At 43.2% G+C, this 115,343-nt stretch carries 83 protein-coding genes, 1 tRNA gene and 3 pseudogenes (2 of these 87 cut by a window edge); 45 read left to right on the top strand and 42 right to left on the bottom strand.

Going from position 1 to position 115,343, the window contains the following annotated elements; genetic code table 11:
• The 9 genes from metK to ACNOGP_RS03940 all read left to right on the top strand — a co-directional run.
• Window positions 1-1,102: the 3' portion of a methionine adenosyltransferase gene (metK, locus tag ACNOGP_RS03980; protein WP_007762720.1), read on the top strand. It extends 191 nt beyond the left edge of the window; 1,102 of the gene's 1,293 nt are visible here — the last part of the coding sequence; its start codon lies off the left edge, out of view; it ends in the stop codon at window positions 1,100-1,102.
• Window positions 1,103-1,227: 125 nt separating this feature from the next.
• Entirely contained in the window at window positions 1,228-1,815 is a 588-nt protein-coding gene (locus ACNOGP_RS03975) for a TIGR00730 family Rossman fold protein (RefSeq protein WP_418214125.1), read from the top strand.
• A complete protein-coding gene (locus tag ACNOGP_RS03970) occupies window positions 1,812-2,534 on the top strand; it encodes a DUF4271 domain-containing protein (protein WP_418214124.1) in 723 nt (240 codons plus the stop codon). Before ACNOGP_RS03975 ends, ACNOGP_RS03970 begins: the two co-directional genes overlap by 4 nt.
• Before the next feature lie 4 nt (window positions 2,535-2,538).
• On the top strand, window positions 2,539-3,285 hold the full coding sequence (locus ACNOGP_RS03965; RefSeq protein WP_143867236.1) for a uroporphyrinogen-III synthase: 747 nt from the start codon (window positions 2,539-2,541) through the stop codon (window positions 3,283-3,285).
• A gap of 5 nt (window positions 3,286-3,290) precedes the next feature.
• The gene (rnpA, locus tag ACNOGP_RS03960) at window positions 3,291-3,680 is read left to right on the top strand and encodes a ribonuclease P protein component (RefSeq protein ID WP_418214123.1); all 390 of its coding nucleotides are present in this window, start codon (window positions 3,291-3,293) and stop codon (window positions 3,678-3,680) included.
• Window positions 3,681-3,727: 47 nt separating this feature from the next.
• A complete protein-coding gene (yidD, locus tag ACNOGP_RS03955) occupies window positions 3,728-3,952 on the top strand; it encodes a membrane protein insertion efficiency factor YidD (RefSeq protein WP_373148611.1) in 225 nt (74 codons plus the stop codon).
• Between the two features lie 21 nt (window positions 3,953-3,973).
• Window positions 3,974-4,642, top strand: coding sequence for a TatD family hydrolase (locus ACNOGP_RS03950; RefSeq protein ID WP_195629337.1), 669 nt, complete (start codon window positions 3,974-3,976; stop codon window positions 4,640-4,642).
• 86 nt (window positions 4,643-4,728) lie between these two features.
• The gene (gene tyrS / locus ACNOGP_RS03945; protein ID WP_418214122.1) at window positions 4,729-6,021 is read left to right on the top strand and encodes a tyrosine--tRNA ligase; all 1,293 of its coding nucleotides are present in this window, start codon (window positions 4,729-4,731) and stop codon (window positions 6,019-6,021) included.
• Between the two features lie 108 nt (window positions 6,022-6,129).
• Window positions 6,130-6,200, top strand: a tRNA-Gln gene (locus tag ACNOGP_RS03940).
• A gap of 251 nt (window positions 6,201-6,451) precedes the next feature.
• On the opposite strand, the gene bglX is transcribed toward ACNOGP_RS03940, so the two are convergent.
• The 9 genes from bglX to ACNOGP_RS03895 all read right to left on the bottom strand — a co-directional run bounded on the left by bglX (window position 6,452) and on the right by ACNOGP_RS03895 (window position 25,223).
• Complete coding sequence (bglX, locus tag ACNOGP_RS03935; RefSeq protein ID WP_418214121.1) at window positions 6,452-8,692, bottom strand: beta-glucosidase BglX; 2,241 nt, start codon at window positions 8,690-8,692, stop codon at window positions 6,452-6,454.
• Between the two features lie 5 nt (window positions 8,693-8,697).
• Window positions 8,698-10,473 carry a RagB/SusD family nutrient uptake outer membrane protein gene (locus ACNOGP_RS03930; protein WP_418214120.1) on the bottom strand — a complete coding sequence of 592 codons (1,776 nt, stop codon included), beginning with the start codon at window positions 10,471-10,473 and terminating at the stop codon, window positions 8,698-8,700.
• Between the two features lie 19 nt (window positions 10,474-10,492).
• Window positions 10,493-13,516 (bottom strand): SusC/RagA family TonB-linked outer membrane protein, encoded by a 3,024-nt coding sequence (locus ACNOGP_RS03925; RefSeq protein ID WP_418214119.1) that lies wholly within the window; start codon window positions 13,514-13,516, stop codon window positions 10,493-10,495.
• A 36-nt stretch (window positions 13,517-13,552) separates the two neighbouring features.
• Window positions 13,553-15,115 (bottom strand): sulfatase, encoded by a 1,563-nt coding sequence (locus ACNOGP_RS03920; RefSeq protein ID WP_195534251.1) that lies wholly within the window; start codon window positions 15,113-15,115, stop codon window positions 13,553-13,555.
• A gap of 212 nt (window positions 15,116-15,327) precedes the next feature.
• Window positions 15,328-18,162 (bottom strand): hypothetical protein, encoded by a 2,835-nt coding sequence (locus ACNOGP_RS03915; RefSeq protein ID WP_186966247.1) that lies wholly within the window; start codon window positions 18,160-18,162, stop codon window positions 15,328-15,330.
• Between the two features lie 415 nt (window positions 18,163-18,577).
• Window positions 18,578-20,416 carry a hypothetical protein gene (locus tag ACNOGP_RS03910; protein WP_418214118.1) on the bottom strand — a complete coding sequence of 613 codons (1,839 nt, stop codon included), beginning with the start codon at window positions 20,414-20,416 and terminating at the stop codon, window positions 18,578-18,580.
• Window positions 20,417-20,440: 24 nt separating this feature from the next.
• On the bottom strand, window positions 20,441-21,895 hold the full coding sequence (locus ACNOGP_RS03905) for a sulfatase (protein WP_418214117.1): 1,455 nt from the start codon (window positions 21,893-21,895) through the stop codon (window positions 20,441-20,443).
• Window positions 21,892-23,571, bottom strand: a complete 1,680-nt coding sequence (locus ACNOGP_RS03900; protein WP_418214116.1) for a glucoamylase family protein — start codon at window positions 23,569-23,571, stop codon at window positions 21,892-21,894. The genes ACNOGP_RS03905 and ACNOGP_RS03900 overlap by 4 nt, the downstream gene beginning before the upstream one ends.
• 14 nt (window positions 23,572-23,585) lie before the next feature.
• Window positions 23,586-25,223, bottom strand: a complete 1,638-nt coding sequence (locus tag ACNOGP_RS03895) for a glucoamylase family protein (RefSeq protein WP_186966251.1) — start codon at window positions 25,221-25,223, stop codon at window positions 23,586-23,588.
• 503 nt (window positions 25,224-25,726) lie between these two features.
• Between ACNOGP_RS03895 and kduI the strand changes: the two genes are divergently transcribed.
• From kduI to ACNOGP_RS03875, 4 genes are all read left to right on the top strand, one after another.
• Entirely contained in the window at window positions 25,727-26,569 is an 843-nt protein-coding gene (kduI, locus tag ACNOGP_RS03890) for a 5-dehydro-4-deoxy-D-glucuronate isomerase (protein WP_287664431.1), read from the top strand.
• A gap of 39 nt (window positions 26,570-26,608) precedes the next feature.
• On the top strand, window positions 26,609-27,412 hold the full coding sequence (locus ACNOGP_RS03885; RefSeq protein ID WP_007757062.1) for a gluconate 5-dehydrogenase: 804 nt from the start codon (window positions 26,609-26,611) through the stop codon (window positions 27,410-27,412).
• 104 nt (window positions 27,413-27,516) lie between these two features.
• Window positions 27,517-28,758, top strand: a complete 1,242-nt coding sequence (locus ACNOGP_RS03880; protein WP_186966252.1) for a DUF4861 domain-containing protein — start codon at window positions 27,517-27,519, stop codon at window positions 28,756-28,758.
• 158 nt (window positions 28,759-28,916) lie between these two features.
• Window positions 28,917-29,063: a hypothetical protein gene (locus tag ACNOGP_RS03875; RefSeq protein ID WP_418214115.1), complete on the top strand. Its 147-nt coding sequence runs from the start codon at window positions 28,917-28,919 to the stop codon at window positions 29,061-29,063.
• Between the two features lie 101 nt (window positions 29,064-29,164).
• Here the strand turns inward: ACNOGP_RS03875 and ACNOGP_RS03870 are convergent, their stop codons facing one another.
• The 7 genes and pseudogenes from ACNOGP_RS03870 to ACNOGP_RS03840 all read right to left on the bottom strand — a co-directional run.
• On the bottom strand, window positions 29,165-29,629 hold the full coding sequence (locus tag ACNOGP_RS03870) for a lipocalin family protein (protein WP_418214114.1): 465 nt from the start codon (window positions 29,627-29,629) through the stop codon (window positions 29,165-29,167).
• Window positions 29,630-29,762: 133 nt separating this feature from the next.
• Window positions 29,763-30,398 (bottom strand): outer membrane beta-barrel protein, encoded by a 636-nt coding sequence (locus tag ACNOGP_RS03865; protein WP_186966254.1) that lies wholly within the window; start codon window positions 30,396-30,398, stop codon window positions 29,763-29,765.
• 20 nt (window positions 30,399-30,418) lie between these two features.
• The gene (locus ACNOGP_RS03860) at window positions 30,419-30,916 is read right to left on the bottom strand and encodes a hypothetical protein (protein WP_418214113.1); all 498 of its coding nucleotides are present in this window, start codon (window positions 30,914-30,916) and stop codon (window positions 30,419-30,421) included.
• A gap of 92 nt (window positions 30,917-31,008) precedes the next feature.
• Window positions 31,009-31,242: a hypothetical protein gene (locus ACNOGP_RS03855; RefSeq protein ID WP_032839901.1), complete on the bottom strand. Its 234-nt coding sequence runs from the start codon at window positions 31,240-31,242 to the stop codon at window positions 31,009-31,011.
• Between the two features lie 502 nt (window positions 31,243-31,744).
• Window positions 31,745-32,359 carry a polysaccharide deacetylase family protein gene (locus tag ACNOGP_RS03850; RefSeq protein WP_418214112.1) on the bottom strand — a complete coding sequence of 205 codons (615 nt, stop codon included), beginning with the start codon at window positions 32,357-32,359 and terminating at the stop codon, window positions 31,745-31,747.
• A 12-nt stretch (window positions 32,360-32,371) separates the two neighbouring features.
• Window positions 32,372-33,778, bottom strand: a pseudogene (locus tag ACNOGP_RS03845) (hypothetical protein); the annotation flags it as partial.
• A 201-nt stretch (window positions 33,779-33,979) separates the two neighbouring features.
• Window positions 33,980-35,935: pseudogene (locus ACNOGP_RS03840) on the bottom strand (DUF2723 domain-containing protein); the annotation flags it as partial.
• 229 nt (window positions 35,936-36,164) lie between these two features.
• On the opposite strand from ACNOGP_RS03840, the gene ACNOGP_RS03835 reads away from it, so the two are divergent.
• From ACNOGP_RS03835 to ACNOGP_RS03795, 9 genes are all read left to right on the top strand, one after another.
• Window positions 36,165-36,707: an RNA polymerase sigma-70 factor gene (locus ACNOGP_RS03835; RefSeq protein ID WP_418214111.1), complete on the top strand. Its 543-nt coding sequence runs from the start codon at window positions 36,165-36,167 to the stop codon at window positions 36,705-36,707.
• Window positions 36,708-36,764: 57 nt separating this feature from the next.
• A complete protein-coding gene (locus tag ACNOGP_RS03830; protein WP_418214110.1) occupies window positions 36,765-37,784 on the top strand; it encodes a FecR family protein in 1,020 nt (339 codons plus the stop codon).
• Window positions 37,785-37,959: 175 nt separating this feature from the next.
• Window positions 37,960-41,304 (top strand): TonB-dependent receptor, encoded by a 3,345-nt coding sequence (locus tag ACNOGP_RS03825; protein WP_418214109.1) that lies wholly within the window; start codon window positions 37,960-37,962, stop codon window positions 41,302-41,304.
• A gap of 18 nt (window positions 41,305-41,322) precedes the next feature.
• Complete coding sequence (locus ACNOGP_RS03820) at window positions 41,323-42,924, top strand: RagB/SusD family nutrient uptake outer membrane protein (protein WP_418214108.1); 1,602 nt, start codon at window positions 41,323-41,325, stop codon at window positions 42,922-42,924.
• A 64-nt stretch (window positions 42,925-42,988) separates the two neighbouring features.
• On the top strand, window positions 42,989-43,942 hold the full coding sequence (locus ACNOGP_RS03815; RefSeq protein WP_418214107.1) for a glycoside hydrolase family 18: 954 nt from the start codon (window positions 42,989-42,991) through the stop codon (window positions 43,940-43,942).
• Window positions 43,943-44,049: 107 nt separating this feature from the next.
• On the top strand, window positions 44,050-45,630 hold the full coding sequence (locus tag ACNOGP_RS03810; protein ID WP_418214106.1) for a BT_3987 domain-containing protein: 1,581 nt from the start codon (window positions 44,050-44,052) through the stop codon (window positions 45,628-45,630).
• Between the two features lie 94 nt (window positions 45,631-45,724).
• Window positions 45,725-46,993 carry a DUF1735 and LamG domain-containing protein gene (locus ACNOGP_RS03805; RefSeq protein WP_418214105.1) on the top strand — a complete coding sequence of 423 codons (1,269 nt, stop codon included), beginning with the start codon at window positions 45,725-45,727 and terminating at the stop codon, window positions 46,991-46,993.
• Window positions 46,994-47,132: 139 nt separating this feature from the next.
• Window positions 47,133-47,474 (top strand): type II toxin-antitoxin system RelE/ParE family toxin, encoded by a 342-nt coding sequence (locus tag ACNOGP_RS03800; protein ID WP_418214104.1) that lies wholly within the window; start codon window positions 47,133-47,135, stop codon window positions 47,472-47,474.
• 4 nt (window positions 47,475-47,478) lie between these two features.
• Entirely contained in the window at window positions 47,479-47,796 is a 318-nt protein-coding gene (locus ACNOGP_RS03795) for a helix-turn-helix domain-containing protein (protein ID WP_418214103.1), read from the top strand.
• Between the two features lie 178 nt (window positions 47,797-47,974).
• Here the strand turns inward: ACNOGP_RS03795 and ACNOGP_RS03790 are convergent, their stop codons facing one another.
• The 12 genes from ACNOGP_RS03790 to polA all read right to left on the bottom strand — a co-directional run bounded on the left by ACNOGP_RS03790 (window position 47,975) and on the right by polA (window position 62,253).
• Entirely contained in the window at window positions 47,975-48,745 is a 771-nt protein-coding gene (locus ACNOGP_RS03790; protein ID WP_186966256.1) for a metal ABC transporter ATP-binding protein, read from the bottom strand.
• A 33-nt stretch (window positions 48,746-48,778) separates the two neighbouring features.
• Entirely contained in the window at window positions 48,779-49,705 is a 927-nt protein-coding gene (locus ACNOGP_RS03785; protein WP_418214102.1) for a metal ABC transporter solute-binding protein, Zn/Mn family, read from the bottom strand.
• A gap of 28 nt (window positions 49,706-49,733) precedes the next feature.
• Window positions 49,734-50,498: a tRNA (5-methylaminomethyl-2-thiouridine)(34)-methyltransferase MnmD gene (gene mnmD / locus ACNOGP_RS03780; RefSeq protein ID WP_418214101.1), complete on the bottom strand. Its 765-nt coding sequence runs from the start codon at window positions 50,496-50,498 to the stop codon at window positions 49,734-49,736.
• Window positions 50,499-50,538: 40 nt separating this feature from the next.
• The gene (locus ACNOGP_RS03775; RefSeq protein ID WP_007757080.1) at window positions 50,539-51,018 is read right to left on the bottom strand and encodes a YqaA family protein; all 480 of its coding nucleotides are present in this window, start codon (window positions 51,016-51,018) and stop codon (window positions 50,539-50,541) included.
• Entirely contained in the window at window positions 51,003-52,013 is a 1,011-nt protein-coding gene (locus ACNOGP_RS03770; protein ID WP_186966259.1) for a hypothetical protein, read from the bottom strand. The genes ACNOGP_RS03775 and ACNOGP_RS03770 overlap by 16 nt, the downstream gene beginning before the upstream one ends.
• 7 nt (window positions 52,014-52,020) lie before the next feature.
• On the bottom strand, window positions 52,021-53,295 hold the full coding sequence (gene purD / locus ACNOGP_RS03765) for a phosphoribosylamine--glycine ligase (protein WP_143867180.1): 1,275 nt from the start codon (window positions 53,293-53,295) through the stop codon (window positions 52,021-52,023).
• A 12-nt stretch (window positions 53,296-53,307) separates the two neighbouring features.
• Window positions 53,308-55,503 carry a DPP IV N-terminal domain-containing protein gene (locus tag ACNOGP_RS03760; RefSeq protein ID WP_418214100.1) on the bottom strand — a complete coding sequence of 732 codons (2,196 nt, stop codon included), beginning with the start codon at window positions 55,501-55,503 and terminating at the stop codon, window positions 53,308-53,310.
• Entirely contained in the window at window positions 55,496-56,077 is a 582-nt protein-coding gene (locus ACNOGP_RS03755; protein WP_195475859.1) for an ORF6N domain-containing protein, read from the bottom strand. The genes ACNOGP_RS03760 and ACNOGP_RS03755 overlap by 8 nt, the downstream gene beginning before the upstream one ends.
• Window positions 56,078-56,213: 136 nt before the next feature.
• Window positions 56,214-57,629 (bottom strand): THUMP domain-containing class I SAM-dependent RNA methyltransferase, encoded by a 1,416-nt coding sequence (locus ACNOGP_RS03750; protein WP_272720983.1) that lies wholly within the window; start codon window positions 57,627-57,629, stop codon window positions 56,214-56,216.
• A 16-nt stretch (window positions 57,630-57,645) separates the two neighbouring features.
• The gene (locus ACNOGP_RS03745; RefSeq protein WP_007757087.1) at window positions 57,646-58,551 is read right to left on the bottom strand and encodes a serine O-acetyltransferase; all 906 of its coding nucleotides are present in this window, start codon (window positions 58,549-58,551) and stop codon (window positions 57,646-57,648) included.
• A 181-nt stretch (window positions 58,552-58,732) separates the two neighbouring features.
• A complete protein-coding gene (locus tag ACNOGP_RS03740) occupies window positions 58,733-59,128 on the bottom strand; it encodes a DUF3836 domain-containing protein (RefSeq protein ID WP_186966264.1) in 396 nt (131 codons plus the stop codon).
• A 332-nt stretch (window positions 59,129-59,460) separates the two neighbouring features.
• Complete coding sequence (polA, locus tag ACNOGP_RS03735) at window positions 59,461-62,253, bottom strand: DNA polymerase I (protein WP_418214099.1); 2,793 nt, start codon at window positions 62,251-62,253, stop codon at window positions 59,461-59,463.
• An 88-nt stretch (window positions 62,254-62,341) separates the two neighbouring features.
• On the opposite strand from polA, the gene ACNOGP_RS03730 reads away from it, so the two are divergent.
• Window positions 62,342-63,316 carry a polyprenyl synthetase family protein gene (locus ACNOGP_RS03730; RefSeq protein WP_418214098.1) on the top strand — a complete coding sequence of 325 codons (975 nt, stop codon included), beginning with the start codon at window positions 62,342-62,344 and terminating at the stop codon, window positions 63,314-63,316.
• On the opposite strand, the gene ACNOGP_RS03725 is transcribed toward ACNOGP_RS03730, so the two are convergent.
• The 12 genes from ACNOGP_RS03725 to ACNOGP_RS03670 all read right to left on the bottom strand — a co-directional run bounded on the left by ACNOGP_RS03725 (window position 63,317) and on the right by ACNOGP_RS03670 (window position 76,646).
• Window positions 63,317-63,997: a DUF1266 domain-containing protein gene (locus ACNOGP_RS03725; protein ID WP_186966266.1), complete on the bottom strand. Its 681-nt coding sequence runs from the start codon at window positions 63,995-63,997 to the stop codon at window positions 63,317-63,319.
• A 297-nt stretch (window positions 63,998-64,294) separates the two neighbouring features.
• The gene (tnpC, locus tag ACNOGP_RS03720; RefSeq protein ID WP_121765588.1) at window positions 64,295-65,860 is read right to left on the bottom strand and encodes an IS66 family transposase; all 1,566 of its coding nucleotides are present in this window, start codon (window positions 65,858-65,860) and stop codon (window positions 64,295-64,297) included.
• Between the two features lie 86 nt (window positions 65,861-65,946).
• Window positions 65,947-66,297: an IS66 family insertion sequence element accessory protein TnpB gene (gene tnpB, locus ACNOGP_RS03715; RefSeq protein ID WP_004296723.1), complete on the bottom strand. Its 351-nt coding sequence runs from the start codon at window positions 66,295-66,297 to the stop codon at window positions 65,947-65,949.
• Window positions 66,285-66,689 (bottom strand): hypothetical protein, encoded by a 405-nt coding sequence (locus tag ACNOGP_RS03710; RefSeq protein ID WP_121765587.1) that lies wholly within the window; start codon window positions 66,687-66,689, stop codon window positions 66,285-66,287. The genes tnpB and ACNOGP_RS03710 overlap by 13 nt, the downstream gene beginning before the upstream one ends.
• Window positions 66,690-66,933: 244 nt before the next feature.
• Window positions 66,934-67,836: a deoxyribose-phosphate aldolase gene (gene deoC, locus ACNOGP_RS03705; protein ID WP_418214097.1), complete on the bottom strand. Its 903-nt coding sequence runs from the start codon at window positions 67,834-67,836 to the stop codon at window positions 66,934-66,936.
• Window positions 67,823-68,161 (bottom strand): nucleotide pyrophosphohydrolase, encoded by a 339-nt coding sequence (locus tag ACNOGP_RS03700; protein WP_418214096.1) that lies wholly within the window; start codon window positions 68,159-68,161, stop codon window positions 67,823-67,825. Before ACNOGP_RS03700 ends, deoC begins: the two co-directional genes overlap by 14 nt.
• 65 nt (window positions 68,162-68,226) lie before the next feature.
• A complete protein-coding gene (dtd, locus tag ACNOGP_RS03695; RefSeq protein WP_418214095.1) occupies window positions 68,227-68,679 on the bottom strand; it encodes a D-aminoacyl-tRNA deacylase in 453 nt (150 codons plus the stop codon).
• 79 nt (window positions 68,680-68,758) lie between these two features.
• A complete protein-coding gene (gene uvrC / locus ACNOGP_RS03690; protein ID WP_418214733.1) occupies window positions 68,759-70,567 on the bottom strand; it encodes an excinuclease ABC subunit UvrC in 1,809 nt (602 codons plus the stop codon).
• A gap of 52 nt (window positions 70,568-70,619) precedes the next feature.
• The gene (locus tag ACNOGP_RS03685; RefSeq protein ID WP_007757107.1) at window positions 70,620-71,150 is read right to left on the bottom strand and encodes an adenine phosphoribosyltransferase; all 531 of its coding nucleotides are present in this window, start codon (window positions 71,148-71,150) and stop codon (window positions 70,620-70,622) included.
• 53 nt (window positions 71,151-71,203) lie between these two features.
• On the bottom strand, window positions 71,204-73,090 hold the full coding sequence (mnmG, locus tag ACNOGP_RS03680) for a tRNA uridine-5-carboxymethylaminomethyl(34) synthesis enzyme MnmG (protein ID WP_418214094.1): 1,887 nt from the start codon (window positions 73,088-73,090) through the stop codon (window positions 71,204-71,206).
• Window positions 73,091-74,361: 1,271 nt separating this feature from the next.
• Window positions 74,362-75,576: an IS256 family transposase gene (locus tag ACNOGP_RS03675; RefSeq protein ID WP_121765586.1), complete on the bottom strand. Its 1,215-nt coding sequence runs from the start codon at window positions 75,574-75,576 to the stop codon at window positions 74,362-74,364.
• 83 nt (window positions 75,577-75,659) lie between these two features.
• Window positions 75,660-76,646 (bottom strand): IS30 family transposase, encoded by a 987-nt coding sequence (locus tag ACNOGP_RS03670; protein WP_195477624.1) that lies wholly within the window; start codon window positions 76,644-76,646, stop codon window positions 75,660-75,662.
• Window positions 76,647-76,946: 300 nt separating this feature from the next.
• Here ACNOGP_RS03670 and ACNOGP_RS03665 point away from each other — a divergent pair, with 300 nt between their 5' ends.
• From ACNOGP_RS03665 to ACNOGP_RS03585, 17 genes are all read left to right on the top strand, one after another.
• Window positions 76,947-77,516, top strand: coding sequence for an RNA polymerase sigma-70 factor (locus ACNOGP_RS03665; protein WP_022274753.1), 570 nt, complete (start codon window positions 76,947-76,949; stop codon window positions 77,514-77,516).
• A gap of 248 nt (window positions 77,517-77,764) precedes the next feature.
• Window positions 77,765-78,964, top strand: a complete 1,200-nt coding sequence (locus ACNOGP_RS03660) for a FecR domain-containing protein (RefSeq protein ID WP_418214093.1) — start codon at window positions 77,765-77,767, stop codon at window positions 78,962-78,964.
• Window positions 78,965-79,003: 39 nt separating this feature from the next.
• Window positions 79,004-82,378, top strand: a complete 3,375-nt coding sequence (locus ACNOGP_RS03655; RefSeq protein ID WP_195628999.1) for a SusC/RagA family TonB-linked outer membrane protein — start codon at window positions 79,004-79,006, stop codon at window positions 82,376-82,378.
• A gap of 12 nt (window positions 82,379-82,390) precedes the next feature.
• The gene (locus ACNOGP_RS03650) at window positions 82,391-83,905 is read left to right on the top strand and encodes a RagB/SusD family nutrient uptake outer membrane protein (RefSeq protein ID WP_418214092.1); all 1,515 of its coding nucleotides are present in this window, start codon (window positions 82,391-82,393) and stop codon (window positions 83,903-83,905) included.
• An 11-nt stretch (window positions 83,906-83,916) separates the two neighbouring features.
• The gene (locus tag ACNOGP_RS03645; protein ID WP_272720989.1) at window positions 83,917-84,663 is read left to right on the top strand and encodes a DUF4843 domain-containing protein; all 747 of its coding nucleotides are present in this window, start codon (window positions 83,917-83,919) and stop codon (window positions 84,661-84,663) included.
• A gap of 22 nt (window positions 84,664-84,685) precedes the next feature.
• Complete coding sequence (locus ACNOGP_RS03640) at window positions 84,686-86,380, top strand: PKD-like family lipoprotein (RefSeq protein ID WP_418214091.1); 1,695 nt, start codon at window positions 84,686-84,688, stop codon at window positions 86,378-86,380.
• 83 nt (window positions 86,381-86,463) lie between these two features.
• Complete coding sequence (locus ACNOGP_RS03635; protein ID WP_270539489.1) at window positions 86,464-88,809, top strand: S9 family peptidase; 2,346 nt, start codon at window positions 86,464-86,466, stop codon at window positions 88,807-88,809.
• A gap of 18 nt (window positions 88,810-88,827) precedes the next feature.
• A complete protein-coding gene (locus tag ACNOGP_RS03630; RefSeq protein WP_418214090.1) occupies window positions 88,828-91,566 on the top strand; it encodes a prolyl oligopeptidase family serine peptidase in 2,739 nt (912 codons plus the stop codon).
• 5 nt (window positions 91,567-91,571) lie between these two features.
• Window positions 91,572-91,991: a lipocalin family protein gene (locus tag ACNOGP_RS03625; protein ID WP_143867133.1), complete on the top strand. Its 420-nt coding sequence runs from the start codon at window positions 91,572-91,574 to the stop codon at window positions 91,989-91,991.
• Window positions 91,992-92,215: 224 nt separating this feature from the next.
• Entirely contained in the window at window positions 92,216-92,785 is a 570-nt protein-coding gene (locus ACNOGP_RS03620; RefSeq protein ID WP_143867131.1) for an RNA polymerase sigma-70 factor, read from the top strand.
• 89 nt (window positions 92,786-92,874) lie between these two features.
• A complete protein-coding gene (locus ACNOGP_RS03615) occupies window positions 92,875-94,056 on the top strand; it encodes a FecR family protein (RefSeq protein ID WP_418214089.1) in 1,182 nt (393 codons plus the stop codon).
• Between the two features lie 40 nt (window positions 94,057-94,096).
• Window positions 94,097-97,477: a SusC/RagA family TonB-linked outer membrane protein gene (locus ACNOGP_RS03610; protein WP_418214088.1), complete on the top strand. Its 3,381-nt coding sequence runs from the start codon at window positions 94,097-94,099 to the stop codon at window positions 97,475-97,477.
• An 18-nt stretch (window positions 97,478-97,495) separates the two neighbouring features.
• Window positions 97,496-98,953, top strand: coding sequence for a RagB/SusD family nutrient uptake outer membrane protein (locus ACNOGP_RS03605; RefSeq protein ID WP_238482930.1), 1,458 nt, complete (start codon window positions 97,496-97,498; stop codon window positions 98,951-98,953).
• A gap of 21 nt (window positions 98,954-98,974) precedes the next feature.
• Window positions 98,975-99,658 carry a DUF4843 domain-containing protein gene (locus tag ACNOGP_RS03600; RefSeq protein WP_186966278.1) on the top strand — a complete coding sequence of 228 codons (684 nt, stop codon included), beginning with the start codon at window positions 98,975-98,977 and terminating at the stop codon, window positions 99,656-99,658.
• 21 nt (window positions 99,659-99,679) lie between these two features.
• Window positions 99,680-101,317 (top strand): PKD-like family lipoprotein, encoded by a 1,638-nt coding sequence (locus ACNOGP_RS03595; protein ID WP_186966279.1) that lies wholly within the window; start codon window positions 99,680-99,682, stop codon window positions 101,315-101,317.
• Window positions 101,318-101,345: 28 nt separating this feature from the next.
• On the top strand, window positions 101,346-103,982 hold the full coding sequence (locus ACNOGP_RS03590) for a zinc-dependent metalloprotease (RefSeq protein WP_418214087.1): 2,637 nt from the start codon (window positions 101,346-101,348) through the stop codon (window positions 103,980-103,982).
• Window positions 103,983-103,990: 8 nt separating this feature from the next.
• A complete protein-coding gene (locus ACNOGP_RS03585; protein WP_418214086.1) occupies window positions 103,991-106,597 on the top strand; it encodes a zinc-dependent metalloprotease in 2,607 nt (868 codons plus the stop codon).
• A 167-nt stretch (window positions 106,598-106,764) separates the two neighbouring features.
• On the opposite strand, the gene ybeY is transcribed toward ACNOGP_RS03585, so the two are convergent.
• Both ybeY and ACNOGP_RS03575 read right to left on the bottom strand, forming a co-directional pair.
• The gene (gene ybeY, locus ACNOGP_RS03580) at window positions 106,765-107,184 is read right to left on the bottom strand and encodes an rRNA maturation RNase YbeY (protein WP_007762844.1); all 420 of its coding nucleotides are present in this window, start codon (window positions 107,182-107,184) and stop codon (window positions 106,765-106,767) included.
• Window positions 107,185-107,200: 16 nt separating this feature from the next.
• Entirely contained in the window at window positions 107,201-108,433 is a 1,233-nt protein-coding gene (locus ACNOGP_RS03575; RefSeq protein WP_195474543.1) for a nucleoside recognition domain-containing protein, read from the bottom strand.
• A 266-nt stretch (window positions 108,434-108,699) separates the two neighbouring features.
• Between ACNOGP_RS03575 and ACNOGP_RS03570 the strand changes: the two genes are divergently transcribed.
• The 5 genes and pseudogenes from ACNOGP_RS03570 to ACNOGP_RS03550 all read left to right on the top strand — a co-directional run.
• Window positions 108,700-109,968 (top strand): ATP-binding protein, encoded by a 1,269-nt coding sequence (locus ACNOGP_RS03570; protein ID WP_418214085.1) that lies wholly within the window; start codon window positions 108,700-108,702, stop codon window positions 109,966-109,968.
• Between the two features lie 74 nt (window positions 109,969-110,042).
• The gene (ruvB, locus tag ACNOGP_RS03565) at window positions 110,043-111,077 is read left to right on the top strand and encodes a Holliday junction branch migration DNA helicase RuvB (RefSeq protein WP_143867118.1); all 1,035 of its coding nucleotides are present in this window, start codon (window positions 110,043-110,045) and stop codon (window positions 111,075-111,077) included.
• A gap of 45 nt (window positions 111,078-111,122) precedes the next feature.
• Complete coding sequence (locus tag ACNOGP_RS03560; protein ID WP_143867116.1) at window positions 111,123-112,571, top strand: lipopolysaccharide biosynthesis protein; 1,449 nt, start codon at window positions 111,123-111,125, stop codon at window positions 112,569-112,571.
• Window positions 112,572-112,573: 2 nt separating this feature from the next.
• A pseudogene (locus ACNOGP_RS03555) lies at window positions 112,574-113,922 on the top strand (TIGR00341 family protein).
• Between the two features lie 19 nt (window positions 113,923-113,941).
• Window positions 113,942-115,343, top strand: the 5' portion of a protein-coding gene (locus tag ACNOGP_RS03550) for a S46 family peptidase (RefSeq protein WP_418214084.1). 740 nt of this gene lie beyond the right edge of the window; the window shows 1,402 of its 2,142 coding nt (coding positions 1-1,402); it begins with the start codon at window positions 113,942-113,944; its stop codon lies beyond the right edge, outside the window.

The following is a 115,343-nucleotide window of genomic DNA, read 5'->3' as shown; positions in this document are numbered from 1 at the left end:
CCAGCTCATCGCACGTGAGGTAATTAAGAAAATCGGCTATACCAAAGGAGAGTACATGTTCGAAAGTAACTCTTGCGGTGTGCTTTCCGCCATTCATGAGCAGAGCCCCGATATCAACCGTGGTGTGGAACGTCAGGATCCGATGGAACAGGGTGCGGGCGACCAGGGTATGATGTTCGGTTATGCTACCAATGAAACGGAAAACTACATGCCGCTTTCTCTTGATCTGGCACACCGCATTCTGCAAGTGCTGGCTGATATCCGTCGTGAAGGAAAGGTGATGACTTACCTTCGTCCCGATGCAAAAAGCCAGGTGACTATCGAATATGACGACAACGGAACTCCTGTTCGTATTGATACAATTGTTGTTTCTACGCAGCACGATGACTTTATCCAGCCGGAAGATGATTCGCAGGCTGCCCAGCTGAAGGCTGACGAAGAGATGTTGTCTATCATCCGTCGTGATGTGATCGAGATTCTGATGCCTCGTGTGATTGCTTCCATTCATCATGATAAGGTGTTGGCGCTGTTCAATGATAAAATTATCTATCATGTCAATCCTACCGGAAAGTTTGTAATCGGTGGTCCTCACGGAGATACCGGTTTGACAGGACGTAAGATTATCGTTGATACGTATGGCGGTAAAGGTGCTCACGGTGGTGGCGCTTTCTCAGGAAAAGACCCCAGCAAGGTAGACCGCAGCGCAGCTTATGCGGCGCGTCATATCGCTAAGAATATGGTTGCGGCAGGGGTAGCGGATGAAATGCTCGTACAGGTGAGTTATGCTATCGGCGTGGCTCGTCCGATCAATATTTTTGTAGATACTTACGGCCGTTCTCACGTGAACATGACCGACGGTGAGATTGCCCGTGTGATCGACCAACTGTTCGACCTTCGCCCGAAGGCTATCGAGGAGCGCCTGAAACTTCGTAATCCGATTTATCAGGAAACGGCTGCATACGGTCACATGGGGCGCGAACCGCAGGTGGTAACGAAGAAGTTCTTTTCCCGCTATGAAGGAGACAAGACGGTAGACGTTGAACTCTTTACATGGGAGAAACTCGACTATGTAGATAAAATTAAAGCCGCTTTCGGTCTGTAAATAGTCTGAAACCGAGCTTGACTTGTTTGATAAGAGCCGCGATTTCATTTTCCTTTTCCGGAAATTGAGGTTGCGGCCTTTGTTTTTTTTCGTAATTTTGCAGGGTGATACAATAAATCGTAGCAATGAACCAGATACATTCCGTATGCGTATATAGCGCTTCCAGCACCAAGATAAATCCTGTGTATTTTAAAGCAGCCGAAGAATTGGGCGGTTTGCTTGCCGAACATCATATCCGATTGATTAACGGGGCAGGCAGTATCGGCTTGATGCGTGCCGTTGCGGATGCGGTATTGAAGAATGGTGGGGAAGTGACGGGAGTGATTCCTCGTTTTATGGTAGAGCAGAACTGGCAGCACACGGGATTGACGGAACTGATTGAAGTGGAGTCCATGCATGAACGGAAACAGAAGATGGCGAATTTGAGTGACGGCATTATTGCGCTGCCCGGTGGTTGCGGTACGCTGGAAGAACTGCTGGAGATTATTACCTGGAAGCAATTGGGACTGTATCTCAATCCTATTATTATTCTCAATGCAAACGGTTTCTTTGATCCGTTGCTGGAAATGCTAGGGAAGGCGATTGACGAGAATTTTATGCGTCAACAGCATGGAGATATATGGAAAGTGGCACAGACACCCGAAGAAGCGTTGAGATTGCTCTATGAGACTCCTGTATGGGATATTTCCATTCGTAAATTTGCGGCTATATGATTGTGGAACTATTTATTTCGGGCATTGAAGGTATTCCTATCTCCTATTCTCCCCGTACAGATGATGCTATTGCTCTGACCCTGTTGGCTTGCTTTTTCCTTTCGTCCATTGCTCTGGCTAAAGGAAAGAAATTTCTTTCTCAGCAAGTGAAAGATTTTGTGTTGCATCGCGAACGGACAAGTATTTTCGATAGCTCTACGGCGGCTGATGTACGTTACCTGCTTGTGCTTGTGTTACAAACCTGTGTGTTGGCGGGCATCACTTTCTTCAATTATTTTCATGATATGTGTCCTGCCTTGATGGACCATGTATCCTCTCTCCTATTGTTAGGAATCTATGTCGGCTTTTGCCTTGTTTATTTCTTACTGAAATGGCTACTTTATATGTTTCTGGGGTGGACTTTCTTTGATAAAAACAGGACAAATATGTGGCTGGAATCTTATTCTTCACTCATATATTATGTAGGATTTGCTCTTTTTCCATTCGTACTTTTTCTCGTTTATTTTGACTTGAGTTTTATTAATTTGATTATAATCGGTTCAATTATTCTAATTTTCACTAAAATATTGATGTTTTATAAGTGGATAAAGCTTTTTTTTCATCAATTTGGCGACCTTTTCCTATTAATTTTGTACTTTTGCGCTCTTGAAATAGTACCTTGTCTGCTACTCTATCAAGGTATGGTTCAAATTAATGATGTATTGCTAATAAAATTTTAGGACGTTGAAAATTAAAAAAGTACTAGTTTCGCAGCCTAAGCCTGCGTCAGAGAAATCTCCCTATTACGACATAGCAGAGAAGTATGGCGTAAAAATAGATTTCCGGCCGTTTATCAAGGTTGAAAGTCTTTCGGCGAAAGAATTTCGGCAACAGAAAATTTCGATTCTCGACCACACTGCCGTTATATTCACTTCTCGCCATGCTATTGACCATTTCTTTAATTTATGTACCGAGTTACGTGTGACGATTCCCGAAACGATGAAGTATTTCTGTGTGACGGAAGCCGTTGCGTTGTACATCCAGAAATATGTGCAATATCGCAAACGTAAAATATTCTTCGGAGCTACGGGAAAGATTGAAGACTTGATTCCTTCGATTGTGAAGCATAAAACGGAGAAATATTTCGTCCCTATGTCGGACGTGCATAATGACGATGTGAAGAATTTGCTCGACAAGAATGGTATACAGCATACGGAAGCTGTGATGTATCGTACGGTCAGCAATGATTTTACACCGGATGAAGAGTTTGATTATGATATGTTAGTGTTCTTCAGTCCTGCGGGAGTGACTTCGTTGAAGAAGAATTTCCCTGATTTTAATCAGAAAGAGATTAAGATCGGAACTTTCGGTTCCACTACCGCACAGGCTGTACGTGACGCCGGTCTTCGTTTGGATCTTGAAGCTCCTACGGTGCAGGCTCCGTCAATGACTGCCGCACTTGATATGTTTATCAAAGAAAACAATAAATAAACAGAGTGGGTATATATACTTTGTGCAAGGCCGAAAGGCTGAATAGTAAGATTTTGATCGGAAAGATGTTTGAAGGCGGCGTTTCAAAGTCGTTTTCCATCTTTCCGATACGCGTTGTATATATGCCTGTCGAACAAGGCGAGGCTTCGGCTTCCATACTGATCAGCGTGTCGAAACGACGTTTCAAGCGGGCGGTAAAGCGCAATCGGGTGAAACGTCAGATACGCGAGGCTTACCGGAAGAATAAATCCATCCTGTTGGAATGTCTGCAAGGCCGGGAACAGCATTTGGCAATCGCCTTTCTCTATCTGTCGGACGAGCTTACAGCGACTGCCGAATTGGAAGAGAAGATGAAAATAGCGCTTTCGCGCATCTCTGAAAAACTATCCTCATGAAATTTCATGGCTCCCGAATATCTGTCAGCTGGATATTCGTAAAAGACATGCTGCGGAGAGTGTTTTCATTCTTGCTGCTTATTCCTATCTATTTCTATCGGGTTTGTATTTCACCGTTAACTCCTCCTTCTTGCCGGTTTACACCGACTTGTTCGGCCTATGCGGTCGAGGCGATTAAGAAACATGGACCTGTAAAAGGGCTGTATCTGACTGTGCGGCGTATTCTGAGATGTCACCCGTGGGGTGGCTCCGGTTATGATCCCGTGCCTTAACATATAAATAAAAAAACAACAATGAGAAAGAACAATATAAACGTTGCCAATGCCATTTTGGATATTCATACCCATAAGGGAGAGATCCAGTCCGGTGGTAAAGCTATTATCAATTATCGGCAGTCAGCGGGAACGCCTCTTCAGGACGGGTATTACTATTCTGTCGGCATTCATCCCTGGGAACTGAAGCCGGGTAACTTGAAACGGCACTCGGATTTTGTTATTGATCACTTGCCTGATGAGCATATTGTTGCCATAGGGGAATGTGGCCTGGACAAATTGAAAGGGGCTTCCATAAATGAGCAAATGGTAGCATTGCAATTTGAGATATTTATGTCGCTGGAATATGATTTGCCGCTGATTCTTCACAATGTGAGAATGGCGGATAAGATACTGGCTGTGAAAAAAGAATTTCAACCCAAGCAGGCTTGGATATGGCATGGTTTCAGGGGAAAGCCCGAACAGGCGAAACAAATGCTGGACAAAGGATTATATCTGTCTTTCGGAGAATTTTATTCGGATGAAGCGATGAGAGTGGTACCCGATGACCGTCTGTTTCTGGAGACGGACGATAGTGAGCTTGATATTGAGGATATTCTGTATCGGGCGGCCCAAGTGCGTGGAGTGGAAGTGGAAACACTGCGCGAAACAATCCGACGGAACATTCAAAATGTCTTTTTTAGGGCATAAGAGTTGTATCTTCCGAGAAAGAGTCGTACTTTTGTCGCACATGGAATTGAAATACAATAAAAACCAAATAATTAAAGAGTAATACGATGAATTTTGTAGAAGAATTGAGATGGCGTGGCATGTTGCAGGACATCATGCCGGGAACAGAAGAGTTGTTAAGCAAAGAGCAGGTGACTGCCTACTTGGGTATCGACCCGACTGCCGATTCGCTACACATTGGTCACCTTTGTGGAGTGATGATCCTTCGTCATTTCCAACGCTGCGGTCATAAGCCGTTGGCACTGATCGGTGGCGCTACAGGTATGATTGGTGACCCTTCCGGTAAATCGGCAGAACGTAACCTGCTGGACGAAGAGACATTGCGTCACAATCAGGCATGTATCAAGAATCAGCTTGCCAAATTCCTCGACTTCGAGTCGGAGGTGCCTAACCGCGCCGAGCTGGTGAACAACTATGACTGGATGAAAGACTTCACTTTCCTCGATTTTGTTCGCGAAGTAGGTAAGCACATCACTGTAAACTATATGATGGCGAAAGACTCTGTGAAACGTCGTCTGAATGGTGAAGCACGTGACGGACTGTCATTTACCGAGTTTACTTATCAGCTACTTCAAGGATATGATTTCCTCCACTTATATGAGACAAAGGGATGTAAACTGCAAATGGGCGGTTCCGACCAATGGGGTAATATCACTACCGGTGCCGAATTGATTCGTCGTACGAATGGGGGAGAGGTTTTTGCGCTGACTTGTCCGTTGATTACAAAAGCTGACGGTGGTAAGTTCGGTAAGACGGAATCCGGGAATATCTGGTTGGATCCCCGTTATACGTCTCCTTACAAGTTCTACCAATTCTGGCTGAATGTAAGCGACTCTGACGCAGAACGTTATATCAAGATTTTCACTTCCATCGAGAAGGAAGAAATAGAAGCTCTGATTGCAGAACATCAGGCAGCTCCGCACTTGCGTATCCTTCAGAAACGTCTGGCTAAGGAAGTTACCGTAATGGTTCATTCCGAAGAAGATTATAATGCAGCAGTGGATGCATCAAACATTTTGTTTGGTAATGCAACTTCGGAAGCGTTGCGTAAATTGGATGAGGATACGCTGCTTGCTGTATTCGAAGGCGTACCTCAGTTTGAGATTTCCCGTGATGCATTGGCGGAAGGTGTGAAAGCTGTTGACTTATTCGTTGATAATGCGGCTGTATTTGCTTCGAAAGGTGAAATGCGTAAGTTGGTTCAAGGCGGAGGCGTTTCGTTGAATAAAGAAAAGCTGGCGGCTTTTGACCAGGTAATTACGACAGCTGACCTGCTTGATGAGAAATATCTGCTTGTTCAGCGCGGTAAAAAGAACTATTATTTGCTGATTGCAAAGTAATAGCTCATTATTTATTAGGTAGCAAAGTAAAAAAATGAATGAAATATTTGGAGGTTTGCTTGCAAACCTCTATCTTTGCACCGCTTTTTAACAGAAAGCGCATAAGTTTGGACTATGGTGTAATGGTAGCACAACAGGTTTTGGTTCTGTTTGTCCAAGTTCGAATCTTGGTAGTCCAACAAAGTAACAGTTTAGAAGATACAAAGCCCCGCAAAAGTAAATGTTTTGCGGGGTTTTTTGTAGCCTTTAGCGAGTTTTTCACCACAGATTACACAGATTCACACAGATTAAATTTAATGTATTGATAATTAAAAGCTATAATGGCACAGTTTGAAAACTTTGGAGATCTGCCTTAATAATATCTATAATCTGTGTGAATCTGTGTAATCTGTGGTGAAAAGGTGTTTTGATACACCTTTCATGAAGAGCGTTACTTAATAGTGAAGGATGCTTCCAGGTTTGCGTTGGAGTCTCCGCCTATCCATAGTTTGTACTCACCTTTTTCTTGTCCCCAAGTCATATCTTTACGTGTGAAAGAGAGGTCTTCGGGAGAAAGGTTGAAAGTGACTTTCCGGCTTTCTCCGGCTTTAATCATGATTTTCTTAAAACCTTTCAGTTCCTTTACCGGCCGTGTCACGCTACCCTTCATGTCACGTATGTAAAGCTGTACCACTTCTTCGCCGTCTACATTTCCGGTATTGGTGACATTGACACTGAACTGAAGGGTATCGCCTTCTTCCGCAATGACGGACGAGGGCTGGATATCCGAATACTCAAATGTAGTGTAACTCAGACCATAGCCGAAAGGATAAAGCGGCTCATTCGGACAGTCGATATACCGTGACTTATATTTCTCGCTCGATACAGATTTTAAGCCCATAGGACGGCCTGTATTCTTCATATTGTAATAAAGAGGCACTTGTCCTGTGGCCAGCGGGAAGCTCAGTGTCAGTTTGCCGGAAGGGTTGTAGTCACCGCTGACAACTTCTCCCAATGCCGCTCCCGCCATTGTACCGGGATTCCATGTGAGTAGGAGAGAGGATACCTTTTCCGTCACCTCTTTCAACTCGATGGGACGTGCCACAACAAGCAGAACAACGATGGGCTTTCCTGTTGATTTCAGTTTCTCAAGCAGTTGCATCTGTACTTCCGGCAATTTGAGCGAAGTCATGCTGGCTGCTTCACCGCTTTCCTTTTGCGACAATCCCATTGTGTAGAAGATTACATCCGCCTTTTGTGCTTGTGCCACCGCATTTTTGAAGCCATCGGGAATCTCTTCATGTATCCGGCAACCGGGAGCAAAGTAGATATTCTGTTTTCCATATCTCTCTTCCAGACCTTCCAGGAACGTAACTGTACGTTTCGGTTCCGGAGCCAGTACCCATGAACCCAGCATTTCCCGTTTGTGGTTGGCAAAAGGACCGATGAGCGCAATCTTCTTTCCTTCCTTTACGGGAAGTACGTTATTGTTGTTCTGCAATAATACCATTGACTTTTTTGCCAGTTCTTTGGCGGCCAATAGATTGCTGTCATTGAATATAGTGCTCTTTTCTTTCTCTTCACTGCCGTAACGGTAAGGATCGTCGAATAGTCCCAGTCTATACTTCATCGTCAGAATCTCCGCACATAATTCGTTGACCGTCTCTTCACGTACAACCCCTTCCTTTACCAGTTTCTCGCCATGGAAAAGATAAAGATTATCCACCATGCACATATTCACTCCGGCGTTCATGCCCAAAGAAGCAGCCTCTTCGTCATTGCCGGCAACACCGTGCGCAATCAATTCTTTCACAGCCGTATAATCCGAAACGACAAAACCTTTGAATCCCATCTCTTTTCTTAAAAGATCGCGCATCAGAAAGCTGTTGGCGGTGCAAGGCACTCCGTCGTATTCATTGAACGCGCTCATCACGGTAGCGGCTCCGGCGTCAATGGCGGCTTTGAAGGGTGGGAGATAAGTATCCCGCAATTCCCGTTCCGAGATGTCCACCGTGTGATAATCACGTCCTGCCTGCGCGGCACCGTAGGCAATGAAATGCTTTGCGCAAGAGAGAATGGTGTTGTCTTTTGACAAATCGTCTCCTTGATATCCGCGTACCATCGCCGCTGCGATAAGACCTCCGAGATAAGGATCCTCACCCGAACCTTCGGACACCCGTCCCCAACGGGGATCACGGCTGATGTCGCACATCGGGGAGAACGTCCAGTGCAATCCTACGGACGAAGCTTCCTCTGCAGATACTCGTGCAAAACGCTCTATCTCTTCCAAATCCCAAGAAGCGGAGATACCCAGATTGACGGGGAAGATGGTCTTATATCCGTGGATAACGTCGCATCCCAGCAACAAAGGAATTTTCATACGGGTATTCTCCATAGCCAGTTTTTGCAGTCTGTGGGCTTCCGAAGCGTTGAGAGCACCGAACAGATTCCCGCATTTTCCTTCCTTTATCAGTGCCTCGATGTTGTCTATCGAGCCTGTAGGACCTGTAACATTACCTTTGGTGGGATAGATGATCATCTGCCCCAGCTTCTCTTCCAATGTCATTTTCTTTAAAAGAGAATCTACTTTGTGGGCGATTATCTGATCGGAGTTATCAGTCGTGCGCTGATTGCCGCACGACGACAACGTTAATAAGCTAAAAGCAGCTACATACAAAAAAATTCGTTTCATAAGTCTTATCTGTAATATTGGGTTTGTTTCACATTCAGCATATCTGATAACACAGTGGTAGGAATAGGCATGGTATAATTGCGCGGGAGTTCCAGTTTGTTGCAAAGAGGAATCATCGTTCTGAAATTCTCTTTGGTAATCGGGAAATTCGGTTTGTTGATGGCTCCCCACCCGTTTATATTATCCAGATGTTGTTCTATTCCGTTGAACTCATCGTTTACTTTAGCATCCATAGCCGCCATCATATAGCCCGGATACAACTTATCTATGCGTACCAGTTCATAGTAACGGTTGCTCCATTCAAGTGCTATCTCAAGGCGTTTGTCTTTCCATATCTGTTCCAATAGAGCTGTACCCGATGTTGACGGAGAATCTTTCAGGTTTGCCCGGTGTCGTACCAGGTTCAGCCATTTTACGGCAAGCCCCTCCTCACCGGCATAATAAGCGGCTTCCGCTCCTATCAGTAGCACTTCTCCCATGCGGAGCAACTTCAGGTTACATCCTCCTAAGTTCGTTTGCGGAGTATCACCTGTTCCTACCGGTTTCTCCTGTGCGGCTTTCCGTGAATAACGGTTTGGCCATCCGGCAGCCAATAAGTTCTTGTTGTTGAAGGCTACCCCGTTTATCTGGTCACCGTTTATTTTTCGGAACGGACTGCTATTCTCGGGATGTTTCATACCGCTGAGCGGGTTAGTGACCCCGAACAGGACGGTTCCGAAGTAACGGGTATCGATAATTTCTCCCGTGCTACCGTCCGTTTCATACTGATTGATGAGATTCAGCGTAGGGGCTACACGTCCGTATCCGTTGTATGATCGGGGTTGGGAAGGCCGCCATCCGGCGAAGCGGGTATCTCCGGTAGAGGTGGACTCCGTACCTATCTCGAACAAGGACTCTGAGCAGTAATTGCCTGCCCTGCGGAATATCTCTTCAAAGTTATTATGTAGCGGATAGTCCTCTTCCATTGCTTTCACTATTTCCACAATCTCCTCATAGCACTTGTCCGCTTTCTCCTGATCATGATTGAAATAAATCTCGTTGGCCGCCTGATATAATAAGGCCTTTGCCAGCAAGCCTTGTGCTGTTCCCAGATGAGCACGTCCTTGCCAGTCGGTAGTGTAAAGCTCCGTCCATTCCTGTTTGGTGGGAATATACTTCACGGCTTGGCGCAAGTCCTCCACAATATAGTCATAAAGCTGTGTCACAGACTTGTCATTGGTCAGCCGGGCATATTCGGCAGGAGTGATGTCTCCCTCTTCGGGCAGGATAACCACCTCTCCGAACGTATTGACAAGCATCATATAGAAGAAAGCGCGCACTACTCTGTTCTCGGCAATCAGCCCGTTCTTATATTTGTTCATGAACTCGTCAAAGTAGCTTTCCAGTGCGCGTATATTGATATTTGTGCGGTCTATTCCCTTGTAACTTGCCGTCCATATATCATTGATATAATTGGTGGAAGAAGGAGTGATTCCGTAGAAGTTCTGGAACTGATTGTACAAGCGGTTGTGTGTGATTCCTCCGGCGTCGCTGAGTATGGAACCCCTCAATGCATTATCCGAAGCGATTTCTCCCATAGTACTGAAAGCATCGCCTTGCCCTTCCCCTAATGTGAGTATGGCACTGTAAACAGACGAACTGAGTTTGATAGGATCGTTCAGCGATACGGAGGGAGTCATATTATGTGCCGGTTTATCCAGAAAGTTATCCATACAGGAGGATAAGAATCCGGCAAGCAGACCGGTCATCACGGTGGTTATAATGATTCTTTTGTTCTTCATGATTCTTGTTTTTTATCGTTTAGAAAGAAAAGGAAGTACCTACTGTAAATGTACGGTTGTCAGGGTATAATCCGAAATTATCGATACCGCCCCTGTTGGCATTGCCCGTAGCGCCGATATGTGTCTTATATCCCGTTGCTTTGGTGAACGTATGTAAATTGGCTCCCGACAGGAAAATGCGGGCGTTCCTCATACGAATCTTTCTCAGCAGCTTGTGGGGGAAAGCATAGGAGAGCTGCACATTGGCAATGCTCAGGTAGTCTCCGTCCTCGATGAAATAGCTGCTGTCCATAGATGAGGCGTCTCCACGTACAAACACACGCGGGATATGATAAGATGTACCTTCACCGTGCCATGCACCGAGCATATCGGTTGTGAAGTTCTGTTCATTCTGGCGGTACTGGGTGCGTCGGTTATAAATCTTATGCCCCAGTCCGCTGGTGAGGTCTACTATAAGCGTGAACCCCTTGTAGGAGAATCTTGCATTGAACCCAAGCTGTACTTTCGGGATATAAGAACCCAGATAAACATAATCGTTGGTATCGATCACTTTGTCGCCGTTCACATCCTCAAATATCAGTTCGCCCACACGTGTGCCGCTTATATGAGGCAGACTTGCCAATTGTTCGTCATTCTGGAAGACCCCGACAGCTTTGTATCCCCAGAAGCTGCCGATAGGATAGCCCTCCATTGTACGGTTGGGGGCATTGCTGATACCACCGATATTATCGTTGATTTTCTTCACATTGTTCTTGACGGTAGAACCGGTGAAAGTGAACATACTGTTTACCTTTCCCAATTTAGGAGAATAGGCTACATTCCACTCGAATCCTTTGTTGGTTACCGTTCCGATATTACTTGTCACGTTAAACTTCGACGGCTGAATCAGTAACGGCATCATAACCTTCGATGTCTCTTTATGGAACCAGTCTACCGATACGGAGAGAAGATTGCGGAAAGCGGCGAAGTCGATTCCCAGGTTGAAAGATTTCATCTCTTCCCACGACAGGGTAGTGTCGTACATCAATCGCAGTGCGTCCGTAGAATAAATGCTATTATTAGGTCCCGTTACGATATTCACGCTGTTGGCGTAGAGTGTCTGCGCATTGCTCACCCCTTTATCGTTGCCGACTACTCCGTAGCTCGCTCTGAGTTTCAGCTTGTCCAACCATCGCGTACCTTTCAGGAAATTCTCTTCGGACATCGTCCAGCCCAGTCCCAATGACGGGAAGAACCCGTAGCGATTGTCCTTGGGATAAGCGGACGAACCGTCCACACGTCCGGTAGCTATAACATTATAACGCCCTTTCAAGGTATAGGTGATACGTCCGAGATAAGACACATAACTCTTTTCCGAGCCACCGTCCTCACCGGTAACGGTTGTTCCCTGTCCTGCGTACCATAAGTTCTGGTTCTTCCAAGCTTCCCACGGAAGTCCGGTAGCAAACAGATTGGCATACTGTGTGCGGTAATATTGCATGGTAAATCCGCCCATGACTGTCAGCCGATGGTCTTTCTTGTGCAGATTGTATGTCAGCGTGTTTTCCAACTGCCATGAATTGTTGTTGAAACTGTTGTGAGTCAGTCGTGATATCTTGTAAGGCGAATTGGAGTCTTCCACGTTCTCCATGAAAGCCGGAAGGAAAATCTTCTCTTCCCCGTTGGCATAAGTTGTAGAGAAAGCAGTCCGGAATTTCAACGGCTTGATGATATCCCATTCCAGAAAATAGTTACTGTTGAACCGGTTCGTTTTCCGGTAGCGGTCGTGCGTATAGTAGAGCAGGGCATACGGATTGTTGTCTCCTCCGTTGAAGTCGTTCTCACTATCACTGTCCCCTGTCAGATTGTACACGGGGGCATTCGGCAATCGTTTTCCTGTGAGTGAGAAAACGTTGTTGTCCACCCCTCCCTTATCGTCTGTGGTAAAGATCATATTCACCCCTATTTTCAGATTCTTGTAGAGCTGATAAGAAGCGTTGACTTTGGCATTCAGGCGTTTGTAATCAGTATATTCTATTACACCCTCCTGATGCAGATAACCCAATCCGGCATAGAAGTTGGCTTTCTTTGTGCTGCCCGATACGCTAAACTGATAATTGCCCGTCAATGCCGTGCGGTTGGCGAGATCCTGCCAATCGGTACCTGCGCCTGCCGTCTCCCAATCCGGATAAGGAATGGAGTTGATAGCGTCCGCGTTCTGATAATTATCCGCCAGATACTCCAAGTTGCGTATCTGCTGGTATTGGCTTGTGTTGGCGAGTGGCAGCAAGCGTTCCATCTCTGCCAGAGAGAAGCTGGCTGATGCGTTCACACGGGTGACACCTTGCTCACCGGAACCCTGCCGGGTAGTGGCGAGAATCACTCCATTGGCTCCTCTCGAACCGTAGATAGCGGTAGCCGAAGCGTCTTTCAATACCGTGATAGATAAGATATCGTTCGTATTGATGGCATTCAGTTCGTCCAATGTCATGAACTGCCCGTCTACAACACAGATAGGTTCGGAATCATTGTACGAACCTACACCGCGTATACGGACAGAAGCCGTTGCACCCGGCTCGGAAGTGCCTAATACTTCCATTCCGGGAATCTTGCTTCCGATAGCGTCAAGCAGATTGACAGTCGGTATTTCGCTCAGCTCTTTGCCGGAAAGGGTGGAGATTGCTCCTGTCAGGTCCTCTTTCCGTTGCGAGCCGTAGCCTACCACTACTTCCACCTGCTCCAGTTGGTTGACTGCCGGTTCCAGTTGTACACGGAGTTTGCTCCGGCCTTTCAGCTCTATTTCCCGTCTTTCATAACCGATGAAAGAGAAAACTAATGTAGCTCTTGGACCTGCTTTGATGGCGAAGTCCCCATTTACTCCGGAGGAAGTGCCCCGTTGGGTTCCTTTCACTTGGATGGATACGCCGGGAAGCGGTTCTCCCGCTTCGTCGAGCACCACTCCACTGATTTGAATATTCTGCGCTTGCAACAGACTTGCCATTACAAGCAGGCAAATCGTAAACAGCGTTCTATACATTGGACTGAAATACATATTGTTCTTCATATTTTTCTGAGTTTAAGACTACTAAGGTGATTATAATTACTCCATGCAACGCTGAGGAACCTTGTACTGCTGTTGCAGTCTGGTGAGTTCCTTTTTCAGCTCCGCCGTTATTTTCTCCGTTCCTTTCCGACCGTAGATATTGTGCATTTCCATCGGGTCATTTTTCAGATCGTAGAGTTCCCATTCCTTATCCTGATAGAAATACATCAGTTTATAGCGCTCTCCCTTTACTCCGTAATGCTTGTGAACACTGTGGAAACCGGGGAATTCATAGAAGTGGTAGTACAGGTACTTTCTCCAGTCCGGAGTTTTCTTGCCCTCCAGCAACGGGAGGAATGATACGCCCTGCATCTCTTTCGGGACATCAATACCGCACATTTCCAGGAAAGTGGGAGCGAAGTCTATATTCTGTGTCAGTTTGGTGATATGCGTGCCCGCTTTGATTTTCGGAGGGAAGCGCATCATCATCGGCATTTTCATGGATTCCTCGTACATAAACCGCTTGTCAAACCAGCCATGTTCGCCGACGTAGAAGCCTTGATCGCTGCAATATACAATGATTGTATTGTCGAGCAATCCCTCTTTCTTCAGATAATCGAGCGTCTTGCCTATGCTTTCGTCAAGGGAAGCGATGGTTGCCATATATTCGCGCGCATACCGTTGATACTTCCAGAGAGCGAGGTCTTTGCCTTGTAAATCGCGTTCCCATAGAGAGTTGTTCTTCTCACGATAGTTATCGTTGAAACGTTTCCATTGTTCGGGTGTCATACGACGGTTCAAGTGCTTCCACGGATCGAAACGCAGCGAATCGCTACCTTTGGCTACGTTCATTTTCAGGTCGTGCCCTTCGTACATATCACGGTAGATATTCATTTTCTGTTTCTGTGCCGCTTTACGTCCTTCGTAGTCGTCGAAGTAGTTGGCGGGCACGGGGAAGTCCACATTGTCATAAAGATGATAATGACGTTCGGCAGGCCACCAGTTGCGGTGCACGGCTTTGTGGTTCATCATCATAAAGAAAGGCTTGTTCCGGTCGCGGTGCTCCAGCCAGTCTATGGTCTTTTCGGTGATAATGTCCGTCACGTATCCGTCTATGCGTACCGTATCGTTCTCGGTGATGAAGTCGGGGTTGTAGTATTCTCCCTGATCGTTCAGGATAGTCCAATAATCAAATCCGGTAGGCTTCGTCACCAAATGCCATTTACCGATCAGAGCGGTTTGATAACCGTTCGCCTGGAATATCTTCTGTACCAATAGTTGCGAGCCGTCGAACTTGTTTCCGTTTCTCATAAATCCGTTGGCATGGCTATGCTTTCCGGACATTACCGCAGCGCGGCTGGGACCCGACAGGGAATTGCAACAATAATTGGCTTCGAAAAGTGCGCCTTCGTTGGCTATCCGGTCAATGTTCGGAGTAGGTGCCAGGCGTGAGAATTCGGAGCCGTATGCGCTGATGGCCTTCTCTGCATGGTCGTCCGACATAATAAAGAGAATGTTGGGAGCGGACTCCTTCGCTTTGTCTTGCGCATGAGTGCCGGCAAGTGGGAGTAGGGGAATCACTGCTCCTAATAATAGTTTGTTCTTGGCTACTGTTTTCATAAGTTCCATTAATTTTTCGTTGTGATGCAAAGGAAAGAATTGTTCGGCAAGGTATAAAAACAAGCAGTGCCATTTGGTTACGTCAGACCGATTTTTCTTAGGAAAACAGCTACTACATCACTACTTCACTTCTCTTTTTCTACTTGCTAAACAGTTGATAATTAATGATATGTGATTACCCTATTTATAAAACATGAAAGTAGTCCGTATGCTTAGATATCAATGAGAAACTGTACCAGATCGACGCTTGAATCCAGTTCCATCTTTTTTCTGAGGCGGTATCTGGCTGTTTCCACCGCGCGCACTCCTATGTTCAGCATATCCGCCATGTCTTTGGTACTCATATTCAGGCGTAGCAAGGCACATAATTTCAGGTCGTTCGGTGTCAGTTCGGGGAAACGTTGCCGTAGATTCCTGAAGAAGTGCTCATGAATCAGATCGAAATTAGAGAGAAACAGGTCCCATTCCTTGCCTTTTGTGGTGGCGTTGTCTATCATATCTATCAATTTCTGATAGTATTTATTGGGATATTGGCTGCCCAACATCCGTTTATGGCTCTCTATCTCCTCCTTGATGGCGAGCAGTATCTTGTTGTTCTCTATAATCGTCATGGTCGATTGCGTCAGTTCCTTGCCTTTGAACTGTATTTCGTCATTGAGCCGTTTGTTTTCAAGTTCAATGATTTGCTGTTCGCGCTCTTTGATGATATGTTGCTGTTGGCGCAGCGTTCTCCGGCGTACGCCTGCATAGATAGCAACGAAGATGATTGCCAGCAGACAGAAATAGCCGATATAGGCCCATGAACTCAGATACCACGGCGGAAGGATACGGAAAGCGAAAGAAGCGGTGGCTACAGCTATCCCTTTCTCGTCGATAGCCCTGCACTTCAGGCAATAGTCGCCTGCCGGAAGCCGTTGCATATTGATGGAAGGCGTGTTCTGCTTTTCCTGCCAATGCTTTTGGATACCGTTCTCTTCCAGTTTGAACTGAAAATAGATGTCTTCATTATAGGCAGGATAAGCCACCTGCACGTCCAGACTGTTAAAGTCGGAAGTCAGCAGGCACGGAGTGTCTCCGTTGCGCACGGGCAGGCTACGTGTCTCGTCTTTCAGTATATTGTAAGAGGTGATATGGCTGAAAGTCATTTCCTGATTGAGAGACGGACGGCTGTCCTCCGGCTTGTTGGGGATAAGCACGAGCACATTCTCCGCACATAAGATGGAGTGCTCCGGTGTGATGGGGACGATACTCTCGAAATCCTTGTGCATCCGCAGATTGTAACTGTCAAACAGCAATACTCTCTCTATGACCGGTGCTTCGGAAGCCGACATATTGACCAGTGCCACGCCCATATCGGTGATGAACCAGTAGTAAGTGTTGTCCACCTTCACAATCTGCTTGGTGTGGGCTATGAACTCCAGATGGGTATTCAGCCGGTCGTACGGAACGATGGAGTCCGACAGGTCATTATACGTGTAGAACTGTTTTTCGTTGGTAAATACGATTCTTCCGCCGACATTGAAAACACCGATGTGCGTCCGGCTTGAGTCTCCGATACAGGAGATGAATTCGTTTCCGGTGAAGCCCGTATGGTTCCGGTTCATTTTCAGCTTGTATATTCCCTTGCGTGTATGCGCTACCCAAAGGTTTCCGTTATTATCGAACTCCATGTATCGCGGATAACCGTTGAAGTCGTTAAGGCGCTGGCGGAACAGGTAGCCGCCATCCGGTTCTACATCATAAAGGTTGATGGAATTATAACTGCCCAACAGGAAGCCTTTTCGCTGTTGCGGGTAATGAATCTCCGTTCCCGCCAATGCTCCTCCTGTGGGATACATCTCGGTCAGGCGGTTTTGCCTATCCAGCAGGTAGGTCGCTTTGCTATGCCCGATGATAAGTCCTTCTTCGGTTTTGAGCAGTTTCTGTACGTAGCCGCTTGGCAAGTTCATCTTTTCCGGCGAGAAATTCTGTTCCTGAGTCATGAATTCCCCTGCTTTTATTCGCCATAAACCTTGATTGGAGGCGATGTAGAGGTAGTCATTCCATAGAGCGGCATCAAAGATGGAGCCGATACTTTGTTCTTTCAGGTAGTGGAAAGAGAAAGAATCATTGACAAAGGCGAGTGAAAGTCCCTTCTCCAGTCCGATCCAGATATTGTTGGCCTTGTCTTTAAAGAGTGACAAGACGGTATTGTGCTGCAACTTGTTCCGATGATCCAGTTTGTAAAGCAGGTTACCTTGCGGGGTGAAACAGAGCAGGCCGTTACTGCGCGTTCCTGCCAGCAGATTGCCGTTCTCCGCATAAAGAGCTTCGTTATTGCCGATGATATCCGGTGTCTTGTTGATGGTCGACTGCGGGATGTATTTCCCTTGATCGTAAATCCAGAATCCTTGATTTTCTGTTTGGATGAGCAAACGGTTGCCTTCATACGGCAATATACTGCGGACAGGGCTTTGGAAAGGGGCGGAGGAGGTGGGCAACTTGGTAAGGTTGTTCTTCTCCAGCAGATAAAGTTCGTCCTGAATCACCGCGTAGATTTGGTTATTGACTTTATAAAGGCGTTGCATCATGTTTTTCACCGGATAGAAAGCTATCTTCTTCGATTGGGTATCGAAAGAGAAATAACCGGCAAAAGACTGGAAGTAAATCAGGTTTTCGTCCTGTTCGATACTCCATATATCCTTGTTCTTCAATTCCTTGTGTTGGAACAAGCCGGAGATGGAAGTGTAGACTAGTTTGCCATATTCGTTTCTTTCAAAGTAACCGAACTCTTCGTAGCTGCCGATATAGATACGGTCGTCCGGAGAGATATAAAGGGAACGGATGGTTCGGTTCTCGTTGGTGGTGTATGTCTGCCATGTTTTCCCGTCGTAACAGACCAGGCCGTTACGGTTGGCTACATAAATAATACCTTTGCTGTCTTGTCCGATGTCCCAATTCTGGCACATCACTTCCTTATTCGTGAAGTTTCTGACGAATGGAATAGAGACTGCCAGAGCGTTGGCAGAGGTTAATAATACGATAATGAGCGCATAAATGTATTTCATAGTTCCAATATCATATAGGGGATTCCTCGACAAAAATACAAAACTTTGGGTAGGATGCAATGTAGAGCGCGAAAACATTTGTAATATATGTCGGCTTATTTTAGGCGGAATCTGCATATCTGTGGGAGTAAACATCCGTATATAAACTTCCGCTCTACTGCTGCCAAACTTCCTTTCAATAGGAACTAAACTTCTTTTCTACCGCACATAATCTATAAACGAAGGCTTCGTTTTTAAAAATGAAAGTTCTGTTTTTATAAACAAAGCCTTTGTTTTTATAAACGTAACTTGCGTTTATAGATTACTAGTGCGGGATTCTAAGTTTATGTTCTATTGAAAGGAAGTTTGGCAGTAGTAAAACGGAAGTTAGTTACTAGTAGACGGGGAACAATCTCCCCGTTTACTGAAACTAAACCTACTCTGTCTTACTGACTTCTTCCCCGTTCTTGTATGCCTTACCCTTTTCAGAGGTGACGGTAGAACCTTCCAAGTTATAATTGGCGTTGTTTTTGAATGACTCGTTAAAGCCTTTGGTGGTAGCTGCATCTTTACTCCAGCCGATTGCGTAACAGATGATTGCATCTCCGTTGGCATTGGCTGATAATGTTCCTAACATTTTAGAGTCTTTGACGGGAAGCTTATCGGTCAATAATGCAGGGGCAGAGTTTCCTAAGAACCCTCCGAGCCATACTGCACCTGTTGTATTAGTGGATTTAGCGGTGATGTTAGATTCTGCTTCGACTGTACATTTAGCATTGGTCATTTTAGCCTCTGCCATCATTCCACCGATAATTCCTCCTACATGGGCATTCTTTGTACCTTGATTTTCTACTTTCAGTTCTCCTTTGTAAGATAAATCACAGTTGGCAACAGAAGAACTTTTTGTGAGTTCACCAATTACTCCTCCGTTTTTAACATCATTGTTTACTGTATTTGTTACGGTAATGTTAACTTCTGAACGGATATTTCCGGATAATACCGTATTATTGCTTTGTCCTATTAACCCTCCTGTTTGAGCAGCCCCTGTAGTTGTAATATTGATATTTCCTACGATAGTCAGATTCTTTATTTCGGCGTTATGGGTATAAGCGAAGAATCCGGTACCTCCTGATGCGGTTATTGTAGAAATCTTCATACCACTGATTGTTTTTCCGTTTCCATCAAATACACCGGAGAAAGTTTTGATAGGCTCCCAGTCTTCTTCATCGAGGGAAATATCATTATCCAATTTGAAATGTTTACCTGCAAAGACCGTACCTGCTTCACCTTCTTTTGAATCACGACTGATAGCCCGTAACTGTGCAGCATTCGTAATAATCCAGGGACTTGTTTCTGTCCCTTCCCCTGTCTTGGTATAATCTTCATCCGGTTCCGGCTCCGGTTCTTCCTCTTTGGCTACGGTCACTTCGAGCGTATACTGCTGTCCTTTTTCTAAAGCAATACCTTCGAGCGTACCATTATAGACTTCGCCACTTTCATCTGTAACCGCTATTGCTAACTGCTTGCCGCTTAAATCGACAGGAAAGAGGAGTACGTTTGCTTCCAATTGCTGCAAAGCCTCGAAGTCTTTCAGATTCAGTGTCACCTTATTAGTGCTCTCATTCGTAACAAACTTAAAATCTGCGGCAGAAGCCGGATAATTGTTACAATTAACCGATTTGATAAGATTCTTGCCATTGGTGCTGATATCCACAGTTGTCGGGATGACCTCTGCGGGCAATGTGATCTTTAATGTCAGGATAGCCATTTGCGGTTGGAATTCAATCGTATTGATAGCACCGTTCTCGAAGGCGCTGACACCGTACATATAGTAGAATGCTGATAAATGCTCTTTCGTCGCATTCCCTTTCTGGGTAAGAACATTCTGGGTATCGGTCGGATCTGTACCGGGAGCGAGTAGGGGAGTACTTGCTGCGTTTGCTTTCTCTTTGGCTTTTCCTGCAGGATAGAAAGCACGGATATAATCACCCTCTTCCGGTGTGGGGAACGCTTTTTTGACCGCTTCAAACGTTGCCTCGCTCACTTGCGAATCTTCGGTATAGAAGAGATTCTTCTCGGAATCGGCTTTCTTTGCATATAAAGCGATGGTATTGTCGGCATTCCATAGTAGAGGTTCAGGTATAATAGCCTCAACGGTGGTTATTCCTTGATTGCTGCTGCCGCCCTGTGCGGAATCATCATCGTCGGAACAGCTGCTGATAAACAGTGTGGTGGCCAATGCTATGGAACATTGGATAAAATTGATAGTTTTCATGATGGTAAATTGATAGGTTATTGATTATAGCTTGTCTCCGATTTCGTTTTGAGTCTTTCGGAGTGTTTCTTTTAATTCGTTTATCACTTTCTGATACTTCTTGTTGTTGTATTGGTCCGTCATCTCGTGGGGATCGTTCTGTAAGTCGTAGAACTCCCATACAGGCTGGAAATTGGGCTTGTTGATAGAACCTTTCGTTCCGCATGACTTTCCGTAGAAATAAATCAGTTTGTAGCGGTCGGTGCGCAGTCCGTAGTGGGCGGGGATGTTGTAACCTTTGAAATTCATCCAATAACGGTAATACGCTGTCTTCCTTGCGTCGGGAGCTTCCTTGCCGTTTAGAGAAGCGGAGAAACTTCTGCCGTCCATATAGTCGGGAGTCGATATGCCTGCATACTCGAGAAGCGTCGGAGCAAAGTCGATGTTCTGTACGAAGGTCTTACAGGTAGTGTGCTTCGGTATTCTTTTCGGGTAGCGGATTACTAATGGCATACGCAATGCCTCTTCGTACATCAACCGTTTGTCTACGAGCCCGTGCTCACCCATGTAGAAGCCTTGATCGGAAGTATAGACGATGATGGTGTTGTCCAGTTGTCCGTTCTTTTCCAGATAATCGAGCAGGCGGCCTATATTCTCGTCTATTCCGGCAATGCAGGAAAGATAGGTGCGGATGTACTCTTGATAAGCGTCTTTCACTCTGTCTTCTTTGGGAAGTTCCTTGTTGGCAAACCGCCCTCCGGAAATCTTATTGTGTACGGACTTCAGTATAGGACGACTGTCGAGGTTCTCATACAGGTTGTCCGGTTCGGGAAATACAACGCCTTTGTACAGGTCTTTGTGTCTCTCTGCCGGAGTGAATGGGGTATGAGGTGCTTTGAAGTGGCACATCAGGAAGAAAGGCTTGTTCTTGTCCGCTTGCTCCATCCAATCGATACATTTGTCCGTGATGACATCCGTACAGTAACCTTTGGTGCGTACGGCGTGTTTCACGTCGAAAGGAAGTCCGCTTTCCATAAAACCGGGATTTTCGTATTTGCCTTGTCCGGGCATGACACTGTAGAAGTCGAAACCTTCGGGCTGTGTGCCGATGTGCCATTTGCCTACGATGGCAGTCTGATAACCGTTCTTTTGGAATTCCTTTGCCATAGAAGGATGTCCGGCGGGAAGTTCGTCGGCGAGGGTATATACTTGGTTGTGATGACTGTATTGCCCCGTCAGGATAGCCGCCCGGCTGGGAGTGCTGATGGAATTGGTGACAAAGCAGTTCTCCATCTTGACTCCTTCGTTGGCTATACGGTCGATATTGGGAGTTTTCACATAGTCTTTCAGTACTGAGGCGTATACACCGATGGTCTGGAAAGAATGGTCGTCGGACATGATATAGAGTATGTTCGGCCTGCCGTCGGCGGCAAAGGCGGCTACGGCGCTCAAAGACAGGGCTGCCGTGCTTATACCCGTTTGAAGGAATGAAGTTTTCATCGTAAATTAATGTTTAAAGTATCTATTCGTTTATTGTCTTTGTACATATCCAGGCTATATGCGCGCTTACTCCATCGGTCGTAAGGGAGTTGCAACACATTGATTCCCTGCTTTATCTCGTCCGGAGTGACTTTGCGGACTTTCTCTTCACAGTTGATTGTAAAATAGATGTCCGCTGAGGCTGCGTCAGACCAGTATCGTATGTTGTAATCCTCTGTATCCGGATGAGCGGTCAGATCGACGGCTCCGGTCTGGAGATTGACAGGGTTCTGGCAGAATCCTTCAGGATAAGTCACCGCCTTGAATCCGGCCGCTTCAAGCCCCTGTCGGATAGGTTCGCTTTGCAGGGCTAGTTTCCATATCAATCCGCTGCGGTAATTCTCGATGACGGATACGACGGGCATTACGGAAATGGATAAATATCGGGAGTCTGCCCAAGCCAAACTTCTGTTGTAGGCATCCGCAATGCCGTAAGTTCCTTGTAGATGGGGCGTTTCATAGAGCGAGCGAATGACTTGCAGGGCATAGAACGGAGTGACGGGAATTGTTCCCATAGCTCCTGTGGTGCAAATCGTACCGTCGTCGCGGCTCTCTCCGGGGGCACGGCCTTTGTATCCTAAAGGCTCCGGTCCGTAGCAAGCGCTCAATCCCCAGTTGTATTCGTCGTACAGATACTCTTTCGGAGCGTCGTTCAGACTATAATGGCGGTTTATCAGCGCATGGTTGGTGCAGAACTCCCAATAATCTGCATAGTTATCCTGATATAAAAAAGGGTTTATCCATAGGAACGGATGCTGCGTGGTGAAGAGCGGGCCGCCTTTTTCTTCTCCGCCCAGCTCGAACGTATATCCGTAGGTGGTACGGCCTGCATTGAAGAACTTCTTTCCCCGCCATCCGTTGGTATACACATCTTCCGTAACAGCATATTCTTCGGGAGCGGAAAGCGCGAGCAAGTAAGCGGGCAAGGCTTCGCAAGGACCGGTTATCTTGAGTGGAGCAAAGCCTAAGTCCTTATCCCATGCCCAATACAGCGTCTTCTCTCCGTTGGTGTAGAAGTTCCAGTCTATTTCGTTGTGGAACTTGCTGACAAAAGCCCTTGCTTCGGTTTCCGTTGCATCTTCCGAGTTGAAGTATTCGGAGCAGATGAATAGTCCCATCATCATAAAAGAAGTCTCCACCAAATCGCCTGCCGACTGTTGTTTCTGATTGAAAGGCAGGCCTGTCCCTGTCTTTCCGTCTATCCAATGCGACCATGCTCCGTGATAGCGTTCGGCCTTATTGAGGAAAGTACACATATCCAGAAAACGCTGTGCTCCTTCCTTGCGGGTGATCCAGCCACGTTCTACGGCAACGGGAATGGCGGTTGCCGCATATGCCGACCCTGCCAATGCCACTGTGTTTATGGAGCGTTCCGTCCCTATCAGCGCCATTTTACTGTCTGCCTGACAGTTCTCGTAGAAGAAGCGGAAGTATCCCCGCTGTATATCGGTCAACGTCTGCCTTTGCTTCTCAGGAGTATATTCCAGCGAATCGGCAAAGTAGTTCCCTTCCGGAACGGTGGGGACAGACGGTGTCTCCGGTTGTTCCGGTGAATGGAAATCCTGCTCGTCCAAACAGCTGGACAAGACGGTGACGGCTGTCAGGAGAAGGCAAAGTATCGGTTGGTGGCTCATCATTCAATCAGAGGGAATTAATTCAGTTGGACTTTTACTTCTGCTTTCGGTTGCCCATTTTCTTGCAGACGGATGATACAGCGTTGCGTATCTTTCAATCCGCTACGGTCGAACGAGAGTTGGTTGAGGCCTTTCGGGTACTTCTTTGCGGGAATCTCCGAAAGCACTTTTGTGCCTGCCTCATTGCAGATCTGGAATGACACTTGTCCGGCTTCCTCCAGATAGAAATCCAGTTCGTACATTTTGCGGTCGGGGTGACGGAGCATATCGTAATAGCCCGTGCGTGTGTCCGCAATGGCATACGGGAAACCTGTGGGATGGACGGGCAGATGAATGCCTGCTTTTTCCATACCTTTCCTGATGTCGGGATGATTGGCGAGCAGCTTCCATAGGAAACCACTGCGGTAGTTCTCTATCATGATAACGATAGGGGCCTGGTCGATGGCGATTCTGCCTTTGAAATACCAGTCGTCTACAAGGCTGTAACCGTCTCCGAATCCTCCCGGAGTGTGCAGCTTCGGGCAGTTATAATGCAGGTTGAGCAACATCTGTATGGAATAGAAAGGCGTGTAAGGCATGGACGAGAGGGCGGCGGTAGGAGCTATCACGCCATCATCCCTCTTCGGAGTGCGCGGCTTATACCCTTTCTTGACGGGCTGGTTCGGTCCGGAACCGGCACTTAGTCCCCAGTTGAACGCGTCATACCGGTATTCTTTGGGAGCCACTTCCATGCAATAATGCCTGTGTATCATGGCGTGGTACGTTCCGTATTGCTGATAGTCTACGTATTCATCCTGCATCGTTTTGGGGTTTATCCCTAGAAATGAATAATGGGACAGGAACAGAGGGCCGCTCAATTGGGCTCCCATGACAAAAGGATAACCGTAATGCACACGGTTGGGTTTGCATATCTTTCCGTTCTGTTGCCATCCGTTCTTGTATATATCGGCACCGATGGCGTACTTATCCGGTGCACCCAAAGCAAGAATGTAGGTCACCAGCGCTTCATTGTATCCATGTAGCGGTAAGGTATACGCTCCGTTCGTGCGTTCCCACAGCCAATATAACTCTCCGTTGTGCACGAAATCGCTCCATTGTATGGTCTTGCGGAAGCTGTCTACCGTTTTCCGTATCTCTTTTTCGACGGAATTGTTTTCTGTCAGGTAAGCTTGGGCGGCATACAACCCCATCATCATAAAGGAAGTTTCTACGAGATCTCCGGCTTCTATCTGTTTGCCGAACTTCACGGGCTCACCTTCTGCGTTCATCCAATGCGACCATGCGCCTTTGATGCGGTCTGCCTTGTTGAGATAGCGTACTAAGGACAGGATACGTTTGGCGCCCGCTTCGCGGCTAATCCATCCCCGCTCTATTCCCGTCAGTATCACCATGACGCCAAAACCGCTTCCTCCGGTAGTCAGATTCTTGTTGTTGACGTTGGCGCTGGCATGAATCATACCTGTCTGCTTGTTGGCAAACTGCCAGAAATGATTGAATGCGGCACGCTGTTCCTGCTCCAGCACTTTGCGTACGGAGTCGGGTTCGTATGAGAAAGTCGAAGTAGCCCGTGCGGGTGTTGCTGCATACCCTGATATATATAGGCTACACATCAGAAGAAGACTGAATACTGTTTTTGTTAATAGGAAGTGATTCATAGCTTTTTATTTTTTGAGCAAAGTAAAGCTTTTCTTGCTTTCTACTCAAATTCCGGACGTCGTATCGAATACGTCAGTATGAAAAAAGAGAATCTTTTTACTACTATTTCTATACTACATTGGTAGATAAGTGATTGTGTATGAGTTGTGTGTATCTGCTATTTGTCTTTTGTTTCCTGCTGTCCATTTCATTCGTTTTTATGCGCTGTTTAGTTATTTGATGATGATACGGCATGTATTCAGACCTGATTTTGTATCTTGTTTGTTTTTTGCCGGTAGTCTTAAAAAATACAATACTCTTTTCGCTTTAAGTAAAAATTTCCTCCGAAACGTATTATAGTTCGTTAAAAAAGTGTACATTGCAACGTTTCTGGACATTTTTGATGGATAATTGGAACAAAATTGTAATGTTAACCCGTTTTCTTTTGCTATTTTTGCATCGTGTACGTAAACGACGTGCATTTAGCAGAGAGGCTTATTCAATAACTATAAATAAATAAAGTATGAAAACGAACTATGAAATTCGCTATGCCGCGCATCCCGAAGATGCAAAAAGTTATGATACCGCAAGAATCCGTAGAGATTTTTTAATCGAAAAGATATTTGTCCCCAATGAAGTAAATATGGTGTATTCCATGTACGACCGTATGGTGGTAGGTGGCGCGCTTCCTGTTGGTGAGATGCTGAAGCTTGAAGCGATTGATCCGTTGAAAGCTCCGTTCTTCCTGACCCGCCGTGAAATGGGTATCTTCAATGTGGGAGGTCCCGGTATTGTAAAAGCAGGCGATGCGGTATTTGAACTTGATTATAAAGAAGCCCTTTATCTGGGTTCGGGTGATCGTGAGGTGACCTTTGAAAGTAAGGACGCTGCCCATCCGGCTAAGTTCTACTTCAACTCGCTGACTGCACACCGCAACTATCCTGACCGCAAAGTGACGAAAGCCGATGCAGTCGTTGCCGAGATGGGTTCTCTGGAAGGGTCCAATCATCGTAACATCAATAAAATGCTGGTGAATCAGGTGCTTCCTACCTGCCAATTGCAGATGGGTATGACGGAACTTGCTCCGGGAAGTGTATGGAATACCATGCCTGCTCACGTACACAGTCGTCGTATGGAGGCTTATTTCTACTTTGAAATTCCCGAAGACCATGCTATCTGTCACTTTATGGGCGAAGTGGACGAAACGCGCCACGTATGGATGAAAGGCGATCAGGCGGTGCTTTCACCCGAATGGTCTATCCACTCGGCTGCCGCTACCCACAATTATACCTTTATCTGGGGCATGGGCGGCGAGAACCTCGACTACGGAGATCAAGATTTCTCATTGATAACAGACTTGAAATAAACAACTACAATAATTTTCCTAATTTAATAACAAAAAATTATGAATCAGTTTTTGAATTTTTCTTTGGAAGGTAAAGTAGCTCTCGTTACAGGTGCTTCTTACGGTATCGGATTTGCAATCGCTTCTGCATTCGCAGAACAAGGTGCTACTATTTGTTTCAACGACATCAATCAGGAGTTGGTGGACAAAGGTATGGCTGCATACGCTGCAAAAGGTATCAAAGCTCACGGTTATGTATGTGATGTAACAGACGAACCGGCTGTACAGGCTATGGTTGCCACTATCGCGAAAGAAGTAGGTACAGTTGATATTCTTGTTAATAATGCAGGTATCATCCGTCGTGTGCCTATGCACGAAATGGAAGCCGCTGATTTCCGTAAGGTGATTGACATCGACCTGAACGCCCCGTTCATCGTTTCTAAGGCTGTTTTGCCCGCAATGATGGAGAAACGTGCAGGTAAGATCATCAACATCTGCTCTATGATGTCTGAATTGGGACGTGAGACTGTATCTGCATACGCTGCCGCTAAGGGTGGTCTGAAAATGCTGACTCGCAATATCTGCTCTGAATATGGTGAATACAACATCCAATGTAACGGTATCGGCCCGGGTTACATCGCTACTCCGCAAACTGCTCCTCTTCGTGAGCCGCAAGCAGACGGAAGCCGTCACCCGTTCGATTCATTCATCTGCGCTAAGACTCCGGCCGGTCGTTGGCTGAATCCGGAAGAACTGACAGGTCCTGCCGTATTCCTTGCTTCTGAAGCTTCTAACGCTGTCAACGGTCATATCCTTTACGTAGACGGTGGTATCCTTGCTTATATCGGAAAACAACCGAAATAATAGTGAGATAACGAGATATTCCGATAAGGTGATAGAATGGTAAAGAGCTTCCTCTTTTCGTCTGTCACCTTATCTTTTTATTATTCATTCAATGTAGATTAATCATGAAGAAGATATTAATTCTGGTTGCTGCAGTCTTGATGGGAGTTGCTTCCTGTGCTGACAGCAAACAGGCAATGACGGTTACAGTGACCAATCCTTTGGCTTTAGAGCGTACAGGGGAGATGGTGGAAGTACCGATGAGCGATGTGGTTGCGAAGTTGAAACTGGCGGACACGGCACAGATTGTAGTGCTTGATGCGGACGGACAGCAGGTTCCCTATCAGGTGACATACGATGAAAAGGTTATTTTCCCGGCTACGGTGAAAGCTAATGGTACGGCTACTTATACCATTCAGCCGGGTGCTCCGGAAGCCTTTAATGTGATTGCTTGCGGTAAATATTACCCCGAGCGTCTTGATGACCTTGCTTGGGAGAATGACTTGGTAGGTTTCCGTGCGTATGGTCCTGCTTTGCAGGCAAGAAACGAGCGTGGATTCGGTTATGACCTTTTCACGAAGTATAATACTACCGAACCGATCTTGGAAGCTCTTTATGCCGAAGAGCTCAACCCGGAGAAGCGTGCGAAGATTGCCGAACTGAAGAAAACGGATCCCAAGGCGGCTGCCGAACTTCAACGTGCCATCTCTTATCACGTTGATCATGGTTACGGAATGGATTGCTATGCGGTAGGTCCTACGTTGGGCTGCGGTACGTCGGCTTTGATGGAGGGTGATACGATTGTCTATCCTTACTGCTATCGTACACAGGAAATCCTTGATAATGGTCCGTTGCGTTTCACTGCGAAGCTGGAATTTAATCCGCTGGTGGTTCGTGGAGATTCCGGTGTAGTGGAAACGCGTGTAATTTCGCTGGATGCAGGCTCGTATTTGAACAAAGCGGTGATTTCGTACACCAATTTGAAAGAAACAATGCCTGTGGCTACAGGATTGGTTCTGCGCGAACCGGATGGAGTAACGATGGCGGATGCTGCGAATGGCTATATCACTTATGTCGATCCTACAACCGACCGTAGTGGTGGAAACGGCAAAATCTTTGTTGGTGCTGCGTTCCCTGCACAGGTGAAGGATGCTAAAGTAGTTCTTTTCCAGGAGAAGGAAAAGAAAGAACGTGGTGGGGCCGATGGTCACGTGCTGGCTGTCAGCGAATATGAACCGGGTTCGGAATATACTTATTACTGGGGATCTGCGTGGGATAAAGCTGCTATCAAGACGGCAGAAGCCTGGAATGAATATATGTCCCAATATGCACAGAAAGTACGCACACCGTTGACTGTGGCTTATTAAACTGTTTTTGGTATAAAATACCTTGTTTGTAGGCTGTTAATACTTGTCGTCTCAGGTATTAACAGCCTATATATTAAGTGTTAATACCTGAGACGACAGGTGTTAATACTCTATGCGGCATATTCTAATAGCCTGTATGATAGCTAATAGCTGCTTGTATGTCAAGAGAACTTCCTGATATATTGTTTGATAATATTCCATTTGCTGATTTACTTTTTGCCCTCGTTTCTTTGCAGGAAAGAAACTTTTGCTTATTTCTTTCTAAGAAAGAAAGACTAAAAACAGATTACGGAATTCACTTGTGAAAGAAAATATAAGATACTACCGTTCCAGTATAGACAGAAGCCGAATGGAAAGAACAAGATACGTCTATTCATGTGGTATCCGCCTGGAATGGATACGTTGCTTATTGAGCGATTTTCTTCAGAGTCTCTTTTTCGTATAATTCCCATCCGGTTTCTTTCCAATGATATTCCCATACAAGTTTGTCAGCGGATATCTCTACAATTTTCATAATATCCGGATCCTCATAATCGTATCCACCGTCATTCGGATAATAGAAGATAAGATGGACAGAGCCGTTTTTTAACTCCCATTTACCGGTTTCACTAGGGTTACTGCTTCCTCTGGAGTAACTATTGAAGGTCATATCAGATTTCAGTTCATATCGTCTGCCGACATAGTATGATGGATTGTCCTCTTCACGTTCGCCGTCTTCTATTTCATATCCGCTATGTTCGACGACTTCCCACATTCCTACTAATTCATCTACTGATCCGATGGAGTCTTCGTCATCGTCGCCACAGGAATACATACTGAATGATAATAATACTACGGCTACGCAAGTAGCCAGTTTCCATAATGTTTTCATATTAATTCGTTTTGAGTGATTTGAAAAAACAGCATTCACGTCTCTTCTTACGGAGAGAGGAGAACATGAATGCTGAATAAAAATGATATTGAAAGGTTTGATTTTACTCTTCTTATAATCTTGTTGGCAGAGTTTAGAATGCTACACCCAAACGAATCATAAAGTTGCTGGTCTTGTTACTGCCGAGATCACTGAATGTGTCTATGAATCCACGTTGATAAGTAAGATCCAAGTTGAAACGGCTATACCATACTCCTACGCCAATATTCATGCCTACATCATAATGATTGTAGTCAACATCTAAATAATCGGCAAAATCTCCCCAACTGATACTTTCTCCATCTCCTTTCATTTTGCTGGTATAGTCATAGCTGGCGTAAACTCCTGCATGAGGATCAATCTTAATGTTATCTGCTACTTCGAATTTCCATCCGAAAGTAAACGGAGAGTATTGGATATTATGGGCAATGCATTTTGTGTCATCTTCCTTGAATCCACGAGAACCCAAGCCAAATTCCATTCCCCAATAACCTCCGGAACTGCCTAATGGCTTTTGATAGCCAACTGTAGCGTTATAGCCAATATTGGAATCGAGTCCTTCGGCTCCGTCTCCGGAAACATTCATAACGTTTAATCCGGCACGTAGAAACCATAATGTACTAGATGGCTCTTTTTCTGTTCTTACAATGGAACTTCTGGATGATACGATCTGTGCCTGTGTGCCTACACATAAGAGAAGTGCAGCTACGATTGATAATACTTTTTTCATTGTTTCTTATGTTTTAATAGTTAATTATTGGTTTTTACGACCGGTGCTATTACCCCTTTCTCATCGGTAGGAGCGAGTTTCTTTATCCTTATCCATTCATAATCGTCCTTAGTGGCGGTGTACCATTTACTAAAAACGGCAGGGAAGCCTACTACTGTTACTGTGTAGCCTCCTTCATCGTTAGTTTCCACCTTATAGGTGGCTGCCATGATAACGTCGCTACCGGCATCTTCGTTAGCCTTATAAGTAGCCCATGAACGGACATTGCCCAACTCTCCTTTCAATCCGATTTCTACTTCTTCACGTGTGAAGTTATAGGTGAATACTTGTCGTTTGGGAGTCTCTCCTCCCAGCAGCCTGACTTCCGCTACTACAGGTTTTACACATACTTCGCTTACTGCATCACCTGCACGCGATTGTGCGTCACGAAACTGAAATGTTGACTTTTGAGCATAGCTCTCCAATGTACAACCGAGAATCAATGCAATTAATAGAATTAGCTTTTTCATCTTCATCATTCTGTGAGTTTTGTTAATATGTCGCAAAGGTATGTGAAAGGAACATAACAAAGGGGAAACGGGTAGTTCCTAAAGGGCGACAAATATGTCGCCTATTTGGAGACAGTGTTTGTAGGAGGGATGAGGTTGATCGTATCAGACAAGTCTCTGAAGAAGTCGTGATTGAGGATGCAGGATATACGCCAAAGCAGTTGGATATCAATATTCTCTTTGTGGAATATTTTATAGACATTGGGGCGGGTACAACACAATTGAGCAGCGAACCAAGTGACGCTACGTCCTTGGTCGTGAAGAATACGTTCGATAAGCTGTCCTGCATGAATCATATCCATACAACGCTGTGTGTTTCGCCCAGATTCCCGTAGGTGAACTAATTTTAGTAAATGTAACTTTGGAAGAATATATATGGAAAAGGCGCGGGAATCTTACCTTCGTCCGTTCCGTGTTCAAGGCCTTCGCAATGCCAGCTACCGGGAACGAACAACGCAGAAAGCCCACGCCGATATGTACAACACCCGCAGCCTCTCTTTGTTTCTCAAAGCGAGGCACGGATGTATATAAGCACACATCAGGAGGACGTCTTCGTTGCAGCTCGTCATTCCGGTAGAACGAAATTTGCGAAGTTTTGAACACCAATGACAAACGCTTGTAAACGTCTTCTCAATATAAAAACGGCTCCCCCTCACCACCCGAAGGCTTTCTGCGGAAGAGACCGTTGCAAATGTAAATAAAAAAATGAGATTATGATAGGATAGGAGGGAATATATGCTTTGAATTATACGATTTATGTAATTCAAAGCATATAATCAGAGTCATTTATGCGATATCCTAGAATACTTTAAACTCGTATCCTTCTGCCTTTAGGAATTCGATGGCACGGGGTAGGGCATATTGTAAATTCCCGTTGTTCCAAGATTTCAGTGAGTCGTGGAAGGTAATGATAGAACCGTTACGTACATAGCGTTTCACGTTGTCCAATACCTGCTCGGGACGCATACATTTACTGTAATCGCGGGTTACGAGGTCCCACATGATGATGCGATAGTGGTGGCGGAGCGTATAGTACTGCCGGAAACCCATGTGCCCGTGTGGCGGACGGAATAGGTCTGAATGGATAATCTCGTCTACTTTCTTGGCATTTGCCAGATAGTCCGGATTGGAATACTCAAATCCGCGAATATGGTTGAATGTGTGGTTGCCGATGCGGTGTCCGCGCTCTACTACCATTCGATATTCATCCGGGTGCTTGCGTATATTGTCGCCTACCATGAAAAAGGTAGCTTTGATGTGGTGTTTTTCCAATAAATCCAATACCCAAAGAGTAACCTCCGGGATGGGTCCGTCGTCGAAAGTCAGATAGACTGCCCGTACGTTCGGATCCATCCGGAAGATTGCTTGTGGATACAACGCCCGGAAAAACCAAGGTGGTTGTTCTATAAACATTGTACTAAATTACTATTTCCCTTTCATTCTCGTCACGTACTCGTTGTATAATTGGTCGAGTTGCTCGGAGTAATGTTTTGCGAGTTCTTCTGATTTGTATTTCTCCATTAAGCGAATTTCCGCGTCAAGCAAGCTTGCGTTATATACGAAATTCTCTCCGGCAATGGCAAGCTGGCTATCGTTCAGACTGAGATACCAGATCATATATTCGAGTGACTTGTTGGCAAGGTCGTCAATGATCTTGTTGGCCTTCTCGTTCTGACCTAATTGATAGTAAGATTCTGCCATTTGGAAAGCACCGTTTGCCCAGTCATACGGCACGTTATAAGCCGGAATCATCTTCTCTGCATAGTCGAGCGCAGCGAGTGCCTTATCTTTCTTGCCCTCTTTGATGAGCTGCCCTACGAGTTGCGTGAAGATGCGACGGTGTGTGTAGCACATACGCATCACGTTCTCGTCGATGTATATGCCCGGCTGGTCGATGCCGCCGAACTTGAACTTTTTCATCAGGTTGTCGTACATCTTTTCGCTGTCAATCTTGCTGTCCAGCTTTTCCGTATCGAATGGAGTGAAGCGGTAGGCGAGACCTTCCTGCGTGAAGTGATTACCCATACCCAAATGGTTCTCTCCGCCTACGGTGATTGCCATATAGATAGGACGTTCCCAGTTGGCGTTAGCGAGCATTTCGAGCATCATCAGCTCACTCTTGTAGAGCGCACGTTTCGGGCTCCCATTGGCGTCTCTGAGGGTGATCGTCATATATTCGGGGATAGAGTCGCCCAAAGCTTCCGGTATCTTCATGCCGGAGCGGCGTACAGCTTCTTCGTCTATCTTCATCACGATACTGTCGGTTGGAATCAGCGGGAGCTGTATATCCTTTCCGGTCTTTTTGAGAAGCTCCTTCAGCTGGTCGTTTTTGCCGAGCATCCAGCGGTTGATGATTTCCTTCAGTTCATAAGGGTTCTCACCGAAGATGGAGTGTACGAGCGATAATATGGTCGTATCTCCTTTGGCTGCCAATTCGTTAGCTTGCTTGAAGTAACTGTCGATGAAGGCTTTCATTTCCGGACGTACCGGGATATATTCATTTTGTCCTTCCACATACTCCACACGGTCCCAAGTGATAGGGAGCGATGGAGAATCGTATGCCGGACGTTTCATCTGATCGATATACCAATCCGTTTGCAGGTAGCTTAGGTTGCAGGTACGGGCATCTGTGCGGAAGCCTTCTGTTTCCTGATTGTACCACAAGGGGAAGGTATCGTTATCACCGTTCGTGTAGATGATCGGGTTACCTTTTTCCTGCAGGGTCATCAGGTAGTTCTGCCCGAAGTCACGTGCCACGAAACGGCCGCTACGGTCGTGATCATCCCACGTCTGGCTTGCCATTTGTATGGGGACAAGCAAACAGATGATGGAAAGGATACACGCCATTGCTGCAGACGGTTTGTACGGGACGTAAGTTTCGTATAGCGAGTCGAGCTTATATTGCAGCTCGGCCTCTTCTTCTTCCGTGATAAACTTCGCTCTTTTCTCTTCCAGCGTTTTTCTAATCTTCTCGGCTTCTTCTTCCGTAGCTCCTGCGATGAGGCGTTGTTCGGGTTTCATTCTTGAGCACCACTGAATCAGTCCTGCCACTCCCATACCGACCCAGATAGCGAAAGCATAGAACGAACCGGCATACGCATAGTCACGTTCACGAGGCTGTGCGGGTGTCTGGTTGAGATAGAGCACGATGGCGATGCCTGTCATGAAGAACAGGAAGAATACTACCCAGAATTGCTGGATACCACGCTGGTTGCGGTAAGCCTGCCAGAAGAGTCCGATCAATCCGAGAATCAACGGCAGACAGTAGAATACATTGTGCCCTTTGTTGTCCTTGAGATCTTGCGGAAGCAATTCCTGGTTGCCTACAAGTATGTTATCTATGAACGGGATACCGGTGATCCAGTTGCCGTGTTCTATCTCCCCGCTACCCTGTATGTCATTCTGCCGTCCGGCAAAGTTCCACATGAAATAACGCCAGTACATGAAGTTCAACTGATAGGTGAAGAAGAATTTGATATTTTCCCACTGGGTAGGTATATTTACCATTACCATTTCCCCGCATTGGTCGTATGGCACATCATGGCCTTTCACGTCCACCCATTGCTTGTAAAGTTGGGCGTGTGAGGAACTGTACATGCGTGGGAAGAGCATATTCTGCGCATATTCGTACTCGATACGTCCCGGAAGTTCGATGTAAGAGTCTTTCTCGTCGGGAGAAGTCTTCTCTTTGCGGACATACTTGCTGCCCGTTTCCGACTGGCGGGGGATGCAATAGCCATCTTTTACGTCAAGCGCTACTTTTGAAGAGAAAGCAGGACCGTAGAAAAGCGGACGTGTCCCGTATTGCTCACGGCCGAGATATTCGCCTAGCGTGAAGATGTCTTCCGGCGAGTTCTGATCCATCGGAGTGTTGGCGGTGGAACGGATGACAATCAGCGCGTATGAAGAATATCCGATTACGATCATCATGGTGCACAGCATGGCTGTGTTCATGGTGCGTGCGGAAATACGCCATTTTTCTTTGATTTTAGCCTGTACGTTCGGAGCAAGATAAATGCCCAAAGCGGCAATGACCAGAATACCGATAACGATACTGTTTGGACCATGACCGTAGAACGGGATACCCAGCAAGGCAATCGTCAAGATGAATGAAATAGCCATGCGTGTCTTGTTCTTTTCGGTGTAGCTTTCGTATACTCCCCAGATCAAGGCGGCTGCAAGCAGGACGATATAAACTACAACGCCGGAATTGAACGACATTCCGAATCCGTTGACAAACAGCAGTTCGAACCATCCGCCTACTTTCACAATACCCGGCACAATGCCGTAGAGTACGGCGGCTACCAATACGCCTGAACCGAGTAGGGCTATCAAAGAGCCTTTTGCAGTAGCGTTCGGAGTTTTCTTGTAGTAGTATACCAGTACGATGGCAGGCAGACAGAGAAGGTTCAGCAAGTGTACGCCGATACTTAAGCCGGTCAGATAGGCGATCAGGATAATCCAGCGGTCGCTGTGCGGTTGGTCGGCCACGTCTTCCCATTTCAAAATCAGCCAGAAAACGACTGCGGTGAACAGGGAGGAGAAAGCGTATACTTCACCTTCTACGGCGGAGAACCAGAATGTGTCGCTGAATGTATATACCAGTGCACCGACCAGCCCGCTGCCCATAATGGTGATAAGCTGCCCTTTGGTAATGTTGTTCTCGTCGGTGATGATAAGCTTGCGAACCAGGTGGGTAATACTCCAGAAAAGGAACAGGATACAGGCACCGCTCATCAGGGCGCTCATGTAGTTCACCATTTTCGCAACTGTCGTTACGTCAGAAGCGAACTGTGTAAAAAGATTCGCCATCAGCATGAAGAAAGGTGCGCCGGGCGGGTGTCCGACTTCCAATTTATAGCCGGTAGTTATAAACTCAGGGCAATCCCAGAAACTTGCGGTCGGTTCTATCGTCATGCAGTAGACTGTTGCCGCAATGATGAATGTAAGCCAACCCATGAGGTTGTTTACGGTTCTGTACTGTTTCATTAGCACTATGGTAGTTTATTCGTTAAAAACAGGTTATGCGGTCGCAAAGATAGTGATTTAACTGCATAATGCAGAAGAAAGTAAGATTTATTAAGTATAAGGGCTCTCGGTGGGGAACATTTTTTCTGTAGTCAAATATTCTGTTTTTTGTTTTTCTTCTACCTAATCCACTTCAGTTCTTGATTTATTTTTCTACTTTTGTTCGCTAGCAACAAACACTTGTGATGTCATGGACAACAATATAAAGCTGGAACAAGAATTCGATCTGGTCTTCAAGGCACATTATTCGCTGGTGAAGAATTTTGCCTTCATGCTCCTTAAATCGGGACAAGATGCGGATGACATAGCTCAGGATGTCTTCACGCGGCTGTGGACCAAACCTCAGATTTGGCAGGACAACCTCGGGATAGACAAATATATCTATGCTATGACCAAACATGCCATTTTTGATTTTCTCAAACATAAGCGGATAGAGCGGTCTTACCAACAGGAACAGATGGAAGAAAGTCTTTTCAAGGATTTGTCTCCGTCGGATGGTACGCTGGACGCGATTTATTATAAAGAAGTGCAATTAGCCTTGCAAATGACCATCGAACAGTTTCCCGAGCGTCGCCGGTTGATTTTCGAGATGAGCCGTATCCAGGGAATGAGTAATCTGGAAATTGCGGAAAAGCTCGATATTTCGGTACGTACCGTAGAGCGTCAAATCTATCTTTCCCTGCTCGAACTAAAAAAAATCGTATATATTTTATTTTTTCTTCATTTCATTTGAGTAGTCTTCATAGTTGTGTCGTGCTATATATGTATTCACTACTAATAGCACAACTATATGAAGAATTATTTTCGGCAGATACTGACCTCGTTCACTAAGAATACTTATTCGGAAACTATCCGGCAGAATTTTTATGGATGGCTGACGGACAGGGAGCATGCCGTAGAGAAAGATAAAGCTTTAAAAGAAATCTGGACGGCAGCGCACGCTATGGGTGAAGTGCCTCACGTGGAGAAAGAGCTTCAACGTTGGAAACGGAATAATGGGCTTTACACAGCTTCTTCAGTTCCTGTCGCTCCTAATCATAAAATCCGTGTATTACGTGTTTGGCAATCCATTGCAGCTGTTCTGCTATTGCTGGTTGCATCCTTGGGTTATCTGGTGATGCAGGCGGAGAGAACAGAGAATGATCTTATACAGGAATTTGTTCCGGTGGCCGGGATGCGGCATCTTTCTCTTCCGGATGGTAGTCAGGTTCAGTTGAACTCGAAAAGTACCTTATTATATCCAAAACAATTCACGGGAAAAAAACGCTGTGTTTACTTGGTTGGTGAAGCTAATTTTAAAGTGAAGCCTGACAAGAAGCACCCTTTTATTGTGAAGTCGGATGATTTTCAGGTGACTGCTTTAGGAACGGAATTCAATGTCAGTGCTTATCCCGAGAATGTGGAAATCAGTACGGCACTGTTGTCGGGCAGTGTATTGGTGGAATGGGAAAATCTGACCCGGCAGACTATATTGCAGCCTAACGAACAGTTGGCGTATGACAAAGAGAGCCGCCGGTTCCGGGTATTGCGCCCTGACATGGCAGATGTCACCGCCTGGCAGCGGGACGAACTGGTATTCAACGAAATGACGGTGGAGGATATTATACGCGTATTGGAACGGAAATATGATTATACGTTTGTCTACAGCTTGAGCAATCTGAAAAAAGACCGTTTGAGTTTCCGTTTTAAGGATAAGGCACCTTTAGCCGAAGTCATGGATATCATTGTCGACGTGGCGGGCAATCTGAAATTCAAGATAGAAGGAGATAAGTGTTATATTACACAGAAAGGGAATAAGAAGTCAAAATAACTAAATCAATAACTTAAAAAACACAATAACCGCCCATGAGAAAAAAGTATCCGGAACGGAGCGCCACTCCATCCCGGATATGAAATAATCAACTTTTCCGCATCAGAGTGTTACACTCTGTTGATCTGATCTATGTGAATAACAACCTAGTTAACAAACTAATACTTAAAAGTTAATGCTACAAAATTACACATTTATAGCGGATAAGCGAGGTGTAAGAAGAAGTTTTCTACTCTTTTTCAGCTTATTTTTGCTACAAGTAACAGCTTTTGCTCAAAATGATGTGCGGATCACCATCCGTGAGAACAATATCACAATCATTGAAGCATTGAAGAAAGTGGAAAAGCAGTCGGGATTGTCCATTGGATACAACAACTCACTGCTGCGTGACAAACCTGCCCTCAATCTCAATCTGGACAAAGCCGGACTGGATTATTCTCTCTCTACCATCCTGAAAGGTACAGGCTTCACCTACGAATTGAAAGGTAAATACATTAAAATTATTCCCCAACCGGTACAGGAAAAGACGTCTTCCGGCAAACAAATCAAAGGAAAAGTGACGGATGAAGCGGGCGAACCGCTTATCGGTGTCAATATCCAGGTACAAGGTTCTGCCGGTGGAGTCATTACGGATATAGATGGAGGCTATTCCATCGAAGCTCCGGTGGGTAGCATACTCAATTTCACCTATATAGGTTATACTTCTCAAAACGTGAAAGTGACAGATAAAAGCGTGTATAATGTGACGCTTGCCACTGCTGTGGAACAACTCAACGAAGTAGTCGTGACCGCCCTCGGCATCAAACGCGAGCAGAAAGCATTGAGTTATAATGTGCAACAGGTGAAAGCAGACGAAATTTCCGGCATTAAAGATGCTAATTTCATCAACAGCCTGAATGGTAAAGTGGCAGGTGTCACTATCAACAGTAGTTCTTCAGGTGTGGGTGGAGCCAGCAAGGTGGTGATGCGTGGTGCAAAGTCTATCGAACAGAGCAGTAATGCGCTTTATGTCATTGACGGTATACCGATGTACAACTTTGGCGGTGGAGGTGGAATGGAATTTGATTCACGAGGTGTTACGGAAAGTATCGCCGACATCAATCCGGACGATATTGAGAGCATCTCCGTACTGACGGGCGCTGCCGCTGCCGCCCTATACGGTAGTAATGCCGCCAATGGTGCAATCGTTATCACTACCAAGCGCGGACAAGTGGGTAAGTTGCAGGTGACGGTGAACAGTAATACCGAGTTTGCCCGTCCTTTCGTGCTCCCTGAATTTCAGAACCGTTACGGAACGGGAAGCCGGGGAAAAGACGGAGGCTCTACGATCCTAAGTTGGGGAGCGAAGTTGAATGACGCTTCACGCACTAATTATGAACCGAAGGATTTCTTTGATACGGGACTTATCTTCACCAATTCCGTCACCCTTTCTACCGGTACGGAGAAGAATCAGACTTTCTTTTCGGTGGCATCGGTAAATTCCCAGGGCATTGTACCCAACAATCGTTATAACCGTTTTAATTTTACTTTCCGTAATACGACGAACTTCCTTAACGACCGGATGAAGCTTGACGTAGGAGCCAGTTATATCATTCAGAACGACCGTAACATGACCAATCAGGGTATTTATTCCAATCCCATTGTGCCTGTTTATCTTTTCCCGCGGGGCGATGACTTCGAGCTTGTCAAGGTGTTCGAGCGGTGGGATCCGGCACGTAAGATCAACACTATGTTCTGGCCGCAGGGGGAAGGTGACTATCGTATGCAGAATCCTTACTGGATTGCCTACCGTAATCTGCGCCTGAATCAGAAGAAGCGCTATATGCTGTCTGCTCAATTAAGCTATGACATTACCGACTGGCTGAATATATCGGGGCGTGTACGTGTGGATAACACCCACACCAAGTATGAACAGAAGCTTTACGCCAGCTCCAACCTGACTATCACCGAAGAGAGCGAGCAGGGACACTACACCATTTCCAAACCGGATGAAACACAGACGTATGCCGATGTGCTTGCTAATATCAACAAGCGTTTTGCAGACTTTTCTCTGGTGGCAAACGTAGGTGCCAGCATTGTGAACAACAGATACGAGGATTTCAGCTATCGTGGACCAATTCGTGAAAAGGGAATACCGAATGTGTTTAATGTGTTCGACCTCGATAACACAAAGAAAAAAGCCCGTCAGGATGAATGGCAGGAACAGACGCAATCTGTCTTTGCCAGTGTGGAAGTGGGCTGGAAGAGCATGCTCTACCTTACACTGACCGGACGTAACGACTGGGCTTCGCAACTCGCCAATTCCTCTACGCCCTGTTTCTTCTATCCTTCCGTAGGTCTTTCCGGTGTTATCTCCGAGATGTTGACCTTGCCGGAATTTATCGACTACATGAAAGTACGCGGTTCTTTCAGTTCCGTTGGTATGCCTTATCCTCGTAACCTGACGTCTCCTACTTACGAATACGATGAGGCCAACCAGCAATGGAAACCCAAAACTCACTATCCTATCAAAGACCTGAAGCCCGAACGTACCAACTCGTGGGAATTGGGACTGGATATGCGTCTCTTCAAGGATTTCAGCCTCGGTTTTTCCTGGTATCTGGCGAATACTTTCAACCAGACTTTCGATCCGAAAGTTTCCGTATCTTCCGGTTACAGCAAGATTTATCTCCAGACAGGATATGTGCGCAACTCCGGTGTGGAACTTTCATTGGGCTACGGACATACCTGGAACAACAGTTTGCATTGGGAAAGTAATTTCACTCTCTCTCACAACAAGAATACGATCAAAGATTTGGTGACTAGTTATATTCATCCTGAAACGGGGCTGCCCATCACACAGAATCGTCTGGATGTAGGCGGAATGGGTAAGGCACGCTTCATCTTGAAGAAAGGGGGTACGCTGGGTGATCTTTATACACAGAGCGACCTGAAGCGGGACAATAACGGCATGGTGGAGATTGATCCTTCCGGTACGCTGACCACTGAAGACAACCTGCCGGATATTAAGCTGGGCAGTGTATTCCCGAAAGCCAATCTGGCGTGGAATAACCGCCTCACATGGCGTGGAATCAGTCTAAGCGCACTCTTTACGGCGCGTATCGGAGGTATTGCTTATTCCGCTACCCAGGCGGCAATGGACCAGTACGGAGTGTCCGAACGTTCGGCGCAAGCCCGTGATAACGGGGGTGTGTTGCTCAACGGTCGTACGCTGGTAGATGCGCAAACGTATTACAGCCTCATCGGAAATAGTAGCGGGTTGCCGCAGTATTACACTTATAGCGCCACCAATGTACGTCTGCAAGAAGCTAGTGTAGGTTATACCATTCCCCGCAAATGGCTGGGAGGTGTGTGCGACATCGACGTCTCTCTGGTAGGTCGTAATCTGTGGATGATTTATTGCCGTGCACCTTTCGATCCTGAAGCTGTGGCCAATACCGGTAATTACTATCAGGGCATCGATAACTTCATGTTGCCGAGTACCCGCAATATTGGTGTGAATGTGAAAATAAACTTTTAACCCATTAAATCGAATCGTATGAAACAAGTGAAATCTTTCTTAAAGATATTCTCTCTGACTCTTCTCCTGGCGGGTGGAGCTGCCTGTACGGGCAACTTCGATGAGATCAACCGCAAGGATTACGAAGTGACCAAGGAAGAACAGGGACGTGGGAACTATAATATAGGCTCTACCCTGCGGGGGTTGCAGGGACTGGTAGTGCCTACCAAAGAACACCTTTATCAGTTTATCGAAGCCTTGGCGGCAGGTCCGTTTGCCGGATATTATGGAACTACCCTCGTGCGCACCGATAAATTTGAGACTTATAACCCGTCTGTCGACTGGCAGGACAAGACGTATGGGGATACTTTCATCGAGGCTTATCCGCTTTACCGTGACTTGTTAAAATTGAGTGATGATCCTGTAGCACTAGCGCTTGCCAAACTGCTGCGGGTAACCATCATGCATCGCATGACGGATATGTATGGTCCTATCCCTTACAGCAAGGTCGTGGATCAGCAGGGCGGCATTTCGCTCAATGTTCCCTATGACTCACAGGAAGCCGTCTATAAGCAGATGTTGAAGGAACTGGACGAGGTGACTGCGGTGCTGAAAGAGAATATCACGATGAATCCTGAAGCATTCCGTAAGTTTGATGATGTTTATTATGGTGACATCAGTAAGTGGTACAAGTTTACCAATTCTCTGAAGCTACGTATGGCTATCCGTATGTCTTATGTCGATCCTACTACGGCACAACGAGTAGCACAGGAGGCAGTAGCGGCAGGTGTTCTCACTGAAAATACAGACAATGCCGAGATGAAAGTAGAAGAGAACCGTGCTTCTATGGTTTTCAACGGCTGGTCCGACCACCGGATGGGTGCCGATCTTATCAGTTATATGAACGGATATAAAGATCCTCGCCGGGACAAGATGTTCACCAAAGTGGAAGTGCCGGAAACTGTTGATGGTAAGCCTGTGAATGTATCCGGTTTTGCAGGTATTCGCATCGGTATCAACGTGGTGAATAAGGAAAGCGTGATTGATCGTTACAGCAAGCCGATCATCTCAACCACAAGTCCTTATCCGTGGATGAATGCGGCAGAAGTTACTTTCCTGCGTGCCGAAGGCGCATTGCGCGGTTGGGCGATGGGTGGTGATGCCAAGAGCTTGTATGAGGAAGCGATCACTCTTTCCTTCGAGCAGTATGGGCTTCCTGCCACGGATGCTATTGCTTATGCTGCCAATGCTTCCAATACGCCGCAAGCCTATACTGACCCTGTGGATGGAACCTATTCTGCCGGAGCTGTCAGCGACATTACAATTGCTTGGCAGGAGGGTGACGAATATACTGAAAGGAATCTGGAGCGTATCATTACCCAGAAATGGATTGCCATGTTCCCTTGCACAGTAGAAGCATGGAGCGAATATCGTCGCACAGATTATCCTCATTTACTGCCTGTTGTGGTGAATAACAGTGGTGGTACTATTGACGATACTAAAGCTAAGATACGTCGCTTGTGGTATCCGCCTAGCGAATATTCCGGTAACCGTCAGTATATTCTAGAGGCCGTCGGCTTGCTGGGTGGTTCCGATAATGGTGCTACCCGCCTTTGGTGGGACAAAAAACCGAGACAATAGAAACATCACACAAGAAATGTGAAAACTAAAAAACAAGAAGATATAGAAACTAAAACAAGAAGATATGAATATGAAAATTTCCATTCCTAACATCTTCACTTATCTGTTCCTGCTACTGGCATTGTTTGCTACCGCTTCATGCAGCGACTGGACGGATCAGAAAACCGTTGACATTGACCCGCAGCATGCCAAGGAACAGAACCCTGAACTTTGGGCCCGTTACATGGAAGCACTGCGTACTTATAGGAAAAGCGAGCATTTTATTACCTACGGCAGTTTCGACAATGGTGCCGAAAAACCGAAAAATGAAGGTGCCTACCTCCGTTCATTGCCCGATTCACTGGATATCGTAACTCCGGTACATCCCGAAAGCCTCACTTCTTATGACTGCGAGGATATTCTCCTATTACAGGAAAAGAGCATTAAAGTACTCTATTTGGTGGATTATACAGCCCAAATGTCTACTCTGACCGATGCCGCCAAACTGGGTGCGTGGTTAGACAAGACTATTGCTACTGCTTCCCAATTGGGCATGAATGGGTTTGCCATTAAAGGTACACCTCTTTATGGCGGAACAGAGGCTGAACAGGCCGCCCGTCGTGAAGCGGCTAAGTTAATCGTGTCTAAATTATCTGCGGGATTAAGGGATGATGATTTGCTGATATTTGAAGGTGATCCTGCATTTGTTGATACTGACGATTTGGATAAACTGGATTATGTGGTGTTGAATACCGCTACTATTGCAAATGCTGTAGATTTAAAACTTTATGTAACGAATGTGATAGATAATTTAGCATTGGCTAAAGATAAATTGTTACTTTCTGCTAAAGTAGGGAGTAAGTTAGTCAGTGAAGAAGGTGATAAACTAGACGCTGTGGCTAACATGACTGACCGTGTGATTTCGGTCGGTCCTTTGGGCGGACTTGCTATTTATAATCTGGGTGATGACTATTTTCATACCGGGATGAATTATGAAGTCACCCGAAAGGCTATTCAAATGATGAACTCATCAAGATAAGAGAGAATGGGTAAGAAAGATGAATAATCTATATGATAAAACCTATAAAACAGAATAATGATATGAAAAATAATCTATTTAAATATCTTGTATTTCCACTGTTGTTTATGGCAGTAGCGAGTTGTACTGGGGATGATATCTCTATGCCTGCTGGACAGTTGCCTGATGAGGCTCCAATGAGTATTGTCGGGGGACAGTTGTGCAGTGAGAGAACTTTATCAAGGATGCTAACTGTCAATTTGTATGAAGGCGATGAAGAGCATATTGAAAAAATAAGCTATTCATTGACTAAACCTGCTTTAGGTACTACTACGTTAAAAGTAGTTGCTAATGAGTTATTGGTGAATACTTACAATGATAATCATCAAACACAAATGGAACCATTGCCGACTACCAATGTGCGTATTGATGACGATGGTGTGCTTACCATAGCTAAAGGAAAAAAAATATCAGCTCCCATTAAGCTTGCCATTTCTTCTGAAGGACTAAAGTCTGGTACGCTTTATCTGTTGGCAATTACTTTGGAACAGGTTCCTATGGGGATAGAGCTACAAACTGAAAAACAAGTACTTTATTATAGGATAGGTTTCCGGGAAAAGGTTACAACTACTAAGGATGAAGGTGGCTATTTAATTGATATACCACCATTATTGCCTAACATAACTTCGGTATTTTATGTAAATACGGAAACTTACCAACCTCTGATTGTAGCAGCATGGGGCATTAAGGCGGATGATTTCGGCTCTACCCCTCCTGTATATAGTTTGGGAAATATTGTAAATTTGAAAAAGGCGACAATAGATTATAATGTTGTCAATCAACGTACTTCGCTTAAATTGGGAAGTGATTTGTGTTATGTATTAGAACATAGGGATAAATATATTCGTCATCTCTTGGAATATGGTCGTAAAGTGTGTATTTGCATTGAGAATGGTGGTAAGGGGGTAGGTTTCTGTAATATGACAGATGCCCAAATTGTAGATTTTGTCGGTCAAGTAAAAGAGGTGGTAAATCGTTATCAGCTAGATGGTGTAAATCTTTGGGATGAAGATAGTAAGTATGGCAAAGAAGGTATGCCTGCTTTGAATACTGTTTCTTATCCAAAACTGATAAAGGCATTGCGCAATGCATTGCCTGATAAGTTATTGACATTGGTAGATAAAGGAAATGCTACTAAATACTTCTATGATTCAGGAAAATGTGCTGGTATTAAAGTGGGGGAATACATTGATTATGCATGGCATGGCTATGCGTCATCGAAGGATGACTTACAGATTATCAATCCTGATTTAGAAGAAAATACCCAAGCTTATAGTAAATATACACGCAAGCCTATTGCAGGATTGGATGAAAAATGTTATGGAAGCGTGAATATACCTCTTTATCTTAATAATGATTCACAGCATAGAGAACTTATGTATGAGATGATAGCCCAATGGAAAACGGAAAGGAAGAAAAATAGTGATATTTTGGTTTTTGGATTTGACTTAATAGGACAAGAATATGCTGAAATGGAGGGGGCTGTTATGTCAATTTTTGATAGTAGTTTTGCTCCTTTTATGGATGATGGTGATAGTTGGGATTTTGATATAGACGATTTTGAATATGGACTATATATGTATGTCAATTATTTGCTGGATGCTCAAGTAGGTAATCCTATAGACAATGGATACCATAAAGATTGGTAAAACAATAAACTTATTGTTTTTCTGTGCTCAAACAGTTACCTAAAAGTCGAACATATATTGTTTGTCTTTGATTAAACTTAAAATAATAATAAGTATGAATATAAAAAGAATATTTCGAGGTGTACTTACTACTGTAAGTTTACTGATTATTGTAACCATGACAATGTTACTATGTGTCGTAGGTTGCGACAATAAGGACTATAGCAATGCCTCACCTTTTGATAACGTAGTATATCTGGATGCCGCCCAACTGAAAGATGTATCCAATTTCACATTCAACCGTACCATAAAGACGGGGAAAAAGGAGATTTCCGCTTTGTTGGCACGTCCCGCAAGTGAGGATATCAATGTCGGTATCAAAGTAGATGCTTCGCTGGTTGATATTTATAATGCCCGTCTTGGCGCTAACTATACAATGCTTGATGCCAAACATTATAAATTGTCGGCAGGTCAGACTGTAATTCCACGGGGTGAAATCAGTTCCAAACCTGTCACTATTGACTTCTCCGGTCTTATTGATCTTGAAATTGATGCAGGTTATTTGCTTCCCATCACTATTGACCAAGTCTCGGGTGGTATGGGTATATTGGGTGGTTCAAAGACTATTTGTTATGTGGTACGTCGTTCCAGTGCCATCACTACGGCTGTCAGCTTGAAAAACAATTTCTTTGAAGTACCGGGCTTTGATAAAGGAAGTCCTACGGCTGCTGTAGTGAACAATATGAAACAACTCACTTACGAGGCTATCATTCGTGTGAATGACTTCAAAAATGGGGTAGACGCGAGGGAAATATCTACCATTATGGGTATCGAGCAGTATTGTTTGTTCCGTTTGGGTGATGCGGGTTTCCCGGCACAGCAGTTGCAATTCTCTTGTAATGAGATTAAATTCCCCAACGCTGACAATAGTAAGTTGTTGCAGGAAGGTGAATGGTATCATGTGGCAGTCACTTTCGATACAGAAAAGAAAGTGGCAGTCATGTACGTAGATGGTCGTGAACAGAGTCGCATTGAGGATTATGGGAAAGGAGAACCTATTAATCTGGGTATGCAGAATCGTGGCAAGGACTTCATGTTCAAGATAGGTCATTCCTATGGAGAACCTACCGATTTTTCCCGTCAACTTGATGGTGAAATCTGTGAGGTACGTGTTTGGAACGTGGTACGAACACAACAGGAGATCTTTGATAATATGTATAATGTAGATCCTACTACTTCCGGACTTTGTGCCTACTGGAAGTTTAACGAAGGACATGACGACATTGCTGAGGATTACACAGGGCATGGAAATGATGCTCATGCACATACATCGCCTGCTATTTGGCCGGAGGGTATCGAAGTGACGCAGAAGAACAAGGAATAGCTTTTGGGATAAGAAAGTAGAATGATAAAATGCCCCGCCAAGCAGAAATGATTTGGCGGGGCATTTGAACTAAAATACATTAGTCTTTGTTTCCAAAATAGGAACGTTTTTTGTATCTTTGCTTCGTAAATGCAAAGTCATGGAGGAAAAGGCAAGATTCAATGTGATATATATGGAGGAGGCGATTAAGTTCTTGGAATCCTTGGATGAAAAAGTAAGAGGTAAAATTGCTTATAATATAGGAAAAGCCATGCTAGTGATAGACAAGGAGTTATTCAAGAAAATGGGCGATTCTGATATTTGGGAGTTTAGAACTTTGTATAGTGGAATGTCCTACCGTTTGCTTGCATTTTGGGATACTGATAATGAGACATTGGTTATTGCTACTAACGGCTTTGTGAAGAAAACCCAAAAGACACCATCAAAGGAAATTGCGAAAGCAGAAGAACTAAGAAAAATATATTTCAACTCTAAAAAGTAATGATATGGAAGAAATGAAAGTTTATACTCATGAAGAAATGCTGGATAGAGTAGTAGGTACAAAAGATACTCCAGCACGCAAAAAATACGATACTGATATTAATAACTTCCTTATAGGTGAAGCTATTAAGCGGGCAAGAGAGGCTAAAAATCTTACCCAAGAACAATTGGGTGAGCTTATGGGGGTTAAAAGAGCACAAATATCGAAAATAGAAAGTGGGAAAAGTATATCCTTTTCTACGATTGTAAGGGCATTCAAGGCAATGGGAGTGAAAACTGCAAGCTTGGAACTTGGCCCTCTCGGTAAGGTTGGCCTTTGGTAATTTGGCTGATTTATTTTTAGATGCAAACAAGAAGAGTTATTTTGGCCTTACCTAATAAACAAAAGCTTATGTCTGTTGATGTGATAAAGCAGGAAAATTAAGCAGGTCTGGTTGGATTATCTTGTTCCGCAAGAGGAATATTTTTACACTCTAAATCGCTTTTTGCATGGCAGTATTTTTAATGATGGTGATGATGCTCTCCTAAAACCCGGTGAGGCAATGTGCCGTGTCCCAATAGCTCGATGGGGCAGTTGAAGTTCCTTTCCAGCCATTCCGTAGTAACGCCTGTGTCCGGATGGTAATCCAGCGTTTCGTTGACACAAGCGATGGATTTTACCTGTTGCAACACGGTGCCGATGTCGTGGCTGACAAGGATGATGGCGCACTCTTTATTGATTTCAGCCAATAATTCATAAAGACGCGCTTCGAAACGCTTGTCGATATACGTGCTGGGTTCATCGAGAATCAATACCGCAGGGTCGGAGATGATGGCGCGCCCCAACAGGGCACGTTGCAGTTGTCCGCCGCTTAATTGTCCGATAGAACGGTGTTCGAGCCCTTCCAGCCCCATACGGGAGATAATCTGTTTGCCTTTCTCTTTCTGTTCGGAAGTGAATCGGGAGGTGAGAGACTTTTGTATGCTCAATCCTGACAGGATCACTTCTTCCACCGAAATAGGAAATTTCTTGTCTATGGTGCTGTACTGGGGAAGATAGCCGAGTGAGGGCTGAATATCAGGTCCTTTTGTCACAGGAATATGTAGAATAATCTCTCCTCCTGTCGGTTTCAGCAGACCGAGGATACACTTGATAAGCGTTGTCTTACCACCTCCGTTGGGACCGATAATACCTAAGAAATCACGTTCGTAGACGTTCAGATTGACGTCATGGAGAACAGTGCGGCCGTCATATCCGGCGGATAGGTTTTTTATTTCGATGATTGGTTTCATTGCTTGAAATGGCTAGGCGGGTTCTTGATTCTTCTATTTCGCTTCAGCTTGCGTAGCAAGTGCTCGGGCTACGTTCAGCATTTCTTCTTCCCAATCATAGCTTAACGGATTGATGGGGACAACTTTCGTTCCGGTTTGCTGCGCGATGGTTTCCGCATTGCGTTTGTCAAACTCCGGTTGTACAAAGATGACCTGTACGTTTTCTGCCCGACATAGATCTATTAATTCCTTCAAATGGGCAGGAGAGGGTTCTTTTCCTCCTTCTTCGATAGAAATCTGGTGCAGTCCGTAGTCGCGGGCGAAGTAGGAGAGAGCCGGATGATAGATCATAAAGGCTTTGGCTGCCTCCGGTGAAGAAAGTTGTTGGCGAATCAGGCTGTCGGTATGTTGTATACGTTGGCAGAGAGAGTCGTAGCGAGCCATATAATAGGCGTCATTGGCCTTATCCAATTGGCTGAGGGCTTTATAGGTATTTCCCGCAATAATTAATGCATTGGCGGTAGAATTCCATATATGCGGTTCTACAGCATGGATATGGCCGTCGTGGGGGCTATGTCCGTTTCCATGTCCGTGGTCGTTATTGTTCAAGATAAGGTCGATTCCTTTGGAAGTATCGAATACCTGAATATGGGGCGTATTGTTCATCAAGCGGTCCATCCAGGTTTGTTCGAAGCCGATATATCCGATGCGGAAGTAGGCTTTGCTATCCCCTAAAGAAACAAGTTGCTGGGGGACCGGATCGTATGTTTCCGGGCTGGAACCTTTGGGAACCATGCTGATTACTTTGAACTTATCTCCCGCAATGGCTTCGGTGAAGTAACGTTGAGGCTCCAACGTAACCGTAATTACAGGTTTCTCTTCATTACTGTTGGTTTGGGAGGGGCGTCCGGCACAGGCTGCCAATAATAGGCAGACACTTCCCAAGAATAGGTTTCTTATATCTTTTAGTTGTTTTTTCATTGGTCTTTCTATTTCGTGATTTTCTATCTTATTTCTCATTTCTTGTTTTTCGGGCGCGCAATATCTCCCGTTTTCCTCCCGGAGGTCCCGGAAGGCGTTCTACTGTGAATCCGGCTGTTTGCAACATTCTCCGGACAACCCCTTTGGCACAATAGGTAGTCAGGATTCCGCCTTCGTCTAATAAAACGAAAAGACAGTTGAATAGTTCTTGCGACCACATTTCCGGTTGCTTTTCGGGGGCGAAAGCGTCGAAGTAAACTAGGTTAAATGGAGAATGGAGAGTTGAGAATGGAGAGTTGACTACGCTGTCATTGGCATTGTCCACTCTCAACTCTCCATTCTCAACTCTCAACTTATTCACGTCCGTTTCTACTTTCTGTAGTGTGAAGTGTGGAGTGAGTTGCACGTCTTTCCCCCAAGGTGATGTATGAAGCAGCTTAAACAATTCGATAGCCGGTTGCTGCCGGTCGCTCGTTGTTAATTGTTCATCATTGGAGATATATTCTAGTTGCTCTATCGTCTGCCATTCCAAAGGATATAGTTCCAATCCGGTGTAATGTATATGCCGGCCGCTCTGTTCGGCCTCTTTGAGGGTGAGCCATGCGTTTAATCCGGTGCCGAAACCTACCTCAAGAATACGTGGGGCGGTGGAAGCGGAAGCCTTCAGTCCCATCTCAATAAAGATATGTTGAGATTCCGTGCGTGCTCCTTTCGTCGAATGATAATGTTCATTCAATTCCGGAACAAACAGGGTAGCGCTCCCATCATCGGTTTTCTCAATAATTCTTTTCATCACTCACTCTAATGCTTTGTTATCTAATATTCTTACATTCTTATGTTGCCACTGCATCCCATGCGCTTTCGAGCACATATAGGAGAAGGATATAACGTATTAGTTTGCCGAGAAACATAGAACCTACCGTAATCCATGTGTTGCTCCGCATAAATCCCAGTGCGATGGCAATCACTTCCCCTATGGCGGGGAGAAAGGCAAAGAATGCCATCATGGCTCCTTTCCCTTGCAGGAAGTTTACCATCTTGTCTACTTTTTCTTTCTTTACCTTGAAATATTTCTCAATCCAGGCGATTTTGCCTAAACGTCCCATGTAATAACATGTCATTCCTCCGGCGGTATTCCCCAAAGTGGCGGACAACAGACAGGCGATAGGAGGCAGACCAAGCTTGATTAAGGCTACCAATACCAGTTCGGAACTGAAAGGCACGATGCTCCCCGCCAATAAAGCCGAGATAAATAATCCCGGAAGTCCCCATTCTATGAGGAGTTGTATCGCTGAGTCTATAAAAGCGTCCATATATTGAATGCGAATAAAAGGGTGAGACTGACTAAGGAAATGATGAAAAATACATTCGAACTTTTGCTATTGGTCAGTACAAAAAAGTGTCCTATCAGAATACTGTTGCTAATCATAAGCAATGGCAACAGGTCATTGCAATAATTCGGTTGGATGGCTATCAGCAGGAAGAGGAAGATGGTCAGATCTATCAGGAATTGCAGATAGGCGCGTGTGCGTATCTTATCTTCAAATCCCGCAGCGATGCAATGAACCGCACTGACAATAAACAGCACAAGCAGATATCCTAATATCGCCAGTTCCCAAGACTGAAGGGTCTGTAGGTGGAAAGCTTCTCCGAAAGTTGACAGCTCGATAAAAGGACGGTAGAACAGGTCCATCTCATTGTAGAAGAATGCGTGTCCGAACAGAAACCAGTAAGGCAATATCCAGCCGAGCAGTGCCCCGCAGAAACTGCGTAGGGTGAGAGATTGGAAACGATAAGCCTCAAGTATCCAAAGTACCGAAAAAACAGTAAGTTGGGGAAAAATGATACTTCCCATTCCGATAAAGAGGAAGGAATAAAAAAGGTAACCCGCCGCGTGTGATTGTTGGTAGCTTCTGAACAGGAAATAGATGGATATCAGAGAAGCCAAAGCGGCAATATCTCCCGCATATAGCAGATGCATCTCCGGACAGACGGTGACAAACAGGAAGTAAATGGCTGTCTGCATGGAAGCCCTCATGCGGATAATGCCGAACTGATTGTTCAGTTCTATTAAGAAATAGCCGATAATGGCGTAGATTAGAAAGCTGACGATCCGTTCCGCCCAGCCCGGAAGCAGGAAGCTCTGTATGGATTGCCAGAAGAAAGGCTGGTTGCCCTGTGTGGGGATGGATGCGAGTTGGGGAAATAAAAAGGAGGTCGACACCCAGCAAAGAGTGCAGATAAGGGTAACGGCAGGCAGGGTGAACCGTCCTGCCGTTACTTGATTCTGTAACCTTTTATTTCTCATTCGTCTGTTATAAATCGAATCCGATATCGCGGCGGAAGTACTTCTTGTCGAAGTTGATCATATCCGCCACCTTATAGCTCTGCGCCAATGCTTCTTCTTTGGTTGCACCGTAAGAGCAAACGGCGATGACACGTCCTCCGTTTGTCACTACCTGTCCGTCTTTCATTGCTGTTCCGGCATGGAAGATGATACTGTCCGTAGCGGCAGCTTGTTCCAGTCCGCTGATGGGGAATCCTTTTTCGTAGGCTTCCGGGTATCCGCCACTGACGAGAATGACACAACCGGCTGAACGTGGATCCATAACCAATGTCTTTTCGTTCAGATTGCCTGCGGCAGTGCCTTCAAGCAGTTCGACGAGATCACTTTGGATACGGAGCATGACGCTTTCTGTTTCCGGATCGCCCATACGGACGTTGTATTCGATAACCATCGGCTCGCCTTTTACGTTGATAAGTCCGAGGAAGATGAAACCTTTGTAGGTGATGTTTTCTTCTTTCAGTCCGTTGATTGTCGGTTCGATAATACGTGTGCGTACTTTCTCCATGAACACTTCATCGGCGAACGGAACGGGGGTTACACTACCCATACCGCCTGTATTCAGTCCTTTATCGCCTTCGCCGATACGTTTGTAGTCTTTGGCAACGGGGAGGACTTTATAGTTTTCTCCATCTGTCAGTACGAACACGGAGCACTCGATACCACTTAGGAATTCTTCGATGACAACAGTTGCAGATGCAGAGCCGAACATACCACCGAGCATTTCTTTCAGTTCTTTCTTCGCTTCATCCAGAGTAGGAAGGATAAGAACACCTTTTCCGGCACAAAGTCCGTCAGCTTTCAGTACGTAAGGAGCTTCCAGTGTTTCGAGGAAGGCCAGACCTTCTTCGATGTTGGCGGAAGTAATGCTCTTATAACGGGCTGTCGGGATATGATGACGCATCATGAAGCCTTTTGCAAATTCCTTGCTTCCTTCCAGCTGTGCTCCCTGTGCGGAAGGGCCGATAACAGCAATATGTTTTAACTCCGGACGATTCTGGAAATAGTCATAGATTCCTTCTACCAACGGATCTTCGGGACCTACTACTACCATTTCGATGTTTTCTTTCAAGGCGAAAGTACTGATAGCGTCAAAATCAGTTGCTTTGATATTGACATTCTCGCCTACGGCAGTTGTTCCGGCATTACCCGGTGCAATGTATAGTTTTTCAACTTTCGGACTTTGGGCTATTTTCCATGCAAGTGCATGTTCGCGGCCGCCCGAGCCTAGTAATAATATCTTCATAATGAGTTGGTATTATAGATGTTCTTCAAAATATCGGGTAATTTTCTCGTGCAGATGTACGCGGTCACGGCCCATTACGTTGTGTTTATGGCACGGGTAAATGAACAGGTCGGGATAAGTGCGTGCGTCTACGCAGGCTTTCATGAACGATAGGGTGTGCTGCGGCACACAGGTGTCATCATGATCATCGTGAATGATCAACAGATGGCCTTTCAACTGTCCGGCTAAGTTCTTCAAATTACATTCCTTGTAGCCTTCCGGATTCGTTTCGGGCGTATCCATATAGCGTTCGCCGTACATTATTTCATAGTACCCCCAGTCTATCACAGGACCTCCGGCAACACCTACTTTGAATATTTCCGGATAGCGGAGAAGCAGGGCAGTAGTCATGTGCCCTCCGAAACTCCATCCATGTACGCCGATACGCTCACTGTCCACGTAAGGCAGGGATTTCAGATATTCTATACCTTTTACTTGGTCTTTGCCTTCTTCCACACCGAGACGACGGAAAGTGGCGTTCTCAAATGCCAGTCCACGGTTACTGCTGCCACGATTGTCGATGGTGAACATGATATAACCTTTATTTGCCATATAAGTATCCCATCCGCGTGCACCGTTCTGCCATCCTCCGGTGACACATTGTGCATGAGGACCTCCGTAGACATAGACGATAACCGGGTATTTCTTGCTTGAATCGAAGTCTGCCGGTTTCATGATTCGGAAATGCAGGTCGGTAGTGCCATCGGCTGCTTTGATTGTTCCGGTTTCGATACTTGGCATTTGGTAGCCTTCGTAAGGACTTTTGGCGGTTAGCAGATTGACGGTTTCTTTGAACCTCTTTGTGTCTACTAGATTGATAATGCGGGGTTGGTCTTTGGTCGAATAACGGTCGATAAGATATGTGCCGGATGCATTGAGCAGTCCGTTATGTTCGCTTTCTTGAGAGGTGCTGAACGGCTGACTCATCTTTCCGTTGCCGGTGTTAACGGCGAAATGTCCGCTCTTCAACCCCTCTATGGCAGTGAAGATGATATCTTTGCGTTTGGCATTGAATCCCAGAATCTCACTTACCAACCAATCTCCTTTAGTTAGTTGTTTTACCTTACAGTATTGACGGTATGTGCCACCGTTGGCAGAAGTATGTGTTTCGGGATATATCTTGGTGCGTGTATCGAAGAGATAAAGGTGGTTGTAGCCATCCCGCTGACTTTGGTAGATGAACTTGGTGTCATCCCATGGCAAGAATACGATTGGATTTTGCGGTTCGACGTATTTGGGATGTGTCTCTTCATATAAAGTCTGCATCAGCTCACCTGTCTCTGCATTATATTGGCAGAGTTTGGCATGGTTCTGATCGCGGTTTACCTCTATGAGATAAAGACTTTTTTCGTCCGGTGCCCAACTGATATTGGTGAAATAACGATTGGTGGGATCGCCTGTATTCAAGTAAATGCTTTTATCGGTAGAAGGGTTATAAATACCGACTTGTACCTTGTGGCTGGTCATTCCGGCCATCGGATAACGTATGTTATTTACTTCTCCTACACGTGCTGTGATGTCTACAAGAGGATATTGAGTCACCATACTTTCGTCCATGCGGTAGAAAGCGAGCAAATTGCCTTTCGGACTCCAAAAGGTTCCTTTGTTGATACCGAATTCATTGCGGTGCACAGATTGCCCGCAAACGATACCTTCGGGTTCGTTGGTGATTCGTCGTCCGTTGACATACAGGTTATTTTTTACGGTATAGGCGAGATTCTTATTGATAGCATAGTCATAGTTGGCAGATGGTTCTTTGGGCAGGTCATCTCTGCCGATAACTTCTCCCTTCTTCCAATTGTAAACAGCATAGCGGACGTTTCTAGGCAGCAATACTTCCGTTTTGTCATCCCAGAGGAACCGGAGGTCGTAAAGATGAGATAACTTTGGGTATCCGGCAGATGCCAGTGCTTTGTTTACTTGTTCACGGGTGAACAGGACTTCTTCTTTTCCTGTTTGGGGTTGAATCGAATAAAGAGTGTCGATGCCCGGTTTGATGCATTCGTCACCCCACCATTGCAGTCCGTACAGGTTTTCTGCATAGAGGTAACTCTCACCGCCCGGAATCAGTTCTTCCAGCGTCGGCTTTTTGGTTTCTTGTGCCATAACATTGAATCCGATTGGTAGTGCCAACAATAACAGAATAGCTCTTTTTCCAATTTTACTCATTGCTCTTTTCTTTATTATTTGTTTTAAATCCTTCTATTTTTACTCTGTCCAAAGGAGTCTGCTTTGATTGGATAATTGCACTTATTTTTGCAAAGGCATTAAATAGGTCGTCAAATTGTTTTTCGTAACTTTCTCTATCAGAAGTAATATCTTCTTCGAGATATTCGATGCGTTGTTTTAATTCTTCCAATTCTTTTTGAGGAACATTAGATAGAAGATATTGGCGCATACGTACAAAAGCGCGAATAATATTGATATTCACTTCCACAGCGGTCTTGGATTTGAGGACGCTAGATAACATGACTATACCATATTCAGTAAATGCAAATGGAAGATATTTGATGTTATGTCCTTGTCCAGTTTTCAAGGTCGCAATTTGCGACCTTGAAAACTGGACTTCTTCTTTTGTTAGCTCGAACATAAACTCAGCAGGAAAGCGCTCGATATTACGACGCACTTGTTCTTTGAGACGTTTAGTCTCAACTCCATACATTTCTGCTAAATCAAAGTCAAGCATAACCTTTTGCCCTCTGATTTCGTATATTTTGTTTTCTATAATGGCTATATCATCCATTTTTGACTGGTTCCGATTTTCGGTTGAACATTAGAACTATGATGTAAACTTGAAGTTCCAAATTGGAATTTCAAGTTTTTAATTAATTATTAACTAGTGAATTATGGAGCGAATAAGTGCCCAAGGTTGAAACAACTTATTCCTCTTCCTTCTTCGGAATTCTCGGCTCCCGGTTCCCCCTAAATTCTCTTGGTCCTCTCGAATCTCTTCCTTCACGGAATTCTCCGCGTGGTTTTCTATCTCTGTCACCACCTTTGAAATCACCACCTTCTTTACGTGGCTTGTATTCTCCCTCTCTGCGAGGTCTGGACTCACCTTCTCTGCGTGGCTTAAATTCTTTTCTTTCTCTGAATCTTGGAGTCTGTTCAGTTTCACCTTCTTTCTTCTCTTCACCCTCTTCCTGGCTCTTGAACTCTTTGTATTTTCCGTCAAAAATCTCATATTTGCGGAACTCACACTCTAATGGTCCATTGAACAAAGGAACCTTCTGGCTTGCCTTCAAACCAATCTGGTCGAAACACTCTTCCCGATAAGAAAGCACCCATGCTTCGTTTCCTACAAACGCATGTTTCAGACGTTCGCCGATCATTTGATAGAGACCGAGCAAATCGTTTGTAGAAATACGTTCTCCATAAGGAGGATTGGTAATGATGATTGATTTCTCTTTTGGCTGTTCAAACTGTTGGAACGGTTGGAGTTTCAGCACGACGTCTTTCGACACACCGGCAGCTTTTATATTGTGAGTTGCAATCTCATTCGCTTTCGGATTGTTATCATACCCATAAATCTTATGAGCAAATTCACGCTCCTGGCTGTCGTCATTGTAAATCTCATCGAACATATCCGCATCGAAATCCACCCATTTCTCGAAAGCAAATCCTTTACGGAATACTCCCGGTGCAATATTCTTTGCAATCAGTGCCGCTTCGATAGGAATAGTGCCCGAACCGCACATCGGGTCAATCAGGTCGCATTCTCCACGCCATCCAGTCATCAGAATCATGCCGGCAGCCAACACCTCATTCAACGGAGCCTCTACCGCTTCCTGGCGATAACCGCGACGGTGCAGTGATTCTCCTGAAGAGTCCAAAGACAAAGTGCAAGTAGTCTGTGCAATGTGAATATTCAGCAGTACGTCCGGATTGTTGATGCGGACAGACGGGCGTTTCCCGGTTTTTTCGCGGAAGTAATCCACAATCGCATCCTTTACCTTATATGAAACGAACTTTGAATGGCGGAATTCTTCGCTGAACACTACCGCATCAATGGCAAATGTCTTGTTTACATCAAGATATTCTTCCCATGGAATGGTTTGTATCTGATTATAAACCTCGTCTGCATCTTTAGCAGTGAAGTTTTTAATTGGTTTCAGAATGCGGATAGCAGTACGAAGGCAGAAATTGGCTTTATACATCATACGTTTATCTCCACTGAATGAAACCATTCGACGGCCTATTTGAATGTCGTTGGCTCCTAGTGTTGTCAGTTCCTCTGCAAGTATCTCTTCCAGTCCTTGGAAGGTCTTGGCTATCATCTCGAATTGTTCGCTCATATATAGTTATTTGATATTATTTTTTTGCTTTGGTTTGTACGATTCTTGCTCCGGCAGGCACGTTCTCCGTTACCCAGATGTTACCTCCTACAGTTGCATCGTGCCCGATAGTGATTCTTCCCAAGATAGTGGCGTTGGAATAAACAATAACATTGTCCTCCAGAATAGGGTGGCGGGGAATCCCTTTGATAGGCTTTCCGTCAGCATCTAACGGGAAACTTTTGGCCCCCAAAGTAACACCTTGGTATAGTTTGACATTATTACCGATAATACTGGTTGCACCGATTACGACACCCGTACCGTGGTCGATAGTGAAGTAACTGCCTATTTTAGCTGCCGGATGGATATCAATCCCTGTTTCGCTATGCGCCATTTCTGTGATGATACGGGGAATTAAAGGCACTCCGAGTTCCAGCAATTCGTGTGCTATCCGATAATTGCTGATAGCTTTAATAGCCGGATAGCAGAAGATTACCTCTCCATAGCTTTCGGCGGCAGGGTCACCGTTATAGGCAGCTTCCACATCTGTTGCCAGTATTTTCCTCATGGTGGGCAGTTTGCTGATAAACTTAGCGGCAAGGCGGGCTGCTTCTTCCCGTTTGGAATCGGAGCAGACGTTGCATTTTCCCTCTATGGAAGTACTAAAACACAATCCGGCCAGAATTTGCTCTGCAAGCAGATCAAATAGTTTCTCAACGTTTACACCAATGTGATAATTGATAGTCCGGCTGTTAATGGTCGAATTTCCGTAATAACCGGGAAATAGAATAGAGCGTGAGAGCTCGATAATTTCATACAAGACTTTAGCAGAAGGCAGTGGTTCGCCATCTTTGTGTTGATGAAACAGTCCTTTGTAAGATTCGCTTTCCGATAGCTCATCGACTGCCTGTGTCAGAATGTGGGTGAAGTTCAGTGGACTCATTAGGTCAGTTACTCATATTTATATGGGTACAAAGGTATTAAAAAAATAATAAGATTGATTGGGATTCAGGATAAATAATGTATTTTCACGTGGAACATCCGATTATATAATGTGAAATGCCACTTCTTCACCAGAAGCGGCATTCCTTGCTATTAGAATATTAGAATGAGAGAGAGTTTTGTTACATATTTGTATTATCCATCGTAACGGTCATTTCGGGAACCAATACGTAGGCTTGCTTTTTAGTGTTCCATTTATAGTAATTGGTAGTGACGGTTTTACCTTCGTAAATATAGTTGATTCGTAAATCTTTTTGCCATTCATCCTTGTCACTGTCCCATCTCAAAGCTTCACTTTCAACCATCCGTTTGCTATCATCGTACTTATAATTGTACTTCATGTAGTTAGCAAGGGTACTTCCGTCCATTTTGTAAACAGTTTGTCCTATTGTCATACCATTTTCTTCTACCGGATTGTAGATCAGTTGACCATCATTGCTGCGCGCAGAAGTGGCAAGTGATGCAACCAGAAGAACTGCTGATACAACGAACATCTTTAAAAATACTTTGGCTTTCATGGCTATTTAAGTTTTTGGGTTATTCTTTCATTTTTCTATAACTGCATCTGTTTTACGCTGCGAAATTACATATTAATTTGCTATTTATGCAATATTGAAGATGAAATATTATCAAAATGTCAGATTTGTGCGCTAGTATTGACTTGCTTTTTGGCAATATTGGTGACAAAAAAATATCCGGCAGTCAATCTGCCGGATATAGAATGAATCACTTCGTTGAAAAAGTGTTCCTTTTTCTTGCTTTCTGGTTGTCAGGTTAAATAATGTTATTACTAAATCCTGTTGCAATTTTGCCGGTATGCGCTGTGGCGGTGCAAGATGCATTATCGGTTTTAATGTGCTTCGAGCCAGTTCTTTCCCCATCCGCAATCCGCTTTTAAGGGAACGTGCATACGGTATGCTTTTTCCATTTCTTCGATAACGATTTCTTCTACCCGTTCTTTCTCATCAATGGGGACACTGAAATTTAATTCGTCGTGTACTTGCAGAATCATTTTGGCTTTTATTCCTTCTGCCCGGAACCGTTGGTAAATACGTGCCATAGCCACCTTGATAATATCGGCCGCGCTTCCCTGAATAGGAGCATTGATAGCGTTTCGTTCCGCATATCCGCGTACGACTGCATTCCGGGAGTTGATATCCGGTAAGAAACGTTTCCGGTGGAAAATCGTTTCCACATATCCTTTCTCTTGAGCCACCCGGATACTCTGATCCATGTAGGCCTTTACTCCGGGATAGGTTTCAAAGTAACCGTCGATTAATTCTTTGGCTTCTTTTCGTTCTACATTCATCCGTTCGGCAAGTCCGAAAACAGATATACCATATATAATACCGAAATTGGCGGTTTTTGCTTTGCGGCGCATATCAGAATCCACATCCTTCAGATCAATCTTATAAATCTTAGCGGCTGTTGCAGCGTGGATGTCATGATTACTGAGGAAGGCGTCGATCATATTCTTATCCTCACTGAGATGTGCCATAATCCGTAGCTCGATCTGTGAATAGTCGGCGGAAAAGAAAAGACAACCTTCATCCGGAATAAATGCTTTACGGATCTCTTTTCCGTTCTCGTCGCGTATGGGGATATTCTGTAAGTTCGGATTGCTTGAGCTGAGACGTCCTGTAGCGGTGACAGTCTGATTGAAAGAAGTATGTACCCTTCCCGTACGTGGATTGATAAGTTGGGGGAGTGCGTCGATATACGTTCCCAGTAACTTCTTCAGTCCGCGGTGTTCCAGAATTTTCTCCACCACCGGATGTTTGTGGCGAAGACTTTCGAGAACCTCTTCCGAAGTGACATATTGCCCTGTCTTTGTCTTTTTGGCTTTTTCTACAATCTTCAGCTTATCGAACAGAACTTCACCGACCTGTTTCGGCGAAGCGATATTGAAAGTCTCGCCTGCCAGATCATAAATCTCTTTTTCGATGCGTTCCATCTGTTCTGTAAAATGAGCGGACGACTGTTTCAATGCTTCCGTATCCAATAACACTCCGTTTCTTTCTATATTGACCAATACCGGGACGAGAGGCATTTCGATATCATAGAACAAACGTTCGGCGCCATTCTCTTTCAATTCCTTCTCCAGTACGTTTTTCAATTTCAGCGTTACGTCTGCATCTTCGCAAGCGTAGCGGTAAACATCCTTCGGAGCAAGGTCGCGCATATTCTTCTGGTTTTTACCTTTTGGCCCTATCAACTCATCGATATGAATCGTCTGATAATGCAAATAGATTTCTGCCAGATAATCCATCCCGTGACGAAGTTCCGGTTGAAGAACATAGTGAGCAATCATTGTGTCGAAGAGCGGACCTTTTACTTCCACTCCATAATTTTGGAGAACAATCATATCGTACTTGATATTTTGCCCCACTTTCAGCGAACTTTCGTTTTCGAATACCGGTCGAAACTCATTGACGATTTTTAACGCTTCTTCTTGGTTTGCGGGAACCGGGACATAAAATGCTTCATTTTCGTTAATGGAGAAACTCATTCCGACCAATTCTGCATCCATCGGTTCCGTTCCGGTGGTTTCCGTATCTAACGAGAGAATTTTAGATGTAAGTAACTTTTGAATAATTTCCTTTCTTTTCTCTTCTGTATCAATGAGTTGATAGTCACAACAGAGCGATTCTAACGTCTCTAGATTCGATTTTTTGGCTTCACTCGGCTCGTTGCCCGTGAAATTTGCAAATAAATCGCCTTGTATCCCTTCACTTTTTTCGGGAAAGAGTGGGAGAGGAGCGGAAGTCTCTTTTTTAAGTACCCGGTCGATAAGTGTTCTGAATTCCAGTTCCTCGAAGATGGAACGAAGCGCCTCTTCGTCCGGTTGCTCGCGAACGAGCGCATCCATCTCAAGTTGGATAGGTACATCGGTTTTGATAGTTGCCAGGAATTTAGAAAATGTTATCATCTCCCGATTCGTTTCCACTTTTGTCTTTAATGCTCCTTTCAGTTGGTCGGTATGCTCCAATAGGTTCTCGATACTTCCGAATTCGGCAATCAGTTTCTGAGCGGTCTTTTCGCCTACGCCGGGACAGCCGGGGATATTATCCGAAGAGTCGCCCATCAGACCGAGCATATCAATCACTTGTGCCGGAGACTTAATATCGAACTTGGCTTTCACTTCTTCCACTCCCATTACCTCAAAGCCTCCCGTATGTTTGGGACGGTACATGAATACCTTGTCACTTACCAATTGTCCGTAATCCTTATCAGGTGTCATCATATAAGTAGTGATGCCTTGACGACCGGCTTCGGTAGCAAGTGTTCCTATCACGTCATCGGCTTCGTAACCGGCAACCTCCAGAATAGGAATGCGATAAGCACGGATAATATCCTTTATAATAGGTACGGATAATCGGATTGCTTCCGGAGTTTCTTCGCGTTGTGCTTTATATTGTTCGAAAGCTTCGTGGCGGAAGGTAGGCCCCGAAGGGTCGAAAGCCACTCCTATATGCGTCGGGTTCTCTTTTTTCAGCACCTCTTCGAGGGTATTCACAAAGCCTAGTATGGCTGAAGTATTGAATCCTTTGGAGTTGATTCTGGGGTTTTTGATAAAGGCGTAGTATGCACGGTATATCAGTGCATAAGCGTCTAAAAGAAATAATTTATTATCTGAATCCATAGATTTAATTAATTTTTCATGGTAAAAGTACAAAAAAATACCGTATTAAGCGTTTTATTATTACTTTTGTGCTCAAATTGTGTAGTAAATGGACAGTATATCACTTATCAGAACTCCGATTGAAGCGGAACTGGAGGCTTTCAAGAAACTTTTTGATAGTTCTCTTTCCAGTTCGAATGCATTGCTCGACAGTGTCGTATCCCATATACGGCAGAGGAATGGTAAGATGATGCGTCCTATTCTTGTCTTGTTGGTGGCACGTCTTTACGATGCCGTCCGTCCTTCTACCCTTCATGCGGCTGTTTCGCTGGAACTGCTTCATACAGCCAGTTTGGTGCATGACGATGTGGTGGATGAGAGTACCGAACGTCGTGGTCAGCTTTCAGTGAATGCCATCTTTAATAATAAGGTAGCCGTGTTGACGGGAGATTATTTGCTTGCCACTAGTCTGGTTCACGCCGAGCAAACGAAAAGCCATCCTATCATTCGACTGGTTTCTTTGCTGGGGCAGGATCTTGCCGACGGTGAATTGCTTCAACTTTCGAATGTAAGTAATCATAGCTTCTCGGAATCCGTTTATTTTGATGTAATCCGTAAGAAAACCGCTGCTCTTTTTGCTGCCTGCACGAAGGCTGCCGCCCTCTCGGTAGATGCAAATGAGGGAGAAGCCGAATTCGCCCGTTTACTAGGGGAGTATATTGGTATTTGCTTCCAGATTAAAGATGATATTTTTGACTACTTTGATAGTAAGGAGATTGGTAAGCCGACAGGTAATGATATGCTCGAAGGAAAGTTGACCTTACCGGCTCTCTATGTGCTGAACAATACGAAGGACGATGCTGCCCGGGAGATTGCGATCAAGGTGAAAGACGGTACGGCTACCCCTGACGAAATAGTCCGTTTGATCGCGTTTATCAAAGAAAGCGGAGGTATCGAATATGCAATTCAAACCATGAACCTGTATAAAGAGAAAGCTCTAGGATTATTGGCCTCTTTGCCGGATTCGGATGTATGTACAGCTCTCCGGGCCTATCTGAATTACGTGGTGGACCGCGAAAAATGATTACTTTCGATATTTATCCAACCGGGAATAACAAGACAAAAATCGATCCCAATCTTCTATCTTTTCTGATTTCATAGCTTTGCCTATTAGGAAGCTTTTATCTATTTCTTCCGGTGTATGGAGTATATCAGTGCATAATGTATTGGCCTGTTCTATGTATCTCCAGGCTTCTTCTTTTGTAATATATCCGCTTCCTAAAGCGCTGCGAACCAATCCTACGAGCAGCCCCATATCCCATCCGACAATACCTCTTTCCAAATCATTTATCCATATAATAGGGTCTCTTCTTTCCTCTGTATACTTCACGAAATTGTATAGATTCTTTCCTTGCCGGATGAAGCGTTCTATTCCGAAAAAGCGTTTGTGGATGATCTCTTCGAACTCATGTATGTTACTTGCTGAAAGCAGGTGAGGTAGCATGATTTGATAGGAGACCCTATCGCCTTCATTGATCAGAAATTGGAATAATCCGGTGACGGATTCGGTATCGTTACAATAAAATTTCTCTAACAACAAATCGGATAATTTTTGCGGATGCATTCCGGTTTCCATGGAATTAAGATAAAATCCTTCCAATGCGGCTTCCATATAGCCGATGCGTAATCCCTTTTTCCTCTCGGTTTTGAGGAATAGATTTAGAGGGTTATGATTGAATCGTAAGGTTCTCGTGTATACGTCCATCCTATACTTTCATTCAGATTTATGAAAAGCGTGAGAACTGTTGCAATGTATCCTCCTGAGGCTTCGGCAAGCCGTTATGATAATACAAGCAACAGTCCCACGCTCCATTCGATATATAACAAAAGTATATACATGAAGGTGCGTGAGACCCGTTTGCTTATTACCTTCATAACTTTGAATTTTGCCGAATTCCAGGAAGTTGGTAATAAATGAAACGTTCTCTAATATAACTGATTAGCGTAAGCGTCTCCGCGATTCTATATAGTGTATTAAAATAAAAAGGCTAATGATCCCTTTTTAGTCATTAGCCTTTTCCCATCTGTCAGGAAGCAGTTCCCTGTATTTTTCAATTGGTGTGTTCGGTTGCCATTCGGCTGTTCTGTTTATCACATCCGTGAGATACTCAAATAGATTCACTTTATGCATCCTACAAGTGAGTGCTATCGTATAGAGTATGGCGCCTCGTTCGGCCCCCTTATGGCTGCCGAAGAACAATGAGTTTTTTCTTGATAAGGATATGTACCGGTTCATCCGTTCAACCATATTGTTGTCCAGATAAGTGTCACCATAATTAAAGATGTCCACCACTGCATTCCACTCATTGCGAAGATAGGTAATGGCTTCCTGCAGTTCGCTCTTAGGTAACAAATCCCCCCGTTCTTCTATTTCATCAAGCACATCTTTTATTTCTCCGAGTATGTCCGGCGCATACTTTTTTCGATGCATAAGATTCTGTTCTACCGTCCATCCCTCAACCCCAACTTTATGCTTATGCTCGTTTTGATAAAGTGCGTTTATCAGCTCCACGATCCTTTTTGCATCCGGGTCCTTCTCACCGCAATCTATAAATTTACGTTTTATATGTTGCAAGCACGGGATGCGTGTGATATTGGGATAAGCATCGCTTTCGAGCTTCCGGTAAGGTGAGTAACCATCGCTTTGTATGATACCTTTGCAACTGCCTAATTCGTTAAGAATAACTCTTTCAGACCGGGAGCCGTCATCATAGAGCAAGTATATCATCCTGGTGTTTATGCCGACAACCACCCAAAGATATCCCTTCCTGACTCCTTTTCCCTTGCTGTTCTTTTCCGGGACGAGTATTTTGTAATAGGTTTCATCGGCTGCCTTATAAGGATCACTCAAAGCTGTCTGCCGGATGCACTTATAAAGATTTTCGAAGAGGCTTGAGGCTTTTTCTATCAACTTATGAGCCGTAGGTTTCTTCAGCGTAAAGCCATGACTCTCGAAGTAGTTGATGATTCTTTCAACAGGTAGCGATTGTATATAACGTAATTCCATCAATCCGGCAATAAATGAACCGTCATAGCTGGAATTCAAGAAGGCCGAAGCCGGTGTTTTTCCCTCAAACAGGCGACCTTCTTGCGTATAGGTGTGTATCTTGTAGACATGCTTGATGAAGCGCATGGGTACACATTCATAGCGGACGCATATTCTGGGAACAGTGGTAAACAACCGGGCCTTATTGATGTCAAAATCGGGATCATCGGGATAAACGACATGTTCTTCTTCCTCCATCTCATAATGCATGTCACGTTTGGCCCCATTGTTCTTTCTTGCTTTACGCTTATCTGCTTTTTCCGCTTCTATCTTCTGCCGCTCTTCTTCGGATATGGCAGATTGGGGAGCCTGTTGCTGTTCGGATGTGTTGGATACAAGTTTGGCGAGTCCCTTAGTAAGGCGCTGTTGCTTGCTAAGAGATTCGCCTTTTTGAAGGAGTGCCTCTTTAAGGGAAGAAACCTCCTTTATCAAAGCATCTATTTGGTCCAAGAGTCTGTTGTTGTCATCTCGTAATCCCTTGATTTGTTCCTTCAATAACTCTATGATCTCATCCTTTTTCATGGCATAAAGATATAAAAAATCAACGAATTGGCCAAATAAACCGGATGATATCTTTAGCGCAAATAACTAATAATCAAAATGTTGAATTAGATCCTAAAACGCTTTCTCAACCGTACAGACTTTAATGACACTCCATTTAAGATAAAAGACAAAACCTGATAAGAAATCTCGTAATTGCCTGTATTGGGGTTAAATGTCGGTAACTCAAAACTTCCACCTTCGAGGCGCTTGTAGTACAGAAGAAAGCCATCGCCATCCCAACGCAGTATTTTTACACTTTGTCGGTTTTTACCAAAGAATAAAAAGATATCTCCGGAAACGGGAGACAAGTCCTTCATTTCCGATCGTATAATTTTGAATAAACCGTCAATGCCAAGGTTCATACGAACAAAGCCCTGGTACAGATAGTATCGATTGGCTGATGTTAGAGAATACATGGATCTCCCTCCTTTCTTTCGTAATCGCGCAACATTTTAATCACACCACCGGGTGTGGCCCGTTTGACCGAAATGGTGGTTCCACTGTTAAAGGTGATTGTGATCCCGGCAAGACTAAACTCTTCTTCCGACAACATGGCGGGTGCTATTTGAGTGAACGCAGGAGAGGTAGTGCTCAGTGGGGACGGTTCAACGCCGCCATAATAATCACGGACCACATCTGCCTTGGCTTGTTTAACGCTATAGCCCCGTCTGGACATCCAGGAACTCATACCACCAAAAGTGGTATGCTGATCGCGGCAAACATCGGCTAAAGAACAATTGTAGTCTACTTTCAATACTTCAAGGAAATGTTTCCAAGTTTTTCCAAATCGATTTTCTGCTAAATCCATAATGCTTCATTTTTATACATAGCAAAAATATAAGAATGAAAAAAGGCCGACAAGATAGAATCGCGGAGACGCTTACTGATTAGCTATATTTTCATCGCTAAATCGTTTACAAAGATAAGAATTTTCCGAATTGTAGGATAACGAACTTTAGTTTTTCTTAATATAAAAAATGCCGCGTCGGCTTCCGTAAAGACGGGAGCCAGCGCGGCAGGGCATATTTGATTGCTAATGTAGCCCTTGGGGTTTAGAAGAATTTGATTTCTTCGCCTTTGATATCCGAAAGGAGGAGATTAGCCAGACGGCTGGTACCCAAGCGGAACAGCTGGTTGTTGAGCCATTCCTCGCCCAGTACTTCCTTGACGATGGTGTAATAAACAACTGCATCGTTGACCGTATTGATACCTCCTGCCGGTTTGAAGCCGACTTTATTTCCTGTTTTCTGATAGTATTCCTTGATGGCTTCACACATCACATACGCAGCTTCCGGAGTGGCGGCAGGCTGTTGCTTGCCGGTGGACGTTTTGATGAAATCCGCACCCGAATACATGGATAGGATGGAGGCTTTCTTGATGTTGGAAGCACTCTTCAAGGCTCCTGTTTCGAGGATTACTTTCAGATGATGTTCTTTGCACACTTCCTTCAACTCCACTATTTCTTCGCACATTCCTTCGTAGTCTCCGCTCAAGAACTTGCCTATGGAGATGACGATGTCTATTTCATCGGCGCCGTCTGTGATTGCCAATGCAGTTTCTGCTACTTTTACTTCGATGAAAGTCTGAGATGAAGGGAAACCTCCTGATACACAGGCGATATTGACTCTGTCTACCTCCAACGTATTCTTGACAATAGCGGCAAAATTAGGATATACGCAGATTGCCGCTACATTCTTCAGATCAGGGTATTCATCGTCAAACTGATTGACTTTTTCGGTGAAATGCATTACGCTTTCATCGCTATCTGTGCTGTTCAGTGTAGTCAGGTCGATACAGTTAAACAGGAACTTCTTAACGTCTTCCGTATTGTTTTCCGGAACTTTCTTCTCGATCAGTTCGGCTACGCGAGCTTGGGTGTCCGCATCGTTCAGATTGGTGTTATACTTTGCCAGTGCGGCATCATACTTGCTAGGCTGTGAGTTATTCTCTTCCATGATCTTTCAGTTTTGGGTTGTTGATATGTCTTTTATTATCTCGTTTCGTTTTCTTGTCTATACTCTTTTGCAACGCGTTGGTGATATCTACACCCGTTTGGTTGGCAATGCAGAGAAGCACCCATAATACGTCTGCTATTTCTTCATCAAGGTTGTCTTTTTCTCCCTCTTTGAAGGATTGATCGCCATATTTTCGAGCCATAACCCGTGCCAGTTCTCCGACTTCTTCGGTCAGGACTGCCATGTTGGTCAACTCGCTAAAGTAGCGGACGCCGTATGTCTTCACCCATTGGTCTACTTGTTTTTGAGCTTCTTCCAGAGTCATTTCTTTAGTACTTAGGGGTTAATAATTGTGATTAATAGGGTTGTTACTGATGGTTAGTCAGTCTGTTATTCTTTGTTCTTGGTATCTATACATATAGTAACAGGGCCGTCGTTTAAAAGTTCGACTTTCATATCCGCCCCGAAAGTACCTGTACCGATTGCCTTGCCCAATGCGCTGCTCAGATCTTTGCAGAACTGCTCGTAAAGCGGAATGGATACATCCGGCTTTGCGGCTTTGATGTAGGAGGGGCGGTTTCCTTTCTTGGTGGAAGCGTGTAAAGTGAATTGGCTGATGACCAGAATCTCGCCTCCGTCTTCCAGAATAGACTTATTCATTACTCCATTTTCATCGTCGAAAATACGCAGATTTACTATCTTTTTGCAGAGCCAGTCAATGTCCTCCTGACCGTCGGTTTCCTCGATACCGACTAAAATCAGCATTCCTTTTCCGATGGCAGACTTGCAGTTTCCGTCAATAGTGACTGATGCATGGCTTACCCGTTGTATAACAATTCGCATTACTCTTCTTTTATTTCATGATTATGAAAGGCAAATTTACAAAATTAAGAAGAGAAAACGGTGTATTGGGAAGAAAATATTATAATCCTTCTTTGACTATTTTTGCTTTGGCTTCTCCGACAACGGCAGCAATATCCTCTAATGAGGCCTCTTTGATTCGTTTTACGCTCTTGAACTCTTTTAGAAGAGCCGTTTTGGTCTTTTCTCCAATCCCTTTGATGGTATCCAGCGCAGATGCCACTTGCCGTTTGCTGCGTTTATCGCGATGGAAACTGATTGCAAAGCGGTGTACTTCATCCTGAATCTGTGTCAGTAGGCGGAAAAGCGGGCTATGCTGCTTGATACCGATTGTTTGCGGTGGAAAGCCGAATAGGAGTTCCGATGTACGGTGGCGGTTGTCTTTTGCCAGTCCGGCAATAGGAATATTGAGGCGTAATTCATCCTCAATAACTTCTCTGACGACCTCCATTTGTCCTTTTCCACCATCAGTGATAATCAGGTCGGGTAGAGGAGCGCTTTCTTCAATAGCACGCTGATAACGCCTTCTGACGACTTCTTTCATCGAAGCGTAGTCATCCGGACCTACGACGGTCTTTATATTATATTTCCGGTAATCTTTTTTCGATGGTTTGGCTTTTTTAAATACGACGCAGGCTGCCACTGCGTCAGAACCTTGTATGTTCGAGTTATCGAAACATTCAATCTGCAATGGAGGCCTTTCCAAATGCAATTCTTGTTGTATCTCTTTCATCAAACGCATACTCCTCTGCTCCGGATTCAGCTTTTCCGCCTGCTTCAGGCGGTCGGCCTTGTATTGCTTCACGTTTAAGATGGAAAGTTCCAATAGCTTCTTCTTATCTCCCCGTTGGGGAACGGTGAAAACTACATTATTCAGCTCCATATCAAGCTCAAAAGGAACGATAATCTCTCTCGACTGACTCTTGTAACGCTCTCGCATCTCGATAATGCCCAGCGTCAGAAGCTCTTCTTTTGATTCATTCAGCTTCTTCTTATATTCGAAAGTGAAAGCCTGGTTGATAGCTCCGTTGGTGATATGGAGGTAATTGATAAAGGCCGAATTGGTTTCATCTTCTTCGATAGAAAAGACATCTATATTATGAAGGACAGAGCTGACCACTTCCGACTTCGAACGATAGTTTTCTATTAAAAGATACTTCTCTTTTATTTTCTGTGCCTCCTCAAACTTCATCTCACCCGCCAATGTCTGCATTCTCTCCAGCAGCATACGGCTTACTTCTTGCGTATTTCCCTTGAGAATCTCTTTGATTTCATCGATATTCTTGAGGTAATCTTCCTGTGATTGCAGCCCGATGCATGGTCCGGCGCATTTCTTGATATGATATTCCAGGCAAACATTGAATTTGCCTGCCCGAATGTTCTCCGGGCTTAAATTTAAATTGCAAGTCCGCAAAGGATATAGATGCTTTATTAAGTCCAATACCGCATACATCGAGGGAATATGGCTATACGGACCATAATAGGAAGAACCATTTCTTATTATCTTTCTCGTTTTGAAAACTCGGGGAAAATACTCGTTTTGTACGCAAATAGAAGGATAAGTCTTGTCATCCTTCAATAAAACGTTGTAACGGGGTTTGTATTTCTTTATCAGATTATTTTCCAGAAGGAGAGCGTCCTCTTCCGTGTTGACTACAATGTAGCGAATATCCACGATTTTGCTGACCAACACCCGTGTCTTTCCGGGTTCGTGTTCTTTACTGAAATAGGAGTAGACCCTTTTCTTTAAATTTTTAGCCTTTCCAACGTATATAATCGTTCCTTCCGAATTCAGGTATTGATAAATACCCGGCTTTTCGGGAAGATTGGCTACGATTCCTTTCAGATATTCATTGAACTTCGCTTCCATACGTATGCTTATTCTCATTCTTTGGGTTTCATCACACAGAGGACGCGGAGTATTATAGCGTCAGTACGGATTCTACCTCTACATCATCGCCGAATACGGCTTTCCCGTTCAGGTCTTTCAACTCGATGATGAAGTTTACATATACTTTTTTAGGCTTTAGCATTTTCACAAGTTCACAAGCTGCTTTCATTGTTCCTCCTGTTGCCAGCAGGTCATCGTGTATCAGAACTACATCGTTCTCGTCCAGTGCATCTTTATGAATCTGCACGGTATCTTTTCCGTATTCCTTGTCATAACTTGCCTCAAGTGTTTCGGCCGGAAGCTTGCCTGGTTTGCGGATAGGGACAAAGCCGGCATTCAGACGGGTTGCCAGAATAGGCCCCATGATGAAACCTCTTGATTCTATGCCTATAACTTTTGTGATACCTTTGTCCTTATACATATCGAACATGACATCCGACAATTCCTGCAAACACCACGGGTCTTTGAATAATGTCGTAACATCATAAAACAAGATTCCGGGAATGGGGAAATCTGGTATTTCCCGAATACTTTTGATTAGCGTTTCTTTGCTCATAATCATTGATTTATATCGTTTCTTTAAATGTTTTGTTTCACGTGAAACGTTGCACATTATCATCGTCCCGAAAGCACCAGCAATACATTGATGTCGCTTGGAGATACTCCCGGTATTCTGCTTGCTTGGGCAATTGTTTCCGGATCTATCTTTACCAGCTTTTGGCGGGCTTCGGTAGATAGCGACTGAATGGAAGCATAATCAAATTTCCCTTTAATTTTTATACTTTCCAATCGTGCCAGTTTTTCTGCTATCATCCGTTCTCTGTCAATGTATCCTTGATACTTGATTAAAATTTCAGCAGCTTCGAGAATTTCTTCTTTTCGGCCCTTATCGGAATTTGTCGCTTTTCCCAATTCCCGTTGGAATGCCGGAATATGCTCTGATATGTTTTCAATCGTCACTTGCGGACGATTCAGTATTTCTATCAACTTGCATCCTTGACGCAGGGGAGTGGTTCCTATCTTTTCGAGTGCATCATTGATTAATGCAGGTTTCATCGAATAGTTTTGTGCGAAGGAAACAATTTGCTCCACTGCTTCCTTTTTGCTTTTCATTAATTGATAACGATCTTCTTTGGCCAGGCCAAGCTGATAGGCTCTTTCGGTGAGTCGCATATCTGCGTCATCCATTCGGAGCAAGATCCGATATTCTGCCCGTGAGGTGAACATCCGATAAGGTTCATCTACACCTTTTGTTACCAGATCATCGATCAATACGCCTATATATGCTTCGTCACGTGCTAATGTGAATGCTTCGCCACCATGACAATTGATATGTGCGTTGATTCCGGCTATTAATCCTTGTCCTCCGGCTTCTTCATATCCGGTAGTACCATTCACCTGTCCGGCAAAGAATAAATTTTTGATAATCTTCGATTCCAACGTATGTTTCAATTGTGTCGGGTCGAAGTAGTCATATTCGATGGCATATCCCGGACGGTAGATCACCAAATCTTTGAATGCCGGAATTTGTTTTAGCGCTGCGATCTGTATGTCCATCGGAAGCGAGGAAGAAAATCCGTTCAAGTATAATTCTTGGGTGGTTTCACCTTCCGGTTCCAGGAACAACTGATGCTGGTTCTTGTCGGGGAAAGTAACGATCTTGGTTTCGATACTCGGACAATAACGTGGACCGATACTCTGAATCTGTCCGTTGAATAGAGGGGAATCCGGCAGACCCTCGCGTAGAATGCGATGTACTTCCTCATTCGTATAGCAGGTCCAGCATTGAAGTTGTTTCAAATGCCGTACGCTTGTGTTCATAAATGAAAACTTATGGAAGTCACATTCTCCATCCTGTGTTTCCATCTGATCAAAATGAACGCTGCGTGCATCTATTCGTACCGGAGTTCCGGTTTTCATCCTACCGTATGTGATCCCGTGACGGGCGATGGATTCGGTCAGTTGGTAAGAAGCCGGTTCGGCCATTCTTCCTCCCGGCAACTTATGACGTCCGACGTGCATAAGTCCGTTGAGGAAAGTTCCTGCGGTTAGTACGACACACTTTGCTTTGAAGGTAACTCCCCAAACTGTAACAAGGCCGGTCACCTCTCCGTTCTCCACCAGAAGTTCGCAGACGGTATCTTGCCAGATATGAAGATTGGGCGTGTTCTCCAGTTTTTCCCGCCAGGACCAGATAAACTTGGCGCGGTCACATTGAGCGCGCGGACTCCACATGGCAGGACCTTTTGACCGGTTTAAGATTCGGAATTGGATGGCCGTCTCGTCCGTAACCAATCCCATCTGTCCACCCAGTGCATCTATTTCACGTACAATTTGTCCTTTGGCGATTCCTCCTACTGCCGGGTTGCAACTCATCTGTCCAATCTTGTTCATGTCCATTGTGATGAGACAAGTCTTTGAACCTAAATTAGCGGCAGCGGCTGCCGCTTCGCAACCGGCATGTCCGGCACCAATTACAATTACGTCGTACTTAAAATCCATTCCTATCTTATTTATTATCTAACGCTGCAAAGTTACAGAAAAGTTGCGAGAGTTGTATCTTTAAGCTGTTTTTGCTTCCGAAAAATCGGGGAGAGGGACGGGCGGATTGAAAAAAAACGCCGTGATTTCGGGTTATGAACATACAGTTTGTTCAAAAAATAAAGTTGTTCTTACTGCTTTGGTGGCTTACTTTCTACTAAAAAGTAAGAATTTTGCCTCTATATGTTCTCGTATGCTTTCTTTTTGCTACTTCGGGAATTACCGGAATTTTGAAGAAACTAGACCCGTCTTTCACCCGAACTCTTGACATAAGTCAAAAAAATAAGTTCAAATATATTTTTTAATAAAATGTCTCTTGTCATTTTCCAAAACAGCTATACCTTTGCATCGTAGTTGTGAAACTACTTAGATTTTTAGGTATTAGAAAAAGAAAAATTAAAAGGTAAAAATTAGAAGGTATTAGTTTATAAATTTAAGGTATTAGATTTTTTAGATTGTTTTTAGGAAAAAGGTTGTTTTGATTAGGTATTGGTAAAAGAGTAGTTTTTAGGTAACAAGTAAATGAAAGATGAAGAAAAGAAGAATCCCATTAATGGGGATTCTTTAAGGTGGAGCGGAATGATTCGCTCTTTTTTTATGCCCGTTTGTGTCATTAGCAGTACTATTTCATAGATGAATACTCTGTAGTCTTATCCTGGATTGGCGCTCTTTTCAGATTATAAAAGCGACATTCTATTCATTCCACTCTAGTGGATAGAACCGTTCACTGGAGTAGACGGAACTGTTCACTAGAGTACAATGATCTGTTCACTGGAGTGCAACGGTTTGGATGCGCGATAGATAATGCGGGGAGTATGGCTTGGTAAAGCGCTCTTGAATACTTCCTTATATATAAATGTCTGTTGGTTGTGGGCTGAGGTACTGTTGGACAAAGAAGAAAAGAAGCTCGCGTTTGTCATGAGAGGAAAGAGCATGAGAGATCCTGTAAAAGGATATGAGAGATCTCGTGAAAAGTATGAGAGATGCGGAACTTTAAAATCATCTCTCATTATATAACCATTTGATCATAAGTTGTTTACCTTCCTTTTATGAGAGATATGAGAGATGAAAATGAAAAATCAGTTTTAGTATGCCGCTGAATTCAATTTGTAAATGCGACACCTCCGGGGGCGTAAAATAAACTGTGTCATGCTCTATTTTCCTTTCAAACTCATCGGTCGGGGAGCGGCCAGCGCCAAGGGGCGGGACCACCCGTCCCGACGAGCGTAAAATTACAATAATTTAAATCTATCTCCAAACTTTATCGCTAATTGCCCAGCGATGGCCGCCCAATTAGCAATGGGCATGGTCCATTTCTTGCGTATGTTGCGGTAAGCGAGGTAGACAAGCTTCTCAAGGGCGGTATCATTAGGGAATACGCCCTTGTTTTTTGTAACTTTCCGTACTTGGCGATGATAGCCCTCGACAGTATTGGTGGTATATATCATGCGGCGTATATCCGGTGTAAACTGGAAGTATTCAGCAAGCCTTTCCCAGTTGTCCTGCCATGACCTGATGACAATCGGATATTTCTCACCCCATTTCTCATCCAGATTAAGAAGCTCTGTTTCCGCGGCTTCCTTGCTTACAGCGCCATAGACACGTCTCAGGTCTTTCATGAACTCTTTTTGATGTTTGCTGCCGACATACTTGACGGAATTGCGTATCTGATGGACGATACAGAGTTGGACGACGGTATTGGGGAACACGCTTTGGATGGCATCGGGGAAGCCTTTCAAACCGTCGACACAAGCTATGAGGATGTCACGCACGCCACGGTTCTGTAAATCGGTCAACACATTCAGCCAGAAGTTTGCGCCCTCATTTTTAGAGATATACATGCCAAGTAAGTCCTTACGTCCTTCCTTGTCTATAGCCAGGACATTGTAGATCGCACGGCTGACGGCACAACCTCTGTCATCCATTACCTTGTAATGAATGGCGTCGAGCCAGACTATCGGATAAACCGGGTCCAGACTCCGGGAACGCCATGCCTTTATCTCCGGAAGTACACGGTCGGTGATGGAACTGATTGTCTCGGCAGATACACGGTTACCCAGATTCTCTTCCATCCAGTCGCTTATCTCACGTGTGCTGTTTCCCAAAGCATAAAGCCCGATGATGCGGTCTGCAACACCCTCGGCAAGAATGGTCTCACGCTTCTTTATAAATTGAGGCTCAAACGTGGCATTGCGGTCACGCGGAGTAGATACGGTCACTTCACCCATGGAAGTCTGTACCTGCTTCCGCATCTTTCCGTTACGACGATTGCCACTCATACGCTCTTCATCGGAGAGATGGGCATCCATCTCGCCTTCAAGGGCCGCATTTAAAATACTCTCCAATAAGGGAGCAAACGCTCCATCCTTTCCCAACAAGGGCTTACCGGCTTTTAGCTGTTCGATGGCCTTGTTCTTGATACTTTCAAAATCAAATTCTTCGCTCATAAATAAACTGTGTTTGCAAAGTTAATATTTTATTCATTCCCTTTGTTGACACAGTTTAATTTACAACCTCACACCTCCTTATTTTATAAGTTCAATTTTTTCTTGAGCTGCTTAATCTTTCTAAAATTTTGTGCCTCTTTGGGTGATAAAAATCCCAATCTTTTTCTTGGTCTTTGATTAATTTCTAATGTAATTTCCTCTATATATTGGTGTGTAATATATTCGAACGAAATGCCTTTCGGTATATATTGCCTGACTAATCCATTTAGGTTTTCATTTGCTCCTCTTTCCCATGGGTGATGTGGTTTTGCAAAGTAAAAATCTATCCCTAATTCTTTCGCAATATATTGGTGGTCTGCAAATTCTGATCCATTGTCTGAAGTAATTGTATGTATTCGCCCTTTATATGGTCTCAATAGTTGCACGGTTGCTGCCGCCACATATTTAGCTTCCTTACTTGGCAACTTGTATGTCCATAGCCACCCAGTTTTTCTTTCATTTATTGTAAGAATAGCCCCTTTATTATTCTTTCCAATAATAGTATCCATTTCCAAATCTCCCCATCTCTTTTTTTTCTCCACAATAGCAGGTCTTTCCGAAATATCCTTGCGATTGGGAATACATCCTCTACTATTATGTGCGGAACCTCTCTTTCCATGCTTCCGCCCCTTTCTTCTAAGTGACCGATATAAATCCCCGCCTTTTCGTTTATCGTCCCATATCCACTGATAAAGCCTCTCCACGGAAACCATCGGGAAGCCTAGCCCCTTACATCTTCCTACTATTTGTTCCGGGCTATAATTCAGCTGGACAAGCATGGCTGTGGCTCTGGCCTTGACACACTCTGTGAATTTCTGTGGACGAATACGTTGCTCTTTACGACGTTCGTAACGATACTGTGCATAGTCAGCATCATAAGAGTCCGTGGGATTCCATTTATTGCGACATAACTCACGATAAAGGGTACTACGATGAATACCCAGCAAATGGGCTATTTCATCTTTTTTAATTCCTGCTTGCAGATACGCTTGTAATTTGTATCTTTGTCCTTCGGTTAATTGTTTCATCATGCGACTGATTTGGTAGGAGATTGAGGGAGCAAGATAGAAACTTTATTCCAAGGGAGAAGCAAGATGAAGATTTTTTTCATCCGCTTCTCTCTAAAAATATTTTTCTAAACTATATTCTCACTCAACTGTCGCATTTATAACTTGAACTTAGGTGCCTGCTTTTATTTTCTATTTTGTAGCTTGGTTAAGCCTGCGTTTCTGAAAAAAACAATATATTTGCATTCGTAAATATCGCAAAAGTAAGTAGTTACAGCGTTTTTGATGAATTCTGTTTTCTTTTTTCGCAGGTAATGTGACAGTATGAAGGATAAAATTGACGCCATAGTAGCGGGAGTCAACCGAAAGGATGAAAAGATATGGGGCGATTTCTATGATCGTTTTTATGCCGCTCTATGTGTGTATGTTTCCAAGATATTGCCGGTGCCCGATGCGGTAGAAGATTTGGTTCAGGAGGTTTTTATTTCTATCTGGGAAGGTAAGCGTACTTTCTCTGATATCAAGGAACTCGCCAATTATCTTTATCGTGCCTGCTATAATAACACCTTATTATATATACGCAATAATCAGATCCATGATACTATTTTAAGTTCTCTTGCTGAGGGAGAAGGTGTGGAAGATGAGGATATGATTTATGCTTTAACGGTAAAGGAGGAAATTATCCGCCAGTTGTATCACCATATTGAAGAACTTCCAGCCGAACAACGCCGAATCATCTTGCTGAGAATTGAAGGGTATACTTGGGAAGAGATTGCGGAACGTCTGGGAATTAGTATTAACACCGTCAAAACTCAAAAGACGCGCAGCTATAGATTTCTCCGTGAGAAGCTGGGGGATTCCATGAATTCCATAATTCTTTGTTTATTTCTCTAAAAAATAAGAAAAAACATTCTGATATATATTTGCCTTTTTATAGATTGATTAAGTTTTGTTTCTTTTGTTAAAACCACCGCTATTTCTTTTCTGATGTGACAAAATGGTATATTTCTGTCGCAAAAATCTGACTCTCTATATTATTCTACTAAAAAAATAGAATCTTTTTGTCACCCTTTTCTATAGGTTATGTATATCTATAATAAAGAGAAATTAAACAGTCGTTTAATTAAAAAATGGTCAATAAGATGAAGAAGTTCGAAAATGTATATCAAGATGCTGCTTTGATGAGAAGAGTTCTTCTAGGAGAAGCGGATGAAGCGGAACAACAGGAGCTTGAAAAGCGATTGGAGGAATGTTCGGACTTGCGGAAGATATATGAGCAATTGCAGAATAGTGAGACGTTGAAAGCTGCCTTTAAGGAACGTCAAAATTATTCATCGAAGAAAGCTTATCAATCTTTCCTTCAAAAAATAGGACAAGTCGAACCGGAAAGACAAAGACGTCGGTCTCTTCACATCGGGTGGTATATTGCTGCCGCTGTCGTTATTTTCGCAGTGGGGCTTTCTTTCTATATGTTGAATAGCTCTTCTCCGAAAGAAGAAAGCAGACCTTTGATTCAGCCGGGTACGCAACAAGCACAGTTGACCTTACCCGATGGTAGTGTCATTGATGTGGATAAGAAAGAAGTAAATGTGGTAGTAGATGGTATTCAGGTAAAATATAAAGAAGGAGTACTGTCTTATCAATCAACCGTTACAACACAACACGAAGAAAAAAACGTTGAAGAGCAATCGGCAAAATCAAATGAACTGGTTATACCGCGTGGAGGAGAAAATACGGTAATCCTTGCGGATGGAACTACGGTTCATTTGAATGCTGGCTCTAAGTTGACCTATCCTGTACGCTTCGTCGGCAAGCGTAGGCTTGTAGCTTTGGAAGGTGAGGCCTATTTTGATGTCGCTGAGGATGAAAATCATCCGTTTGTTGTGCGGACCCATCTTGGAGATGTGATTGTGTTGGGTACTGCTTTTAATGTAAATGCTTACATCAACGCCTCCGTCTGCTACACGACACTGGTTCGTGGTAAAGTGCAATTCTCTGCACCGAATGTGGAAGCTATCACTCTCTTGCCGGGTGAACAGGCAGTCGTTTCGGCTAATGGCTCGGAGAAACGTACGGTGGATCTGGAAGAATATGTAGGTTGGGTAGAAGGCCTGTATGTCTTTAATAATCGTTCTTTAGGAGAAATCATGGAAACGTTCGAGCGCTGGTACGACATACAAGTATATTATGAAACCGAAGATTTACGCAACATAACTTATAGTGGTAGTTTGAAGCGCTACGGGACAATCAACTCATTCCTTGAGGCATTGGAACTGACCGGTGATCTGACTTATAAGATCAGCGGTCGGAATATTTTGATTTATGGCAAAATGGAAGATTAGAAGCAAAATAGAATATTAGATAAGTTTAATTGTTAATTTATGAGAGAAAGACGATGGCTGCTATGTTTTTTAGTGGCGATGTGCTGTACGCTTAGCACATGGGCTTTACCGTCGCAAGACAAGACGGTGACTTTGAATCTGCGTAATGTCTCAGTTGAGACGGCTTTGGATGCAGTGAAGAAGCAGACAGGAGTGAATATGTTGTACAATTCACAAATGTTTAAAGGAGTTCCTCCGGTATCTGTTAATGCAAAAAATGAAAGATGGGAAGTGGCTCTTAAGTTGATTTTGAATCCGCAAGGGTTTGATTATGTGGTGAAGGATGGTATTGTTGTCATTCGCAAGATGCAGACGGAAAAGCGAGAAAATCGTATCCGTGGTATGGTTGTCGATGCGAATAGAGAGCCGATACCGGGAGCTAGTATTATTGTGAAAGGTACTCGTACGGGTACTTCTACCAATATTGAAGGTGAGTTTACACTGGATGTGAAAAACGATAAAGTGACCTTGGAAGTCTCTTTTATCGGCATGAAAAAGCAGACTCTTCAAGTAGATGCTACACGTCGGAAAAGTCTTGAAATTACTCTGGTTGATGATGTGAAAACATTGGAAGATGTAGTTGTGACCGGATATAATAATGTTCGTAAAACTAGTTTTACTGGTAGTTCTACACAGATTACAGGTGATGATTTACGTAAGGTTTCTCAAACAAATATTTTGGGTGCTTTGCAATCATTCGATCCCTCTTTCCGGTTGATGACAAACAATCAATTTGGTTCTGACCCGAATGCTTTACCGGAGATGTACATTCGCGGACGTTCAGGAATAGGGGTGAAAGAACTCGATAGAGATCAACTGTCAAAATCTAATTTGGAGAATAACCCGAACCTTCCAACCTTTATTATGGATGGTTTTGAGGTCAGTATAGAGAAAGTATATGATTTGGACCCGACTCGTATTGAAAGTATGACTATCTTAAAAGATGCTGCTGCTACAGCTGTTTATGGTTCCCGTGCTGCCAATGGTGTAATTGTAATTACTACTGTGGCTCCCAAACCGGGAGAAATACGGGTATCTTATAATTTTACGGGTACATTAGAACTGCCTGATTTACGTGACTATAATTTGGCAAATGCTTCTCAAAAATTAGAAATTGAAAGATTGGCAGGTTTATTTGATAAAGGAAACAATAACAATCAGAGCACTTCTCAGGGAATGAATGCTTATTATAGAAAATATGCATTAATTCAAAAAGGAATTGATACGGATTGGATGTCATTGCCTTTACAGAATGCTTTTGATCATAAGCATAGTGTGTATATAGAAGGAGGTACTCCTAATCTTAGGTATGGTGTAGATGCTTCTTATAATGGGGTGAATGGTGTAATGAAAGGATCGGGCCGTGATAGGTATTCTATTGGATTTTCGTTAGATTATCGTGTAAAACAATTACAAGTAAAGAATACAGTTTCTTTTGGACATACAAAGTCTAAAGAGTCACCTTATGGTTCATTTAGCGATTATACACGTATGCAGCCTTATGAGACTCCTTATGAAGATGATGGAACATTGAAGCAAAAAATGAGTTATTCACAGTCACCAAGTTCACGTACTTCGAATAATCCATTGTATGAAGCCACATTAGGGAATTATGAATGGAATGCCTATGATGAATTAGTGAATAATCTTAGCCTGAACTGGTATTTGAATGACTATTTGACGGTGAAAGGGCAATTTAGTATTACTAAGAAGTATGCTAGCAGTGAGAAGTTTTATGATCCGCTTTCATCAAAGGTGAGTGTCTATGGTGAGAGTGATGATGCATATTTGGCAGGTGATTTATATACGGAAAGGGGGGGAAGCTTAGATTGGAATACAAATGCTTTTCTGTATTACACTCGTTCGTTTCATAGTAAACATAATATAAATGTTTCTGTGGGATGGGAGGCTGCTGCATCCAATACCGATAATACAAATGCTCACTATCGGGGATTCCCGTCAGGTGAATTTAATTCGCTGAATTACGCTACTGAGATTTATAAAAAACCGACCCGTACAGAAAATACGACCCGTCGTATTAGCGCATTGGCCACTGCGAATTACACATGGAATGATATTTATTTGGCGGATGCTTCAGTGCGTTTTGATGGCTCTTCTGAGTTCGGAGCAAATCAGAAGTGGGCTCCGTTCTTTTCAGGAGGTTTGGGAGTCAACATTCATAATTATGCATTCTTAAAAGGGAATAAAGATATTAATAAATTAAAAGTCAGAGCATCTTATGGGCGTACCGGTAAAGTGAATTTTCCAGCCTATGCTGCAACGACAATGTATCAATCGTTATTTGATGAATGGTATATAACGGGATATGGCGCTGTACTTAAAGCATTAGGTAATAAGGATCTGACTTGGGAAAAAACGGATAAATACAATGTAGGTATAGAGACATTGTTCTTTAATCAACGTTTGACAGTTGAAGCTGAATATTATTATGAAAAGACAATCGATTTGATCAATGATTTTGGATTGTCTAGCACTTCAGGTTTCTCTTCCTATAAAAATAACATGGGTGAGATTTTAAATAAAGGATTTGAACTACAATTACGGGCAGATGTTTTTCGTGATCGTAACTGGACAGTGTCTTTATGGGGAAATATGGCTCATAATACGAATGAAATACTCAAGATTTCAGACTCTCAAAAAAAATACAATGAGCGTGTAACTGCATTTTATCAAAAAGAGATAAATAACCAGTTGAGCATTAATAGTTCATTGTCGGATGCCAATTATTCAGTTCCTATCCCACAATATGCTGAAGGCGAGTCATTAACCTCTATTTGGGCAGTGCGTTCTTTGGGTATTGACCCTACTACGGGTAAGGAAATATTCCTTAATCGTGACGGTAGTGTGACGGACAGATGGGATGCAAGCCAGGAAGTTGTAGTTGGAAATACCGAGCCTAAATTTAATGGTTCATTCGGCCTTAATGTTACTTATAAAAATTGGAGTCTATTTGCATCTTTCTTGTATGAATGGGGCGGACAAGAGTATAATCAAACTCTGGTGGATAATGTGGAAAATGCAAATATAAAGACAGGAAATGTTGACCTGCGTGTGCTGACAGATCGTTGGCAAAAGCCCGGAGATATTGCACAATTCAAGAATATTAAAGACAGCGATCTGACTACTTTACCAACTTCTCGTTTTGTACAAGACAAAGCTTTGTTGCATTTAAACTCATTAACGGTTAGTTATGATTTTGATCGGGAGTGGATTAAAAAACACTTGCGAATGAATATGCTTCGTTTGGAGGCAAATACGAGTGATTTGATTAATTGGAACTCAATACGTCAAGAACGAGGTCTAAGCTATCCGCGTTCATGGAAAGTGAGTTTCTCTTTAAAAGCACAATTTTAAGGAAAGAAGAAGATGAGAAAGATATATTATACATTACTTTCATTAGGGATAGTAGCTACGGTGTTTTCTTCCTGTAGCGATTGGTTAGATGTTCGTCCGTCGGATGAAATCAAAGAAGAATTTTTGTTTGAAACCGGAAACGGATACCGTACAGCTTTAAATGGTATTTATCGTAAATTGTCCACACAAGATCTATATGGACAGAACCTTAGTTGGGGGATTGTTGATGCGCTGGGCGAAGCGCATGATTATGACATTGTATCCGATGTGGGAGGAGGTAATGCCATGAAGAAAGTATCGAAGCGTCTTTTTAAAGATATAGAATTGGTACCTACCACCGATGCAATGTGGGAAGCTGCATGGAATATTGTTGCCAATTGTAATAATTTGGCCCAACAAGTAGAGGGAGCAGATACGACTCTTTTCTATAAAGGAGAAGAGGAGCGTAATATGATTTTGGGAGAGGCTATTGGCTTACGTGCTTATATACAGTTTGATTTATTGCGTTTGTATGCTCCTGCCCCGTCTGCTAATCCTGGTGAACGTACATTTATTCCTTATGTTGAAGAATATCCCGCGTACGTGAATAATAAGCAAACTGTTGCGTATTGTCTTGACCATGTAATTAAAGACTTGCAAAAGGCGCAAGGTCTTTTGAAGCCTATTGACGAGGCACAATCATTTAGAGTTTATGAACGTTTAGAGTATATTTACGATGGTGAGGACCGGTTTTTGGCAGAACGTGGTTACCGTTTGAATTATTATGCAATCACTGCATTATTGGCTCGTGTTTATTTGTATGCCGGTAATTTGGATATGGCTTATAATGAAGCTATGAAAATAATTAAATTACAAAAAGATGAGGGCTTTTTTGATTTTACTGATGTATATAATATTTCGACAAATGGCAACATTAAATTTTATGATGATATCATTTTTACGTTGTATACAACAGAGTTGATTGATTGGGAATTGGAAATAAATTATAGTTCAGAGGAACAGGCAGAGTATAATCAGAGCTATCTGTGTTGGCATGCGGAAAAAGTCAAAGATATTTTTGGAAACGAGCAGGATTATGATTATCGTCTGTTATATCAGTTTGAAAAAAAGTATCGTGGATATCGTACATTAAAATATCATAAGCAGGAAGAAAAAAGTTCCGGTGGAAGATGGGGGAATCCTATGATACCGATGATACGTATGTCTGAAGTATATTATATTGCGGCTGAAGCTATTTGTGATAAAAATCTAGCTGAGGCACGGGACTATGTTGAGACTGTAAAAGAAGGTCGTGGTGTGACTGTTGATTTGTCAAGCCTTGATAAGAATGGACTCATAAATATGATTCTGAATGATGTACAACGTGAATTATTGGGGGAAGGACAAGTGTTTTTTATGTTTAAACGTTTGAATCGTCAAGTTCTAAGATATTCGGGTACTGGCTCATCGGCTAAGAAAACCCCTATTCTTCCGACAGAGGAAAACTTTGTTCTTCCATTGCCGGACTCAGAAAGTAATATAAAATAAAGTATAGCATTATGAACAGTAGAAATATATTTTTGATAATAATAGGATGTTTGATTACTACATTCTTCTCTTGTGAAGAAAAAGAGCTTTTGGTTAATGCCAATGATGTGTCCTATATCATCTTTGAAAAGGACATGATGACAGATACAACGACCACTTCCTTTACATTCTACGAGGAAGGTGAGGATGCTAAAATTGATTTGGAAGTACAGATTTATGGGAAGTTAAGGGATATCGACACTAAATTTACTGTTGTTGTGGATGAGAAAGGTACTACACTTCCCAAGGAATATTATGTTTTGCCTTCTGAATGTATGATTGAGGCAGGAAAATTGAAGGGTACAATTACAGTAACTTTGAAGAATTATCCAGATTTGAAAACATCTACTAAATTATTGGCCATAAAAATAAATGAAAGTGGAGATATTAGACCTGGAACTTATAGATATTCAAAAGCTATCATATCTGTAACGGATCGTTTGTTTAAACCGGATTGGTGGTCGGTAAATGACAGAGGGAATGAAACTCGTTTTGAAAATACAATTGAGAAGTATTATTTGGGAACATATTCGGAGGAAAAATATAAGATGTTCTTAGAAGAGTTAATAAAAGATGATGTTGTCTTTAATGGAAAAGACATGCAGGTAATGCGAAAATATGCTTTACGATTAAAGAATACGTTGAAAGAACTTAAGGCAGCAGGTACTCCAGCTTTGGATGAGAATGGAAATGAAATAACTGTAGTTGTTGCTGGATAAAATAAATAGAAATAGACGAAATATGAAAAAACTAATAATATTCAGTTTGTTGCTGTCCATAGTAGCAGGATTTTACAGTTGCTTGGATGACAAGAATAATTTTGATTATAAACAGGTGAATGAATTGGACGGTGCAATATCTAATATGGATGAGTATGGATATGAAGTTACCGTAGGGGAAGAACTAACCTTTTCTCCAACGTTTAAGTTTACCATAGATAAAGAAAATCCAGATGTCAGTTATGAATGGTATTTGGACGGTCAGAAGTTGGATGTAACTACTCCTTCATATACTTTCTCTTCGGATAAATATGGAATTTATGAGCTTACGTACTCGGTTGTCGATAATAAAACTGGTGTTAAATTCTCGAAATCTACAAAGATAACAGTAACATCAGCTTATTTGCAGGGATGGGCGATATTATCTGATATAAACGGTCGTTCTGCGCTTTCTTTTATCAAAGTGAAGACAGTGAAGAAGCTGTATTATAATTCGTATGGAGAGGAAGCCTATAAAGATTCTGTTGTGTATGAAGAAGTAGAAAAAGACATTGTTCCTAATTTAGGAACAGAACCTCATTGTTTACTTGAAAGTACAGGATATTGGGATTTGGCATTTCAGGAGGTAAACAGTGGTGAAGAAGTACTGTATGATGAGCTTGTTGTAATGCAAGGTAGTAAATGGGTTGAATTAAACGGCAATTCGTTAATGAGGTCTGTATATACGGTAGAGGAATTTAATGGGAACATTCCTGATGATTTTTCTCCTGTGAATGCTGTTATGACTTATTCTTCTAAATTCTTGTTTAATAAGAATGGTTATATATATTATAACCAAAGAGCTGTTGCAAATGATTTTCATGCAGGATTTTATTTGTCAGATCCAATATGGGGCGGCGTTCGTTTTAAGGCAATGTATGGTATTCAGAAGTTTAATGATCTAATGTGTACAGTTCCTGTATTGACTCTTGATAATTCATTACAGTACATTTGGGATGGTGGTATGACAAACAGTTTCCCGACGATATCTATGAATTCTTTGATATATAGTGGTAATGTATACGAAATATTAGATAATGAAGGAGAAGCTGATCCACGTTTCCAGAATATGGAATATGAGATTATCACTATGGTTCCGGCCGCTACAGGAAATGATGACGGGTATGATACTTGTACACCGAGATGGATAGCCTTGATGAAAAAAGACGGTAATTTTTTTATGCGTAATTTTTCATTGAATACTTATTATGAGGATCCTCCTGTAAGGGTTGGAGATTATTTGGAGAAGAGCATCAAAGGAGAAATGTTTACTGATTATAAGGATATGGTGGTTTTTCAAAATAAGCGATATGCAGTGATTGCGAATGGTGCTGAATTATGGTATTGTTCAACTACTGATGAAGGAGACAGTGGTATGAAAATAAAGCTGGAAAATGGAGATGCTTTGCCTGGTGATATTGTTTCATTGTCTTATCTGGATATGAATTACTACTCACCGGAGAAATATGTGAACGGGCATTTGGGGGTTGCATTTGATAATGGTGAGTTCCGCATTTACGAAGTTATAGAGCATAAAACAGGTGGCGTAGTTAATGAGGTCACTTTAAAGAAACTATATCCTAATGAAGTTTCAAATTCTCGGGGGGATAATAAGTTTGGCACTATTGTTGACGCAATATACAAATTTGGAGATTGTCTTAAAATCACATTATTGTAAATAAACTAAAGTAGAAAATAAGGGTGGTGAATATCTGCTCACATAGATATTTACACCCTTCTATTTTTATCAATATAAAAAGTATGACTTTAAAGAAAATAGTTTTTGTTGTTTTTGGAGTATGTCCTTTCCTGATACAATTACAAGCTCAAGAAATTGCACAGCGACAAGCCAACTATGAATTGACTGATAAATTTCAGGATTTTACTTTAGGAGGTAAATTATCCAATATTAGTCTATCGGTTTACCCTCGGGAAATAAACGATACAGATAATTTCTGGTTTGAGTTTCAAACAACAGTAGGTAAGGACTATTATTATGTGGTGCCTGCTGCAGGAAAGCGTGAACCTCTTTTTGATAAAGGGAAGATGGCTATGCAGTTGAGTGAACTTACCAAAGGGGTAGTGGATAGAAATAAACTGGATATTTCATCTGTTACTTTCTCCAAAGATCAAGGTTCATTTGAGTTCGATTATAAGAGTAAACGATATAGCTATAATCGTTTGACGGGTAAGTTGACATTAGTAGAGAAGAAGGAAGAAAAGAAGGAACCGGAAGAACCAATTTATAGTTGGATGACTTTTTCGCCTGATAAAAAGTATATTTTGTATGCTAAGAACCACAACTTGTATGTGAAGGGGAATAAAGCATTGGGAGTGGATACAACCGAGGTGCAGTTGACTACTGATGGGGTAGAAAACTTTTCTTATGCTCGTGAAGAGGAAGCTGGGGAGAATGGAGAAGTACCGACAACGGCGCTTTGGTGTCCCGATAATCGCCATATCTATGTTGTACGTGATGATAACCGTTTGTTGCGAGACTTCTGGGTAATCAATTCATTGGAAGATTCTCCTTCGTTGATAAAGTATAAATATGAGTTTCCTGGTGATAAGTATGTTACTCAAAATGAATTGACGATTATTGATATTGTAGAGAAAACGGCAAAAAAGGCGAAGATAGATAAATGGAAAGACCAATACATAATGCCTCTTCATGTTACTTCAGATAGCAAATACTTGTTCTTTGAACGTACTAAGCGTACTTGGGATGAGGTAGATGTGTGTTCTGTTAACCTCTCAACTATGGAAGTAAAGGAAGTTATTCACGAAGAAGATAAACCATATCGTGATCCACATGCCCGTAATGTTGCAATCTTAAATGATGGAAAAGATATTCTATTCCGTTCAGAGCGTACTGGTTGGGGGCATTATTATCATTATGATGGAGATGGAAACCTTAAGAATGTGATGACTTCCGGTGAATGGGTAACAGGTTATATTAATTCTATTGATACGCTGAAACGCAAAGTTTATCTGTATGGATATGGAAAAGATAAAAAAGTGAATCCTTTCTATTACATGCTTTATGAGGTTGATATTGACAAAGAAGGAGTAACTCCTTTGAGCACGGAAGACGGACAGCATAATGTGAATTTCTTGAAATCCCATAATTACTATGTAGACACCTATTCAAGAGTGGATATGGAGCCTAAAATTATGCTGAAAGATAGAAAAGGCAAGGTGATTATGGAGTTGGCAAAACCAGATCTGGATTTAGTTTATGCATCAGGCTGGAAAAAACCGGAACGTTTTGTCGTGAAGGCAGCCGATAATGTTACAGATTTGTATGGAGTGATGTGGAAACCGTCTGACTTTGATCCGGAGAAGAAATATCCGATTATTTCGGTTGTTTATCCCGGACCTTATTTCGGATTTGTACCTACTAACTTTACACTAGATGATAGTTATTGTACTCGCATGGCGCAACTCGGCTTTATTGTAATCACAGTAGGGCATCGAGGTGATACACCGATGCGCGGTAAGGCTTACCATCGTTATGGTTATGGTAATATGCGCGATTACCCACTGGCGGATGATAAATATGCGATTGAACAGTTAGCGCAACGTCATTCATTTATTGATGGAAAGAAAGTGGGTATTTACGGCCATTCCGGTGGTGGATTTATGGCTGCGGCTGCTATTTGTACCTATCCGGACTTTTATACGGCCGCTGTATCTTGTTCCGGTAACCATGATAACAGTATTTATAATCGTGGATGGGGAGAGTGTTATAATGGTGTGAAAGAAGTGGAAAAGGTGGTGAAGGACAGTCTAGGCAACGAGACGAAAGAATATGAATATAAGTTCAGTGTAAAGTCGAACGCAGAAATTGCCAAGAACTTGAAAGGCCATCTGATGCTTGTGACAGGAGATATGGATAAGAATGTTAATCCTGCACACACTTATCGCATGGCTAAAGCACTGATTGAAGCTGGTAAAGATTTTGATATGTTGGTGATTCCGGGAGCTGGTCATGGATATGGTTCTGCAGATAAATATTTTGAAAGGAAAATGTATCGCTTTTTTGCCAAGCATTTACTGGGTGATGCTCGTGCAGACTGTTGGGAAGATATAAACCGTAGTAAATAAGGCAATAGATTAAACTATATGAAGAACTCTTTCTTTAGATATTTGTGTTTGGTAGCTGCGCTGCTGTCATACAACTCTGCCGGAGCAGAACAAAAAGTGAAAGATCAACCTGCCGAACGACAGTCTCACTTATTGAAACCATTGGATATAGCAGCTTGTATGTCGTGGAAGCGCGTCGAATCACCCGATATTTCTCCGACAGGGCGATGGGTAACTTATCGCATTGCTCCGATGGAATATAATCCCGATGATAAGGAGTCTAAGATATTACATCTGTTTGATTCGCGTACACGGAAAGAAATAGCATTGTCTGATGTCGAGCAGATTCAATATTATGATGCAGACCAGGCTATTTATTATCAGCAGGCGGATACTGCTGGAAATATGAAGACAATATTAATGTCGTTACCGTCCGGAGTGAAAACGGAGTGGGTGTATAAAGAATCTTTCCATCCTGTAGAAGGAGTTCCTTATTCGGTATCTGTAACCAATGTACCGGAAGATACGGTTAGCCATATTCCGGCTTTCGACCGCTTGGTAGTACGTCATCTTAAAACTGGAACTGCATTTCAGATTGACAGTATAGGCTACTATACGCTGTATAATCAGAATCGTTCAATTCTTTTTATTCGTAAACAGGCCAAAGGAAATGCTTTGTGTTATGGTCCACTGGCTGGTCCTTACCAAACTATTTATCAAAGCTCCGTTAAGAAAGAACCTTCTTCTTTCAGCCTTGATGCCAAACAGATGACTGGAGAATTTACAGTAAACGATTCTTTATGGTATAATTTCTCTTTAAAGAAGAATACCTGTGATTTGGTCTTTGACCGTAAAGAGATTATTCTCCCTACAGGAATGGAACTTGCCCGGGCAACTCTATCACATAGCCAGAAATTTCTGACAATTGAGCTCAGACCCTATCAGGGAAAAGTGAGTAAAGATAAAAAAGAAGAGAAAGTAAAGCCTGATGAGAGCTTCGAGCTGGAATTATGGACTTGGGATGAATATGAAGTTCCTACTTTGCAGACGCGCGACCGTTATTTCCATCCCCAGTATTCGAAATATATCTATGATATTGCTTCTAAAAAAATGATGGAAGTGGCTCCCAGTCATGCCAATTTGTTGGAGCCGGACCGTGCGGAAGAAATTCATTATGTACTTTATACGGACGAAACTCCTTATCGTATGCAGAAAGAATGGCTTAATGAAATGCCGTTTGACATCTATTCTGTGAATGTGCATACGGGAGAAAAACAATTAGTAGGACGTAACTACAGGACAAGGCCGCGGTGGTCGCCAAACGGTAAATGGGCGGTGATGTATGATCCTATGGCGAAAGTTTGGAATAAATTTGATGGAGCTACAGGCAAGCTAACCGATATATCGACTGCTATCGGCTATCCTATATTTGAAGAAGACTATGACAAACCGAATCCTGCACCTGCTTATGGTATTGCAGGTTGGACTGCTGATGGCAATAATGTGTTGATTTATGACGCTTATGACTGGTGGAAGATAGATTTGACAGGAGAACGTCAGCCGGAGTGCCTTACGAAGGGATATGGACGTAAAAACCGGAAATTTATCCGTAAAATGACTAGCAATATTGATAAGGAGGTATTTGATTCGGATGAAAAGATTATGGTGAGTGTCTGGGATACTGATACTATGGATGAAGAAATATGCTTGCTTGATATGAAAGGTAATCTGAAAAAATTGATGGGAGGTCCTTATATCTATGCAATTCACCGCTTCTCTGATAACCAGAAGTATTGTATCTGGAATCGTCAGAACATATCGGAATTTCGTGATTTATGGTGGAGTAAATCAGATTTCTCCAATCCAATCAGAATAACAACCGCTAATCCCCAACAAAATGAATATAAATGGGGAACGGTTAAACTTCTGGAGTGGACGAATTACGAGAATAAGCCGAACAAAGGACTGCTTTATCTTCCCGAGGATTATGATCCTAAGAAAGAATATCCGGTATTGGTACAATTTTATGAGACTCACTCTGGCGGATTGAATACTTATAATGCTCCAGGTTTGAGCAGTGCAATGGCGGATGTGATGTACTTTGTGAGTAATGGGTACATTGTATTTATGCCGGATGTACATTTTACTGTAGGAACGCCGGGACAGAGCTGCTATGATGCCGTAGTAAGCGGAACGAAATACCTGATAGAGCAGGGAATAGCACATCCGGGGAAAATAGGTCTTCAGGGACATAGTTGGTCAGGTTTCCAGGCTAGTTATCTGGTGACAAAGACGGATATATTTACTTGTGCTAATATTGGGGCTCCTATTACTGATATGGTAACCGGTTATTTGGGTATTCGTGGTGGAAGCGGTTTGCCGCGTTATTTCATGTATGAAGAATGGCAAAGCCGTATGGGAAAGAGTTTGTGGGAAGCCAAGGATAAATATTTGGCAAGTTCTGCTATTGTGGAAGCGGATAAAATACATACCCCATTATTAATTTGGCATAATGATAAGGATGAGGCTGTTGCCTACGAACAAGGTCGTGCACTTTATTTAGCAATGCGTCGTTTGCAACGTCCGGCATGGCATCTTAATTACAAAGGTGAAGGACATTTTCTTGGTAGTCAGGCAGCACAAAAAGACTGGACTATCCGAATGAAACAGTTCTTTGATTATTATCTGAAAGGAACGAAAGAACCGCGTTGGATGAAAGAGGGTATTCATCTAAGAGAGCGCGGAATTGATCAGAAATATGACTTACTAGAAAAATAAAAAAAATGAAGAAACTATTAATTACAGTAATAGCTCTGTCTTGCTTTGCATTCAGCAGCTACGGACAAGACAAGGTGGAAAAACAAATTATTGGTAAATGGTGTAATCCTTATACCTATGAATCTACTGGTGAACTCAAAGGATTTGAGTTTGAGAAAGGTGGTAAATGTTCTGCTATCAATATTCCTTCTTTAGATTTAAAAACTTGGAAGATTGATAATGGTTATTTAATCGTTGAAGGATTTAGCAAAGGGGAAGATGGGAAGACGGAAGTGTATAAAACACGTGAACGTATTGGTTATGTAACATCTGATTCATTGGAACTGGTTGTTCAGGAAGCACAGCCGCGGTTGGCTTTTCTGTATCTGAATATGAAGTCGATAAAGAAGTTGGTGACTCCAGAAGTTGCACCAAAAGAAAAGTAATAAATCTCTCTCTTAATAATTTAGTGTTAATTTAGCATTATATTGCTAATAGAAGCACCTTGTCGTAGGGATTACGATGGGGTGTCTTTTACTTTTTTATATCAGAATTGTAGCTCATTACGTAAATATTTATCAAATTTTTACGATATGTTCTGAACAATTTAATATTATATTTAGCATGGAATATCGCTATTTAATTGTATTTTTGGCACAAAATGCCCAAAATGGATAGCAGAGAGATTTCCATAGAACAGATAAATAAACTGGATGCTACAGCTTTCCGTATGCTTTATAAGACTTATTATAAGGCATTGGTTTGTTATGCAATACAGATAACAGGGGAGTCTGGAGCTGCAGAGGATATTGTACAGGAACTGTTTTCTACTCTTTGGGAAAAGCAATTATCATTTAAGTCATTGGTGTCATTGAAGGCCTATCTATATAATTCCGTTCGGAATGCTTCAATTGATTATCTCAAACATAAAGATGTTGAATTTGATTATCTGCAGAAGATAATAGAATCACATCAGGAATACAGAGTAGGAGATGAGGAAGAAGATGATTTCTTTACAGAGGAGATTTTTCGGCAACTTTTTATGACTATTGATTCTTTGCCGGAACGTTGCAAACAGGTCTTTTTGTTGCATATGGAAGGTAAGAAGAATGAAGAAATAGCAGCTGCGCTTTATGTTTCTCTTGAGACCGTTAAAACGCAAAAGAAACGGGCAATGTCTTTGCTCCGGAAAAAGTTAAGTCCATATCATTTTGCATTGCTTTTGTCTATTCTTCCATAAAAAAGATATTTTTTGAAAAAAAGTTGTTTTAACTTGTCCCTCATTTTATCTGTTTAGTCGTCTTTATATAAATGATGCAAAAACATATAATGGAACGCAAAAGAAATATAAATTCTATAATTCATGACCAGCTACTAGGACAGCTTTCGGAAGAAGAAGAGAAACGATTGCAGGTTTGGATTGAAAGTTCTTTAGAAAATAAAAAGAACTATGAAAGTCTAATGCAAGATACTGATTTGTCTGAAAGATACCGTCAATTTGCAACAGTGGACGAGGAACAGGCCTGGAAAAAGTTTCAGGAAAAACATTTTCAAGTTCGTGGGATCCATCGCAGGATGCTTTGGAGATATGCTGCTATCTTTATGATCCCTATAATTATTGGTGCTGCTATTTGGGTGGGAATGTGGCGAAACGCTGATACCGTACTTGTAAGAGTACAGGATGATCAATTAGCAATGATACGTTCGGAAAAAATGGGAAAGCAAAAAGCTACTCTTGTATTGGCCGGCGGGCAGGAAATTGAATTGAAATCGGCTTCCCATCAATCGTTGCAGGACTCGACTATCTTGCCGATATTATCTCCAGAAGTTATGGAAGAAACACAATCAGAAAATGGAGACGTTACTGCTACTGACAATAATAAATTGGTCACTTATGATGATAGTGAATTTTGGCTCACTTTTGAGGATGGAACAAAAGTGCATTTGAACTATAACACGACTTTAAAGTATCCGTCGCATTTTAGTGCAGCTAGTCGTACTGTTTATTTGGATGGAGAGGCCTATTTTCAAATAGCTAAAGACGACCGTCCGTTCCGGGTTATAACGGCAAATGGGATTGTAAAGCAATATGGCACCTCCTTTAATGTCAATACACATGTAGCCGGAGTCACGAAAGTGGTATTGGTGGAAGGAGCTATCAGCGTTTTTCCTAACCAGGGGGATGAGCATAAGATACATCCGGGGGAACTGGCCGTCCTAAATGGAGCAACACAGGATGTTCAAATCAACAAGGTAGATATAGAACCTTATATAGCTTGGAATAGCGGACGTTTTGTATTTGATAATTGTTCTTTGGAAACCCTTATGGAGGTGATATCCCGTTGGTATGATAAGAAAATAATGTTTGAAGATGAAGATATAAAGACGATACGTTTTACCGGCGACCTTGATCGTTACGGTTCTATAATCCCTATATTAAAAGCAATTCAAAGAGTTACTCATCTGGAAATGGATGTTGAAGGAGAAGCTATTATTATTAGAAGAGAATAAAACAATTATTAACCACATTTACTAAAAAAAGGAGGAGGCCATGCAAATTAAAAGGGCCAGAGAGCGTATTGTGATGTCTCTCTGTATTATTTTTCTGTTGTTCGCACCGATATCGGCTACAGCACAGTCTAATTCAATGAAAGTATCCCTTAATTTAAAGTCTGCATCAGTTAAAGAGTTTTTTGATGCAGTGAAAGCTCAGACAGGTTTGAACTTTATCTATAACACTGAGCAAGTAAAGAGTATGTCTCGTATCACGATCCAAAGTAAGGGACAACCTATCACTGAAGTTTTGGATAAAGTATTGGCTAACACAGGCTATACTTACGAGATTGAAGGCAATATTGTGACTATTGTATACAAACAGTCCAAAGAGAAGAAAAAAAACATAAACGGAGTGGTAGTAGATGAGGGAGGAGAACCCTTGCCGGGTGTCACTGTTCTGATTATGGGGAAAGAGAGGAACATCGGCACGATGACGGATGCGGAAGGGGCTTTTTCTTTGGGACTGCCTGACAAGAATGTTATTGTGCGTATCTCTTTCGTTGGGATGCAACCGATAGAGATCAATACCGCAAAGTTGAATTTGGACAAGACACATACATTTCGGTTGAAACCGGACTCAAAGCAATTGGACGAAGTGGTGGTGACCGGCTATGCGAAAATCAGCAAGAACAGTTTTACAGGTACGTCTGTAACGGTATCTGCCGACCAACTGATGTCCGTCTCAAAGACAAACGTACTGGGTGCTTTGCAGGTGTTCGACCCTTCATTTCGTATTGCGGAAAACAACCTGATGGGGTCCAACCCAAACAACGTCCCCGAGTTGTATATCCGTGGGCGTTCCGGAATCGGAACTACCGAACTAGCTGCCGAAGACCTCTCCAAATCAGCGTTGAAGAATAATCCGAACCTTCCTACGTTTATCATGGACGGATTCGAAATCAGTGTACAGAAACTGTACGATATGGATCCGAGCCGCATCGAGAGTATTACGATTCTGAAAGATGCCGCTGCTACGGCAATGTATGGTTCGCGTGCTGCCAACGGGGTGGTAATTATTACAACTGTGACTCCGAAGCCGGGGAAAATTAATGTAAATTATAATTTTACCGGTACATTGGAATATCCGGATCTAACAGATTACAATCTGATGGACGCTAAGGAGAAGTTGCAGACAGAAGTTGCGGCAGGACTGTTTAAGGCCGATCCGGAAAGTGCAACATTTATTAGCGAGCAGAACAGGCTGGACCAGATTTATCATAAGAAACTGAATAATGTGGTTCGTGGTGTGAATACTTACTGGCTGTCGAAACCTCTCCGTACAGTGTTCAATCACAAACACAGTTTGTATCTTGACGGTGGAACAGAGAACCTGCGTTGGGGGGTCGACTTGTCGTACAACAACGATGCCGGTGTGATGAAAGATTCGTATCGCGACCGTATGTCAGGAGGTCTCTCTTTGTCATACACCTTGGGAAACTTCCAGTTGCGCAACAGCTTCTCTTACACCTATACTAACTCTTCAGATTCACCCTACGGCAGCTTTGCGGATTATACCTCCAAACTGCCCTACGACGTATATTTGGATGAGAATGGTAAGTATTTGGAGATGACGTATGGATGGAACGGAACCAGCGGAGGCGAGAACCCTTTGTACGAGGCTACATTGGGAAGCTACAGCCGTGATAAGTCGTGGGAATTGATAAACAATACGGAGTTGTTGTGGAACATTACTCCGCATTGGTTGCTCAAAGGTCAGTTTAGTGTGACCAAATCCAATTCGGAAGCCAATGATTTCTTGGATCCGCTTTCAAAGAAAAACAGCGATAGACTGTCATTGAATAATGTTGTTTCCGGTCAGTTGAATATCGTTACTGCCAATAGTTTGTCGTGGGACGCTACGTTGACTTTGTCTTACAACCGTAACATCAAAAAAAACAGCTTGAATTTTCTTGTCGGTATGAATGCCACATCAAGCACAGGCACCGGGCTTTCTATTGATTACCGAGGCTTTCCTTCCGGTACTCTTTCGTCGGTAGGCTATGCAAACTCTATATATGGCATGCCCTCAGCATCCGATTCCAAGAGTCGCTTGTTTGGTGCGTTGGGCACTTTCAATTATTCGTACGACAACGTCTACTTAGCCGATGTGTCCATACGTCTCGACGGAAACTCCGAGTTTGGAGCCGATAAGCGTTTTGCACCTTTCTTCTCGGGCGGTTTAGGGCTGAATATCCACAATTATTCGTTCATGAAGGATATGGAATGGCTGGAACGTCTGAAAATACGTACCACTTACGGTGTTACCGGTAAAGTGAATTTTTCACCCTATGATGCACAGACTATGTATCGGATTATCAACGACAACTGGTATAAGACTGGTTTGGGAGCTTCATTGATAGCGTTGGGTAACCGCAATTTAGGCTGGGAAAAAACCAGAAACTGGGATTTGGGCTTGGATTTGAACATATTGAACGGATTGATTCAGTTGGACTTCTCTTATTACCGCAAGAAGACGGTCGATTTGGTCAACAGCGTGACTTTGCCCAGTTCTACGGGCTTTACTTCATACAAGGATAATATTGGTGAAGTGATGAACAAAGGAGTAGAAATCCAGTTGCGCAGTAACCTTTTCCAGAACAAAGATTGGTTAGTAGCTCTGTTTGCCAACTTAGGACACAATAAAAATGAAATTCTGAAGATCTCGGACAGCTTGAAAGATTACAATAACAAAGTCTTGGCGAAATACGATGATTATGATAAAGCTTACGAAAGAGCGGATGGGAAATATGCACAAACCTATTTGCAATATGTGGAAGGTGGATCGTTGACTTCTATTTTCGGAGTTCGTTCTTTGGGTATTAACCCGGCAGACGGTAAAGAGATTTTTGTGAAAAAAGACGGTTCGATTACTTATGACTGGGCTGCTTCCGATCAGGTGGTCATCGGAAATACTGAACCGAAAGCGCAAGGTACGTTTGGTCTGAATCTGCGCTGGAAGAATTTTACGCTCTTCTCTACGTTTATGTATGAGTTTGGTGGTCAGCGTTACAACCGGACGTTGATCGATAAAGTGGAGAATGCACTTATCTCTTCGCAGAATGTAGACCGTCGTGTGTTGAGCGGACGTTGGCAGAATGTAGGTGATATGGCACCGTTTGGCCGATTGCAGACAGGTATGATAGCCACTACGCGTCCTACAAGCCGTTTTATTCAAGACTACAACGTGTTGTCATTCAACTCGCTCACCATAGGCTATGATGTTCCTGCCGAACGATTGAAGAAGTTTCATTTGGGAATGCTCCGTTTCGAACTCTCGGGCAACGATTTCCTACGTACTTCGACCGTGCGTGCAGAACGCGGATTGGACTATCCTTATTCCCGTTCTTTCGCTCTGTCTGTGAAAATGAGTCTATAACCCCTTACAATTTACACAATGAAAATCAGAATTAAAAATACACTATATTTATTCTTAGTGATGCTGTTGGCGGGCAGTTGCGATTGGCTGGAAGTGTCTCCTTCCAACGAAGTGAATGAAGAAGATCTGTTCGCCAAAGGGAGCGGTTACCGTAATGCACTTAACGGCATCTACTTGAATATGTCGGACAACTCCCTTTATGGACGAAACCTGAGTTATGGATTTATTGAAGTGCTGGGACATCAGTACCTGCCGGAACACCTTAAGAATACAGGTTCTTATTATAAAACTTACCAGTTTCTTTACGATGATACCGATGTGAAGTCTTTTATTTCGGCGATGTGGTCGAAAGGATATAATGTGATTGCCAGCTGCAATAACCTAATTCACAATATCAGTGAGGCAGACGCAATGCTTTTTGACGGAGTAGAGATGGAGAAGAATATGATCTGGGGCGAAGCGTTAGCATTGCGTGCATTGATGCACTTCGAGCTTCTGCGTATGTTTGCTCCTTCTATGGAGGTCGATGATGGAAAAGCATACATCCCTTATGTGGACGAGTATCCTGTTATCAATACAACCTATTATACAAACGCGGAAATCTTGAAGAAGATAGAAGCGGATTTTAAAGAAGCCCGACGTTTGGTAGCTATGTGCGATGTAGAGCAACATCCGGAATGGATGCAATATGATGTACGTATGAGAGGGGATGGAGTAACCACAGACTTGCCTGATGATGTGTTTTATGCTTTTCGCGGCTATCGCATGAATTATTATGCCATTACAGCTTGGATGGCACGCATGTATATGTGGGCAAAAGATTACGATGCCGCTTTCAGTTGCTCGGAAGAGGTTATTAACTCTACTTATAAAGACAGAGCTTATTTCGATTTCATTAATTCGGCAGAGTTATCGAAAGACAAGAAAGACAGCAAGAGCTTGATTTTTACGATTTCTCATAACAATGTATTGACCGATGAGTACAAGCCATTCACTAATAACGGTAGTGAAAATCTGTTCTTGTTCAGTAAAGATGATATTTATGATGAAGAACTGGAGAAGAAAGAAGATGTGCGTGGAAAAGATGAGATGTTGACATTGGTCACAGGAGCTTCTTATTGTTCCCGGAAATATCTGATAGAGGAGGGTACTATTGGTTATGACATGATACCAATGCTGAGATTGAGTGAATTGTATTATATAGTTGGCGAGTATTATGCACGTAACAATCAGTTGGATAAAGCTGGTGCGGCATTAGATGTTGTTCGTCATGCCAGGGGGCTGATGTTGGCTCTTCCCGAACCTTCATCTTTAGATGCTTTTTACAAGGAGATGATCAAAGAGATGCGTAAAGAATTGATTGGAGAAGGACAGTTGTACTTTCTGTATAAGCGTCTGAATATGAAAGAGCCTTTTGATATGGATGAAAAGAACGTGAATTTTGTGTTTGAGCATCCTGAAAACGAAGATATTTAATAAGATTAATACAGTAGAAAGATGAAACAATACATATTATTATCGTTATTTGCTTTGTGCTTGGTCGCTTGTTCTGAAGATGAAATAAAGCCCTATCATGGGGAGCACTATTTGTTTTTCAGTGAACTGATGGAAAGTGGAGATGAAGCAATCGAACTATCGTTTAACAACTATCCACTTGATGATGAACTGACAGTGAAAATTGGTATGCGATTGGTAGGAAGTCCGTTTGAAACGCCTACTGTTTATAAAGTTGGAGTAGTAGCAGACAAGACAACGGCACAAAGTGAAAACTATGAGTTACCCATCAATCCGACTTTTGGAGCTAATGTGGCGGAAGATGTTTTGGAATTGAAATTGAAGAAAACCGAATCACTGAAAGAGGATGTAGAATTGCTGTTAAGGATAGAGCCGAATGAACATTTTGCCGGGAGTGTAAAGAACTACGAGACTATAAAAATCGTATTCAATAACGTACAAAGCAAACCTTTATGGTGGACGAAAGATGTAGAAACCGTTTATTTGGGAGCATATACTCGTGAAAAGTATTTGGCATTGGTAGAATATGGTGGCGAGGAAGTGCTTCGTTTTGGAGAGTTGAATTCGGCAGAACAGCGTCAGTGTGCATTGCGCCTGAAAGATGCTATTGAAAAATATGGTTTGGAGGAAGCAAATGGCAAGCCGATGACAGTGCCTATTTATTAATTTAGTTTGAAAGAAATGTATATGAGAAAGATATATTGGATGACAGTGGCTGTCGTAGTTTGTTGCTTGTCTTCTTGCTATGAGGACAAAGGAAACTATGACTATAAGTTGATGAATGATGTAACTGTCAATTTTACGATGGAGGCTACTGAGTTTGTAATGGGCGATGTGCTGAAGATTGAACCTCAACTTGCATTCTCTTTGGGAGAAGAGACCAACAAACTAGCATATTCATGGTCGTTGAACAGACGGCAAATCTCTACCGATCGTAATCTGAATTGGATGGCGGATGAAGAAGGAAAATATATGGATTTGCGACTGACCGTGACAGATACGGAAACTGGTGTATCTTATTTTTATGCTTCGAGTATTACTATAACTTCTCCTTATGTAAACAGTGCTTGGGTAGTCTTGTCTGAAAAAGAGGACGGAACGGCAATGTTGACCTACCTACGTCCGACTACAAAGATTGTACCAGGCGAAAACGGCAAAGAAGACGAGTCTGTGTATGATTGTGCTGTGACTAAAGATGTGTATGGTATTTCTAATGCCGGTAGTTCTCTGGGAGGCAAGCCGGTCTCTATCAGTCAGCACTTTGTCTCTTTATGGCCAGAAGACAAACCGCAGGACTTTACCAGTTGGCTTTGGCTGGTGCAACAAGGGGGACAAGGTACAATAGATGTTTCCGGAAGTACCTATAAAACCGAAGGTACATTGCCGTCTATGTTCATTCATGGAGCCTATCCGCAAGGGTTCGAACCTTGGAGGGTATATGATATGCTGTATCTTTCTATGGCAATAGGTATGGATGGAAAGGTATATACTCGTATTAAGGATTCTTATAAACTGTTTAACAACAGTTCTTTTATGGACGAGCTTCCGTTGTCATATCGGCAACAACCGGTAGACGGTACGATGGTAGTACGTGCTCCGCGTTTTTGCGAGCATGGAGGAACGCTACTCTATGATAAGAATTCGAAACGCTACTTTCATATTACAGATTATCAGTCATGGAATGGCAGGAAGTATTGTGGACAACTGATTGTACCTTCTGTTACTAACGAGTCAATTTATGAAAGAAATCCGGATTGGGGTAAATTGGACGATATGTCTGATTATGAGGTGCTTTATGTAGATGCTCATAGTGATGATTCTTATATGGGATTGAAATATACGGCAGTGCTTCGTAAAAGTAACCGTTATTTTTTGCAAGATTTCACCATAGGTGATTATTATGGGGGAGGAAGTATTGATGCAGAGATTAACTCGCAGACAGATGTAACGTCAGAATTGGGTGCTATAGTGAAAGAAGATTCTCAATTTGCTTTGTATTATGCACAAGATTATCGCCCTTATTTGTTGATTTCCAGTGGAAACTCCTTATATTTCTACTATTTTAATGGAAGTAAAGTGTATAAATATCATCAATTTGATGCTCCGATAAAAAGTATTGATGTAAATAATTCCGCTTACCAGGGTGATGCCGGTGTCGGGTTAGAAAATGGTGAATTTTATGTCTTGGATTTCTCTACTTCCGTTATTCGGGATGTTATGAATACTAGCGATTCGAAAGAAAAAATTCGTTTCAAGCAAGGCGGGTTGGGTAAAGTTATAGAAGTCATCTATAAGTGGAAGCAAGCCGCCAACTGGGTGATGTAAATCAATTATTAAAAATTAAAATATTTATATGCGAAAGAAAATCTATTTACTTCTTTTGGTGGCACTATGCGGGGGGATAATAACCCCCGCTGTAGCTAAGAAGAAAAACAAGAAGAAAGCTTCTACTACTCAAGTGACGTCAGAGAAGAAGGAGAAGAAAGAAACCAAGTATGATAAGCTGTTCAAAGGCAAGAAGGTCACGACGGCAAAAGGTTTTATTACTCTTCATAAGTTTGATAACAAAGTTTATTTTGAGTTACCGCTCAAAGTGCTCAATCGTGATATCCTGTTGGGATCTACAATTGCAGAAACAACGGATAATCAGTTTGGATGTGTAGGTGAGAAGTCTAGTGATCCTTTTTTGATTCGTTTCGTGCAGCGTGATTCAACGATCACATTGCGTCGTGTGCAGGCAGGACAGTTTTCGGATGATCGGGAAATTAAAAAACGTTTGCAGAGTAGTACAATGCCGGCTATTGCCGAAACTTTCGAGATAAAGGCTTACAATAATGACAGTAGTGCCGTTGTGTTTGATATGACCGGCTACTTGTTGAGCGATAAGAAAATGCTCTCTCCTTTCTCTCCTTATTCATTGATAGAAATGATGGGAGCGAACATTGATAAGAATTTTGAGAAGGAAAGCTCCTTTATACAGGGCATCAAAGGTTTTGAAGATAATGTCAGTGTCCGTTCCTTGCTGACTTATAAAGTAAGTGTAGGGGCTAAAGGAGGTTATGCGGTAAAAAACATGCCTTTCTCTGCTGTGATGAACCGTAGCTTTATCTTGTTGCCGGAAAAGCCGATGCGTCATCGTTATGCCGATCCGCGTATTGGTATTTTCGAACACTCTATTGTTGAGTTTGCTTCCGAAGGACGCGGATTGCGTACTCGCCATATTGCTCATCGTTGGAATCTGGAGCCGTCGGATTCTGCTGCATATCTGCGTGGAGAGTTAGTAGAACCTAAAAAGCCTATTGTTTTCTATATTGATGATGCATTCCCGTTGAGTTGGAATAAATACATTCATAAAGGAGTTGAGGTATGGCAGAAAGCATTTGAGAAGATTGGCTTTAAGAATGCGATTATAGCAAAGGATTTTCCTAAAAACGATCCTAACTTTGATCCGGAAAATATCAAATATTCTTGTATCCGTTATGCCCCTTCTACTGTAGCCAACGCAATGGGACCTTCTTGGATTGATCCTCGTTCGGGAGAGATCATAAATGCATCAGTAACGGTATATCATAATATTGTGCAGTTGGTTCAGTACTGGCGTTTCTTGCAGACTGCCCCGGCAGATAAAGAAGTTCGTGACGTAGTGTTGCGTGAAGACTTGTTGGGAGACTGTATCGCTTACGTGCTTTCTCATGAGGTAGGGCACACTCTGTCTCTAATGCATAATATGGCGGGTTCTTCTTCCATTCCTGTAGAATCATTGCGTGATCCGAAATTTACTCAGGAGTATGGAACGACTTATTCTATCATGGATTATGCGCGTAATAACTATATAGCACAGCCGGGTGATAAGGAGAAAGGGGTACGCATGACACCTCCTGAACTTGGCGCTTATGATTATTATGCGATCTCCTGGTTGTATAAACCGATATTTGAGGCGAAAACATCTGAAGAAGAAATTCCTATACTGGACAAATGGATCAGTGAGAAATCGGGTGATCCCAAGTATCGTTATGGTAAGCAGCAGTTTAAACGTCGCTTCGATCCGAGTTCCGTAGAAGAAGATTTGGGAGATGATCCTGTGAAAGCTTCAGAATATGGTCGTCGTAATCTGCAATATATCCTGAAACATATTAATGAATGGGTAGCAGACAAAGATAAGGATTTTGAGTTCCGTACTGCTTTATATGATGAAGTTGTCTATGGATATGTACGCTATTTAAGCTTCGTGTTAGCTGATATCGGAGGTATTTATCTGAATGAACGTTATGACGGAGATCAGCGTCCGAGTTACCAGACTGTGTCGAAAGAGCAACAGAAGAAAGCGTTGAGTTTCTTGTTGAATGAGTTGAAAGATCTTTCTTGGTTGGATGCGAATGAGACTTTGAAAGAGTTTCCTATCCGTACTTCTGTAGCCATGCAAATGGAAAACGCGATTATTGATGGTATTTTATCCCGTTGTGGTGCTGTTTCTATCTGTTCGGATAAGGCGACATCCGCTCCTTATACTCAAAAAGAATATCTGGCAGATATCGAACGTTTTGTATGGGCACCGACACGTGCTGGTAAAACTTTGACAGATACGGAGATGCGTCTGCAGATGAATTATCTGACAAAACTGATAGAAGGATCTGTAACCGGAGTTACTAAAAATGCGACTCGTAAAGGTATTACGGATATGTATGGTATTATCGAGATTCCTGAATGGTTGAAGGCTGCTTCTCGTGAGCGTTTTGGCATCGTCTCGGAAGAATTTATGGGATGCTTTAATAATAAGCATGCTGAAATGCAGGCAGCCCGTTTGGAAGAAATTAGCGGTTTTGAGGATGGGGTTGATTTGAAGGCTCCGTTGGAACCGATGGAGCATGTTTATTTCGGTGAATTGAAGAAAATCCGTAGCTTGGTTGCAGCAAGTGCTTCTACCGGCTCTGCCGATACGCAACGCCATTATCGCTTATTGTTGTACAAAATTGACCAGGCATTAAAATGATAGGAAGTATGAGAAATAGATATAGTAAGATACTTTGTTTATTGCTTCTTTTTATGTGTTGCCTGCCACAAGACGGAAATGCGATCTGGCCTTTTAAAAAGAAGAAAAAAGAGGAAAAGAAAGAAGTGCTGACACCTTATCAGAAGCTTTTCAAGAACAAGAAAGTGCAGACAGCTCATGGGCTGATGACTATTCATAAGGTGGAAGATAAAGTGTATGTTGAGTTTCCGGTTACTATGTTAGGACGGGAACTGTTGCTGACTTCTTCTATAGAAAACACGAGTGACGGTGGGGAAGGTGCACCGGGACAACTGGGCGGAACAGATGTACGTTTGCGTTTTGAGATGATCGATTCGACAATCGTGGCGCGTATGCCTTTGTTGAGCAAACCTGTCAATACGAGTGGTGACTCTGATATTGCCCGTGCACTGAATCATTCACATAATCCGGGTATCTTCAAGAGCTTTAAAGTGCTGGCATGTACACCGGATAGTTCCGCCCTTGTAGTGAATATGAAAAGTTTATTCTTGGAAGGTTCGGCTTTTACCAAACCTTTCCCATCGACTTCTGCTAACGGCTATTATGGTTTTGTATCTCGCGACCACTCCTTGGAATCTGATAAATCGTCTATCTTGGGCGTTTCCGCTTCTGGAGATAATATTACCGTTCGTGAAGAATTGGCATATAAGGTGAATCACACTTTGATGGGAGCCTATAGTATGTATGAGAATGTTCCGTTGACGGCTGTGGTAAATAAGATGTTATGTGTTTTGCCGGAAGAGCCTATGACTCCCCGTTTGGCAGATTCACGTCTTGGATTGACTACACAGTTGAAAAGTGACTTCGCCGGGGCGGGGCAAGAGGTGAAGAATATACGTTATGCAAAACGTTGGCGGATTGAGCCTTCGGATTCCGCTGCTTACCGTCGGGGTGAACTGGTGGAACCGAAGAAACAATTAGTATTCTATATTGATAGCTTACTACCCGTCAAATGGCATCCTTATATTAAAGCCGGAGCGGAATCTTGGAATAAAGCTTTTGAAAAGATTGGTTTTAAGAATGTGATTTGTGTGAAGGAGTTTCCTAAGAATGATACTTTGTTTAATGCACACAGTTTGGATTGCATGACCATCCGTTACTCTGCTTCATGGATGAATACTGCACAAACCACTCTTCACTCTGATGCTCGTACCGGTGAGATTTTGAATGCTTCTATATTGATTAATGCGAACTTGATCAGTGTACAGTATGTAGACCGTATTGCGGCAACTGTGGCAACCGATCCTCGTGTGCGTACTGTTATTTTCCCGCAAGAGGTGCAAGGTGAACTGATTCAAGCCGCTATTGCTCAGGCAGTAGGAACAGGATTAGGACTTAATGTGAACTGGGGAGCTCCTGTTGCTTATCCGGTAGATTCTTTGCGTTCTGTCAACTTTACGCAGAAGTATGGTTTGGCTTCTTCTGTGATGGGTGGGGTAGTGATTAATGATGTGGCTACGGCTGATGATGTCCGGAAAGGAGTGCGTTTGGTCAATACGAACCCTGGACCATATGATGAGCTGGTTATCAAATATCTGTATCAGCCTATTTATGCTTCTTCTTTGCAAGAAGAAAAAGCAACGTTGGATAGCTGGATCCGTCAACACACAGGGGATCCTCATTATGCTTATATTCGTAGTCAGCCCCGTTTTGATTCAGACCCGCGTAATACTCGTGGAGGCTTGGGAGATGATCACTTGAAGTCATTTGATTATATGCTTTCCAATATCCGTACCGGTTGTGAGAATTATTATACTTGGTTCTCAAAAGGGGACAAGGACATGACAATGCGTAAGCGGGTATATTCAGCACTTTGTGATCGGTTGAACAGTCGTGTATATGCGGTTCTTTCGTATGTCGGTGGTATTTATCTGAACGATATTCGTGAGAAAGATGTGCTTCCGAGTTACTCGATGGTAGACCGCGAGAAGCAAAAGGCTGCATTGGACAGGGTGCTGAGTCTGGCAAAAGATCTGGACTGGATAGAGAGTGCAGCTCGTGCCACGGATTTCACAATTGTTGATAAGAAGGCAGATATGATGCGTTTGGAAATTTTCAAGAATATCTTTAATCGTTTGCCTTATATTGAAGTGTGTACGGAACGTTTCCCGGAAACGGCTTATACGGCTTCTGAATATTTGGATGACATTTATAATGTAGTATGGGAAGGAACTTTGAAACGTCGTACGTTGGATAATGTTGAGAAGGCTCTGCAGACTGCTTTTCTGGAAAGTATTATTGCTACTTCTACAGTGACTGCACCTATTGGTAGCTTTAAGGCTTCAAAGACGTCATTTGCAGATACCCGGAAATCGGAGATCAGTCTGGCTGCTTTGCGTGAAGGAGAAAATGTAGAGCACTATCTGCATTCTTTGCAGACTCCTGAAGAAGTAAGTGGTTTCTCATCTATTCCGCCTATTTATACGAATCAGACCAAAGTCGCTGCATATTATTTTGATATGTTGATGCGTACGAAAGAGATGTTGGAAAAGAGTATTGCGGTTATGCCTGAAGCTGATCGTTCACATTATGAACTTTTAATTTATCGCATAAATAAAGCGGTAGAGATCAAATAATAAATTTCTCTCTCTTGAATAAATAGTGTTAGCAATTCCGTTGCTAATGAAAACGCCCCGTCGTAGTGATTACGATGGGGCGTCTTCATTATAGTTAGTGTATGTTACAGTATAGTATGTTTTAGTAAACTGATTACTTTTTGAACCCGTTTGCTGTGGAGGTTTGCTTACACTTGTCGCATAGCCAAAGCCTTATTTTCCGCAGCTTCCATAATTTCCCGTTCTCCGGGTCCTTTATCGTTAATACCGCAAAGATGAAGAATCCCATGGATAATGACACGGTGCAGTTCGTCGTCATAAGAAGCACCAAATTGCTCCGCATTAGTGCGTATTGTGTCCAGGCTAATGAATAAGTCACCTGATAAACGATCGCCTTCACAATAATCGAAAGTAATGATATCCGTGTAGTAGTCATGTTGCAGATATTGACGGTTTACCTCCAGAATCTTTTCGTCCGAGCAGAAGATATAAGCGATTTCACCGAGTCTTTTTCCATAAGAAGCTGCTACGGCTTTTATCCATTCCGTAGTCTCACGTTTCTTGATATCAGGCATTTTTACGCCTTCTGTTTGATAAGTTACAGCCATAATTGAATGTTATGATTTAAAAGAAAAATAAATAACTGATTAAGATAGCGGCTATGATACCCGAAAAGTCTGCAATCAGACCACAGGTCACCGCATTACGAGTTTTGGTAATTCCCACACTGCCGAAATAAACGGCCAAAATGTAGAATGTGGTATCTGAAGCTCCGCGTACGACGCAACTCATACGCCCGACAAATGAATCCGGCCCTAGTTCTTTCATCGTATCGATCATCAGGCCGTTTGCACCGCTGCCACTAAGTGATTTCATCAGTGCAGTAGGCAAGGCTCCGACAAAGCTTGTATCAACCCCACATAGACCTACTATATAGCCGATACCTCCCACCAGAAAATCCATTGCTCCCGAAGTGCGGAACACTGCAATTCCTACCAGAAAAGCAACCAGATAAGGAATGATGCGTACAGCCGTCGTAAATCCTTCTTTGGCTCCTTCTACAAAAGAATCGTATACATTGATTTTCTTTCTGATTCCCGTTAAAATAAACAGGATGATGACACTGAACAACAGAATATTCGCTATCAGTGTAGAGTAAGTCCCCATATCCTCCCGCGATACACTTAGAAACAGATAGATCAATCCCGAAAAGAAAAGGCAGATAACACCCATTAAAATGAGAATTGGTTTATTGATCAAGTTTATCTTTTGAGCGATGCTGACTGCTATAACTCCGACTAAAGTTGAAATGAAAGTACTTATCAGGATAGGAATAAATACATCCGTAGGTTGTGCAGCTCCCATTTGTGCACGATATACCATGATGCTGATCGGAATAATGATGAGGCCGGAGGTATTAATCACCAAGAACATAATCATTGGATTGGAAGCGGTATCCTTTTTCGGATTCAGTTCTTGCAGTTCTTTCATGGCTTTCAGTCCCAACGGGGTGGCGGCATTGTCCAAACCGAGCATATTGGCAGACATATTCATAAAGATGGAGCCTAGCACCGGATGCCCTTTAGGAATGTCCGGAAACAAGCGGCAAAGCACCGGACTTAGAAAGCGGGCCAGTGCATTAATCAATCCACTGTTCTCACCAATCTTCATGATACCCAACCAAAGCGCCAATACTCCTGTAAGGCCTAGCGAGATTTCAAAAGCTGTCTTTGAAGAGTCGAATGTAGAGTTCATGATAGCAGTGAATATCTCTGTGTCTCCAAGAAAAATAACTTTCAAGAGGGCGATGATGAAAGCAATAACAAAGAATCCTATCCAAATGTAATTTAGAACCATAGTTGATTGTATGTATGTTATAGAATGCGTACAAATATAGTTATAACTTTCGGTTTGTAGGAGGCTTTGAAGTGGAATTTGCTACAGCCGGACCAGATTCTCCGGGATTCTTTCTTTTTATGGGATAGGGATTGAAAGGATGTTCAGGCTTATGGCAATGTTCTATTTGTGAGAAAAGTGTAGAGTCAGGTCGAAAGTTTTAATAATTCAGGCAGCTTTGTAGAGTCTGGTCGAAACTTTTAGCTATATTTGCAAAAAGCTTGGATATGAACGAATATTTTCAGTTTCTGGAGAAGTATAATTTGTGGGGAGGGAATACCCCTCAATTGGGTTTTATACGTCACGAATATACTGATAAGATAATAGAATATATAGGGAACCGGTTGGTGAAAGTGCTTGTGGGGCAAAGGCGTGTGGGTAAAAGCTATTTGTTGCGACAGATAGCGGCGAGGCTTGTTGCCGATGGGGTAGATCAGAGAAATATATTTTTAGTCAACAGAGAACTGACGGATTTTGATTTTTTACAAACATACAAAGACTTGGATGCACTGTTTAAACTCTATTTGGAGAGAGTACATCCACAGGGAAAGGTTTATTTATTCATTGACGAGGTTCAAAATATAGAGGGGTGGGAACGTTTCGTGAACTCTTATTCACAGGACTATATGAATGAGTATGAACTTTTTGTAAGCGGATCCAATTCCAGTATGTTGTCTGGAGAGTTGGCTACTTTATTGTCTGGTCGCTATGTCAATTTTGTGGTTTTCCCCTTGTCATATACGGAATTTGCAGGTATAACAGGTAAGAGCCTTGATAAACAAAGCTATGTAGAATATCTGCAAAGCGGAGGTATGCCTGAATTATTTTCCCTTTCACAGGCTGAAGCATTGCGTAATTACGTTTCTGCGCTTAAAGATACAGTGTTACTGCGAGATGTGATACAGCGATATAGTATTAAAGATGCCCGTTTGCTCGAAGATATCTTCGTGTATATCGTCAATAATGCGTCCAATTTGCTTTCGGTGCGTAATATTGTGAACTATTTTAAAAGCAGGGGACAGAAAACGAGTTATGAAACTGTATCAGCCTATCTGAAATTTATTGAAGAAGCTTATTTGATTCATCGGGCGGAACGTTATAATATTAAAGGTCGTGAGACTATTGCAGGGAACTGCAAATATTATGTGAACGATCTTTCATTCTATAACTATCTATATAGGGGATTTTCCTATGGAGCTGGCTATCAGTTGGAGAATCTGCTTTACCTTGATTTGCGAAGGAAGGGATATGATGTTTATGTGGGTAGCGTTAAAGATAAGGAGGTCGACTTTGTCGCTATCAAAGGAGACAGGACGATCTATGTACAGAGCACCTATTTGCTATTCGATGAAATTACCGTGAAGCGTGAATATGCTCCGCTAGAAGCTATTGACGATAATTATGAGAAATATCTGGTGTCGCTGGACGATATAGCTTTGCCTTCTAAAGAGGGAATAAGGCATATACAGGCTTGGAATTTCGATTCGGTAATTTAATCTATATTATTTGTTTTTCTTATACTGAAAATGAATGTAAATCTCTATCTTTGTCTCCTACTTTCAAGAAATAAATGGAACAGGAAGATTTTAACATACGCGAACATCAGCTTACTTCAAAAGAACGGGATTTCGAGAATGCACTCCGTCCGTTAAGCTTTGAAGACTTTAGCGGACAGGACAAGGTGGTGGAAAACCTTCGCATTTTTGTGAAGGCGGCGCGCCTGCGTGGAGAAGCACTCGATCATGTGCTGTTGCACGGTCCTCCCGGATTAGGAAAAACAACTCTTTCGAATATTATCGCCAACGAATTGGGAGTTGGATTTAAAGTCACTTCCGGTCCTGTACTTGATAAGCCGGGAGATTTGGCAGGTGTATTAACTAGTCTTGAGCCGAATGATGTGCTTTTTATTGATGAGATTCATCGGTTGTCTCCGGTAGTAGAAGAGTATCTTTACTCTGCTATGGAAGACTATCGTATCGATATTATGATTGATAAAGGTCCTTCTGCGCGCAGCATTCAAATTGATTTGAATCCTTTTACGTTGGTTGGAGCGACAACACGTAGTGGTTTGCTGACAGCTCCGCTTCGTGCCCGTTTCGGTATTAACCTGCATCTGGAGTATTACGATGATGATATCTTGAGTAGCATAATTCGTCGTTCCGCATCTATATTGGATGTGCCTTGTTCGATACGTGCGGCGGCTGAGATAGCTTCCCGCAGTCGTGGAACCCCTCGTATAGCCAATGCGTTGCTCCGTCGGGTACGTGACTTTGCGCAGGTGAAAGGCTCCGGCTCTATTGATACGGAGATAGCTCAGTTTGCATTGGAAGCACTGAACATCGACAAATACGGCTTGGATGAAATAGATAACAAGATTCTCTGCACGATTATAGACAAATTCAAAGGTGGTCCTGTGGGACTGACGACTATTGCAACCGCTTTAGGAGAAGATGCGGGAACCATTGAAGAGGTATATGAGCCTTTCCTCATAAAAGAAGGATTCATGAAACGTACTCCTCGCGGGCGTGAAGTGACGGAGCTTGCTTATAAGCATTTGGGAAGAAGTCTTTATAGCGGAAACCAGAAAACGTTGTTTGGTGATTAATGATCGTTTAATCATTGACCACCAAACAACTAATCACTAATAAAAATGGCAGAATTAAAATCATTGGCAAAAGACACCGCAATTTATGGTGCAAGCAGTATTATAGGGAAATTCCTCAATTATCTGTTGGTGCCTATCTATACGATCTCCCTTCCGGCTTCGAGCGGTGGCTATGGGGTAATCACTAATATGTATGCCATTGTAGCTTTATTACTCGTATTGCTGACTTTTGGTATGGAAACCGGTTTTTTCCGTTTTGCAAATAAGGGAGATGATGATCCGAACCGGGTATATTCTACCTCTTTGTTGATGGTGAGCAGTGTCTCTCTTACTTTTTTACTTCTCTGCCTTCTGTTTTTGTCTCCTATTGCCGATTTATTCGGTTATGGAGAACATCCTTGGTATTTAGGGATGATGCTCATCGTGATTGCGATGGACGCTATACAAGCCATTCCTTTTGCATATCTGCGTTATAAGAAACGCCCCATCAAGTTTGCGGGGCTGAAGCTACTCTTTATATTTATCAGTATTTCTTTGAATATCACTTATTTCGTGGTTCTGAAAGGTACGGATGTAGGAGCTGCTTTCTTGATAAATTTGATTTGTTCGTTTACGGTGATGATGGGACTAATACCGGAATTTCGTGCTTTCCGTTATTGCATTGACCGTTCTTTGATGAAACGAATGCTCTATTATTCGTTTCCGATGTTGATTCTCGGTATTGCCGGAATCTTGAACCAGGTAGCTGATAAGATTATTTTCCCGTTTGTCTATCCGGATGAGGCTGAAGCAGCCGTGCAACTTGGCATTTACGGGGCAACCAGTAAGATAGCCATGATTATGGCAATGTTTACCCAAGCCTTCCGTTTTGCTTATGAGCCCTTTGTGTTTGGCAAGAGCAAGGATAAGGATAACAAACAGATGTATGCACAGGCTATGAAGTTCTTTATCATTTTCACCGTGCTTGCTTTCCTGGCGGTGATGTTCTACTTGGATATTTTGCGATATGTCATAGGCCGTGATTATTGGGAGGGACTTCGTGTTGTTCCTATTGTGATGATTGCCGAGATGTTTATGGGTATTTATTTCAACCTTTCTTTCTGGTATAAGTTGACGGATGAGACCAAATGGGGAGCTTACTTCTCGCTGATTGCTTGTCTCATTGTCGTACTGATGAATATTTTCTTGATTCCTATATATGGGTATATGGCTTGTGCCTGGGCCGGTTTTACCGGTTATGCTGTGGCTATGCTGCTGTCCTACTTTGTCGGTCAGAAGAAATACCCTATCGGGTATGATCTGCGGGGAATCGGTTGCTATGTGGCGTTAGCTGCCGTTTTGTACATTCTCGGGGAACAGGTGCCTATCTCTAATCTTGCGCTACGTCTTGCTTTCCGTACGATACTCTTATTACTGTTTGTTGCTTATATTATCAAACGCGATCTACCGTTAAGTCAGATCCCTGTTATTAACCGATTCATAAAGAAGAAATAATCATGAAAACAGATGAACGCAATAAATTTGCCATCAAATCCTTTCTAGGCGAATATCTGGACTTGAGAAAGGATAAGGATAACGAACTGGAAACTGTTGATTCTATCCGCAAGGGAGTAGAGTTCAAAGGAGCTAACTTATGGATTCTAATCTTTGCCATTTTTATGGCGTCACTTGGTTTGAACGTCAATTCTACTGCTGTAATCATCGGTGCCATGCTGATTTCTCCGTTGATGGGGCCTATCATGGGAGTAGGACTGTCTGTCGGTTTGAACGACTTTGAACTGATGAAACGCTCTTTGAAGAGTTTCCTTATTACGACAGCTTTCAGTGTGACGACCGCAACGATCTTTTTCCTTTTCGCTCCTATCGCCGGTTCGCAATCAGAGCTCTTGGCGCGTACTTCACCTACAATCTACGATGTATTTATCGCACTCTTCGGTGGTCTGGCGGGTGTTGTAGCTCTTTCCACCAAAGAAAAAGGAAATGTGATTCCGGGAGTTGCTATCGCTACTGCATTAATGCCGCCGCTTTGTACGGCAGGATACGGATTGGCGTCCGGTAATCTGATTTATTTTCTGGGAGCCTTCTATCTCTATTTCATCAACTCCGTATTTATCAGTCTGGCTACTTTTCTCGGTGTCCGTGTGATGCACTTCCAACGGAAAGAGTTTGTAGATAAAACCCGTGAGAAGACCGTACGCAAGTACATTGTTCTGATTGTCATCCTGACGATGTGTCCGGCTGTTTACCTGACCTACGGCATTATAAAAAGTACTTTCTACGAAGCGGCAGCCAATCGTTTTATTAACGAACAGCTGGGATTTGACAATACGCAGGTACTCGACAAAAAGATCAGTTATGAACATAAAGAAGTTCGCGTTGTTCTGATCGGTTCTGAGGTGCCGGATGCGTCCATCTCCATCGCTCGCAGCAAATTGAAAGAATATAAGCTGGACGATACAAAGTTAATTGTATTGCAGGGTATGAACAATGAAGCGGTAGATGTGTCTTCCATTCGTGCTATGGTGATGGAAGACTTCTACAAGAACAGCGAGCAACGGCTTCAGGAACAGAAAGTGAAGATCTCCCAACTGGAGAAAACTTTGGAAGAATACAAGACATATGATGCAATGAGCCGTAAACTGGTTCCTGAGTTGAAGGTACTTTATCCTTCCATCACCACTCTTTCCATTGCTCATTCACTTGAGGTACGGGTTGATTCGTTGAAAACGGATACAGTCACATTGGCTGTATTGAAATTCTCCAAACGCCCCTCCGTTGCCGAGAAAGAAAAAATCAGCGAATGGCTGAAAGGGGAGCCAAGCAGTTGCGACTGATTACAGAATAATGAATCTAAAAATAAGAACATGAAATTCAGACTAACCGCCGTCGTGCTTCTTTCTATCTGTCTCTCGAATGCTTTTGCCAATGAGGGAATGTGGTTGTTGGGAAACCTTAAAAAGAACAAGCAGACAGAACGGGTGATGAAAGATCTTGGTTTGCAGATGCCTGTAAGCAAACTCTATAATCCGAAGAAACCGTGTCTTGCGGATGCTGTGGTTAGCTTTGGAGGTTTTTGCTCGGGAGTGGTGGTCTCGGACGACGGGCTGGTTTTTACTAACCATCACTGCGGGTTCAGCAGTATTCAGCAACACTCTTCGGTGGAGCACGATTATCTGAAAGATGGCTTCGTGGCGCGTAGCCTTCAAGAAGAACTGCCGAATCCGGAGTTGTATGTCCGTTTTCTGCTTCGCACGGAAGATGTTACCAAGCGGGTACTGTCTGCTGCCAAATATGCCAGAACAGAAGCGGAACGCAGGGTAGCCGTCGACTCTATCATGAATGTAATCGGAATGGAAGTTTCCGAAAAGGATTCTACCCTGACCGGTGTTGTAGACGCTTATTATGCGGGAAATGAATTTTGGCTTTCCGTCTATCGGGATTATAATGATGTACGCCTGGTTTTTGCTCCTCCTTCTTCTGTCGGTAAATTCGGGTGGGATACGGATAATTGGATGTGGCCGCGTCATACTGGTGATTTTAGCGTATTCCGTATTTACGCCAATGCCCAGAACGGTCCGGCGGACTATTCCCCCGAAAACGTTCCCTATCACCCCGAATATGTAGCTCCTATCTCTTTGGATGGCTATAAGGAAGGCTCGTTCTGCATGACGCTTGGTTATCCGGGAAGTACGGAACGCTATCTTTCTTCGTACGGTATCGAAGAAATGATGAACGGTATCAATCAGGCTATGATTGATGTGCGTGGAGTGAAACAGGCTATCTGGAAGCGGGAGATGGACCATCGTCCGGATATTCGTATCAAGTATGCTTCAAAGTACGACGAGAGCTCTAACTACTGGAAAAACAGCATTGGAACAAACAAGGCTATCAAGCATTTGAAAGTTCTGGAAAAGAAACGGGCGGCTGAGGCTGCACTTCGCGAATGGATTCAATCTCATCCGGCGGAAAGAGAAAAGTTGCTTCGTCTTTTTTCTTCTTTGGAATTGAGTTACAGCGGTCGTCGGGAGACAAATCATGCCTTAGCCTATTTCGGTGAAGCATTTATTAATGGTCCTGAACTGGTTCAGCTTGCCTTGGAAATCCTGAATTTCGATTTTGAGGCGGAAGAGAAGCAGGTAGTTACACGTATCAAGAAACTATTGGAGAAATATGACAATCTGGATCTTGCCATTGACAAAGAAGTCTTTGCCTCCATGCTCAAAGAATATCAGGCAAAAGTAGACAAGAAGTATCTGCCTGCCATGT

Origin of the sequence: Bacteroides difficilis (genome assembly GCF_048319815.1) — a bacterium.
Classification (GTDB): Bacteria; Bacteroidota; Bacteroidia; order Bacteroidales; family Bacteroidaceae; genus Bacteroides; species Bacteroides zhangwenhongii.
The sequence above is the reverse complement of the archived record's forward strand: the minus strand, read 5'-3'. Positions and strand labels throughout refer to the sequence as shown.

What these genes read in the sequence shown, in the direction of transcription:
- ACNOGP_RS03975 (WP_418214125.1), top strand. Translation starts at nt 1,228, where the DNA reads ATGAACCAGATACATTCCGTATGCGTATATAGCGCTTCCAGCACCAAG.
- ACNOGP_RS03970 (WP_418214124.1), top strand. Translation starts at nt 1,812, where the DNA reads ATGATTGTGGAACTATTTATTTCGGGCATTGAAGGTATTCCTATCTCC.
- yidD (WP_373148611.1), top strand. Translation starts at nt 3,728, where the DNA reads ATGCTGCGGAGAGTGTTTTCATTCTTGCTGCTTATTCCTATCTATTTC.
- ACNOGP_RS03950 (WP_195629337.1), top strand. Translation starts at nt 3,974, where the DNA reads ATGAGAAAGAACAATATAAACGTTGCCAATGCCATTTTGGATATTCAT.
- tyrS (WP_418214122.1), top strand. Translation starts at nt 4,729, where the DNA reads ATGAATTTTGTAGAAGAATTGAGATGGCGTGGCATGTTGCAGGACATC.
- bglX (WP_418214121.1), bottom strand. Translation starts at nt 8,692, where the DNA reads ATGAAACGAATTTTTTTGTATGTAGCTGCTTTTAGCTTATTAACGTTG.
- ACNOGP_RS03930 (WP_418214120.1), bottom strand. Translation starts at nt 10,473, where the DNA reads ATGAAGAACAAAAGAATCATTATAACCACCGTGATGACCGGTCTGCTT.
- ACNOGP_RS03925 (WP_418214119.1), bottom strand. Translation starts at nt 13,516, where the DNA reads ATGAAGAACAATATGTATTTCAGTCCAATGTATAGAACGCTGTTTACG.
- ACNOGP_RS03920 (WP_195534251.1), bottom strand. Translation starts at nt 15,115, where the DNA reads ATGAAAACAGTAGCCAAGAACAAACTATTATTAGGAGCAGTGATTCCC.
- ACNOGP_RS03915 (WP_186966247.1), bottom strand. Translation starts at nt 18,162, where the DNA reads ATGAAATACATTTATGCGCTCATTATCGTATTATTAACCTCTGCCAAC.
- ACNOGP_RS03910 (WP_418214118.1), bottom strand. Translation starts at nt 20,416, where the DNA reads ATGAAAACTATCAATTTTATCCAATGTTCCATAGCATTGGCCACCACA.
- ACNOGP_RS03905 (WP_418214117.1), bottom strand. Translation starts at nt 21,895, where the DNA reads ATGAAAACTTCATTCCTTCAAACGGGTATAAGCACGGCAGCCCTGTCT.
- ACNOGP_RS03900 (WP_418214116.1), bottom strand. Translation starts at nt 23,571, where the DNA reads ATGATGAGCCACCAACCGATACTTTGCCTTCTCCTGACAGCCGTCACC.
- ACNOGP_RS03895 (WP_186966251.1), bottom strand. Translation starts at nt 25,223, where the DNA reads ATGAATCACTTCCTATTAACAAAAACAGTATTCAGTCTTCTTCTGATG.
- kduI (WP_287664431.1), top strand. Translation starts at nt 25,727, where the DNA reads ATGAAAACGAACTATGAAATTCGCTATGCCGCGCATCCCGAAGATGCA.
- ACNOGP_RS03885 (WP_007757062.1), top strand. Translation starts at nt 26,609, where the DNA reads ATGAATCAGTTTTTGAATTTTTCTTTGGAAGGTAAAGTAGCTCTCGTT.
- ACNOGP_RS03880 (WP_186966252.1), top strand. Translation starts at nt 27,517, where the DNA reads ATGAAGAAGATATTAATTCTGGTTGCTGCAGTCTTGATGGGAGTTGCT.
- ACNOGP_RS03875 (WP_418214115.1), top strand. Translation starts at nt 28,917, where the DNA reads ATGTCAAGAGAACTTCCTGATATATTGTTTGATAATATTCCATTTGCT.
- ACNOGP_RS03870 (WP_418214114.1), bottom strand. Translation starts at nt 29,629, where the DNA reads ATGAAAACATTATGGAAACTGGCTACTTGCGTAGCCGTAGTATTATTA.
- ACNOGP_RS03865 (WP_186966254.1), bottom strand. Translation starts at nt 30,398, where the DNA reads ATGAAAAAAGTATTATCAATCGTAGCTGCACTTCTCTTATGTGTAGGC.
- ACNOGP_RS03860 (WP_418214113.1), bottom strand. Translation starts at nt 30,916, where the DNA reads ATGATGAAGATGAAAAAGCTAATTCTATTAATTGCATTGATTCTCGGT.
- ACNOGP_RS03855 (WP_032839901.1), bottom strand. Translation starts at nt 31,242, where the DNA reads ATGATTCATGCAGGACAGCTTATCGAACGTATTCTTCACGACCAAGGA.
- ACNOGP_RS03850 (WP_418214112.1), bottom strand. Translation starts at nt 32,359, where the DNA reads ATGTTTATAGAACAACCACCTTGGTTTTTCCGGGCGTTGTATCCACAA.
- ACNOGP_RS03835 (WP_418214111.1), top strand. Translation starts at nt 36,165, where the DNA reads ATGGACAACAATATAAAGCTGGAACAAGAATTCGATCTGGTCTTCAAG.
- ACNOGP_RS03830 (WP_418214110.1), top strand. Translation starts at nt 36,765, where the DNA reads ATGAAGAATTATTTTCGGCAGATACTGACCTCGTTCACTAAGAATACT.
- ACNOGP_RS03825 (WP_418214109.1), top strand. Translation starts at nt 37,960, where the DNA reads ATGCTACAAAATTACACATTTATAGCGGATAAGCGAGGTGTAAGAAGA.
- ACNOGP_RS03820 (WP_418214108.1), top strand. Translation starts at nt 41,323, where the DNA reads ATGAAACAAGTGAAATCTTTCTTAAAGATATTCTCTCTGACTCTTCTC.
- ACNOGP_RS03815 (WP_418214107.1), top strand. Translation starts at nt 42,989, where the DNA reads ATGAATATGAAAATTTCCATTCCTAACATCTTCACTTATCTGTTCCTG.
- ACNOGP_RS03810 (WP_418214106.1), top strand. Translation starts at nt 44,050, where the DNA reads ATGGCAGTAGCGAGTTGTACTGGGGATGATATCTCTATGCCTGCTGGA.
- ACNOGP_RS03805 (WP_418214105.1), top strand. Translation starts at nt 45,725, where the DNA reads ATGAATATAAAAAGAATATTTCGAGGTGTACTTACTACTGTAAGTTTA.
- ACNOGP_RS03800 (WP_418214104.1), top strand. Translation starts at nt 47,133, where the DNA reads ATGGAGGAAAAGGCAAGATTCAATGTGATATATATGGAGGAGGCGATT.
- ACNOGP_RS03795 (WP_418214103.1), top strand. Translation starts at nt 47,479, where the DNA reads ATGGAAGAAATGAAAGTTTATACTCATGAAGAAATGCTGGATAGAGTA.
- ACNOGP_RS03790 (WP_186966256.1), bottom strand. Translation starts at nt 48,745, where the DNA reads ATGAAACCAATCATCGAAATAAAAAACCTATCCGCCGGATATGACGGC.
- ACNOGP_RS03785 (WP_418214102.1), bottom strand. Translation starts at nt 49,705, where the DNA reads ATGAAAAAACAACTAAAAGATATAAGAAACCTATTCTTGGGAAGTGTC.
- mnmD (WP_418214101.1), bottom strand. Translation starts at nt 50,498, where the DNA reads ATGAAAAGAATTATTGAGAAAACCGATGATGGGAGCGCTACCCTGTTT.
- ACNOGP_RS03775 (WP_007757080.1), bottom strand. Translation starts at nt 51,018, where the DNA reads ATGGACGCTTTTATAGACTCAGCGATACAACTCCTCATAGAATGGGGA.
- ACNOGP_RS03770 (WP_186966259.1), bottom strand. Translation starts at nt 52,013, where the DNA reads ATGAGAAATAAAAGGTTACAGAATCAAGTAACGGCAGGACGGTTCACC.
- purD (WP_143867180.1), bottom strand. Translation starts at nt 53,295, where the DNA reads ATGAAGATATTATTACTAGGCTCGGGCGGCCGCGAACATGCACTTGCA.
- ACNOGP_RS03760 (WP_418214100.1), bottom strand. Translation starts at nt 55,503, where the DNA reads ATGAGTAAAATTGGAAAAAGAGCTATTCTGTTATTGTTGGCACTACCA.
- ACNOGP_RS03755 (WP_195475859.1), bottom strand. Translation starts at nt 56,077, where the DNA reads ATGGATGATATAGCCATTATAGAAAACAAAATATACGAAATCAGAGGG.
- ACNOGP_RS03750 (WP_272720983.1), bottom strand. Translation starts at nt 57,629, where the DNA reads ATGAGCGAACAATTCGAGATGATAGCCAAGACCTTCCAAGGACTGGAA.
- ACNOGP_RS03745 (WP_007757087.1), bottom strand. Translation starts at nt 58,551, where the DNA reads ATGAGTCCACTGAACTTCACCCACATTCTGACACAGGCAGTCGATGAG.
- ACNOGP_RS03740 (WP_186966264.1), bottom strand. Translation starts at nt 59,128, where the DNA reads ATGAAAGCCAAAGTATTTTTAAAGATGTTCGTTGTATCAGCAGTTCTT.
- polA (WP_418214099.1), bottom strand. Translation starts at nt 62,253, where the DNA reads ATGGATTCAGATAATAAATTATTTCTTTTAGACGCTTATGCACTGATA.
- ACNOGP_RS03730 (WP_418214098.1), top strand. Translation starts at nt 62,342, where the DNA reads ATGGACAGTATATCACTTATCAGAACTCCGATTGAAGCGGAACTGGAG.
- ACNOGP_RS03725 (WP_186966266.1), bottom strand. Translation starts at nt 63,997, where the DNA reads ATGGACGTATACACGAGAACCTTACGATTCAATCATAACCCTCTAAAT.
- tnpC (WP_121765588.1), bottom strand. Translation starts at nt 65,860, where the DNA reads ATGAAAAAGGATGAGATCATAGAGTTATTGAAGGAACAAATCAAGGGA.
- tnpB (WP_004296723.1), bottom strand. Translation starts at nt 66,297, where the DNA reads ATGTATTCTCTAACATCAGCCAATCGATACTATCTGTACCAGGGCTTT.
- ACNOGP_RS03710 (WP_121765587.1), bottom strand. Translation starts at nt 66,689, where the DNA reads ATGGATTTAGCAGAAAATCGATTTGGAAAAACTTGGAAACATTTCCTT.
- deoC (WP_418214097.1), bottom strand. Translation starts at nt 67,836, where the DNA reads ATGGAAGAGAATAACTCACAGCCTAGCAAGTATGATGCCGCACTGGCA.
- ACNOGP_RS03700 (WP_418214096.1), bottom strand. Translation starts at nt 68,161, where the DNA reads ATGACTCTGGAAGAAGCTCAAAAACAAGTAGACCAATGGGTGAAGACA.
- dtd (WP_418214095.1), bottom strand. Translation starts at nt 68,679, where the DNA reads ATGCGAATTGTTATACAACGGGTAAGCCATGCATCAGTCACTATTGAC.
- uvrC (WP_418214733.1), bottom strand. Translation starts at nt 70,567, where the DNA reads ATGGAAGCGAAGTTCAATGAATATCTGAAAGGAATCGTAGCCAATCTT.
- ACNOGP_RS03685 (WP_007757107.1), bottom strand. Translation starts at nt 71,150, where the DNA reads ATGATTATGAGCAAAGAAACGCTAATCAAAAGTATTCGGGAAATACCA.
- mnmG (WP_418214094.1), bottom strand. Translation starts at nt 73,090, where the DNA reads ATGGATTTTAAGTACGACGTAATTGTAATTGGTGCCGGACATGCCGGT.
- ACNOGP_RS03675 (WP_121765586.1), bottom strand. Translation starts at nt 75,576, where the DNA reads ATGAGCGAAGAATTTGATTTTGAAAGTATCAAGAACAAGGCCATCGAA.
- ACNOGP_RS03670 (WP_195477624.1), bottom strand. Translation starts at nt 76,646, where the DNA reads ATGATGAAACAATTAACCGAAGGACAAAGATACAAATTACAAGCGTAT.
- ACNOGP_RS03665 (WP_022274753.1), top strand. Translation starts at nt 76,947, where the DNA reads ATGAAGGATAAAATTGACGCCATAGTAGCGGGAGTCAACCGAAAGGAT.
- ACNOGP_RS03660 (WP_418214093.1), top strand. Translation starts at nt 77,765, where the DNA reads ATGAAGAAGTTCGAAAATGTATATCAAGATGCTGCTTTGATGAGAAGA.
- ACNOGP_RS03655 (WP_195628999.1), top strand. Translation starts at nt 79,004, where the DNA reads ATGAGAGAAAGACGATGGCTGCTATGTTTTTTAGTGGCGATGTGCTGT.
- ACNOGP_RS03650 (WP_418214092.1), top strand. Translation starts at nt 82,391, where the DNA reads ATGAGAAAGATATATTATACATTACTTTCATTAGGGATAGTAGCTACG.
- ACNOGP_RS03645 (WP_272720989.1), top strand. Translation starts at nt 83,917, where the DNA reads ATGAACAGTAGAAATATATTTTTGATAATAATAGGATGTTTGATTACT.
- ACNOGP_RS03640 (WP_418214091.1), top strand. Translation starts at nt 84,686, where the DNA reads ATGAAAAAACTAATAATATTCAGTTTGTTGCTGTCCATAGTAGCAGGA.
- ACNOGP_RS03635 (WP_270539489.1), top strand. Translation starts at nt 86,464, where the DNA reads ATGACTTTAAAGAAAATAGTTTTTGTTGTTTTTGGAGTATGTCCTTTC.
- ACNOGP_RS03630 (WP_418214090.1), top strand. Translation starts at nt 88,828, where the DNA reads ATGAAGAACTCTTTCTTTAGATATTTGTGTTTGGTAGCTGCGCTGCTG.
- ACNOGP_RS03625 (WP_143867133.1), top strand. Translation starts at nt 91,572, where the DNA reads ATGAAGAAACTATTAATTACAGTAATAGCTCTGTCTTGCTTTGCATTC.
- ACNOGP_RS03620 (WP_143867131.1), top strand. Translation starts at nt 92,216, where the DNA reads ATGGATAGCAGAGAGATTTCCATAGAACAGATAAATAAACTGGATGCT.
- ACNOGP_RS03615 (WP_418214089.1), top strand. Translation starts at nt 92,875, where the DNA reads ATGGAACGCAAAAGAAATATAAATTCTATAATTCATGACCAGCTACTA.
- ACNOGP_RS03610 (WP_418214088.1), top strand. Translation starts at nt 94,097, where the DNA reads ATGCAAATTAAAAGGGCCAGAGAGCGTATTGTGATGTCTCTCTGTATT.
- ACNOGP_RS03605 (WP_238482930.1), top strand. Translation starts at nt 97,496, where the DNA reads ATGAAAATCAGAATTAAAAATACACTATATTTATTCTTAGTGATGCTG.
- ACNOGP_RS03600 (WP_186966278.1), top strand. Translation starts at nt 98,975, where the DNA reads ATGAAACAATACATATTATTATCGTTATTTGCTTTGTGCTTGGTCGCT.
- ACNOGP_RS03595 (WP_186966279.1), top strand. Translation starts at nt 99,680, where the DNA reads ATGAGAAAGATATATTGGATGACAGTGGCTGTCGTAGTTTGTTGCTTG.
- ACNOGP_RS03590 (WP_418214087.1), top strand. Translation starts at nt 101,346, where the DNA reads ATGCGAAAGAAAATCTATTTACTTCTTTTGGTGGCACTATGCGGGGGG.
- ACNOGP_RS03585 (WP_418214086.1), top strand. Translation starts at nt 103,991, where the DNA reads ATGAGAAATAGATATAGTAAGATACTTTGTTTATTGCTTCTTTTTATG.
- ybeY (WP_007762844.1), bottom strand. Translation starts at nt 107,184, where the DNA reads ATGGCTGTAACTTATCAAACAGAAGGCGTAAAAATGCCTGATATCAAG.
- ACNOGP_RS03575 (WP_195474543.1), bottom strand. Translation starts at nt 108,433, where the DNA reads ATGGTTCTAAATTACATTTGGATAGGATTCTTTGTTATTGCTTTCATC.
- ACNOGP_RS03570 (WP_418214085.1), top strand. Translation starts at nt 108,700, where the DNA reads ATGAACGAATATTTTCAGTTTCTGGAGAAGTATAATTTGTGGGGAGGG.
- ruvB (WP_143867118.1), top strand. Translation starts at nt 110,043, where the DNA reads ATGGAACAGGAAGATTTTAACATACGCGAACATCAGCTTACTTCAAAA.
- ACNOGP_RS03560 (WP_143867116.1), top strand. Translation starts at nt 111,123, where the DNA reads ATGGCAGAATTAAAATCATTGGCAAAAGACACCGCAATTTATGGTGCA.